Raw genomic sequence first — 114529 nt, forward strand, 5'->3', positions numbered from 1 at the left:
AGGGTTGGAGGTCAGCGCGAGCACGAACAGGCCCGAGCCGCTCTCCCGGGCGAGCGCGAGGGCCGGCGAGAGCGATCCGTAGCCGAGGTAGGGCGAGACGGTGAGCGCGTCCGAGAAGAGCGGGGAGTCCTTGCGCAGGAAGGTCTCGGCGTACGCGGCCATGGTCGAGCCGATGTCGCCGCGCTTGGCGTCCATCACGACCAGCGCCCCGGCCGCCCGGGCCTCTTCCACCGACTTCTCCAGGACGGCGATGCCACGGGAGCCGAAGCGCTCGAAGAACGCGCTCTGCGGCTTCAGGACGGCGACCCGGTCGGCGGTCGCCTCCACCACCGTGCGGCTGAACCGCTCCAGGCCCGCGACATCGTCGTTCAGGCCCCACTCGGCGAGCAGGGACGCGTGCGGGTCGATACCGACGCACAGCGGCCCACGCTCGTCCATGGCCCGGCGCAGACGGGTGCCGAAGGGTTCGAGAGCACTCACGTGGTCTTCCTTACGTCGGCGCCGACCGCGTCGGCGAGGGTGGCGTACGGGCTGGTGGCGAGGCGGGCGGCGAGGCCCTTGTGGATGGCGCGCCCCCAGAAGGGGCCCTCGTAGATGAAGGCGCTGTAGCCCTGGACAAGGGTGGCGCCGGCCAGGATGCGCTGCCAGGCGTCCTCGGCGTTCTCGATGCCGCCGACCCCCACCAGGGTGATGCGGTCGCCCACGCGCGCGTAGAGGCGGCGCAGCACCTCCAGGGAGCGGGCCTTCAGGGGCGCGCCGGACAGCCCGCCGGTCTCCTTCACCAGCGAGGGTTCGGATTTCAAACCGAGCCCCTCGCGCGCGATGGTGGTGTTCGTGGCGATGATCCCGTCCAGGCCGAGTTCGACGGCGAGGTCGGCGACGGCGTCGACGTCCTCGTCGGCGAGGTCCGGCGCGATCTTCACGAGCAGCGGGACACGGCGGGAGGTCACCGTACGGTCGGCGGCCTCGCGCACGGCGCTCAGCAGCGGGCGCAGCGCCTCGGTGGCCTGCAGGTTGCGCAGCCCGGGGGTGTTCGGGGACGAGACGTTCACGACCAGGTAGTCGGCATACGGCGCCAGCCGCTCGGCGGACTTCACGTAGTCCGCGGCGGCCTCGTCCTCGGGGACGACCTTGGTCTTGCCGATGTTGACGCCCACGACGGTCCGGAAGACCGGCTCACGGGACGCCAGACGGGCCGCCACCGCCAGCGAGCCCTCGTTGTTGAAGCCCATGCGGTTGATCAGCGCCCGGTCCTTCACGAGCCGGAACAGCCGCTTTTGGGGGTTGCCGGGCTGTGCCTCCCCGGTCACGGTGCCGATCTCGACGTGATCGAAGCCGAGCATCGACATGCCGTCGATCGCGACCGCGTTCTTGTCGAAGCCGGCGGCGAGCCCGAAGGGGCCGTGCATGCGCAGCCCGAACGCCTCGGTGCGCAGTTCCTTGTGGCGGGGGGCGAGTGCGGCCGCGACGAAGGTGCGCAGCACGGGGACGCGGACGGCGAGGCGGATCCAGCGGAAGGCCAGGTAGTGGGCCCGCTCCGGGTCCATCCGCTGGAAGACGAGGTTGAAGAAGATCTTGTACATGGTGTCCTCACGAAGAGGGGGACACCGTTTCCGGTGTCCCCCTCAGGGCTGCTAGTCGCGGGCCGCGGTCAGGTGTTCCGCGTGTTCCTGGAGCGAACGGACGCCCACGTCACCGTGGTTGAGGGCGTCGATGCCCTGTACGGCGGCGGCGAGCGCCTGGACCGTCGTCAGGCACGGGACCGACCGTGCCACGGCCGCCGTACGGATCTCGTAGCCGTCGAGGCGGCCGCCGGTGCCGTACGGGGTGTTGACGATGAGGTCGACCTCGCCGTCGTGGATGAGCTGGACGATGGTCTTCTCGCCGTTCGGGCCGGTGCCCTCGGACTGCTTGCGAACGACCGTGGCGTTGAGGCCGTTGCGCCTGAGGACCTCGGCGGTGCCGGAGGTGGCGAGCAGCTCGAAGCCGTGGGCGACCAGCTCGCGCGCCGGGAAGATCATCGAGCGCTTGTCGCGGTTGGCGACCGAGATGAACGCGCGGCCCTTGGTCGGCAGCGGGCCGTAGGCGCCCGCCTGCGACTTGGCGTACGCCGTGCCGAAGACGGAGTCGATGCCCATGACCTCGCCGGTGGAGCGCATCTCCGGGCCGAGGACCGTGTCGACACCGCGGCCGTGGATGTCGCGGAAGCGCGACCACGGCATGACGGCCTCCTTGACGGAGATCGGCGCGTCGAGCGGGAGCTCGCCGCCGTCGCCCTTCGCCGGAAGCAGTCCCTCGGCCCGCAGTTCGGCGACGGTCGCGCCCAGGGAGATCCGGGCGGCGGCCTTCGCCAGCGGGACCGCGGTCGCCTTCGAGGTGAAGGGGACGGTGCGGGACGCGCGCGGGTTGGCCTCCAGGACGTAGAGGATGTCGCCGGCCATCGCGAACTGGATGTTGATCAGGCCGCGTACGCCGACGCCCTTGGCGATGGCCTCCGTCGAGGCCCGCAGGCGCTTGATGTCGAAGCCGCCCAGGGTGATCGGGGGCAGCGCGCACGCCGAGTCGCCGGAGTGGATGCCGGCCTCCTCGATGTGCTCCATCACGCCGCCGAGGTAGAGCTCGGTGCCGTCGTAGAGCGCGTCGACGTCGATCTCGATCGCGTCGTCGAGGAAGCGGTCGACCAGGACCGGCCGGGAGGGACTGATCTCGGTCGACTCGGCGATGTAGGACGACAGCCGGGTCTCGTCGTAGACGATCTCCATGCCGCGCCCGCCGAGGACGTACGACGGCCTCACGAGGACCGGGTAGCCGATCTCGTCGGCGATGGCCTTGGCCTCGGCGAAGGTCGTGGCGGTGCCGTGCTTGGGGGCCGGGAGGCCGGCTTCCGCCAGCACGCGCCCGAACGCGCCCCGGTCCTCGGCCGCGTGGATGGCCTCCGGCGGGGTGCCCACGATCGGCACGCCGTTGTCCTTGAGCGCCTGCGACAGACCCAGCGGCGTCTGGCCGCCCAGCTGCACGATCACACCCGCGACCGGGCCGGCCTGCTGCTCCGCGTGGACGATCTCCAGTACGTCTTCCAGCGTCAGCGGCTCGAAGTACAGACGGTCGGAGGTGTCGTAGTCCGTGGAGACGGTCTCCGGGTTGCAGTTGACCATCACCGTCTCGTAGCCCGCGTCGCTCAGCGCGAAGGACGCGTGGACGCACGAGTAGTCGAACTCGATGCCCTGGCCGATGCGGTTGGGGCCGGAGCCCAGGATGATGACGGCCGGCTTCTCGCGCCGCGCGACCTCGGTCTCCTCGTCGTAGGAGGAGTAGAAGTACGGCGTCTTCGCGGCGAACTCGGCGGCACAGGTGTCGACCGTCTTGTAGACCGGGCGGATGCCGAGAGCGTGCCGGACCTCGCGGACGACATCCTCGCGCAGGCCGCGGATCTCAGCGACCTGCTGGTCCGAGAAGCCGTGCCGCTTGGCCTCGGCCAGCAGATCCCGGGTCAGCTCCGGCGCCTCGGCCAGCTCGTCCGCGATCTCCTTGATCAGGAAGAGCTGGTCGACGAACCAGGGATCGATCTTCGTGTACTCGAAGACCTCCTGAGGCGTGGCGCCCGCGCGGATGGCCTGCATGACGGCGTTGATACGGCCGTCGGTGGGCCGTACGGCCTCTTCGAGGAGGAGCGTCTTGTCGCCGGGCTCGCCGACGAAGGTGAACTGGCTGCCCTTCTTCTCCAGCGAGCGCAGCGCCTTCTGGAAGGCCTCGGTGAAGTTGCGGCCGATGGCCATGGCCTCGCCGACCGACTTCATTGTCGTGGTGAGGGTGGAGTCGGCCTGCGGGAACTTCTCGAAGGCGAAGCGCGGGGCCTTCACGACCACGTAGTCGAGCGTCGGCTCGAAGGAGGCCGGGGTCTCCTTCGTGATGTCGTTCGGGATCTCGTCGAGGGTGTAGCCGACGGCGAGCTTGGCCGCGATCTTGGCGATCGGGAAGCCGGTCGCCTTGGAGGCGAGGGCCGAGGACCGGGACACGCGCGGGTTCATCTCGATGACGATCACGCGACCGTCCTCGGGGTTCACCGCGAACTGGATGTTGCAGCCGCCGGTGTCGACGCCGACCTCGCGGATCACGGCGATGCCGATGTCCCGCAGGATCTGGTACTCGCGGTCGGTCAGCGTCATCGCGGGCGCGACGGTGATCGAGTCGCCGGTGTGCACGCCCATGGGGTCGAAGTTCTCGATGGAGCAGACGACCACGACGTTGTCGTGCTTGTCGCGCATCAGCTCCAGCTCGTACTCCTTCCAGCCGAGGATGGACTCCTCCAGGAGCACCTCGGTGGTCGGCGAGAGCGTGAGGCCCTGCCCTGCGATGCGGCGCAGCTCCTCCTCGTCGTGCGCGAAGCCGGAGCCGGCGCCGCCCATGGTGAAGGAGGGCCGGACGACGACCGGGTAGCCGCCGAGCGTCTCGACGCCCCCGAGGACGTCCTCCATGGAGTGGCAGATGACCGAGCGGGCGGACTCGCCGTGGCCGATCTTCTGGCGGACGGCCTCGACGACACCCTTGAAGAGGTCGCGGTCCTCGCCCTTGTTGATGGCCTCGACGTTGGCGCCGATCAGCTCGACGCCGTACTTGTCGAGCGTGCCCGCCTCGTGCAGCGAGATGGCCGTGTTGAGGGCCGTCTGGCCGCCCAGGGTGGGCAGCAGGGTGTCCGGGCGCTCCTTGGCGATGATCTTCTCGACGTACTCCGGGGTGATCGGCTCGACGTACGTGGCGTCGGCGATCTCCGGGTCGGTCATGATCGTCGCCGGGTTGGAGTTCACGAGGATGACCCTGAGGCCCTCGGCGCGAAGGATGCGGCACGCCTGGGTGCCGGAGTAGTCGAACTCGGCGGCCTGCCCGATGACGATCGGGCCGGAGCCGATGACCAGGACGGACTGGATATCGGTGCGCTTAGGCACGCTGGCCCTCCATCGGGACTGTGCTCATCAAAGAGGTGAAGCGGTCGAACAGGTAGGCGGCGTCGTGCGGGCCCGCTGCCGCTTCGGGGTGGTACTGGACGGAGAAGGCCGGCTGGTCGAGCAGCTGGAGCCCCTCCACGACGTTGTCGTTCAGGCAGACGTGCGAGACCTTGACGCGCCCGAACCTGGTCTCGCTGACCTGGTCGAGCGGCGCGTCCACGGCGAAGCCGTGGTTGTGCGCGGTGACCTCGACCTTGCCGGTCGTCCGGTCCTGGACGGGCTGGTTGATGCCCCGGTGGCCGTACTTCAGCTTGTAGGTGCCGAAGCCGAGCGCCCGCCCGAGGATCTGGTTGCCGAAGCAGATGCCGAACAGCGGCGTCTTCCGCTCCAGGACCGCGGTCATCAGCGCGACCGGGCCGTCGGCGGTCGCCGGGTCGCCGGGCCCGTTGGAGAAGAAGACCCCGTCGGGGGCGACGGCGTAGACGTCCTCCTCGGTGGCCGTGGCCGGCAGCACATGCACCTCGATGCCGCGCTCCGCCATGCGGTGCGGGGTCATGCCCTTGATGCCGAGGTCGATCGCAGCGACGGTGAACTTCTTCTCGCCGACCGCGGGGACGACGTACGTCTCCTTGGTGGCGACCTCCTCGAAGAGGCTGGCGCCCTTCATGTGCGGCTGGGCCTGCACGCGCGCGACGAGCTCGGACTCGGCGGCGATCGCCTCGCCGGAGAAGATCCCGGAGCGCATGGAGCCGCGCTCGCGCAGGTGGCGGGTGAGCGCGCGGGTGTCGATGCCGCTGATGCCGACGATGCCCTGCGCCACCAGCTCGTCGTCCAGGGAGCGCTTGGCGCGCCAGTTGGACGGCACGCGCGCGGGGTCGCGCACGACATAGCCGGAGACCCAGATGCGGCTCGACTCGTCGTCCTCGTCGTTCCAGCCGGTGTTGCCGATCTGCGGGGCGGTCGCGACGACGATCTGGCGGTCGTACGACGGGTCGGTCAGAGTCTCCTGGTAGCCGGTCATGCCGGTGGAGAACACGGCCTCGCCGAAGGTCTCCCCCACGGCCCCGTAGGCACGGCCGCGGAAGATCCGGCCGTCCTCCAGGACGAGTACGGCGGGAACCTTGGAGGCTCCCCTTGTGGAGGTCGTCATCGTGCGCCTTCCGTTTCCGTCTTGTTGATCATGGAGTTGATGGTGTCGACCCACTCGGTGTGCTCGGCCGCCCGGTCGGAGCGGAACCCGGAGTCGATCAGTCGTTCGCCGTGCGCCCAGGTCACCACCAGCAGCCCGCCCTCGGTCAGGACCTTGCCGGCGATGCCCTTGTCCAGCCGGGCCTCGCGCAGAGCCGCCAGGGGGACGAAGAAATCCGTCGCCCCGGGCCGTACGACGTCCAGACCCGTGTCCGTCAGCGTGAGCTCGACCCGGCTGCGGGTGCCGAGGCCGTGCGCCACGATGCGGTCCAGCCACTGACCGGCGGTCGTGGAGCCGTGGTAGCGGCCGCTCATCGTCAGTCTCACCTCGCCGGGCTCTTCCGGCGCGGTGGGCAGCTCGGGGACGTCGCCCTGGAGCGTGCCGCGCCACTTCCAGCCCTCGCGCATCAGCCAGTAGACGAGCGCGACGAAGAGGGCGAGCCCGACGAGCCAGCCCGCGCGGGCGGCCCAGTCGGTCACCTCGGCCGACTTCTTCTCGGCGGCGAGTGCGGTCGAGAGTCCGGCGGCGAGCAGAGTTGCAGGTGTCACGTGAGCTTCCCGTCGACGAGCGTGGCCTTGCCCCGGAGCCACGTGTGCGTGACACGGCCCGGCAGCTCACGCCCTTCGTACGGGGTGTTGCGGCTGCGCGAGGCGAAGCCCGCGGGGTCCACCGACCCACGGTATTCCGTGTCGACGAGCGTGAGGTTGGCGGGCTCACCAGCCGAGACGGGACGCCCGTGCCCCTGTGCCCGCCCGATGTCGGCGGGCTTGACGGACATGCGCTCGGCGACCCCGGCCCAGGTGAGGAGCCCGGTGTCCACCATGGTCTCCTGCACCACTGACAACGCGGTCTCCAGACCCACCATGCCCATGGCGGCCGCGGCCCACTCGCAGTCCTTGTCCTCGTGCGGGTGCGGGGCGTGGTCGGTGGCGACGATGTCGATCGTGCCGTCGGCGAGCGCCTCGCGCAGGGCGAGCACGTCGCGCTCGGTGCGCAGCGGCGGGTTGACCTTGTAGACCGGGTTGTACGACCGCACCAGCTCGTCCGTGAGGAGCAGGTGGTGCGGGGTGACCTCGGCGGTGACGTCGATGCCGCGGGACTTGGCCCAGCGGACGATCTCGACGGACCCGGCGGTCGACAGGTGGCAGATGTGGACGCGGGAGCCGACGTGCTCGGCGAGCAGGACATCCCGGGCGATGATCGATTCTTCGGCCACCGCGGGCCAGCCCCCGAGCCCCAGCTCGGCCGAGACGATGCCCTCGTTCATCTGGGCGCCCTCGGTCAGCCGCGGCTCCTGCGCGTGCTGGGCGACGACCCCGCCGAAGGCCTTCACGTACTCCAGGGCGCGCCGCATGATCACGGCGTCGTCCACGCACTTGCCGTCGTCGGAGAAGACGGTGACGCCCGCCGCCGACTCGTGCATGGCGCCCAGCTCGGCGAGCTTCTTGCCCTCCAGGCCGACGGTGACGGCGCCGATGGGCTGCACATCGCAGTAGCCGTGCTCGCGGCCCAGCCGCCAGACCTGCTCGACGACGCCGGCGGTGTCGGCGACCGGGAAGGTGTTGGCCATGGCGAAGACGGCCGTGTACCCGCCGCTCGCCGCCGCGCGCGTGCCGGTCAGGACGGTCTCGGAGTCCTCGCGGCCCGGCTCACGCAGGTGGGTGTGCAGATCGACGAGCCCCGGCAGGAGCACCTTGCCGCCGGCCTCGACCACCTCGGCGCCCTCGTCGGAGAGCCCCGTCCCGACGGCCTCGATGACCTCACCGTCGATCAGCACGTCCTGCGGCTCGCCGCCGAGCACCTTCGCACCACGGATCAGGATCTTGCTCATGGTTCTTACTTCTCCTCGATGGTGCGGGCGTGGGTGACGGCGGGTTCGTTGCCACCGAGCAGCAGGTACAGGACGGCCATCCGGATGGACACTCCGTTTGCGACCTGCTCGACGACGGTGCAGCGGTCGGAGTCGGCGACCTCCGCGGTGATCTCCATGCCGCGGACCATCGGGCCGGGGTGCATCACGATGGCGTGCTCGGGCATCCGCGCCATGCGCTCGCCGTCGAGGCCGTAGCGCCGCGAGTACTCGCGCTCGGTCGGGAAGAAGGCGGCGTTCATGCGCTCGCGCTGGACGCGGAGCATCATCACGGCGTCGGACTTGGGGAGTACGGCGTCGAGGTCGTAGGACACCTCGCAGGGCCAGCGCTCGACGCCGACCGGCACCAGCGTGGGCGGGGCGACGAGGGTGACCTCGGCGCCGAGGGTGTGCAGCAGGTCGACGTTGGAGCGGGCGACCCGGCTGTGCAGGACGTCCCCGACGATCGTGATCCGCTTGCCGGACAGGTCCTGTCCCAGGCCGGCGTCCCGGCCCACCAGACGGCGGCGCATGGTGAACGCGTCGAGCAGGGCCTGCGTGGGGTGCTGGTGGGTGCCGTCACCGGCGTTGATGACGGCGGCGTCGATCCAGCCCGAGGTGGCGAGGCGGTACGGCGCTCCGGAGGCGCCGTGCCGGATGACCACGGCGTCGACGCCCATGGCCTCCAGGGTCTGGGCGGTGTCCTTCAGGGACTCGCCCTTGGAGACGCTCGACCCCTTGGCGGTGAAGTTGATGACGTCCGCGGACAGGCGCTTCTCGGCGGCTTCGAAGGAGATACGCGTGCGCGTGGAGTCCTCGAAGAAGAGGTTGACGACGGTGCGGCCGCGCAGGGTCGGCAGTTTCTTGATCGGCCGGTCGGCGACCCTGGCCATCTCCTCGGCGGTGTCGAGGATCAGGACGGCGTCGTCGCGGGTGAGGTCGGCGGCCGAGATGAGATGACGCTGCATCTGTCAGGCTCCGTAAGGCAGTTCAGGTTTGGGAGATTCCGGGCAGGCGGGCTCGTGCAGGGGCGCACTGAGCAGGCGTACGGCGGTGACGTACGCGCGCGTGCTACTGCTGCTCGCCCGGGGCGGCCGGCTTGGCACCGAGCAGCACGGTGTCGCGACCGTCCTCCTCGGCGAGCTGGACCTTGACCGTCTCCCGCAACGACGTGGGGAGGTTCTTGCCGACATAGTCGGCGCGGATGGGCAGTTCGCGGTGGCCGCGGTCGACGAGGACCGCGAGCTGCACCGCGCGCGGACGCCCGATGTCGTTCAGGCCGTCGAGGGCTGCGCGGATGGTGCGGCCGGAGAAGAGCACGTCGTCGACGAGGACGACAAGGCGGCCGTCGATGCCGTCACCGGGGATCTCGGTGCGGGCCAGCGCACGCGGGGGATGCATGCGCAGGTCGTCGCGGTACATGGTGATGTCGAGCGAACCGACGGGAATCTTCCGGTCGGTGATCTCCTCCAGCTTGGCGGCGAGCCGCTGCGCGAGGAAGACGCCCCGGGTCGGAATGCCGAGGAGCACCACGTCGTCGGCGCCCTTGGCGCGCTCGACGATCTCGTGGGCGATGCGGGTCAACACCCGCGCGATGTCGGGGCCTTCGAGAACGGGCCGGGCATCGGAGCCTTGCGTGTCCTGCTTGTCCTGCATGTCCATAAGAAACGGACCTCCTTCTCCGCCTCACGGGACGGACCTTAAAGGACGTCGGATTTGCGCCATCCACGGTAGCAGGCCCTGACGACGCCCCTGATCACCCCCCTGGCGTAATCAGCCACCGCGGCCCCGGAAGAGTCGGTGTGGACCATTCGGCTTGACGCGCGAGAGTTACGCTGCGTAACCTCACAGTGAGTTACCAGACGCGCGGCTCGGACCCTCTGCAGCCGCGTCGACACAGTGTCCGGGGAGCTATATGTCCAGCGAATACGCCAAGCAGCTCGGGGCCAAGCTCCGGGCCATCCGCACCCAGCAGGGCCTTTCACTCCACGGTGTCGAGGAGAAGAGCCAGGGACGCTGGAAGGCGGTCGTGGTCGGTTCGTACGAGCGCGGTGACCGTGCCGTGACCGTACAGCGCCTCGCCGAACTGGCGGATTTCTACGGGGTCCCGGTGCAGGAACTCCTGCCGGGCACCACCCCCGGCGGCGCCGCCGAGCCGCCGCCGAAGCTGGTCCTGGACCTGGAGCGGCTGGCGACCGTGCCGGCCGAGAAGGCGGGCCCGCTGCAGAGGTACGCGGCGACGATCCAGTCGCAGCGCGGCGATTACAACGGCAAGGTGCTGTCGATCCGCCAGGACGACCTGCGCACACTCGCCGTCATCTACGACCAGTCCCCCTCGGTCCTCACCGAGCAGCTGATCAACTGGGGCGTGCTGGACGCGGACGCCCGCCGCGCGGTCGCCCACGAAGAGGTCTGACAGCTTTCAGCAGAAACGTGCCGCCGGGGGTGGCCGGAACTTCACTGTTCCGGCCACCCCGGCGGCTTTCTGCGGCCCTCGACGGCCTCGCGGGCATGGGAACGCCAGGGGGCCCGCAGTAATCACACTGCGGGCCCCCTGGCGATGCCTGTCCCTTACGCCTCGTCCCGGCGCAGCGAGGGCTTCAGCTCCTTGAGCCGGCCCAGCAGGCCGTTGACGAAGGCGGGCGACTCGTCCGTGGAGAACTCCTTCGCGAGCTGCACCATCTCGTCCAGCACGACGGCGTCGGGGGTCTCGTCCGCCCAGATCAGCTCGTAGGCACCGAGGCGCAGAACGTTGCGGTCCACGACCGGCATGCGGTCGAGGGTCCAGCCGACCGAGTACTGCGCGATCAGCTCGTCGATGCGCCGCGCGTGCTTCGCGTAGCCCTCGACCAGCTGCATGGTGAACTCGCTCACCGGCGGCTGCCGGGTGTCGTCCCGGGAGAGCCGGATCCAGTCCGCGAGGACCGTGTTGACGTCGACGTCACGCTGGTCGCCCTCGAAGAGGATCTGGAAGGCGCGCTTGCGGGCCGTGTTGCGGGCAGCCACGGTTAGCTGTTCACCCGGCCGAGGTAGTCGCTCGTGCGGGTGTCGACCTTGATCTTCTCACCGGTGGTGATGAAGAGCGGGACGTTGATCTGGTGACCGGTCTCCAGGGTGGCGGGCTTGGTGCCGCCGGTGGAGCGGTCGCCCTGCAGGCCCGGCTCGGTCTCCTGGACGACGAGCTCGACGGCGGCCGGCAGCTCGACGAAGAGCACCTCGCCCTCGTGCTGCGCGACGGTGGCCGTGAAGCCCTCGATGAGGAAGTTGGCGGCGTCGCCGACGGCCTTGCGGTCGACCATGAGCTGGTCGTACGTCTCCATGTCCATGAAGACGAAGTACTCGCCGTCCATGTACGAGAACTGCATGTCGCGCTTGTCGACAGTGGCCGTCTCGACCTTGACGCCGGCGTTGAAGGTCTTGTCGACGACCTTGCCGGAGAGCACGTTCTTGAGCTTGGTGCGCACGAAGGCCGGGCCCTTGCCGGGCTTGACGTGCTGGAACTCGACGACGGACCAGAGCTGGCCGCCTTCGAGCTTGAGCACAAGGCCGTTCTTGAGGTCGTTCGTGGAAGCCACGGTTGCGGAATCTCCTGGACTGACGTGGACGACCCCGGCGCACGCGCGTAGCCGACAAGCTAGAGCGCGAGCAGCTCCTTGGTCGTGATGGTGAGTAGCTCGGGTCCGCCGTCCGCCTCGGGGCGGACGACGAGCGTGTCATCGATCCGGACACCACCCCGGCCCGGGAGGTGGACCCCCGGTTCGACGGTGACCGGCACGCAGGCGTCCAGTTTACCCATGGCCGCAGGGGCCAACTGCGGGTCCTCGTCGATTTCGAGCCCCACGCCGTGCCCCGTCAGGGCCGTCAGCCCTTCCGCGTATCCCGCGGAGTCCAGTACCTGACGTACGGCGCGGTCCACATCGCGGCAGGCCGCGCCCGGCGCCAGCGACTCGCGTCCGGCACGCTGAGCGGCGAAGACCAGGTCGTACAGTTCGATCTGCCAGTCCGCGGGAGACGTGCCGATGACGAACGTACGCCCGATCTCGCAGCGGTAGCCGCGGTATGCGGCGCCCAGGCAGACGGAGAGGAAGTCGCCCTCTTCGACGCGGCGGTCGGTGGGACGGTGTGCGCGTCTGCCGGCGTTGGGGCCGGTGGCCACGGAGGTCGGGAAGGCGGGGCCGTCGGCGCCGTGGTCAACGAGGCGGCGCTCCAGTTCGAGGGCGAGATGGCGTTCGGTGCGGCCGACGAGGATGGACTCCAGGAGTTCACCGAGAGCCTGGTCGGCGATTTCGGCGCCGATGCGGAGGCAGGAGATCTCCTCCTCGTCCTTGACCACCCTGAGCTGTTCGACCGCGCCACCGAGGTCGGCCAGGCGCAGCCGCGGGACGACCGAGCGGATCTCCCGGTGCCGGGCCACGGTGAGGTGGTGTTCCTCGACGGCGAGGGTGTCGGCGCGTTGGGCCTCGGCGAGATCGGCGGCGGCGACGGCGGGATCGCCCGCACTGCCGGGCAGGGCCTGCACGCGCAGCGAATCGTCCGGTCGCCCCTGCGGGGGTCTCTCGTCCGGTGGGCCGGCGCACAGGAGAAGGTCCTCGGTCTTGCCCAGGAGCAGGACGGCGCCCTGTGGGGCGGTGCCCGCGAGATAGCGGACGTTGGCGGGGCGGGAGATCAGCGCGGCCTGGCTGCCGCCGGCCTTGCAGCGTTCCCTCAGCCTTGCTCGGCGGACTGCGTACACCTCTGACATGACACGAGCGTAGGAGCGGTGGGGGATTTGTGCCGGTTGGGGTGCCGATTGGGGGATGGGGGTGCCGGGTCCTGTCGCATGCCGAAGGTGCCTCGCACCCCTGAAAGCGGGTCGGCCTACCGGCGGCTACCAGGTCGGTGGGCCGCCGGCTACCAGGTCGGCGGGCTGGCGATGGACCGTGCCAGTACGTCGTCCAGGACCCTCGCCGTCTGGGGGACGTCCAACTGGGAGTTGTCGATGATCGGCAGGCCCGAGCCGTACCAGCCCGCCATACGGCCGTGTATGCGGGCCACCTCCTCGTCGGTGAGGCGGCGGTTGCCGGAGCGTTCCGCGTTGCGTTCCAGGACTATCTCCAGCCCTGGGAGGAGGACAACGGGGAGGAGGCCGGGGCCCACGTGGCGCTTCCAGCCGCCGAGGCCCACCACCGGACGGTCCGGGAAGACGGCGTCGTCGAGGATGCAGGAGATGCCGTTGGCCAGGAAGTTGCGGGCGGCGAAGCCGCAGGTGCGGCGGGCCAGGCGGTACTGCGCCTCCGAGCCGTCGTTCCACCCCGACTGCGGGTCGGCGAAGCCCGAGCGGACCCATTCGCGTACGTCGTCGAGGCTGATGTGGGCGGTGGGGACCCGGCGGTGGTCCGCCCAGTACTTGGCGACGCTCGTCTTGCCGGCACCCGCAGGGCCGATCAGCAGCACCGCGAGGGTCGTGCTGGTCGCGTCCGGCACCGCGGTGGCGGGCGGTGCGCTGGGCATGGCGACCGGGCCGCCGGGCGGCAGCGGGACATGGCCGGTGGTGTCCGGGGCGGGCGGCGGGGCCGGGGAGTGGTGCGGGGCGGGCGGGGCCGACGGCGGGGGAACCTGGGGGTAGCCCGGCGCAGGGGGCACGGGCGCGGGGCCCTGGTGCCCGGCCGCCTGCTGCTGACCCGGCTGATGTGCGGCCGGTGACCAGCCTGCGGCCGGTCCGTGCCCCGGCTGATGGGGCGGCGGCAGCGGAGAACCCACTGCATGCTGCATCCGGTGCCACTCCGTCTCGTACAGGCAATTGGCGCTGGCAGCGGGCCGCGAAGCCCGCTCCCTACCGAACGGTACCTTCCCCGGCCGCCGTTTGGTGAACGGCCGGGGACGGCCCGAAGTGCCCATGCCCGTAAGGCAAATCGGACGGATCGCGCTCCGCCGGACTTACTCGCCCACTTCGCCGTACGCGGCCAGCAGGACGGCCGGGTCGGGGCCTTCCAGGACGGTCGGCTTGGCCAGGCCGTCCAGGACGATGAAGCGCAGCAGGTCGCCGCGGGACTTCTTGTCGACCTTCATGGTCTGCAGCAGCTTGGGCCACTGGTCGTAGCGGTAGTGCAGCGGCAGGCCGACCGACTCGAGGACGGTGCGGTGGCGGTCGGCCGTGGCGTCGTCCAACCGGCCCGCCAGACGGCCGAGTTCGGCGGCGAAGTGCATGCCGACGGCGACCGCGGCGCCGTGCCGCCACTTGTAGCGCTCGTTCTTCTCGATGGCGTGGGCGAGCGTGTGGCCGTAGTTGAGGATCTCCCTGAGGCCCGACTCCTTCAGGTCGGAGGAGACGACCTCGGCCTTGACCCGGATGGAGCGCTCGATGAGCTCGGCGGTGTGCGGGCCCGCAGGGGTGCGGGCGGCCTGCGGATCGGCCTCGATGAGTTCCAGGATCTGCGGGTCGGCGATGAAACCGGCCTTGATGATCTCGGCGAGCCCGGAGACGTAGTCGTTGACCGGGAGGGAGTCCAGCGCGGCCAGGTCGCACAGCACGCCGGCGGGCGGGTGGAAGGCGCCGACGAGGTTCTTGCCCTCGGCGGTGTTGATGCCGGTCTTGCCGCCGACGGCCGCGTCCACCATCGCGAGGACGGTGGTCGGGATCGCGATCCAGCGCACGCCGCGCAACCAGGTGGCGGCCACGAAACCGGCGAGGTCGGTGGTGGATCCGCCGCCGACGCCGACGATGACGTCGGAGCGGGTGAACCCGGACTGGCCCAGCGCCTTCCAGCAGTAGGCCGCGACCTCGGCGGTCTTGGCCTCCTCCGCGTTCGGCACCTGGATGGCGACGGCCTCGAAGCCCTGCCCGGCCAGATCCGCCCGCAGCGCCTCGCCCGTCTCGGCGAGCGCCTCGGGGTGGACCAAGGCGACCCGCTTGGCCTTCTCCCCGATCAACCCGCCCAGTTCTCCCAGGAGTTGACGACCGACCAGGACCTCGTACGGCTCGGTCCCCGCCGTGCCCCCGACCTGGATCCGGGTGACTGCCTCGCTCATGCTTCCTTCAACTCCAGTGCGTCCAGGGCGACTTGGGTGACCTCTTCGGGCGTACGGCCGTCGGTCGCCACGACCGCCGTGGCAACCTCCTCGTACAGCGAACGCCGGGCCTCCATCAGCTCGCGCCACTGCTTGCGCGGGTTGACCGCGAGCAGCGGCCGAGCCGCGTTCAGGCCGGTGCGCTTGACCGCCTCCTCCACGTCCATCGAGAGGTAGACCACGCGCTGCCCGCCCAGCAGCGCGCGCGTGTCCGCGTCCAGGATCGAGCCGCCGCCGAGGGCGAGGACACCCTCGTGCTCGGCCAGCGCCCGGTGCACGGCCGCCTTCTCGATCGCCCGGAAGGCAGCCTCACCCTCGTCGACGAAGATCTCCGCGATGGCGCGGCCCTGCTCGGCCACGATGTCGTCGTCGGTGTCCCGGTAACCGACACCGAGCCGCTCGGCCAGCAGTTGTCCGACGGTGGACTTGCCCACACCCATCGGACCGACCAGCACCACGACAGGCACTGCGCTCACCGGATGGCCAGGTGGTCGAGGTACGACTGCACGTTGCGCCGGGTCTCGGTCACCGAGTCGCCGCCGAACTTCTCCGCCACCGCGTCCGCCAGCACCAGTGCCACCATCGCCTCGGCGACGATGCCGGCCGCCGGTACCGCGGACACGTCGGAGCGCTGGTGATGGGCCTGAGTGGCCTCGCCGGTGCTCACGTCGACGGTCTGCAGGGCGCGCGGCACGGTCGCGATCGGCTTCATCGCCGCCCGCACCCGCAGCAGCTCGCCGGTGGTCAGCCCGCCCTCGGTGCCGCCGGAGCGGCCGGAGGTGCGCCTGATGCCCTCGTCGGTCTTCACGATCTCGTCGTGCGCCTTCGAACCGGGCACCCGCGCCAGCTCGAACCCGTCACCGATCTCGACGCCCTTGATCGCCTGGATGCCCATGAGGGCGCCGGCGAGGCGGGCGTCCAGCTTGCGGTCCCAGTGCACGTGCGAGCCCAGGCCGACGGGAACGCCGTACGCGAGGATCTCGACCACCCCGCCCAGCGTGTCACCGTCCTTGTGGGCCTGGTCGATCTCCGCGACCATCGCCTTCGACGCGTCCGCGTCCAGGCAGCGCACCGGGTCGGCGTCCAGCTTCTCGACGTCGGCCGGCGTGGGGTACACCCCCTGCGGGGCCTTCGCGGAGGCCAGCTCGACGACGTGGCTGACGATCTCGATGCCGGCCGTCTCCTTGATGTACGACCGGGCCACGGCGCCGAGCGCGACACGGGCCGCGGTCTCCCGGGCGGACGCGCGCTCCAGGATCGGCCGGGCCTCGTCGAAGCCGTACTTCTGCATGCCCGCGAGGTCGGCGTGACCGGGGCGCGGCCGGGTCAGCGGGGCATTGCGGGCCAGGCCCGCCAGGATTTCCGGATCGATGGGATCGGCCGCCATGACCTGCTCCCACTTCGGCCACTCGGTGTTGCCCACCATGATCGCGACCGGCGAACCGAGGCTGAGGCCGTGCCGCACACCACCGAGGAAGGTGACCTCGTCACGCTCGAACTTCATCCGCGCACCGCGTCCATAACCGAGCCGGCGCCGGGCCAGGTGGTCCGCCACCATCTCCGTGGTGATCGGCACACCGGCGGGAAGGCCCTCCAGCGTCGCCACGAGTGCGGGACCGTGGGACTCCCCCGCGGTCAGCCAGCGCAACCTGCTCAACGGTGCTCCTCAGTGCTCGCGCCCTGGTACTGCCCTGCGTACGCACGTCCTCGCGTACGTCGACGGCTCGACCAGGTGCGCGGCCCTGGCCCGCCACCCTCGATCCTCCCACGTCCGGCGGGCGGCTTTGATCCGAGTCCGGCAGACGGACAGGGGCGAGCGGACCGATCAGTCCCGCCGGGCGGCGGCCTCGCGCATGGCGGCGAGCGGGGAACGCGCGTCGCCGGTGAACTGGCGGAACTGGAAGACCGCCTGGTGCACCAGCAGGTCGAGGCCGCCGAGGACGTGCCCGCCCCGCGCTTCCCAGGCCGCGGCGAGGGGTGTCGGCCACGGGTCGTAGAGGACGTCGAAGAGGGTGCCGATGTGCGCAGGCAGCTCCGCGGCGAGCGCGTCGGTGCCCCCGGCGGGCGTCGTGGAGATCACCAGGGGTGCCTCGAAGGCCCGTGCCGCGTCGGCCCAGTCGGCCGGGCGGACCTGGACTCCGAGCCGCTCGCCCCACTGCCGCATCTCGTCGGCACGCCGCTCGCTGCGCACGTAGACGGTGACCTCGCCCGTGCAGATCCGGGCGAGCGCCGCGAGGGCGGAGGAGGCGGTGGCGCCGGCGCCCAGGATCGCGGCCGACTCGGTCTTCTCCACTCCGCGCTCGTGCAGCGCGGCGACCAGTCCGGGGATGTCGGTGTTGTCGCCGACCTTGCTCCCGTCGGGCCGGAGGACCACCGTGTTCACGGCCTCCACCGAGGCCGCCGTGTCGGTGATCTCGTCGAGCAGCGGGATCACGGCCCGCTTCAGCGGCATCGTCAAGGACAGCCCGGCCCACTCGGGGCCGAGCTGTGCGAGGAACCCGGGCAGCGCGGCCTCGTCGATCTCGAACCTGTCGTACGACCAGCCCTCCAGGCCGAGTGCCCGGTATCCCGCGGTGTGCAACCGCGGGGACAGCGAGTGGGCGATGGGCGAGCCGAGCACGGCCGCCCTGTGGGTCGTCGTCATCAGCCCTTTTTCCTCGACGCGTTGAACTCGTCGACCAGCTTGTTGTGCTCGGCGAGCGTCTTCGTGAACTTGCTGGTCTTGCCGTCCAGCGAGATGAAGTAGTACCAGCCGTCGTGCGTCGGGGCGAGCGCGCCCTTGAGCGCGTCCGCACCGGGGTTGTCGATGGGGCCGGGGGGCAGACCCTTGATGTAATACGTGTTGTACGGGTTGTTGTACTTCCGCAGCTCGGCGATGCTCAGGTCGATCTTGCTCTGGTTCTTCACGTAGTTGTACGTGGAGTCGAACTCGAGCGAGCCGTAGGTCTCGGGGTTCCCGGGCTTGAGGCGGTTGTAGACGACCTCGGCCATCTTGCGGAAGTCGTCGTGGCTCGTGCCCTCGGCCTGCACCAGGCTCGCCACGGTGAGCAACTGCCAGGGGCTGTCGAGTCCCAGGCTCTTCGCCTTCTTCTCGAGGCCGAGCTCCTCGTACATGTCGTCGGCCCGGGAGACCATCTCCTTCAGGACCGTCTCGGGCTTCTGCCCCTTCGTGGCCGCGTAGCTGGAGGGGTAGAGGAACCCTTCCAACGGGTCCTTCAGGTTCGGGTGGTCAAGCGCCCAGTCGGGCAGGCCGAGTTTCTTGTAGTCCTTCTTCGCGATCTTCGCGGTGGTGCCCTCGGCGACTCCGAGCCGCGTGTCGATCAGCTTGTAGACAGCCGTGTTGCGATAGCCCTCGGCGATGATCAGGTTGCTGCGGCTCTTGTTGCTGAGCATCAGTTCGACCGCACTTGCGGCCGACATTTGCTTCTGCAAGGTATAGACGCCGTCCTGGATCTTCTTGCCGTCGGGATTCGACTGCTGCGCGGAGACAAACGCGTCGACGCTCTCGACGACGCCCGCCTCCTTGAGCTTCTGGCCGATCACATAACCGCCGGCACCCTTGGGGATGACGACGGTGACCTGTGCGCCGTTGCCCTCGCCCGCGTAGTCGGGTGCCGCGCCGAAACGGTCCTTGTAGAACTGGTAGCCGAAATAGCCGACCCCGCCGACGCCGCCGGCGAAAATCACCACCAGTACCAGACAGGCACATCCGCTGCGACGTTTCTTCGGCTTCTTGCCGCCGCGATTCTTGCGGGCGGCCCCGGGGTTGTCGTCGTCCTCGTCTTCGTCTTCGCCTTCGTTCCCGCCCGCGAAGAAGGCGTGTTCGCCCTGGTCGGGGCCGGGATCCCAGTCGGTGCGCGGCTCGGGTTCGGCCTGCCTGCGGCTGGGTGGCTCAGGGGGCGGGTAGGCGTCGGGCGCGTTGTAGTAGTCGGGCTGGTCCGCGGCGTACGAGGCGGCCTGCTGGCCGTACGGGTCCGAGGGGTCCGTGTATGGGACATGCGTGTGTGTGCCGGTGCCCCAGCTGCTCTGGTCGTACGACTGCTGGGTCTGGTCGTAACCCTGCTGCCCCTGGTCGTAGCCCTGTTGACCCTGGCCGTGTCCCTGCTGCCCTTGGTGGTAACCCTGCTGACCCTGCTCGTGGCCCTGCTGGCCCTGGCCGTAACCCTGCTGGCCCTGACCGGCGTAGTACTGCTGGTCGTAGCCCTGATACTGCTGCGCCTGCCCGTAGGAGGACTGCCCGCCGTCGCCCCAGTCACCGTAGTGCTGCTGCTGCGGCTGCTCCGGATAGTGCTGTGGCTGGCCGCCGTAGGGGGACTGCCGGCCCACCTGGGCCTGCTGTCCGCCCCACCCGTCGTCCCCGTACAACGGGTCCTCCGGGTGCCACGGTTCGGGGCCCTCGCCCCGGCCATACTCAGTCATCGATCCCCTAGAGCCGCGAGGCGGCAGTTACGCGGCTTCTGGCCAGGTTTCCGTCCCGCCTCTTGCTGTGCGGCCGCAGTTCGAACAGCGGCGCAGTCGCGCGGAACGTTACCGTATCGCGATCAGATGACCACTTCGACGCCCTCGCCGGGTGCTTTACCTGACACCCGTTCGGATTCGAGGGCCTGCTGAAGGATGATCACGGCGGCGGCCTGGTCGATGACGGAGCGGCCCTTCTTCGCCTTCACGCCCGAGGCGCGCAGTCCCTGACTGGCCGTCACCGTGGTCATCCGCTCGTCGACGAGCCGGACGGGGATCGGGGCGATTGTCCTGGCGAGCTCCTGGGCGAAGCCACGAACCTTTACCGCGGCGGGGCCCTCGCCCCCCTTGAGGGAGCGAGGGAGACCGACGACCACCTCGATCGGCTCGTACTCCTCGACGATGTGCTTGAGCCGCCGGTGAGCTGCGGGAACGTCCCGGCCGGGGACGGTTTCGACCGGGGTGGCGAGGATCCCGTCGGGGTCGCACGAGGCGACCCCGATCCGGGCGTCCCCGACGTCGATCGCGAGTCGACGGCCTCTGCGCATCTCTTCGGCCCTACTTCGCCGTCTCGGTCACAAGACGCTCGACCGCGTCCACGGCGTCGCCGATCGCTGCCGGGTTCTGGCCGCCGCCCTGGGCGACGTCCGGCTTGCCGCCACCGCCGCCGCCGAGGGTCTTGGCCGCCGTACGGACCAGGTCGCCGGCCTTGAGACCGCGCTCACGGGCGGCGTCGTTGGTGGCGATGACGGTGAGGGGCTTGCCGTTGTTGACCGTGAACAGGGCCACGACCGCGGGCCGTCCGCCCTGGATGCGGCCGCGCACGTCGAGGACCAGCTTGCGCAGGTCGTCGGGGGTCGTACCGTCCGGGACCTGGCCGGTGACGACGGCGATGCCACGAATGTCCTTGGCGGACTCGACCAGACCGGCGGCGGCCTGGAGCACCTTCTCGGCGCGGAACTTCTCGATCTCCTTCTCGGCGTCCTTCAGCTTGCCGAGCATGGCGGAGACCTTCTCGGGGAGTTCCTCCGAGCGGCCCTTGAGCAGTTCGGTCAGCTGGTTGACGACCGTGTGCTCGCGGGCGAGGAAGTTGTAGGCGTCGACACCGACGAGGGCTTCGATACGGCGGACACCCGAGCCGATCGACGATTCGCCGAGCAGCTTCACCAGGCCCAGCTGGGCGGTGTTGTGCACGTGCGTGCCGCCGCACAGCTCCTTGGAGAAGTCGCCGATGGTCACGACGCGGACCCGCTCGCCGTACTTCTCACCGAACTCGGCGATGGCGCCCTGCTTCTTGGCCTCGTCGATGCCCATGACGTCGGCGCGGACGTCGAGGTCGCGGGCGAGCACCTCGTTGATCTTCTGCTCGACGTCGCTCATCACGGCCGTGGGAACGGCGGACGGGGAGCCGAAGTCGAAGCGGAAGCGGCCGGGCTGGTTCTCGGAACCGGCCTGCGCGGCCGTCGGGCCGAGGGCGTCGCGCAGGGCCTGGTGGGTGAGGTGCGTGGCGGAGTGGGCGCGGGCGATGGCCTTGCGGCGGCGCTGGTCGATGGAGGCCTGGGCCTTCGCGCCGACCGTGACCTCGCCGACCTGGACGACGCCCTTGTGGACGTACACCCCGGGGACCGGCTTCTGGCAGTCACGGATCTCGATGACGGCACCGGTGTCGACCTTGATGCGGCCGGTGTCGCCGATCTGGCCGCCGCCCTCGGCGTAGAACGGGGTGCGGTCGAGGACGATCTCGACCTCGTCGCCCTCGGTGGCGGCCGGGGAGGAGGCGCCGTCGACCAGGATGCCGACGATCGTCGACTCGGTGTCGGTGTCGGTGTAGCCGATGAAGTCCGTCTCGCCGGCCTTGTCGGCGATCTCGCGGTAGGCGCCGGTGCCGGCGTGGCCGGTCTTCTTGGCCTGGGCGTCGGCCTTCGCGCGCTCCCGCTGCTCCTTCATCAGCCGCCGGAAGCCGTCCTCGTCCACCGAGAGGCCCTGCTCCGCGGCCATCTCCAGGGTGAGGTCGATCGGGAAGCCCCAGGTGTCGTGGAGCAGGAACGCCTTGTCGCCGGGCAGGACCCCGGAGCCGGACGCCTTGGTCTCGGTCACCGCGGTGTCGAGGATGTTGGTGCCGGCCTTCAGCGTCTTGAGGAAGGCGTTCTCCTCGGCGAGGGCGACCTTCTCGATGCGCTCGCGGTCGGTGACCAGCTCGGGGTACTGCTGGCCCATCATGCCGATGACGACCTCGATCAGGTCCTTGACGACCGGGCCGGTGGCGCCGAGCAGGCGCATGTTGCGGATGGCGCGGCGCATGATGCGGCGCAGCACGTAGCCGCGGCCCTCGTTGCCCGGCGTCACACCGTCGCCGATGAGCATCACCGAGGTACGCATGTGGTCGGTGACCACGCGCAGGGAGACGTCCGAGCCGTGCGCGTCGCCGTAGGCAACGCCGGTCAGCTCAGTGGCCTTGTTGATGACGGCCATGGAGGTGTCGATCTCGTACATGTTCTGCACGCCCTGCAGAATCATGGCGAGGCGCTCCAGGCCGAGGCCCGTGTCGATGTTCTTGCTCGGGAGCTCGCCGAGGATCTCGAAGTTGTCCTTGCCGATGCCCTCGCCGCGCTCGTACTGCATGAAGACGAGGTTCCAGATCTCCACGTACCGCTCGTCGTTGACGGCCGGGCCGCCCTCGACGCCGAACTCGGGGCCGCGGTCGTAGTTGATCTCGGAACAGGGGCCGCAGGGGCCGGGGACGCCCATGGACCAGTAGTTGTCCTTCATGCCGAGGCGCTGGATGCGCTCCTTCGGCACGCCGACGACGTCGTGCCAGATGCGCTCGGCCTCGTCGTCGTCCTTGTAGACCGTGATCCAGAGCTTCTCCGGCTCCAGGCCGTAACCACCCTTGTCCTGGGGGCTGGTGAGCAGCTCCCAGGCGTACTTGATGGCGCCTTCCTTGAAGTAGTCGCCGAAGGAGAAGTTGCCGCACATCTGGAAGAAGGTGCCGTGCCGGGTGGTCTTGCCGACCTCTTCGATGTCGGGCGTGCGCACGCACTTCTGCACGCTGGTGGCGCGCGGGAAGGGCGGCTTGACCTCACCCAGGAAGTAGGGCTTGAAGGGCACCATGCCGGCGGGGACCAGGAGCAGAGTCGGGTCGTCCGCGATGAGCGACGCCGAAGGGACGACGGTGTGCCCGCGCTCCTCGAAGAAGCTCAGCCAGCGGCGGCGAATCTCGGCCGACTCCATCAGTGGTCCTCATTCCGGTTGTACGAGTACGTCTGGTACGTCGAGCCCTCGACGTACTTCGGGTTGTTGCGGTTCTCGATGGCGGCGTACCGCCGGGGTGCGGGGAGTTCGGGGTCGACGGAGGCGTTCAGCCCGAGCGCGTCGCCCAGTTCCTCCTCCCGCTGGGCCATGTTGTCGCGGACGTCGAGCGCGAAGCCGACCGCGCGGTCCTTGATGCGGTGACCGGCCTCAAGCGCCTTGTTGGCCGCTGCGGCGGCGAGGTTCTCGGGGGTCAGCTGCTTCAGCTTGCGGTTGACCTTGGTGGTCGCCCACACGCCGGCGGCGACGCCCGTGGTGAACCAGAACGTACGGCGGAACATCGGTTCGCTCAGTCCCTCTTCCCGCGGTTCTCGCGATCCTTGCGCTTCTCCCGCCGCGCGGCCGGGACCGTCCGGCCCACGATCACGGTACGCCGGGACTCCTTGACGGGCACGTCGTCCCGGCGGGCGCCGAGGGCCCTGCGGACGCCGTAGCCGAAGGCGGCGACCTTGACCAGGGGGCCGCCGAAGGTGGAGGCGACGGTGGTCGAGAGCGCCGACGCGTTCGACGTGACCTCCTGGACGTCGGTCGCGATCGCGTCGACCCGGTCGATCTGGGTCTGCGCGGAGCGCACCGCCGCGGAGGCGTCGGCCAGCAGCGGAACGGCCTGGTCGGTCACGTCCGCGACCAGCTTGGTGGTCGCCTTGAGCGTCTGGGCCACCCTCGCCAGTGCCACGGCGAGGAAGGAGACCAGGATCGCCCAGAAGACGGCCACCAGGATCCCGGCCACCTCTCCACCGGACACCACGTGCACCCGCTCCCTGAAACGTGCCTGAACATCGAGAAAAGTCGTGGGCCGAGCCTATCGCGCCGGGGATGGGGCTCCGCACCGGATTACCCCTCAGCGCGGCGCCGCGTCGCGGCAAGGGATTGTACGGACCGAATGCGGCTCAGTACGCTCCGTGTTCCATGCGGCATCATCAGCGCGGCGGCGACCGGGTGGACGGCAATCTGCCTCTGGAGCTCAACTCGTTCGTGGGGCGTTCGGCCGAACTGGCCGGACTGGCGCGGGCACTCGGGGCGGCGCGCCTGGTGACGGTGACGGGTGCGGGCGGCGTCGGCAAGTCACGGCTCGCGGCGCGGGCGGCCCTGCGGTGCGCACCGCGCGACGGGGTGTGGCGGGTGGAGCTGGCGCCGGTGCGCGATCCGGAGTTCGTCGAGTACGCCGTCGTGGAGGCGCTGGGGCTGAGAGACCACACGACGCGGCTTCCCCGCGAGACGCTCCTCGCTCATCTCGCCGAGCGTCAACTCCTGCTGGTTCTGGACGGGTTCGAGCATCTGACGGAGGCGTGTGCCTCTCTGGTGGGCGAGTTGCTGGGCCGGGTGCCCGGGCTCAGGGTGCTCGCGGTGGGGCGCAGACCGCTGGCCGTGGCGGGTGAGCGGGTGTGCCCGCTGCCACCGCTGGGCGAGGACGAGGCAGCCGAGCTGCTGCTGAACCGGGCGGCGGAGCAGGGTGCGGTGGTGACGGACGGCGCGGAGCTGCGTGAGGTGTGCCGGCGCCTGGACGGAATCCCGCTCGCGATCGAGCTGGCGGCGGGACGGCTGCGGGCCCTGTCCCCCGGGCAGCTGCTGGAGCGGCTGGACGACCGGTTCCGGCTGCTCACCGGTGGCGGGCGGGATGCCCCGCCGCGCCATCGGACCCTGCGTCTGGCCATCGGCTGGAGCCATGAACTGTGCGCACCCCGCGAGCGGTTGCTGTGGTCGCGGCTCTCGGTGTTCGCCGGGCGGTTCGAACTGGAGGCGGTCGAGTACGTGTGCAGCGGGGACGGTCTGGCGGCCGACGACGTCCTCGACGTGCTCACCGAACTGCTCGCCCAGTCGGTGCTCGCGCGCGAGGACACGCCGGCAGGTGTGCGCTACCGGATGCTGGACACGGTCCGGGCGTACGGCGCCGAGTGGCTGGAGGCGACGGGGGACGCGGCCCGGCTGCGGCGGCGGCACCGCGACTGGTACCTGGGCCTTGCGACCTGGTGCGAGCTGGACTGGTTCTCGCCGCGTCAGGCCGAGGTGGCCACGCGGGTGGAGGTGGAGCTGCCGAATCTGCGCAGTGCGCTGGAGCACTGTCTGGCCGAGCCGGACGAGGCGCATCTGGGGCAGTACCTCGCGGGCTCCCTGTGGTTCTACTGGGCGGGCTGCGGGCGGCTGTCGGAGGGGCGGCGCTGGCTGGATCAGGTCGTGCGGCTGGACTCCGGCCATGAGCAGTCCCGGCTGAGGGCGCTGTGGGTGCTCGCCTATGTGGCGATCCTGCAGGGCGACACGGTGCCCGCGCTGGCGGCGCTGCAGGAGTGCCGGGAGGAGGCGGAGCGCTCGGGCGATCCGACGGCGGTGGCATACGCGGAGCACCGCACCGGATGCCTGGCCCTGGTGACGGACGACATGCCACGGGCGGAAACGCTGCTGCGTTCGGCGCTGGACCGCTATCAGGAGATCGGCGAGCTCAACAGCAACGTGCTGATGGGCCAGGTCGAGCTGGCGATGGCGCGGGCGTTCCAGGGCGATCTGCCGGACGCGGTGCGGCTGTGCGAGGACGTACGGCGGGTGTGCGAGGACCACGGGGAGCGGTGGACCCGTACCTACGCGCTGTACGTGCTGGCGTACGCGGCCTGGGCCGGCGGCCACCCGGCCGGAGCCCGCGCCCTGCTGGTGGACTGCCTCGCCGGCGCGCACTCCTTCCACGACCTGCTCGGCTCGGTGCTGGCGGTGGAGCTGCTGGCCCTGGTCACGGCGGTGCAGGGCGATGCGGCGGAGGCTGCGGTGCTGCAGGGCGCGGCGACGCGGATGTGGCGGTCGGTGGGTCTGCCGCTGTTCGGCTCGGCGTACTACAACGCCCCGCACGAGCTGTGCGAGGCGATGGCGCGGGAGCGGCTGGGCGACCAGCGGTACGCGGGTTGCGTGGCGGAGGGGGCGCGGCTGGTGCGGGAGGCGGCGGTGTCGAGGGCGCTGGAGCGGCCGCTGGGCGCCGTCCCTTCGCCGCGGGGGCCGGTGCGGTACGCGACGGCGAGCGTGAACATGCACGAACCCGCCGCCTCCCGCGCCCGGAAGGGCGGGGAGACGGCGGGCTGAGGTGGTGCTACCGCCTGCTGGTGATCAGCGGGCGTAGTACTCGACGACGAGCTGCTCGTCGCAGATCACCGGGATCTCCTTGCGGTTCGGCTCACGGTCCAGGCGGAACGCCAGGGCCTTGAGGTTCACCTGGAGGTAGCGCGGGGTCTCACCGTCGGGGGCGAAGCCGCCCTCACGGGCGATGGAGAAGAGGGTCTTCTCGCGGCTGCGCTCGCGAACCATCACGACGTCGTCGGGACGGACGCGGAACGACGGCTTGTCGACCTTGCCGCCGTTGACCTCGATGTGGCCGTGAACGACCATCTGACGGGCCTGGTAGATGGTGCGGGCGATGCCCGAACGCAGGACCAGGGCGTCGAGACGGCGCTCGAGCTCGATGATCAGGGCCTCGCCGGTCTTGCCCTGGACCTTGGAGGCACGCTCGTAGGCGCGGACGAGCTGGCGCTCGGACACGTCGTACTGCGCGCGCAGACGCTGCTTCTCGAGCAGACGGACCTTGTAGTCCGAGTTCTGCTTGCGGCCACGGCCGTGCTCGCCCGGCGGGTAGGGGCGGGCCTCGAAGTACTTGACGGCCTTCGGGGTCAGCGCGATGCCGAGGGCACGCGACTTCTTGACCTTGGGGCGGGACTGGTTCGCCACTGTGTCTGTCTCTTTTCTCAGGTTTCCGGCTTGCCAGGGTGGTGGGAGGTCGCATCCGCAGCCGGGGAAACCCATCTCGTCCTGGCGGACGGGGTGGGCAGCCGCTCCCCTGGTCTGGGCACATACGTGCAGCACGCGAGTGGCCCACCGACCGGTCCCGGAACCCCGGGTGGTGGTGGGCTGCCCGCGACACCGATCGACGGTGCGCGACGCTCCTGGAGTCGGTCCGCGAGGGACCGGTCTCCGGCTGACTGTCCCGCTCTGACAGCACAGGACTCAGCACTTCGGCGAAGTCTACAGGGTGCTCAGGACCGCTTGCGACCGAGGTGTTTCCTGGTCCATTCGACCGCGTCCGCGTATCTCGCCTCGGCTCCGTGCCGGGTCGGTGTGTAGTACTCGCGGTCCTTGATGGCGTCCGGGGCGTACTGCTGCTCGGCGATGCCCTCGGCCAGGTCGTGCGGATACACATACCCCTGCGCGTGGCCGAGTTTGGCGGCGCCCTTGTAGTGGCCGTCGCGCAGGTGCGGGGGCACGGAGCCCGCCAGTCCCTTGCGTACGTCGTCCATCGCGGCGCCGATCGCGGTCGTCGCGGAGTTGGACTTGGGGGCCAGGGCCAGGGCGATGGTGGCGTGGCTGAGGGTGAGGGCGGCCTCGGGGAAGCCGATCATGGCGACGGCCTGGGCGGCGGCGACGGCGATCGGCAGGGCATTGGGGTCGGCCAAGCCGATGTCCTCGCTCGCCGAGATCATCAGGCGGCGGGCGATGAAGCGGGGGTCCTCGCCGGCCTCGATCATGCGGGCCAGGTAGTGCAGGGCGGCGTCGACGTCCGAGCCTCTGATGGACTTGATCAGGGCGCTGGCGACGTCGTAGTGCTGGTCGCCGTCGCGGTCGTACTTCACCGCCGCCCGGTCGACCGTCTCCTCCAGGGTGGTCAGGGAGATCTCCGTCTCGCCCTTGTCGAGCGCGGCCCCGGCCGCCGCCTCCAGGGCGGTCAGGGCGCGGCGGGCGTCGCCGCCGGCGATGCGCACGAAGTGGTCCTCGGTGTCCTCGGGGAGGGTGACCGCGCCCTTGAGGCCGCGCTGGTCGCTCAGCGCCCGCTTGAGCAGGCCCCGGACGTCGTCGTCGGTGAGGGGTTCGAGGGTGAGGAGGAGGGAGCGGGACAGGAGCGGGGAGATCACCGAGAAGTACGGGTTCTCCGTCGTCGCCGCGATGAGGGTCACCCAGCGGTTCTCGACCGCAGGGAGCAGGGAGTCCTGCTGGGCCTTGCTGAAGCGGTGGATCTCGTCGAGGAAGAGGACGGTCTCCTTGCCGTACCCGCCGGTGGCGCGGCGGGCGCCGTCGATGACCGCACGGACCTCCTTGACGCCCGCGGTGATCGCCGACAGCTCGACGAAGCGCTTGTCGGTGGCCTTGGAGACGACGTACGCCAAAGTCGTCTTGCCGGTGCCGGGCGGGCCCCACAGGAGCACCGAGGACGGTCCGGCCGGGCCGCCCGCGCCCTCGCCGACCAGTCGGCGCAGGGGCGAGCCCGGCTTGAGCAGGTGCTGCTGGCCCACCACCTCGTCGAGGGTGCGCGGGCGCATCCGCACCGCCAGGGGGCTTCCTGTCGGATCCTTCTCCTGGCGTTCTTCTGCGGCGGCGGTGAACAGGTCGGGCTCCACGCTGAAACCCTAGTTCAACGCACTGACAATCCCTCCGGGCCCCTGGGGGCCAGGGGTCAGCTGGTCCAGAAGTCCCACCAGCGGGTCAGGACGAGCATGCCGATGATGCCGACGTGCAGCACGGGCACGACCCAGGTGAACTCGCCGAAGAAGCTCTTCAGCCAGCGCGGGGCGGGCAGCAGGTCGTTGCGGACGTTGAACGAGGTCACGTACCAGAACATCGTGATCGTCGCGACCCAGGCCAGGGAGCACCACAGGCACAGCGCGTTGATGCGGTAGAGCGACTGGAACTGGAGCCAGGTGCAGAAGGCCACGCCGAAGAGCGTGCCGAAGTTGAAGGTGAGCCAGTACCAGCGCGGGAAGCGGGCTCGGGTGAGCAGGCTCATGCCGACGCAGATCACGATGCCGTAGCAGACCAGGCCGAGCATCGGGTTGGGGAAGCCGAAGGCGGCGGCCTGCTTCGACTCCATGACGCTGCCGCAGGAGACGACCGGGTTGAGGCTGCACCCCGGGGTGTACGACGTGCCCGCGACCTTGGCCTCGAGCAGCTTGAACTTGTCGGCCGTGATGACCCACGCGGCGAGCAGACCCGCTGCACCCGTGATCACCAGCAGGAGCGCGAACGCCCGGCTGCCGCCCACTGTGCGCGGTCCGGACGGGTCGTGATCCGGGGCGGGCTCGGGCTCGGTGGAGACGTCCTTGACAGTGGTCTTGCTCATCACGCCGATTCCGTCTGCTTGAGAGTTGGACCTTCTTCGGGCAGGGGCCATTGTGCCGCACCGTGGCCACTGTCCACCGTTCGGTGGACATAAGGAAGTACGCACGGTCGTCCCTGAGCGTTCGGTTCCGGACGACGCTGGACGGCATGACAGCACACGCGAACGATCTCGCGGTGGACGTACGGGGGCTGCGCAAGCAGTACGGGGACGTGACCGCCGTGGACGGCATCGATCTCAGGATCCGCAAGGGCGAGGTGTTCGGCCTGCTGGGACCCAACGGCGCGGGCAAGAGCACCACGGTGGAGATCCTCCAGGGCAACCGTTCCAGGGACGCGGGCGAGGTGTCGGTGCTCGGATCGGACCCGGCGACCGCCGCGCGCGCGTGGAGGTCGCGTGTCGGAATCGTCTGGCAGGACGAATCGGCACCCGCCGAGTTGACGGTGCGCGAGACCGTACGGCATTTCGCCCGCTACTACCCGCGTCCGCGGGACCCCGAGGAGGTCATCGGCCTGGTGGGGCTGGAGGCGAAGGCGGGCAGCCGGATCAAGGCGCTGTCGGGCGGCCAGCGCAGGCGTCTCGATGTGGCCCTGGGGGTGATCGGCGATCCCGAGCTGCTGCTCCTGGACGAGCCGACGACCGGCTTCGACCCGGCGGCCCGACGCCAGTTCTGGGACCTGATCCGGCTCCTGTCCGACGAGGGCACGACCATCCTGCTGACCACGCACTACCTGGAGGAGGCGGAGGCGCTCGCCGACCGGCTCGCCGTCGTCGCCCGGGGCCAGGTCGTCGCCGAGGGCGAGCCGGCCGCCCTGCGGGAGCGGTACGGCACCGAGGCCACCGTCGAGTGGACCGAGCCCGACGGCGTCACCCGCACCGAGCGCACCGAGACGCCGACCCGGACCGTCGCCGAGCTGATGCACCGCTTCGACGGAGAGATCCCGGGCCTGAAGGTGACCCGGCCCACGCTGGAGGACGTCTACCTCCGGCTGACCGGACAGGAGGACGCGCGATGACCACGACCGCAGTGCGGACCCGGACCGAGCCGTCCGCCGAACGACTGCCCGGGGCATGGGGGCTGGGACTGCGGCGAGGTGCCCTGGAGATCAAACAGTTCTTCCGGCAGCGCGACCAGGTGGTGTTCACGTTCGCGTTCCCGGTCGTGTTCCTGTTCCTGTTCGCGTCGATCTTCCACGACGCCGTCCACGGCTCGGGTGTCACCGCATCCCAGCTGTACGTCCCCGCGATGATGGCCTCCGGCATCATGTCGACCAGTTTCCAGTCGCTGGGCATCTCCATCGCGGTCGAGCGGGACGAGAAGGTGCTGCGCCGGCTGCGCGGTACCCCGATGCCTCCGTCCGCCTACTTCCTGGGCAAGATCTGGCTGGTTCTGTTCACCGGCGTGTTGGAGACGGCGATCCTGCTGGTCGTCGGCACCACCTTGTACGACGTCGATCTGCCGTCGGACGGGTCCCGTTGGTTCGACTTCGCCTGGATCTTCGTGCTCGGGCTGACGGGGTGCGCCCTGCTGGGCATCGCGATCAGTTCGCTGCCCGGGTCGGCGAAGAGCGCCAGCTCGGTCGTCGTACTCCCCTTCCTGGTCCTGCAGTTCATCTCCGGGGTGTACATCTCCGTCGACACCATCCCGGACTGGATGCTGAACATCGGCGCGCTGTTCCCGCTGAAGTGGCTGTGCCAGGGCCTGCGCGGTGTGTTCCTGCCCGACTCGGCACGGGTGCTGGAGCAGGCGGGGAGCTGGGAGTTCGGGCGCATCGCGCTGGTGCTGGCCGCCTGGTGCGTCGGAGGATTGGTGCTGTGTCTGCTGACGTTTCGCTGGAAGGACCGGCGCACCGGGTGAGCGGTGCCGGGACCGCGCGCGGTGCGGATGCCTGGGATCGGTCGATCCGACTGTGGGACGCGTACTTCGCGGTCGCCTGGGCGGCCACCCTGACCTTCGTGCTGGCCGCACCGCATCCCGGATGGCTCGTCCGGGCGGTGGCCGCCGGGCTGCTCGTGCCGATGGTGCCCTGGTACGTGGCAGTCGGGCGGCCGCTCCTGCCCGAGGGCTCGCCGGACGAGCGGCGGGCGCTGAGCTACCTCACGGGGGCGATGGTGCTGTACCTGCCGTCAGCGGTGCTGGTGAGCGAGTCACGGCTGCTGGTGTTCGCTCTCATCCCCCAGTGCTTCATGACGCTGGGCGTGCGCAGGGCACTGGCCGCGGTCACGGTGGTCAACCTCGTTCCGCTGGTCGGCTGGGCGCTGTTGTGGCGGCCCGGTGCGGAGGACGTGTTCGCCAACTCCGTGTCCACCGCCGTCACTCTGGTCTTCGCGATGATGATCGGCAGCTGGATCATCCGCATCATCGAACAGAGCGTGGAGCGGTCGGAGTTGATCGCCGAGCTGGACGCCAGCCGCCACGAGGTGTCCCGTCTCTCGGCCGCGCACGGCGCCCTCACCGAGCGCGAACGCATGGCCCGCGAGATCCACGACACCCTCGCACAGGGCTTCACCAGCCTGTTGATGCTGGTCCAGGCGGTGGAGGCCGAACTCGACCACGACGTCCCGCAGGTCCGCCGGCATCTGGCCCTGATGGACGAGACGGCCCGGCAGAACCTCGCCGAGGCCCGTGCCCTGGTCGCCGGGGCGGCGCCCGCCGACCTGAACGGAACGTCCCTGCCGGACGCGCTGCGCCGCCTCGCGGCGCGCCACGAGGCCACACTGGACGTGACCGGGCCCGTGCGCCCGCTGCCGGCCGCTCCTGAGGTGGTGGCGCTGCGTTCCTGCCAGGAGGCCCTGGCGAACGCCCGTAAGCACGCGGGGGGTTCGGCCGCCGTAGGCATCGCGCTGGCGTACTCCGAGGACGCGCTCACCGTGTCCGTACGGGACGACGGCCGCGGCTTCGACCCCGGTTCACCCTGCGACGGCTACGGTCTCGCGGGGCTGCGTTCCCGGGTCATCGAGGTGGGCGGAACGGCGCAGATCCGCAGCACACCGGGCGACGGCACGACGGTGACCGTACGCCTGCCCGTCTCTTCCCCGAGGAGCTCGTCGTGATCCGGATCGTCCTCGCCGACGACCATCCCGTCGTACGGGAGGGCCTGCGGGCGATGCTCAGTGCCGAGCCCGATCTGGACGTCGTCGCCGATGCGGCGAGCGGGCCGCAGGCGGAGGCGTTGGCGGCCGAACTCCGGCCCGACATCGTGCTCATGGACCTGCGGATGCCGGGCGGCGGGGGCGTCGACTCCATCGTGCGGATGGGCGAGGCCGGGCTGTCGTGCCGGGTGATCGTCCTGACGACGTACGAGACGGACCGGGACATCCTGCGAGCGGTCGAGGCCGGCGCGGCGGGTTACCTGCTCAAGGACATGCCACGGGGTGAGCTGGCGGAGGCGGTGCGGGCGGCCGCGCGTGGCGAGACCGTGCTCGCGCCGTCGGTGGCGGCGCGGCTGGTGGACCGGCTGCGTACGAAACCGGAGCGGCCGCGGCTCTCGGAGCGGGAGACGGCGGTTCTGCGGCTGGTGGCGGAGGGCTGCACGAACGCGGAGATCGGCCGGCGTCTGTTCATCGGCGAGTCGACGGTGAAGACCCATCTCCTGCGCGCCTTCGGCAAGTTGGGGGTCGACGACCGGACGGCGGCGGTGACGAGTGCGATGCGCTTCGGGCTGCTCGACCCATGACGAGGGCGCCGGGTGCCCCTGCGGGCATCCGGCGCCCTCGACGACGTGAAGGACGGGCGGGACGGACGGGCTAGCCGAGCCGGGACTCCAGCTCCGCCACGATCTCGTTCACCCCGACCGCCGTCTGCTCGCCGGACTCCATGTCCTTGAGCTGGACGACGCCCTCGGCGAGGTCGCGTTCACCGGCGACGATCGTGTAGCGGGCGCCGCTGCGGTTGGCGTTCTTCATGGCGCCCTTGAGGCCCTTGGCGCCATAGGAGAAGTCGGTGGCGATGCCGAGCTTGCGCAGTTCGGTGACCTTGGCGAACAGGACGCGGCGGGCCTCCTCGCCGAGCGGGACCGCGAACACGCTGGTCGTGGAGGGGAGTTCGAGCTCGACGCCCTCCGCCTCCAGCGCCAGGACCGTGCGGTCGACGCCGAGGGCCCAGCCGACGGACGGCAGCTCGGGGCCGCCGATCATCTCCGACAGCCCGTCGTAACGGCCGCCGCCGCCCACGGCGGACTGGGAACCCAGACCGTCGTGGACGAACTCGAAGGTCGTACGGGTGTAGTAGTCCAGGCCGCGCACCAGCTTGGGATCGTCCTCGAAGGCGACGCCCGCCGCCGTGATCAGCTCCCGGACCTCCTCGTGGTACGCCTTGCAGGCGTCGCAGAGGTAGTCGCGCAGCAGCGGCGCGTCCCCGAGCTGCTTCTGGACCGACTCGCGCTTGTCGTCCAGGACGCGCAGCGGGTTGATCTCGGCGCGGCGCAGGGTGTCCTCGTCCAGGTCCAGGCCGCGCAGGAAGTCCTGCAGGGCCGCCCGGTACACCGGACGGCACTCCCTGTCGCCCAGGCTGTTGAGCAGGATGCGGAAGTTCCTGAGGCCCAGCGAGCGGTACGCCTGGTCGGCCAGGATGATCAGCTCGGCGTCGAGCGCCGGGTCCTCCGCGCCGATCGCCTCGGCGCCCACCTGCGAGAAGTGCCGGTAGCGGCCCTTCTGGGGGCGCTCGTAGCGGTAGTAGGAGCCCGAGTACCAGAGCTTGACCGGGAGGTTGCCCAGCTTGTGCAGGTTGGCCTCCAGCGCCGCGCGCAGCACGGAGGCGGTGCCCTCGGGGCGCAGCGCGAGCCTGTCGCCGCCCTTGGTCTCGAAGGCGTACATCTCCTTGGTCACGATGTCGGTGGACTCGCCGACACCGCGCGCGAACAGCTCGACGTTCTCGAAGCCGGGCGTCTCGATGTAGCCGTAGCCGGAGTTGCGCAGCGGTGCGGCGATCGCCTCGCGGACCGCCAGGAACTTGGCGCTGTCCGGCGGGATCAGGTCGTACGTGCCCTTGGGGGCCTTGAAGGTGCTCACGGAAGGTCTCGTCACATTCCTCGTCGGGGAGCGTCGGCGCCGGCTCCCTGGCCGGCGGCCACCTGCCGCAGATACGGGTTGGCGGCGCGCTCCTGGCCGATGGTCGTCTGGGGGCCGTGGCCGGACAGCACCACGGTCGAGTCCTCGAGCGGCAGGCACACGCGGGCCAGCGAGTCGAGCATCTCGGCCATGTCGCCGCCGGGCAGGTCGGTGCGTCCGATGGAGCCGGCGAACAGCAGATCCCCGGAGAAGAACACGGAAGGGATCTCCGTGGTCTCGGGCATCCGGAAGGTCACCGACCCCTTGGTATGTCCGGGCGCATGCGCGACGGACAGCTCCAGACCCGCGAGCGAGAGCCGCGCGCCATCGGTCAGCTCCTTGACGTCGTCCGGCTCCCCCACCGTGAGCTCGCCCATCAGCGGCATCCCGATGGATCGGCCGAGCGCCTTCTCCGGGTCCGCCAGCATGTAGCGGTCCTCGGGGTGGATCCACGCCGGCACGTCATGCGCGCCGCACACCGGGACGACCGAGGCCACATGGTCGATGTGGCCGTGGGTGAGGACGACGGCGACGGGCTTGAGCCGATGCTTCTTCAGCGCTTCCTCGACGCCTTGGGCGGCCTGATGGCCCGGGTCGATGATCACGCACTCCTCTCCGGCGGCGGGGGCGACGAGATAACAGTTCGTCCCCCAGGCCCCGGCGGGGAACCCGGCAATGAGCACGATCGTCCTTCGTTGTGTCGATACGGGCAGCCGCTGCAGCTGTGAACGAATGGCTGCAGCCTCTGCCAGAGCCTACCGGCGCTGCCGAATCCTCAGCGAACCCATATACGGTACGGGGCACACGCAGGCGGTCGACTCACAAGACGCACGCGCCCCAGTCGACGTACGAGACGCACGAGGAGAAAACCCGGTGGTCACCCAGGAACAGCGGAAGCGTCAGCTCGCCCGGGAGAAGTTCTTGCGCCAGCAACAGCGGCGCACGGCCGCGCGCCGCAAGGCGAACATGCGCAACTCGGTGATCGCGTCGGTGCTCGGCGTGGTCGTGATCGGCAGCGTCGCGCTCTACACGACCGGTGCGCTCAAGGACGACGGCAAGGCCAAGGCGAGCCCGCAGACGACGCCCAGCGCGCCCCCGACCAGCAAGGCGCCGGACCCGTGCGCGAAGCCGGCCAAGGGCTCGGTGAAGAAGCTGAGCTGGAAGAAGGAGCCGGCGCTGACCATCGACAAGTCGGCGAAGTACACGATGGATCTCGCCACGACGTGCGGTGACATAGACATCGCGCTGAACGCGTCGGCGGCGCCGCACACCGTCAACTCGTTCAACTTCCTTGTCGGCAAGGGCTACTTGGACCACACCAAGTGCCACCGGCTGGTCCCCCAGGGCATCTACGTCCTGCAGTGCGGCGACCCCACGGCCACCGGCACGGGCGGTCCCGGCTACACGATTCCGGACGAGAACCTCAAGGACAAGGTCCTCAAGGGGCAGGTGTACCCGGCGGGCACGGTCGCGATGGCCAACCAGTACAACGCTCAGACGAAGCAGGGCCGCAACAGCGGCGGCAGCCAGTTCTTCCTCGTCTACCAGGACAGTCCGCTGCCGGCCGACTACACCCCGTTCGGCACGATTTCCAAGGCGGGCATGAAGGTTCTCAAGAAGATCGCCGCCGCCGGAGCCCAGGCCGCGGACCCCACGACGGGCAACACGGCACCGAACGCGACCGTGGTGATCAACAAGGCGACGGTCACCAAATCCTGAGCGTCAAGTGCGGAATTTCGGTCGCGCGGGATGCGGACAGGCAACCCGCCGGTCGCCTATGTTGGCCGTGACGAAACTGTGGACGATGCCCGGGGGCAGTGAGGCCCTTCGCAGGCATCATGTGGAGGAGGCGCTGTGAGCAGCGACCCGTGGGGCCGCGTCGACGAGACGGGGACCGTGTACGTGCGTACGGCCGACGGCGAGCAGGTCGTCGGTTCCTGGCAGGCCGGCTCCCCTGAGGAGGCGTTGGCCTACTTCGAGCGCAAGTACGAGGGCCTGGTTGTCGAGATCGGCCTCCTCGAGAAGCGAGTGAAGACCACCGACCTGTCCGCGAAGGACGCGCAGACCGCCATCGACCACATCCGCGAGCAGGTCGACGCGCACCACGCGGTCGGCGACCTGGCCGCCCTGCGGACTCGTCTGGACAAGCTGGTCCAGACGGTCGATGCGCGTCGTGAGGAGCGCAAGCAGCAGCGGGCGAAGCAGTCGGACGAGGCGCGGCACGCCAAGGAGGACCTGGTCACCGAGGCGGAGCAGCTGGCGCAGTCCGACCAGTGGCGGTCGGCCGGTGAGCGGCTGCGGGCGCTGGTGGACACCTGGAAGGGTCTGCCGCGCCTGGACCGCAAGTCGGACGACGAGCTGTGGCACCGCTTCTCGCATGCCCGGTCGGCGTTCTCCAAGCGTCGCAAGGCCCACTTCGCTTCGCTGGACGCGCAGCGCGAGGAGGCCCGCAGGACGAAGGAGCGGCTGGTCGCCGAGGCCGAGGCGCTGTCCGGTTCGACGGACTGGGGTCCTACGGCGGCGCGCTACCGCGACCTGATGACGGAGTGGAAGGCCGCGGGCCGCGCCCAGCGTGAGCACGAGGACGACCTGTGGAACCGCTTCCGCGGCGCCCAGGACGTGTTCTTCGCCGCCCGCAGCTCGGTCTTCGCCGAGCGGGACGCCGAACAGTCGGAGAACCTGAAGCTCAAGGAGGAGCTGGCCGGGGAGGCCGAGAAGATCCTCCCGGTCACGGATCTGAAGGCGGCACGCGCCGCGTTCCGCTCGATCAACGAGCGGTGGGAGGCCATCGGCCATGTGCCGCGTGACGCCCGGCCGAAGGTCGAGGGCCGGATGCACGCCGTCGAGCGCGCCATCCAGGAGGCCGAGGAGTCCGAGTGGCGCCGGACGAACCCGGAGGCACGCGCGCGTGCCGAGGGTCTGACCGGCCAGCTCCAGGCGGCCGTGGACAAGCTGCGGGGCCAGATCGAGCAGGCCAGGGCCCAGGGCAACAACTCCAGGGCCGACAAGCTCGAGCGGGAGCTGGAGGGCCGCCAGGCGCTCCTGGACCAGGCGCTCAAGGGCCTGCACGAGTTCGGCGGCTGACAGGCGGCTGACAGGCTGACGAGACCCAAGGAAAGGGCCCCGTACCTCGGGTACGGGGCCCTTTCCTTGCGCGTGTATCCCTTACGGCTCCATACCGCCTCTAAGACCTGCTGCGCGCCGACGTCACCCGGTAGACGTCGTACACGCCCTCCACGCCCCGCACGGCCTTCAGGACGTGGCCGAGGTGCTTCGGGTCGCCCATCTCGAAGGTGAAGCGTGAGGTGGCGACGCGGTCGCGGGAGGTCTGGACGGCCGCGGACAGGATGTTGACGTGCTGGTCGGACAGGACACGGGTGACGTCCGACAGGAGCCGGGAGCGGTCCAGTGCCTCGACCTGGATGGCGACCAGGAAGACCGAGGACTGGGTGGGCGCCCACTCGACCTCGAGGATGCGCTCGGGCTCGCGGGACAGCGAGTCCACGTTCACGCAGTCGTTGCGGTGAACCGATACGCCACTACCGCGCGTGACGAAACCGATGATGGGGTCACCGGGAACAGGCGTACAACAACGGGCCAGCTTGACCCACACGTCGTCGACGCCCTTGACGACGACGCCCGGGTCGGCGTTGGAGCGGCGCTTGCGGCTGCGGCTCCTGGTCGGCGGGACCGACTCGTCGATCTCCTCGGTGGCCGCCTCCTCGCCGCCGAGCGCGGAGACGAGCTTCTGCACGACGTTCTGCGCGGAGACGTGGCCCTCGCCGATCGCCGCGTACAACGCGGAGATGTCCGGGTAGCGCATCTCGTGCGCGAGCGTCACCAGCGAGTCGCCGGTGAGGATGCGCTGGATCGGCAGGTTCTGTTTGCGCATCGCGCGGACGATGGCGTCCTTGCCCTGCTCGATCGCCTCGTCGCGGCGCTCCTTGGAGAACCAGGCCCGGATCTTGTTGCGGGCGCGCGGCGACTTCACGAAGCCCAGCCAGTCGCGGGAGGGGCCCGCGCCGGCCGCCTTGGAGGTGAAGACCTCCACCAAGTCGCCGTTGTCCAGGGTGGATTCGAGCGGTACGAGCCTGCCGTTGACCCGTGCTCCTATGGTGCGGTGGCCGACCTCGGTGTGCACCGCGTACGAGAAGTCCACCGGGGTGGCGCCGGCCGGCAGCGCTATCACGTCGCCCTTCGGCGTGAAGACGAAGACCTCGTTGCGCGACAGGTCGAAGCGCAGGGACTCCAGGAACTCGCCGGGGTCCTCGGTCTCCTTCTGCCAGTCGAGGAGTTGGCGCAGCCACGCCATGTCGTTGAGGTGGTCGTCCTTGCCGGTGGTCCTCGGCTGGTCCGAGCGCACCTTGGAGGCGCCGGCGACGGCCTCCTGCTTGTACTTCCAGTGCGCGGCGATGCCGTACTCGGCGCGGCGGTGCATGTCGAAGGTGCGGATCTGCAGCTCGACCGGCTTGCCGTTGGGGCCGATGACCGTCGTGTGCAGCGACTGGTACATGTTGAACTTGGGCATCGCGATGTAGTCCTTGAACCGGCCGGGGACCGGGTTCCATCGCGCGTGCACGGTGCCGAGGGCGGCGTAGCAGTCGCGGACCGTGTCGACGAGGACACGGATCCCCACCAGGTCGTAGATCTCCGCGAAGTCGCGTCCGCGGACGATCATCTTCTGGTAGACGCTGTAGTAGTGCTTCGGGCGGCCGGTGACGGTCGCCTTGATCCGTGCGGCCCGCAGGTCCTGCTGCACCTCGTCGGTCACTATGGCCAGGTACTCGTCACGCTTCGGTGCCCGCTCGGCCACCAGTCGTACGATCTCGTCGTACATCTTGGGGTAGAGGATCGCGAAGGCGAGGTCCTCCAGCTCCCACTTGATGGTGTTCATGCCGAGGCGGTGGGCGAGCGGCGCGTAGATCTCCAGCGTCTCGCGCGCCTTCTTCTCCTGCTTCTCGCGCTTGAGGTAGCGCATGGTGCGCATGTTGTGCAGGCGGTCGGCGAGCTTGATGACCAGGACGCGCGGGTCCTTGGCCATGGCGACGACCATCTTGCGCACGGTCTCGGCCTGCGCCGCCTCGCCGAACTTGACCTTGTCCAGCTTGGTGACGCCGTCGACGAGCAGCGCGACCGAGTCGCCGAAGTCGCGGCGCAGCTGGTCGAGGCCGTACTCGGTGTCCTCGACGGTGTCGTGCAGCAGACCGGCCATAAGGGTGGCCGGATCCATGCCCAGCTCGGCGAGGATCGTGGTCACGGCCAGCGGGTGGGTGATGTACGGGTCGCCGCTCTTGCGCTTCTGGCCGCGATGCCAGCGCTCGGCGACCTGGTAGGCCTTCTCTATCTGCCGCAGCGTGGCGGTCTCGATCTTCGGGTCGTTGCTGCGCACTATCCGCAGCAGCGGCTCCAGCACCGGGTTGTACGGGTTGGAGCGCTGGACGCCGAGGCGGGCCAGCCGGGCGCGGACGCGGTTGGAGGAGCCGGAGCGGGCGGGCTGGCCGGTGTTCGGGCGGACCGCGGGCGGCGTGGGTGCGGTTCGCTCGCCCGAGGGGGCTGCCGCTCGGGCGGAGTCGAGAGCGGGGGACGGCTTGGGGCGCGACTCCTCGGCCGACTTGCCCACGGGGGCCGACTGGGCGTGCTCGACGGGCCCGCGAGCGTCGTTCTTCGCGTGCGGTGTGTTCGGCGCGGGCTTGGCCGCGGCTGCCGAGGCGGACTCGGGCTTGGCGGCGGTCAGGTGCTGGGCCTCGTCTGGCAAGAGGACTCCTCGTGCGCGATCCGGGTCCCCCGGTCAGGCTCCGGAGACCCCATGGTAGCGATCCTGGGCCGCAGGATCGCCTTCAGGCCACTGTGAGGACCGTCTACCCACGAAACAGAAGAGGCACCTGCCGGATTCCCGAGCACGGCTTCGGGGTGAGGTGGGGGTGTCTTGGGGGTGACGGGGGGTTGGCGGGGGTGGGGTGCGGGGGTGGGGGGAGGCGCGGGCGCCGGGGGGGGGGTGCCTCTATGTCCTTCGTCAAGGCACCCCTGTCGGGTTTGGGGTGATTCGGTCTTGCTGGGGTCATGCGGCGAGCTCGACGTCCGCGGGCGTGCGGGATTCGTAGAAGGTGCCGTCTCGGAGCATGGCGAACAGGACGCTGATGCGTTGGCGGGCGAGGCGGAGGAGGGCCTGGGTGTGGGTTTTGCCGCGGGCGCGTTGCTTGTCGTAGTAGGCGCGGGAGGCGGGATCGGCGTTCATGCAGGCGAAGGCGGAAAGGAACATGGCGCGTTTGAGCTGGCGGTTGCCGCCTCGGGGCGCGTGTTCGCCGTGGATCGAGGTCCCCGACGACTTCGTGGTCGGGGCGAGTCCGGCGTAGGAGGCCAGGTGGGCGGCGTTCGGGAAGCTGGTGCCGTCGCCGACGGTGACCAGCAGGACGGCGGCGGTCCTGACGCCGACGCCGGGCATCGACGTCAGGACCGGGGAAAGAGGGTGGGCCTCCAGCAGGGCGTTGATCTGGGCTTCCAGGGCCCGGCGCTGTTCGTGGACAGCGGCGAGCGAGCGGGCCAGGGAGGGCACGACGATGTCGAGGGTGCCGGTCCCCGGGACCACGACGGTCTGCTCGTCCAGCGCCTCGAAGACATCGTCGATCAGCCGCTGGGCCATGCGCGGGGCCTTGGGCCGGATGAGCTCGACGAGCCTGCGGCGGCCGGCTTTGCGCAGTGCGGCGGGGGAGCCGTAGCGCTCCACCAGCCAGGTGACGGCCTGGTGGTCGAGGCGGGGGCCCAGAACCCGCTCCAGCGACGGGTGGAACTGGGTGAGCAGGCCGCGTATCCGGTTGGAGGTGCGGGTGGCCTCGGCCGCGAGGTCCTGGTCGAAGCCGACGAGGACCGTGAGTTCGGCGGTGATCTCGTCGGTGAGTTCCAGCGAGCGCAGGGTGTGCGGCATGGTGCGGGCCGCGTCCGCGATGACCGCAGCGTCCTTCGCATCGGTCTTGGCCTCGCCCGGATACAGGTCGGCGATCCGCCGCATCGCGAGTCCGGGCAGGTAGGCGACCTTGCAGCCGGTGTCCCGGGCGACCGCGAGCGGGAGGGCTCCGATGGAGGCGGGCTGGTCCACGATCACCAGCACGGTGCCGAACTTCGCGGCCAGTGTGTCGAACACGGCCCGCAGTTTCGGCTCGCTGTTGGGCAGCTGCTTGTCGAAGACCTTCTTGCCGGCCGGAGTCAGCCCGTGCCCGTGATGAGAGCTCTTGCCGACGTCCAGGCCGAGGAACACGCCCACGTCTTCGGTGTCGAACATCGCGCCCTTCCAGGGGAGTTGATCGTGCCGGCCTCGGCAGTGGTGTCGTACGCGCGCATCCACGTTATGCAGACCTGCCGCCCGCGAGCTGTCCGGCGTTGCGCCGGACCGGGTGGTGGCCGGACCTCTGATCAGCGTCTCCGACGGCACCTCCCGGGCCCGGTGACACCACCCCCCAGGTCATCCGTTCGACAGGGGGACACAGTCATGCCGGGCCCGGAGGCCAGCGGCCCTCTTGCAGGACCGCGGAAAACATAACGGGGGCTCGTACGAGGGCCGGGGCGGGGCGCCGGGGGCGAACGAGGGCCGGAGGGGGGGTAGCGCGGGGGCTGGGGGGACGTACGAGGGAAGCGGGGCCATACGGGGGCCGCGGGCCGCACGAGGACTGCGGGGCCCAACGAGGGCCGAGAAGCCGTCCGGGAGCTGCGGGGCCGCACGAAGGTCGACAAGCCGCACGGGAGCTCCGGAGCTGGACAGGTCCGAGAAGCCGCACAAGGACTGCGGGGCCCCACACAGGCCGAGAAGCCGCACGGGAGCTCCGGGGCTGGACGGGTCCGAGAAGCCGCACAAGGACTGCGGGGCCCTACGAGGGCCGAGAAGCCGTTCGGGAGCTGCGGGGCCCCACACAGGCCGAGAAGCCGCACGGGAGCTCCGGGGCTGGACGGGTCCGAGAAGCCGCACAAGGACTGCGGGGCCCTACGAGGGCCGAGAAGCCGTTCGGGAGCTGCGGGGCCGCACGAAGGTCGAGAAGCGCCACGGGCGATACGGGACCGCACCCAGGCCGAGAGGCGGCGCCGCACCAGGTGACCGACCGGGTGGGCGGGGGCCGACAGGACAGCGGCTCTGGTGCCGTGTGGGGGCGCGCGGCGTAGGGCACAGGCCCCGCACGGGTCCGACCGGGGCGTGGCCCGAGGGCTGCTGATGTGCGAAACGGCCGGACCGGTGAGGCCGGGCCGGCCGTTTCGTGGTGGGTGCTGCGGTGTCAGACCTGGAGCAGGGCTTCCAGTGGTGCGCCCGCGAGTGCCGGTTCCAGGCGGGGGCGGCCGCGAAGGAAACCGAGCTCCATCAGGACCGCGAGGCCGGCGACCTCGGCGCCCGCCCGGCGGATCAGCTGTATCGAGGCCTCGGCGGTGCCGCCCGTGGCGAGGACGTCGTCGACGATCAGGATGCGGTCGTCGGCGGACAGGTCCTCCGCGTGCACCTCGATCTCGGCCGAGCCGTACTCCAGCTCGTACGCCTGGCCGAGGGTGGCTCCGGGAAGCTTGCCCGCCTTGCGTACGGGGATGAAGCCGAGGCCGGCCCGCACGGCGACCGGGGCGCCGAGGATGAAACCGCGGGCCTCGAGGCCGACGACCTTCGTGGCACCGGTGTTCGTGGCGATCTCGGCCAGCGCGTCCGTCAGCGCCGTGAAGGCCGCCGGGTCCGCCAGGAGCGGGGTGATGTCCTTGAACATCACACCCGGCTCCGGGTAGTCGGCCACATCCCGGATGCGGCTGAGCAGCAGCTCCTTGATGTCCGTCATCGGCGCTTCCCGGAGGGACGGCCCCGGCCGCGGTTGCGGGACGCGGGCTGGTTGCGCGGACCGACGACCGCGTGCGCCGCGTCCTCGGGCTCGTCGTCGTACGTCGCGTCCACGGTCTCGTGCTCCAGCGGCTCGCCCTTCGCCGCGGCCTGGGCCCGCTTGGCGAGGACGCGCTTCTTCAGGGCCTTCATCTGAGGCTCGCGCTCCTTGAGGTCGGCGACGAGCGGCGTGGCGATGAAGATCGAGGAGTACGCACCGGCCGCGAGACCGACGAACAGCGACAGCGAGATGTCGTTGAGCATGCCGGCGCCGAGGAAGCCGCCACCGATGAACAGCAGGGCACCGACCGGCAGCAGCGCGACCACGGTCGTGTTGATGGACCGCATCAGGGTGCTGTTGATCGACCGGTTGGCGATGTCGCTGTAGGTCCAGCGGGTCTGCTTGGTGATGTCCTTCGTCTGCTCCTTGAGGCTGTCGAAGACGACGACCGTGTCGTAGAGCGAGTAACCCAGGATGGTCAGCAGACCGATCACCGTGCCCGGCGTGACCTCGAAGCCGACGAGGGCGTAGATACCGGTGGTGATGGTGATGTCGTGGATCAGCGCGACGAGGGCGGCGAGCGCCATGCGCCACTCGAAGGCGATCGCCAGATAGATCACGACCAGGACCATGAAGATCGCCAGACCCTGCCAGGCCTTGTTGGCGATCTGGTCACCCCAGCTGGGGCCGACCAGGTCCGCGTTGATGTTCTCGGTGTCGACTTTCAGGTCCTTGGCGAGCTTGTCCTTGATCGCGTCGGACTTGTCGGTGTCGATGCCCGCGATCTGGATGCGCAGGCTGCCGTCGCCGAGCTTCTGGACGATCGCGTCGTGGCCGGACGCGTCCTGCGCGTACCCCTCGGCGGAGGTGACCGAGGCCGTCATGTGCTTCGGGGTAGTGAAGACGGCGCCGCCCTGGAACTCGATGCCCATGTTCAGGCCGCGCACCGCCAGGCCGAGGATGGCCGTGATGGTGATCAGGATCGAGATGCCGTACCAGATCTTGCGGTTGCCGACGAAGTCGTAGCCGACCTCGCCGCGGTGCAGTCGGGCGCCGAGGCTGCCGAGTTTCGACATCTCACGCCTCCTTCGGGTCGACGGGGGCGGGACGACGGGTGCGGCGCAGCGGTGGCTTGGCGCCCAGTGCCTTCGGGTCCAGGCCGGAGTACTTGTGGCCCTGCGCGAAGAACTTCCGGCGGGCCAGCAGCGTCATCAGCGGCTTGGTGAACAGGAAGACCACGACGACGTCGAGCACGGTGGTCAGACCGAGCGTGAACGCGAAGCCCTGGACCTTGCCGACGGTGACGATGAACAGCACCGCGGCGGCGAGGAACGACACGAAGTCGGAGACGAGGATGGTGCGCCGGGCGCGCGGCCAGGCCCGCTCGACGGCGGGGCGCAGCGAGCGGCCCTCGCGGATCTCGTCCCGGATGCGTTCGAAGAACACGATGAACGAGTCCGCGGTGATACCGATCGCGACGATCGCACCGCAGACGGCCGGGAGGTTCAGCGCGAAGCCGATGGTCGGACCGAGCAGCGCCATGATCACGTACGTGAGGATCGCGGAGACCAGCAGCGAGGGGATCGCGATGACCGACAGGCCGCGGTAGAAGATCAGCAGGTAGATGACGACCAGCGCGAGGCCGATGGCACCCGCGATCAGACCGGCGTGCAGCTGCTCGCCACCGAGGGCCGCGGTCACCGTGGTGACGCTGTCCTCCTTGAAGGTCAGCGGCAGGGCGCCGTACGACAGCATGTTGGCGAGGCTCTGCGCCTCGTCCTGGTTGAAGCTGCCGGAGATCTCGGCACTGCCGCCGGTCAGCGCCTGCTTGACGAACGGGTCGGAGACGACGTCGCCGTCGAGGACGATCGCGAACTGGTTCTGCGGGGTCTGGTTCTGCGCCAGCTTGCCGGTGATGTTAGCGAACTTGTCACTGCCCTTGGAGGTGAACTCCATGGTGACGGTCCAGCCGGCGCCGGACTGCGTGTTGAAGACGGCCGAGGCCTTCTTCACATCGGTGCCGTCGACCGCGGCCGGGCCGAGGATGTACTTCTGCCACTGGCCTTGCGAGTTCTGACCGCAGGCGATCGTGGGGTCGGTGGCCTTGACACCCTTGCCGGCCGTCGCGCGGGCCGCCTTCTTCCGGCAGTCGAGGGCGGTGTACTGCGCTTCCAGCTTTTTGGTCGCGTCACTGACGGAGCCGGTCGCGGACGGGGAGGGGCTCGCGGAGGACTTCGCACCGGACGAGGCGGTGGCGCTCGGCGTCGCGTCGGCCTTGAGGGCGTCGCTGACGGGGCGGCCTTGCGAGGTGGCCGTGGCCGACGGGGTCGTGGAGGAGGACGGGGTCGACTTCCCGGTGGCCTTTTCGCTCGCCTTGTCCGACGCGCTGCCAGAGGCGCTCGGCGAGGGAGGAGTCTTGGCGGCGGCGCCGGAGACCTCGGTGGTGAGCACCGGCCGGAAGTACAGCTTGGCGGTGGTGCCGACCTGGTCCCGCGCCTCCTTGGAGTTCGTGCCCTTGGGGATGTTGACGATGATGTTCTTGTCGCCCTGGGTCTGAACCTCGGCCTCCGAGACACCAAGACCATTGACACGGCGGTTCATGATGTCGACCGCTGTGTTCATGTTGGTCTTGTTGATCGCGGATTCCTGGCCCTTCTCCGGGACCGCACGAAGCGTGATGCTCGTACCTCCGGCAAGGTCGATGCCGAGACGCGGAGTGGTATGACCGGAGGCGAACATTCCTCCGGTGAGCGCCACGATGGCGATCAGGATGAGGGCCAGCGAGCGCCCTGGCTTGCTCTGGGCGCTCGCGCTTCGGCCCTTCTTAGGTGCTGCCACCTTCTCGTACTCCCTCTCGGGCCGCTCCGCGCCGGATCTTCGGGCGGACGGCCATGGCATGGTGTCGGGATCCCGTGCGAGCTGCGCATGATCCGGGGCGCGCGGAAGCGGACCGCACGCCCTGGGGCATGGCTACTTCGCCTCGGAGTCGCCGTCGGTCTTCTTCGGCTCTGCGTCCGACGTGGCCTCGGCGGCCGTCGTGTCGTCGGCCGGCTCCTCGGTCGCGTCCTTCTTGCCGAGGTCGACGGACTTGTCGTCGGAGGCGGCGGCAGCTTCGTCGGCGGAGTCGTCGGACTCGGTGAGGGAGGAGGCGTCGTCCGGGACCACGTCGGTGTCGGACTTCAGGTCGTGCTCGATGCCGTGCACGATGCGGTTGTACTCGTCATCGCTGAGCACGGAACCGATGGCGTTCTTCCCGAAGAGGAGCTCGACTCCCGGGCCGGCGTCGAGGAGGACCGTGTCGTCGTTGACCTCCTTGACCGTCGCGTACATGCCCCCGATCGTGCGGACGCCGCTGCCGGGCTGCAGCTCGTTGCGCATCGCGGCGGCCTGCTGCTGCTTGCGCTTGGCCGAGCGGGTCATGAGGAACATGGCCCCGATGAGCACGATGAAGGGGAGGAGCATGGTGATATTCACGGGACGGTATTTCCTTCGCACGACCGCGATGGAGAGCGGCCTCATGGATGGGGGTATGTATACCGCCGACAAAGGCGGCATCGGCGGAGTCTAAGCGAGTCCACGCGCAGGGAACAACGCTCAGCATGGCACCTGGGTTCCTGACCGGGCCAATGCCCTCGCCGTCACGAACCCATCACGTCCCGAACAGGTCCTGTTGTCCGTTTCCCGCAGTTGCCGAGCGGGGCGGCGTGAGGCCGAGATGCGCCCATGCCGCGGGGGTGGCGACCCGTCCGCGCGGGGTGCGGGCGAGCAGGCCCTCCCGGACGAGGAACGGTTCGGCGACCTCCTCGACGGTCTCGCGCTCCTCCCCCACGGCGACCGCGAGCGTGGAGAGGCCGACGGGACCGCCGCCGAACAGCTTGAGCAGGGCCTCCAGAACTCCGCGGTCGAGGCGGTCGAGGCCGCGGGCGTCGACCTCGTAGACCTTCAGCGCGGCCGCGGCGATGTCGCGGGTGATGAATCCGTCGGCCTTGACCTGGGCGTAGTCGCGCACGCGGCGCAGCAGGCGGTTGGCGATACGGGGCGTGCCGCGGGAGCGGCCGGCGATCTCGGCGGCGCCGTCGGCCTGGATCTCGACGTCGAGCAGGTTCGCGGAGCGGTGGATGACGCGCTCCAGCTCGGCGGGCTCGTAGAACTCCATGTGCGCGGTGAAGCCGAAGCGGTCGCGCAGCGGGGGCGGCAGCAGGCCCGCGCGCGTGGTGGCACCGACCAGGGTGAACGGGGGCAGTTCGAGGGGGATGGCGGTGGCGCCGGGGCCCTTGCCGACGATGACGTCGACGCGGAAGTCCTCCATCGCCATGTACAGCATCTCCTCGGCGGGCCGCGACATGCGGTGGATCTCGTCGAGGAAGAGGACCTCGCCCTCCTGGAGGGAGGAGAGGATCGCGGCAAGGTCGCCGGCGTGCTGGATGGCGGGTCCGCTGGTGATGCGGATCGGGGCGCCCATCTCGGCCGCGATGATCATCGAGAGGGTGGTCTTGCCGAGGCCCGGGGCGCCGGAGAGCAGCACGTGGTCGGCGGTGGCGCCACGCGCGCGTGCGGCGCGCAGCACGAGATCGAGCTGCTCGCGGACCTTCTCCTGTCCGATGAACTCGTCCAGGTCCTTGGGGCGCAGGGCGGCCTCGACGGCCTGGTCCTCGCCATCGGCAGCAGAGTCCACCAGCCGCTCCGCGGCGGGGCCGACGAGCCGCTCGGCGGCGGGGGTGTCGGTCGGGTCGTCCCAGTTCACTGAGATCTCCTAGCTGGGCTCGTGCAGGTGGGTCAGCGGGCGCGGTTGAGGGTCTGCAGGGCCGCTTTGAGCAGCTGACCGACCTGGGGCGTGCCCTCGGTCGCCTCGGCCTGTGGCGCCACGGCGGACACGGCCTCGTCGGCCTCGCGGGAGGCGTACCCGAGGCCGATCAGGGCGGCGTGCAGCTGGTCGCGCCAGCCGGAGGTGACCGCCGTACCGACGGCCGGGGCGCCGATCGGTTCGCCGAGCCGGTCCCTGAGCTCCAGCAGCAGCTTCTGGGCGCCCTTCTTGCCGATGCCGGGGACGGCGACGAGGGCCTTCTCGTCGCTGGTGGAGACGGCTCGGCGCAGGGCGTCCGGGGAATGCACCGCCAGCATCGCCTGGGCCAGGCGGGGGCCGACTCCGCTCGCCGTCTGCAGCAGCTCGAACACCTGACGCTCGTCGTCGTCCACGAAGCCGTACAGCGTGAGCGAGTCCTCGCGGACGACCAGGGAGGTGGCGAGCTTGGCCGGCTTGCCGATGCGGAGGGTGGAGAGCGTGTTGGGGGTGCACTGCACGGCCATGCCGACACCGCCGACCTCGACGACTGCGGCGTCCGGGGCGAGGGCGGCGACCGTGCCGCTCACGAAGGCGATCATGCCGTACGGCCTTTCGACGGGGTCGGTGCTTTGGCTGCGTGCAGGGCGACGGCCTGCTGGAGTCGGTTCTGGGCGGGGGCGCGCCAGATGTGGCAGATGGCGAGCGCGAGGGCGTCCGCGGCGTCGGCCGGCTTGGGGGGCGCGTCGAGCCGGAGCAGCCGGGTGACCATGGCGCCGACCTGTGCCTTGTCGGCGCGGCCGCTGCCGGTGACCGCGGCCTTGACCTCGCTGGGGGTGTGCAGGGCGACGGGGATGCCGCGGCGGGCGGCGCACAGCATGGCGACGGCGCTGGCCTGGGCGGTGCCCATCACGGTCCGTACGTTGTGCTGGCTGAACACCCGCTCCACGGCGACGACTTCGGGCCGGTACTCGTCCAGCCACTGCTCGATGCCCTGCTCGACGGCGACGAGGCGGTGCCCCAAGTCGGCGTCCGCGGGCGTCCGTACGACTCCGACGCCCACCATGGTGAGCGGCCGGCCCGCGACCCCCTCGACGACGCCCACGCCGCACCGCGTCAGTCCGGGGTCCACCCCCAGTACGCGCACGTGCCCCTCCCCTCGGTGATCTTTGACTTCACGCCAGGCTATCCGCTGCCACCGACAACAGCGGCGGGCCGGTGGGACGTGTCCCACCGGCCCGCCGAAACCGCCGCGTTCGAGGCCGTGTTACGCGTCGACCTTCTCCATGACCTCGTCGCTGACATCGAAGTTGGCGAAGACGTTCTGCACGTCGTCGCTGTCCTCGAGCGCGTCGATCAGCTTGAAGATCTTCCTGGCGCCCTCCTCGTCCAGTTCGACCTGCATAGTCGGGACGAAGTTGGCCTCGGCGGAGTCGTAGTCGATCCCGGAGTCCTGGAGGGCGGTGCGGACGGCGACCATGTCGGTGGCCTCGCTGAGCACCTCGAAGGACTCGCCGAGGTCGTTGACCTCCTCGGCGCCGGCGTCCAGGACGGCCCCGAGGACGTCGTCCTCGCTCAGCTCGCCCTTGGGGACGATGACGACGCCCTTGCGGTTGAAGAGGTACGACACCGAGCCGGGGTCGGCCATGTTGCCGCCGTTGCGGGTCATGGCGACGCGCACGTCCGAGGCGGCGCGGTTGCGGTTGTCGGTGAGGCACTCGATGAGCACCGCGACGCCGTTCGGTCCGTAACCCTCGTACATGATCGTCTCGTAGTCGGCGCCGCCGGCCTCGAGGCCGCCGCCGCGCTTGACCGCGGAGTCGATGTTCTTGTTCGGGACCGACGACTTCTTCGCCTTCTGGATGGCGTCGTAGAGAGTGGGGTTGCCCTCGATGTCGACGCCGCCCATCCGGGCAGCCACCTCGATATTCTTGATCAGCTTCGCGAAGAGCTTGCCGCGCTTGGCGTCGATCACGGCCTTCTTGTGCTTCGTCGTAGCCCATTTAGAGTGGCCGGACATCTGCCTGTCTCCTTCGCGTAACCCATCTCTGCAACCAACGCCTGAGATCCTACAAGGACTCCGGCGTCCGGTTCGCGCGCACGATGTCGACAAAGAGGGAGTGCACGCGGTGGTCGCCGGTCAGTTCCGGGTGGAAGGACGTGGCGAGGGCGTTGCCTTGACGGACCGCGACGATGTGGCCCTCGTGCTCGGCGAGCACCTCGGTCTCGGCGCCGACGGACTCGACCCAGGGGGCGCGGATGAAGACGCCCTCCACGGGATCGCCCGCGACGCCCCGGACGTGGACCGCCGCTTCGAAGGATTCGTTCTGGCGGCCGAAGGCGTTGCGGCGCACGATCATGTCGATGCCGCCGATGGTCTCCTGGCCCGAGCGCGGGTCGAGGATCTTGTCGGCGAGCATGATCATGCCGGCGCAGGTGCCGTAGACGGGCATGCCGTCACGCACGCGCGCGCGTAGGGGCTCCATGACGCCGAACAGGACGGCCAGCTTGGAGATGGTGGTGGACTCGCCGCCGGGGATGACGAGGCCGTCCACCTCGGCGAGTTCCTCGGGGCGCCGCACCGGCCTGGCCACGGCATCGGCCGCGGCCAGGGCGACGAGGTGCTCCCGGACGTCGCCCTGAAGGGCCAGGACGCCTATGACAGGAGTGCTCATGGGTGGTTACCAGCCGCGGTTGGCGTAGCGCTCGGCCTCGGGGAGGGTGTCGCAGTTGATGCCGACCATGGCCTCGCCCAGGTTGCGGGACGCGTCCGCGATGATCTTGGGGTCGTCGTAGAAGGTGGTCGCCTTCACGATGGCGGCGGCGCGCTTGGCCGGGTCGCCGGACTTGAAGATGCCGGAGCCGACGAAGACGCCCTCGGCGCCGAGCTGGCGCATGAGCGCGGCGTCGGCGGGGGTGGCGACGCCGCCGGCGGAGAACAGGACCACCGGGAGCTTGCCGAGCTCGGAGACTTCCTTGACCAGCTCGTACGGGGCGCGCAGCTCCTTGGCGGCGGCGTACAGCTCGTTGTTGTCGTAGCCGCGCAGGCGGGCGATCTCGTTCTTGATCTGGCGCAGGTGGCGGACGGCCTCGACGACGTTTCCGGTGCCGGCCTCACCCTTGGAGCGGATCATGGCCGCGCCCTCGGCGATACGGCGCAGGGCCTCGCCCAGGTTGGTGGCACCGCAGACGAAGGGGGTGGTGAACGCCCACTTGTCGGAGTGGTTGACCTCGTCGGCCGGGGTGAGGACCTCGGACTCGTCGATGTAGTCGACGCCGAGGGACTGCAGGACCTGGGCCTCGACGAAGTGGCCGATGCGGGACTTGGCCATGACCGGGATCGAGACGGCCTCGATGATGCCCTCGATCATGTCCGGGTCGGACATACGGGCCACGCCGCCGTCCTTGCGGATGTCGGCCGGGACCCGCTCCAGGGCCATGACGGCGACGGCGCCCGCGTCCTCGGCGATCTTCGCCTGCTCCGGCGTGACGACGTCCATGATCACGCCACCCTTGAGCTGCTCGGCCATGCCGCGCTTCACGCGTGCGGTGCCGGTCTCGGGGGCCTGGTTTTCGGAGAGCGTGCTGGACACGGGTTGACCTCACTCGGTGAAAGAGGGTTTCTGCAGACACCGAGGAAACGCGAATGGGCCAGTCCAAAGCAAGGGCCAATGGCAAGCCGGTGGATCCTTTTCCGGACTGCGGTGGGGTTATGGCTGCTGGGAGACCCGGTCGGCCAGGGCCGCAGGCGGTTCGTCGTCCATCTCGAAGGCCATCGGGAAGGGGGCGTGTCCGGCCAGCCGGAACCAGCGCACCTTGCGGTGTTCGCGCAGCCTGCGGGCCGCGCCCACGGCGTCGTTGTGGAAGCGGCGGGCCATCGGGACCCGCAGTACCGCCTCGGTCAGTTCGTGGGCGGCCTCGTCCCCGCCGGGCGCCTCGCGCACCACCTCCACCTGCTGCGGCACCGCGAACACGGCTCGCAGTGCCTGGCTCAGCTCGCTCTCGGCGACCTCCCGCTGCTCCTCCTCGGCCTGCCGGGCCGCGTGCGCCGCCTCGTACAGGACGATCGAGGCGGCCGGATCGAGGACACCGGAGGTGGCGAGTTCCTGCGCCACGGAGGCCCGGCGCACCAGCTGCGCGTCGAGCGCGGCACGGGCTGCGTCGATCCTGGCGTGCAGCCGGTCCAGCCGGCCCGCCGTCCAGCTCAGGTAGAGGCCGATCGCGAGCAGGGCGGCGAGGATCCAGATGAGGGTTGCGGTCACGGGCGGTCACGTTACCGGGGTACCGAGGGGCAGTTGTGATCAGCCGTGACGGAATGATGGCGGGATTACGGTCGACCCACCGGACCTGCCGTGGTCAGCCGCCGAGACCGCCAGTGTCGGTCAGCCGCCGCGACCACCATGGTCACCACCGAAACCCACCGTCACCAGCCCCCGGCACCACCATGGTCACCACCGAAACCCGCCATCGCCAGCCGCCGCGACCACCATGGTCACCACCGAAACCCGCCGTCGCCTGCCGCCGGGACAACTGTGGTCGGTCAGCCGCCGGGAACCGTCGTCGTCAGTCCCGTGCCAGCCCCAGCCGCGCCCGCAGCCCCGGCCCGCGGTCGTCGTCCGCCGCCGCGACCGCCGCCGCGCCCGACGTGACCGTCTCGTACACCGACAGGATGTCCGCCCCGACGGTCGACCAGTCGAAGCGCCGTACGTGCGCACTCCCCCGCTCGCGCAACTCGGCCCGGCGCTCCGGGTCTCCCAGCAGCCTCAGGGCCGCCTCCGCCAGCGCGCCGGAGTCCTCGTTGGCGAAGAGTGCGCCCGCCGCGCCCTGGTCGAGGACCTGGGCGAAGGCGTCCAGGTCGGCGGCGAGGACGGGGGCGCCGGCGGACATGGCCTCGACGAGGATGATGCCGAAGCTCTCACCGCCGGTGTTGGGGGCGACGTAGAGGTCGACACTGCGCAGGAAGCGGGCCTTGTCCTGGTCGCTGATCATGCCCAGGAACTCGACGCGGGAGCGGAGTTCGGCGGGCAGGGTCTCGACCGCCTCCTCCTCGTCGCCCCGGCCCGCGACCAGCAGGCGGGTCTGCGGGCGGGCGGCGAGGATCGCCGGGAGCGCCTTCATCAGGACCGGCAGGCCCTTGCGGGGCTCGTCGATACGGCCGATGAAGCCGATGGTGTCTCCCTGCCACTCGGGCTTGGGCTTGGCCCGGGCGAAGAAGTCGACGTCGACGCCGTTCGGGATGACGACCGCGTCGCCGCCGAGATGTTCGACGAGGGTGCGACGGGCGTACTCGCTCACCGCGATGCGCGCGCTGATCTTCTCCAGGGCCGCCTGGAGGATCGCGTACGCGGCGATCATCGCCCGCGAGCGGGGGTTCGAGGTGTGGAAGGTGGCGACGATCGGGCCGGACGCCGCCCAGCAGGTCAGCAGGCCCAGCGACGGGGAGGTCGGTTCGTGGATGTGCACGACGTCGAACTCGCCGTCGTGCAGCCAGCGGCGCACGCGAGCGGCGCTCAGGAAGCCGAAGTTCAGCCGGGCCACCGAGCCGTTGTACGGCACCGGGACCGCGCGGCCGGCCGAGACGACGTACGGCGGCAACGGGGTGTCGTCGTCTGCGGGCGCCAGGACGGAGACCTCGTGGCCCAGCCGGATGAAGTACTCCGCGAGGTCACGGATGTGGAACTGGACCCCGCCGGGCACGTCCCAGGAGTACGGGCACACGATGCCGATCCTCACGGCCGCTCCCCGGTCGCACCGTCGGCTGGTCGCGGTTCAAGGTCCTTGAGCCACAAGCGCTGGAGCATGTGCCAGTCCTCCGGATGGTCGGCGATCCCCGTGGCGAAGGCATCGGCCAGCGCCTGTGTCATGACAGACGTCTTTTCGGCCCGGCTGCCTGTCTCGGGCACCTCGACCGGTGGGTGCACGCGCCCCTGCATGACGGGCGAGTCGTCGTACCAGAGGGTGACCGGCAGGAGCAGTGCGCCGGTCTGCTGGGCGAGGAGGGCGGGGCCGGCCGGCATCCGCGTGGCCTCGCCGAAGAACTGGACCTCGACGCCCGAGGACGACAGGTCGCGCTCGGCGACCAGGCAGACCAGGCCGCCGTCACGCAGTCGCCGGGCCAGGGTGCCGAAGGCGGTGCCGCCGCTGTGCGGCAGTACCTCCATGCCGAGGCCCTCGCGGTAGGCGACGAAACGGTCGTACAGGGTCTCCGGCTTCAGGCGCTCGGCGACCGTCGTGAACGGCGTCTCCAGCTTTGTGGTGACCCAGGCGCCCGCGAGGTCCCAGTTGGCCATGTGCGGCAGCGCGAGGACGAGGCCCCTGTCGGAGGCGATCCCGTCGGTCAGGTGGTGCAGGCCCTTGGGGTCGAAGCCGTTCCTTATGCGGTCCGCGCTCCACGCCGGGAGCCGGAAGGACTCCATCCAGTAGCGCAGGTACGAGCGCATGCCGGCGCGCGAGAGCTCGGCCAGGCGCTCGGGGCTCGCGTCCGGCAGCACGCGCGCGTAGTTGCTCTCCAGCCGCTGCACGCCCTTGCCGCGCTGCTTCCAGGCAAGGTCGGCGATGGTGCGTCCGAGGCGTACGGCGACCGGCTCGGGAAGCTTCTTGACCGTGCCCCAGCCGAGTCCGTACAGGGCGTCGGTGAGCTGATCCCGGGCGCTCACTTCGCCGCCTCACTCCCCTGCGAGGCGTTCTCCGGCGGTGCCGCCTCGGCCGCCGCCTCCGCCTCCGCCGACTCGCGACGGACCGTGACGACCCGCTGGATCAGCGTGACCAGGCTGCCCACGGCGACGATCCACAGCGCGACGGGCAGCAGGTACTGGATCCCCGGCACGCCGAACTTGTGCAGCCCGGCGAGCCCGGCCGCGACCAGGGAGATGACCAGGCGCTCGGCTCGCTCCACGAGGCCGTTGACGGCGACCGGCAGGCCGATCGACTCGCCCCGGGCCTTGGTGTACGACACCACCTGGCCGCTGGCCAGGCAGAAGATCGAGACGGCGCACAGGGCGATGTCGTCGCCGCCGCCCGCGTACCAGAGGGCGAATCCGCCGAAGATCGCGCCGTCGGCGACCCGGTCGAGCGTGGAGTCCAGGAAGGCGCCCCAGCGGCTGCTACGGCCCAGCTGGCGCGCCATGTTGCCGTCGACGAGGTCGGAGAACACGAACAGCGTGATCACGACCGTGCCCCAGAAGAACTCGCCCATGGGGTAGAAGACCAGCGCGCCCGCGACCACGCCGGCGGTACCGAGGAGCGTGACCGTGTCGGGGCTCACGCCCCGCCGGATGAGAAACGCGGCGAACGGTGTGAGGACACGCGTGAAAAATGCACGCGCGTACTTGTTCAGCATGGCCTTCCCGACGGTCGGTGTGGCCGCGGCCCCTGCTGGCCACCGGCTGGCCCATCGTAGCCACGCGCGCGCTTGTGCGACGGCCGGGCACCCGGACGTCTGTGCGGAGATCCGGCGGATGGCCCGCAGCCGGCCGCGGGAGGCGCGATCGCGTCCTCTGTATGGACGCACCGTGACGGGAGTGGAAAGCTCGAAGAACCGCGGGCGTCATCGGAGCCGCCACCGCACGCGGCCCGGCACGCCCGCGCCCAGAGTGACCTCACCGTGCACGGGAGGCAAGGCCATGGGCGACAAGGCAAACGCACACCCCGGAGCCGCCGGCAGGGCAACGGCGGCCGACCACCCCGCGTCCGTACGGAATGTGGTGCTGGTCGGCCACTCCGGATCGGGCAAGACGACATTGGTGGAAGCTCTCGCGCTGACGGCGGGAGCGGTGAACAGGGCGGGCCGTGTGGAGGACGGCGGCACGGTCTCCGACTACGACGAGATCGAGCACCGGCAGCAACGCTCGGTACAGCTCTCCCTGGTGCCGGTCGAATGGGACGGCATCAAGGTCAATCTCCTCGACACCCCCGGATACGCCGACTTCGTCGGGGAACTCAGGGCCGGTCTGCGAGCCGCGGACGCGGCCCTTTTCGTCGTCTCGGCCTCCGACGGCGTGGACGGCTCGACCCGCATGGTGTGGGAGGAGTGCGCGGCCGTCGGCATGCCGCGGGCGATCGTGATCACACACCTGGAGTCCGCCCGGGCGGACTTCGAGGGGATGACGCGGACCTGCGCGGAGGCCTTCGGCGGGGACGACCCGGACGCGGTGATCCCGCTGTACCTGCCGCTGCACGGCCCGCAGGGGCCCGACGGGCACGCGCCCGTGACCGGGCTGGTCGGGCTGCTGTCGCGGAAGCTCTTCGACTACGCGTCCGGGGAGCGCAAGGAGTCCGAACCGGGCGAGGACCAGCTGCCCGAGATGGAGGAGGCCCGCAACCGGCTGATCGAGGGGATCATCTCGGAGAGCGAGGACGAGACCCTCATGGACCGCTATCTGGGCGGCGAGCAGATCGACTTCGGGACGCTCGTGGAGGACCTGGAGCGGGCCGTGGCGCGCGGGGTCTTCTTCCCGGTGCTGGCCGCCGCCCCCGCGGCCGAGGGCGCCCGGCAGGGGATCGGCACGGTCGAGCTGCTGGAGCTGGTCACCGGCGGGTTCCCGACGCCGTTCGAGCACCCCACGCCGGGGGTCACGACGATCAACGGCAAGCCGCGCGAGATCAAACCCTGTGACACGGAGGGTCCGCTGGTCGCCGAGGTCGTGAAGACCGCTTCCGACCCCTATGTCGGCCGCGTCTCCATGGTCCGCGTCTTCTCCGGCACGCTGCGCCCCGACGAGACGGTGCACGTCTCGGGCCACGGCCTGGCGGACCGCGGGCACGAGGACCACGACGTCGACGAGCGCGTCGGTGCGCTGTCCACCCCCTTCGGCAAGCAGCAGCGCGTGGTGACGCACGCCATCGCGGGCGATCTGGTGTGCGTGGCGAAGCTCGGCCGCGCGGAGACCGGCGACACCCTCTCGGCCAAGGACGACCCGCTGCTCATGGAGCCGTGGGAGATGCCCGACCCGCTGCTGCCGCTCGCCATCGAGGCGCACAGCAAGGCGGACGAGGACAAGCTCTCGCAGGGCCTGTCCCGGCTGGTCGCCGAGGATCCGACCATGCGGCTCGAACAGAACCCGAACACCCACCAGGTGGTGCTGTGGTGCCTGGGCGAGGCGCACGCGGACGTCGCGCTGGAACGGCTGCGCAGCCGCTACGGCGTCCAGGTCGATGTCGTACCGCACAAGGTCTCCCTGCGGGAGACGTTCGCGGCCAAGTCCGGTGGGCGCGGGCGCCATGTGAAGCAGTCCGGCGGGCACGGGCAGTACGCGATCTGCGAGATCGAGGTGGAGCCGCTGCCGGGCGGTTCGGGCATCGAGTTCGTGGACAAGGTCGTCGGCGGCGCGGTGCCGCGGCAGTTCATCCCGTCCGTCGAGAAGGGCGTAAGGGCCCAGGCGGCCAAGGGAGTTGCCGCGGGGTATCCGCTCATCGACGTCCGCGTGACGCTGCTGGACGGCAAGGCGCACTCCGTGGACTCCTCCGACGCGGCGTTCCAGACGGCCGGCGCGCTGGCACTGCGGGAGGCCGCGTCCGACGTGAAGATCCACCTCCTGGAGCCGGTGGCGGAGGTGACCATTCTGGTCGGCGACGACTACGTGGGCGCCATCATGAGCGACCTGTCCGGACGGCGCGGCCGGGTGCTCGGCACGGAACAGACCACCGGCAGCCGGACGCTCGTACGGGCCGAGGTGCCCGAGATCGAGATCGGGCGGTACGCGGTGGATCTGCGCTCCCTCTCGCACGGCACCGGGCGCTTCAACCGTGCGTACGCGCGGCACGAGCCGATGCCGCCGCAGATTGCAGAAAGGATTCGCGAAGAGGTGCGCGCCGCCTCGTAGTTGGGCGACGGGCGCTCTCAAGTGGCTTTTGTGGAACGCTCCCCTCCGCGTCGGCGGGCGGCTTCGGCCGTCCGCCGACGAATGTCGGTGCCTGCGGATACGCTGATGACCTGATCAACAGGTGTGCGAAGCAAGGAAGTCGGGAAAGCCGCAGAGGCGACATCCGGCAGCGATCGGGGGCGGGAATGACCGTTGACAGCGGCTACGGGGACATCTTCGGTCCACAGGTGCCGCGCACGGGCGACCAGGCGCAGACGGCGACGTTCGCGCTGGCCTCTGCGGCATACCGGGACAACCCGGTCATAGACATCAAGAACGCTGACAACGAGTGGCACCAGACCACCGTGAAGCCCGGCCTGAAGTGGGGCACGATATTCCGGCCCAACCTGGGTGAAGCCTTCTCCCGGGCGGTCGTGGACCGCATGGTGGGCCCCGGCCGCAAGCCGCTCATCCAGTCCTTCGGCGCCGAGCCGCAGGTCACCGTCGAGCACTGCCTCGCGGCGAACAACATCCGCAAGGCCCGCGACCAGATGCTGAGCATCGTCATGGTGCTGTGCGGTGTGCTGTTCCTGCCGGGGCTGCTGGTGTGGCTACTGGTCTTCTCGATCCGCACCACGGTCTCCAAGCGGGAGGACAAGCGGGCCGGCGCGATGGCGACGACGCTGCTGGTGGCGGTGGGCGCGCTGGCCGTGGTCTTCCTGATCCGGATGCCGTTCACCGGGTTCTGGGCCTGGTACGCGCGAGCCTGTGTCGTCATGCCCGTCATCGGCTGGTTCTGGGCCAAGCAGATCTGCGAGCGCACGGCGAAGGACCTGCGCGGGCGCTGGGACAGCCTGCTGGCCGGCAGCAGCATCGGCGCCAAGGTGCCCGAGGCGGTGCCGACCAGCCCGGGCGAGACCAAGGCGGACACGCTGCGCCAGTCGCTCGCCAAGCTGAGCGCCGAGCAGCAGTCCAACTCGGTCTTCTACGCCGGTCCCAAGGGCATCCTCGGCATGGGCACGCGCTGGGGCAGCTGGCAGCTCGCCGAGGACCTGGTGTCGGCGGATCCCACGCGGGAGATCCATCCCTTCCGCAGCTGGGACGTCATCCGGGCGATCCACGACCAACTGCGCATGCTGGAGCGGAACACGCTGAACACCGGCGGTTTCCCGACCCCGTCCGTACGGCACTGGATCGTCACGCCGATCGCGGAGGGCACGAAGGCGGTGTCCCGGCCCGAGGGCACCGACGTGGACGCCTACCAGGTCAAGTCGCACGCCATACAGGACATCTGCAACAAGCAGCAGTTCGGCGCGGGTGACCGGCACTATCTGGGCGTGCAGTGGACGCTGTGGGAAGGGCAGCTGGTCATCACCATGATGATCACGGTGACCGTGCTGCACGAGACGCTGCGGATCGAGGTCACCGGACATGCGCTGGGTCCCGTGAACGGCCTGTTCACCGGCAAGCCCGAGGCCCCGACGAAGGAGGTCCAGAAGTCCTTCAAGCCCTGGGAGACCCGCAAGGTGGCGCTGCCGCTGGTCAACACCGACGAGGTGGTACGGCTGGCCGTCCGTGCCCCGATCTCCTGGTACCCGCCCCTGCTGAACTGGCTGGGCGGCACGATAACGCTGCCCGAGCCCTTCGGTCTCCGGCACGCCTGGGCCGACCAGCCCTGGCGCCACCGCTTCATGGCCGACGACGCGCTGCGCGCCGCGACGCCGGTGCTGCGGGTGGTGCACGCCGCGGCGATCCGGGTGCTGACGGAGAACGGCGTGGAGACGGAGAAGTTCGGCACGAGGTCCGCGTTCTTGAGTACGGCTGTGCAGGACCCGACTCCGAGGAAGGCCGACGTCTACGACGCGTAGGTTCCGAGGGTTCCGTGGGCTCGTGGGTTCCGGGGGGCCGGCTGCCGCCCCCAGGACCCGCTTCGGCTGATGGCTCTCAGGCCGTCGGCCAGGCCTCCGCCAGCATCTTCCGGGTGTCCGCCAGCAGCTGCGGCAGCACCCGGGTGTGGCCGACGACCGGCATGAAGTTCGTGTCGCCGCCCCAGCGCGGGACGATGTGCTGGTGGAGGTGGGCGGCGATACCCGCGCCGGCCACCGAACCCTGGTTCATGCCGATGTTGAAGCCCTGGGCGCCGGACGCGGTGCGCAGGGCCGTCATCGCCTGCTTGGTCAGGGCGGCGAGCTCGGCCGTCTCGGAGTCCGTGAGGTCCGTGTAGTCGGCGACGTGACGGTAGGGCACGACCATGAGGTGGCCGCCGTTGTACGGGTAGAGGTTGAGCACCGCGTACACCTGCTCGCCGCGTCGCACGATCAGCCCGTCCTCGTCGGACTTGGCCGGAATGGAGCAGAAGGGGCAGCCGTCGTCCGCACCCGGGCCGGTCGGCTTGTTCTCGCCCTGGATGTAGGCCATCCGGTGGGGCGTCCACAGACGCTGGAACGCGTCCTGGGTCCCCACTCCCCACTGCTGCTCCGGCTCACTCGTCATGCAGTGCAGCATATTGCGTCGCCCGTTCGCGGCGTGTCGGCGGGGTTGCGGGAAAAGCCCGCCGGGCGAAGCTGGGGCGGTGGACGATGACAGTCGAGTGGCCCGCTGGCAGCGGCGCACGGAGCTTCCGCTGGCGTTGGCGTCCCTGGCGTTCCTCGCCTCGTACGCGGTCCTGGTCCTGGCCCCCGGCCTGCACGACGCGTGGCAGGACCTGTGTCTGGCGGTGCTGCTGGGCTCCTGGGCGTTGTTCGGCGTCGACTACGCGGTGTCCTGGAGGCTGAGCGGGCAGCGGCTGGGTTTCGTACGGACGCACTGGCTGGACACAGTGGTGCTCGTGCTGCCACTGCTGCGGCCCCTGCGGGTCGTCAAGGTGTACGAAGCCGTGCAGCGGCGCCACGGCAAGCCACGGCTCGCGCTGCACGCGCGCGTGATCGTGTACTCCGGGCTGTCGACGGTACTGCTCGGCTTCGCCGGCGCACTCGCCGTCTACCAGCAGGAACGCGGGGCGCCGGGGGCGTCGATGCGGACGTTCGGGGACGCACTCTGGTGGGCCTGCGAAACCCTCACCACGGTCGGCTACGGCGACATCACCCCGGTGACGCCCGGGGGACGGCTGATCGCGGTCGGGATGATGGTCATCGGTCTGGCGCTGCTCGGCGCGGTGACCGGAACCTTCGCCTCCTGGCTGCTGCAGGTGTTCTCCCGGGAGGACGACGAAAGGCCCCCGGGAAGCTGACCTCCCGAGGGCCTTCGTACAGGTCGCCTCCGTCCAGGACGCGTTCGTTGAGGACGCCTCCCTACAGAGCGATGGATCAGACCTGCGTCCTGTCCTCCACGACCTTCGCGATCTTGGCGATGGCCTCGTCGAACGGGATGCCGTTCTCCTGTGAGCCGTCGCGGTAGCGGAAGGAGACCGAGCCGCCCGCCATGTCCTCGTCGCCCGCGATGACCATGAAGGGCACCTTCTGCTTCTGGGCGTTGCGGATCTTCTTCTGCATACGGTCGGAGGAGGAGTCGACCTCGACCCGCAGCCCCTGCTTCTTCGCGGCCGTGGCGAACTTCTCCAGGTACTCGACGTGCCCGTCGCCGATCGGGATGCCGACCGCCTGGACCGGGGCCAGCCACGCCGGGAAGGCGCCCGCGTAGTGCTCCAGAAGCACCGCGAAGAACCGCTCGATGGAGCCGAACAGCGCGCGGTGGATCATGACCGGGCGCTGCTTGGAGCCGTCCGGACCCGTGTATTCCAGGTCGAAGCGCTCCGGCAGGTTGAAGTCGAGCTGGATCGTCGACATCTGCCAGGTGCGGCCGATGGCGTCCTTGGTCTGGACGGAGATCTTCGGGCCGTAGAAGGCGGCGCCGCCCGGGTCGGGAACGAGGGGCAGGCCCTGCTTCTCGGCGACCTGGCGGAGGGTCTCGGTGGCTTCTTCCCAGACCTCGTCCGAGCCGACGAACTTCTCCGGGTCCTTGGTGGAGAGCTCCAGGTAGAAGTCGGTCAGGCCGTAGTCGCGCAGCAGGCCGAGGACGAAGGTGAGCGTCTTGTCGAGCTCGTCCGACATCTGCTCACGGGTGCAGTAGATGTGTGCGTCGTCCTGGGTGAAGCCACGGGCGCGGGTCAGGCCGTGCACGACGCCCGACTTCTCGTACCGGTACACGGTCCCGAACTCGAAGAGGCGCAGCGGCAGTTCACGGTAGGAGCGGCCGCGCGCGTCGAAGATCAGGTTGTGCATCGGGCAGTTCATGGGCTTGAGGTAGTAGTCCACGCCCTCGTCGAGCTGCATGGGCGGGTACATGCCGTCGGCGTACCAGTCCAGGTGCCCGGACGTCTCGAAGAGCTTGCCCTTCGTCGCGTGCGGGGTGTAGACGAACTCGTAGCCCTCCTGCTCGTGGCGGCGGCGCGAGTAGTCCTCCATCACGCGGCGGACGATGCCGCCCTTGGGGTGGAAGACGGCGAGGCCGGAGCCGATCTGCTCGGGGATCGAGAAGAGGTCCAGCTCGGAGCCCAGCTTGCGGTGGTCGCGCTTCTCGGCCTCGGCGAGGAAGTCGAGGTGCGCCTTCAGCTCGTCCTTGGAGGGCCAGGCGGTGCCGTAGATGCGCTGGAGCATCGGGTTCTTCTCGCTGCCGCGCCAGTAGGCGGCCGCGTTGCGCATCAGCTTGAACGCCGGGATGTTCCGGGTGGAGGGCAGGTGGGGACCGCGGCAGAGGTCCTTCCAGCACAGGTCGCCGGTCTTGGCGTCCAGGTTGTCGTAGATCGTCAGTTCACCGGCGCCGACCTCGACGTCCGCGCCGTCGTCGGAGGAGGCCGAGCCCTTGAGGCCGATCAGCTCCAGCTTGTACGGCTCGGCAGCGAGCTCCTCGCGCGCCGCCTCGTCGGTGACGACACGGCGGGAGAAACGCTGCCCCCGCTTCTGGATCTCCTGCATCTTCTTCTCGATGGCCTTGAGATCCTCGGGAGTGAACGGCTTCTCGACGTCGAAGTCGTAGTAGAAACCGTCCTTGACCGGCGGGCCGATGCCCAGCTTGGCCTCGGGGAACAGCTCCTGCACGGCCTGCGCCATCACGTGCGCGGTGGAGTGGCGCAGGATGTTCAGGCCGTCCTCGGAGGTGATCTCCACCGGCTCCACGACCTCGCCCTCGGCCGGCACGTAGGCCAGGTCCTTGAGGTCGCCGCTCACGCGCGCGGCGACGATCGAGCGCACGCCGGCGAAGAGCTCGGCGGCCGTAGTCCCCGTCGTCACCACGCGCTCTTCCCGCTCGGAATCGCGTTGGATGATCACACGGACGTCTGACACCGGTCTCTCCTGACTGAAGGTGGGCTGCGGCGCCATACCAGGAACGCGCGCAATAGGGGATCGTACCGACCCCGACCCTCCGACCGCGAAACGGTCGCCTTTCGAGAAGATCAGTCCGGGATCAGTCGCAGTCGTCCCCGCTGCACGCCTCCTCGAAGAAGTCGAGATTCTCCTGCAGCGACTTCATGAGCCTGTCCCGCTCCGCCTCCTCGACCTGTACCGGCGCGACCCCGGAGGCCCCCGTCAGCCGCCGGAAGCCGCCCCGGCTCTCCAGCCGCCCGTGCAGCCGTACCGGCAGTCCCACGAGGTGGGCGTGGCCCGCGATGCGGTAGTCCTCCTCGTCCAACGTGATCCGGACGTGCGGGACCTCGGCTCCCGCGATCACGCGCAGTCGTACGCTGCCCTCGCCGCGCGTCCCCGACCTGCGCATCCGCACCACGGTCCCGGTGATCCGGACCGGCACGGACGGCTCCTCGCGCAGATAGCGGGCCCCGGCCTCGCGCAGCGCCGGCAGGTCGCCGGGCGAGAACTCGACGGGCTCGGCGGTGGCCGCGCAACCCTCCGGAACCCCGGCGGCCGGCGCCCACTCCACTCCGATCCTGGCCCCCTCGGTGCCGCGCACCAGGGCGATCAGCGCTTCGGTGAGCTCCCGGCTCACACCCGCTTCGACGGCGCCGTCGAAGGCGTCCATGCCGCCGGTGGCCCGCTGGTAGTCGATGGCCTCGCGGGCGGCGTACAGGGCCTGGTGGAGGCGTACGGCGAGCGGCCGTCCCGTGCCCACGGGCACGAACGCGGTGAGCCGGCCGTCACCGGCCGCGGGTCCGACGAGGACACTCTCCAGCAGCGCGGCGGCGGCCCGGCGGTGCCGTACGCCGTAATAGCCCGCACGTGCGCGCGTGGCGAGCGCCGCGGCGAGCATCATCTGGCGGGCGGCGGCGCGCAGTTGTTCCTCTACGGTCCAGGGCGCGGAGTCGGCCGGTCCCGTCGGTGCGTCCCGCCACCAGCGGATCTCGTCGCTGGGCACGGCGAGTCCGACCAGAACCTCGCGCGCGGAGGGCGTGCCGCTGCGGGTCAGGGCGAGCAGCGCCTCGCCGAGCAGGTCGTCGCTGTCGGGGAAGGCGCGGCTCTCGGGCACGAGGAGGCTCGTCCCGCCGCCGCCGGGGCCGGGCGGGGTCCAGCGCCCGTACCGTCCGGCGGCTCCGCCGCGGCGCTGCCAGCCGTGCCGGTGCAGCAGGGCGCTGAGGACGGCGGGGTCGACCTGGCCGGGCTCGGGGGGACGGTGCCAGGCGGCCGCGGCGATGTCGTCCGGGTGCGGCCTCACCGGCCGGGCCGGCTCCTCAAGGGGGCGGTGCGTCATGGTCTGCCTCCCGTGCCGACCCGCGTCATGATCTCGCACAGCGCGCGGTCGTCGAAGATGCGTGAGGTCGGTATCCGCACGGTGGTCCGGGTCCGGCCGGTGACCGCCTGACCGGCGAGGTTGACCCAGTAGCAGCAGTGCCGCAGGTCGAGGCGGTCGTGGCTGGCCCGAAGCCAGTCGTCCTGTGATCTCGGGACGAGCATCACGACCAGGATCTTGTGCACCGAGACGGGCGTGCGCGCGAGTTTGCGCAGGTGGTCGTTGTCGAGCGTGAAGGAGAAGGAGCGGCCCGGCGGGTTCGGCGGGACCTGGTAGGTGCACTTCAGCTGCACCTTGATGGTCACCTCGTCGTCGACGGTGTGCCCGGGTGAGCCGTGACTGACGTGCCAGTCGATGCCGTTGTCCGGAAAGGGCTGTGACAGCGAGCAGCCGGCCGCCGCGGCGACGGCGTGCAGATAGCCCACCTGCAGTGTCTCCATGCACGCGGTGGTGGCGAGGGTGCCGCGAAGGGGGCCCATGCGTTCGGGCAGCAGCCCGCCCCGCTCGGGCTGCGCTATCGCCATGACCAAACAGCCTTCCAAGCCAGGTGAATCCCCGTATCGGGCCGCTGAACTGCAAAGACCCGTACTCCTGTTGTGTCCTTCCGGCGTACGGCGCAAACAGCCCGGGTATCACCAAACAGGCAGAAGACGGGACGTCAGCTGCCCTGGGTGAACGAGGAGTTGTGGTGGCATGACGTGCTGGTACGAGGGGCCCTTGGCCGCTTTCGACACGGAGACCACGGGCGTTGACGTCGAGACCGACCGGATCGTGTCGGCCGCCGTCGTCGTCCAGGACGCCCCGGGCGCACGGCCCCGGGTGTCCCGTTGGCTGGTCAACCCGGGTGTGCCCGTCCCCGAAGGGGCGACGGCGGTGCACGGGCTGACGGACGAACACCTGCAGCGCAACGGCCGCTGGCCGGCGCCGGTGGTGTACGAGATAGCGGAGGCGCTGGCCGAGCAGGCGGCGATGGCCCGCCCGCTGGTCGTGATGAACGCGCCCTTCGATCTGACGCTCCTGGACCGCGAGTTGCGCCGCCATCGCGCCTCGTCGCTCGACCGCTGGTTCGAGGCGTCGACGCTGCGCGTGCTCGACCCGCGCGTCCTGGACAAACACCTGGACCGCTACCGCAAGGGCCGCCGCACCCTGACCGACCTGTGCGCGCACTACGACGTCACCCTGGAGGGCGCGCACGACGCGGCCGCGGACGCACTGGCCGCCCTGGATGTCGTACGGGCCCTCGGGCGCCGTTTCGCCACCCGGCTAGAGCGTCTCTCCCCCGCCGAACTGCACACCCTGCAGACGACGTGGCACGCCGCCCAGGCGCGTGGCCTGCAGGCGTGGTTCGCCAAGAGCGGCACGCCGGAGGTGGTGAACACCGCGTGGCCACTGCGACCGGACCTGCCTGCGGCAGCATGACGAAAGCCGGCGCAAAACAAAGAGAGCGACATGGTCCGCGTATTCTGCGGACCCACGTCGCTCTCCCGAGCGTGGGCGATACTGGGTTCGAACCAGTGACCTCTTCGGTGTGAACGAAGCGCTCTCCCACTGAGCTAATCGCCCGGGAACGGACTGAACAATACAGGTCCCCGCGGGCTTCGTTCAAACCGCTTCCAGGTGGGCGGCCAGCCCTCGCCGTCCGGCCCGCATCATCAGCCGGTGATTGGCGCGGAACACCGGCCGCCCCGGCACGGCCAGCCGCCTCAGCAGCGGCTTGTGCACGTCGACGACCTGCTCGTAGCGGGCGAGGGTGCCGGTGCCGGCCGCGGTGATCGTCCAGCGCGCCCAGCCCTCGACGTCGCCGGACATGGCGATCTCCAGGACCCCCGCGACGGGATCGCGGCGCGTCTCACGGGCGGTGAAGCGCAGGTCGTACGGGAGGAGGGACCGGATCCGGATGACGCCGGTGGTGTCGTCGAGCCGGGTCACCTCCCGCACCTGGGGCCACCACCGGGGGTACTCCTCGGCCCGCTCCAGCGCCTCGTACACGGTGGCGGGCAGCGCCGGCAGGGCCCACCGGCTGCGGAAGCGGTAGTGCGTCCAGTCCATGGGGTGAGTGTGCCCGTACGCAGGGCGTTTGAGCGGGATCTGAGTAGCTTCTGAGTACCGGCACTCATGTCGTACGACGTGACGCCGACCACACTCCGTGGCATGACGCATGTTCCGCCCCCGGCCGAGGAGTTGCGGCTCCTGGATGCCGAGCTCTGGCGACTCGACGCCCGCAGGGCCCAGTTGCTGCATCGCCGTGCCTGGCTGGTCGCCGCGCTCCAGCCGAAGCGCCCGGTCGGCCCGGTGCCGCCGGCGCCTCTCGGACCGTCCCGCACGGAGGCCACGGCGCCCGGCGTGCAGAACGTGCTCCTCCTGCTCGGCGGCGTCCTGCTCACCGTCGCGGCCATGGTGTTCACGCTGGTCAGCTGGGGGCACATGGGGATCGCGGGGCGGGCGCTCGTCCTCAGCGCGATCACGTTGGCGGCGCTCGGCGCGCCGGTGCTCCTGCTGAAGCGCGGACTGCGCTCGACGGCCGAGTCGGTGGCCGGTCTGGGGCTGGCTCTGACGGTGCTGGACGCGTACGCCGTGCACCAGGTCGCCTTCGCGGGGACAGGAGGCGCGGGGTACACGGCGGTCGCCGCGACGCTGCTGGCGGGGCTCTGGGCGGCATACGGCCTGCTGCCGCGGGCCACCGAGCTGCGTCTGCCCCTGCCCGCCGCGCTGGCAGCGGCCCAACTCCCGCTGCTCTGCTGGGCGGTCTCGGCCACGTCCGGTCCGTACTGGATCACGGCCGCGCTGCTGGTGACGGCCGGGTCCGACACAGGTGTGGCGCTCCGCGTGACCACCAAGGCCGTACGCGTCCTCGCCGCCCTCGGTGCGTACGGCGCCGGTGCCTGGGGCGCATTGGCGGCCGGCTGGCTCTCCTGGGACGCAGCCGGCCCGAGCGCCGCCGCCCGTGCGGCGGCGCTCCTTCTCCTCGCGGCGGTGATCGCACTGGGCGCCGCCCGGCAGCTGCCGAATCCGGCCGCGGCGACGGGCAACGCGGTGGCGGGCGGTCTGCTCCTGGCCGCGGCGGGCGGTGGCGTGCTGCGGGTGGCACTGCCCGCGGGGTGGACCGTGCCGGGGTATCTGGCCTGCGGTGTCGCACTGTTGGCGGTGGCGCGGGTGCGGCTCCCGGAGCCCGTACGGCGTGGTGTCGTCCAGGCCTCCGGTGCCGTGCAGGCGGCGGCCGTCGCCTGCGCCGTGCCGCTGGTTCTGGTCGCGCTGCTGGGTCCGCTGGGCTGGGCGGCCGAGCCGTGGTCCGGTGCGCCGTCGGACGCGCGGGCCGCGGTGACGGTCCACATGCCGTGGCCGCCCTACCCGGGCCAGCTGCTCCTCGGCCCGCTGGTCGTCGCCGTGCTCGCCCTCCTGGTCCGCGGCCAGGCCCGTCGGCCGTGGGTGTCGACCGGCGCGGCCTGCCTCGCCTGGGCCACCGCGATGGCGGTGCCGGCCGTGCTCCAACTCCCGTACTCCGCGGCCCTGTTGCTACAAGGGGTGGTGACCGTTGCGCCCCTCGTGGGGGCAGCCTTCCTCGTCCTGCCGAGGACGGCCACCGCTCTCGCACTGATCAGCTCCGTCCTCCTCACCTTCCTCTCCCTGCCTTCCCAGACGGCGACGCTCACGGTGCTGTCGGTCCTGACGGCCCTGTTCGCGGCTGCCTCGCTGCGGCCGCACCTCACGCCGGTCACCGCGCCGGCCGGGCTCGTGTACGCCGCCGCGCTCGCGTGCGCGACGGGTGCGGCGGCGGACTGGCAGGCCCAGCACACGGCGCTGCTGGTCCTGGCGGTCCCGGTGGCCGCGGCCCTGCTCCCCGCACGCCTGGGCGCCACGCACGCGCGCGTGCCGGTCGAAGCGACCGGAGCGGCAGCCGCCCTGCTCGCCATCGGCCTCGCGATCACCGCCCCGCCCATGCTCGCCCTGGTGCTGGCCCTGTGCGGAGTGATCGCGTCCGGCACCGCCGTACGCCCTGAGCGCAGGCCGGTCGGCTACGCGGCGGCCGTACTGTTCCTGCTGGCCTCATGGGTACGCCTGGCCGCCTGGGACGTCGGCACCGTGGAGGCTTACACGCTCCCGGTCACCGTCCCGGCGCTGTGCGTCGGCGTGTGGCGCAGGTCCCGGGATCCACTGGCGTCGTCCTGGACGGCGTACGGCCCCGGTCTCGCCGCCACCCTGGTGCCGAGCCTTGCCGCAGCCTGGAACGACGCGCACGGGACGCGCCCGCTGCTGCTGGGCGCGGCGGCCCTGCTGACCACCCTGCTGGGCGCCCGCCATCGCCTCCAGGCACCCCTCGTGCTCGGCGGTTCGGTGCTCGTCCTGGACACGCTGCACGAACTCACCCCGTACCTGGTCCAGATGACCGGCGCACTCCCCCGCTGGGCACCTCCCGCACTCGCCGGACTGTTGCTGCTCGCACTCGGTGCGACGTACGAGCACCGCATCCGGGAGGTCCGTCGGGTACGGGAGGTCCTGGGAAGGATGGACTGAAGCGCCCCCGTCAGGGGCGCGGGGAACTGCGCGACCAGCCACAGACGGCCTGCAGACGGCAGACCGGCGCAGTTCTCCGGCTCTCCCAGCGGAGCGTTACGGCATCTTGTCGCCCAGCAGCGCCAGGTTCTCGATCGCGGCGAGCCCGTACAACGCGGTGTCGTTCGAGGACACCCACGCGGCCTCGCTCCCCGCGACCAACGTGACCGGCCCGCTCAGCTTCTCCGTCTTCCACGGCGACGACTCCTTGTAGCCGTCGGAGTCGTAGAACTTCGTCCACGCACGCTTGGCAAGGGTCTCGTCGCCGGTCCGGACGGCGGCGTACGCATCGAGGCGCGAGTGGCCCTGGAAGAGCAGCAGGGTGCCGAAGTTGGAGCCGTAACGTGCCGCTTGTTCGGCCTTGGTGGCGTTGAAGTAGCGGCAGTAGTCGAAGTAGGCCTCGTTGAACTTCGGCATGTCGACCAGGTCGATCAGCTCGGCGCACAGCTCGTTGAGGCCGAAGACGGCCGAGAGGTGGGAGACGCTGACCACGGGTTTGCCGGCGACGGCGAACCTGCCGGTGTCCAGGTCGTACAGCCCGCTGCCCTGGACGAAGCCGTTGGGCTGGGCGGCGATGCCCTCCATCGTCGACAGCACGCGTGCCCTGGCCTTCTCCCACTTGGGGCCCCTGCGCTCCCACTCGGTCAGCCACGCCGACACCAGGCCGCTCCAGTCGGTGCCGAAGCCGACCGACAGGGCGTGCCGGTCGGGCGTGTAGGGGTCGGTGCGCACCTTGCGCTGCGGGTCCAGGACCAGGAAGGTCTCGTCGGAGTCGACGTTGGCGTGCATCAGGTCGCCGACGCGTTCGTCGGCGGTGAGGAAGTAGTAGTAGCGCCGGTAGGTGGTGTTGGCGATGCGCTGCTGCTTGGCGCTGTCGGCGTAGTGCTGCACGCCGTGCCGGGTGCCGAGGCCGGCCCAGTCGCCCAGGTGGTAGACGTCGACCTCGCCCGTGTGCCGGGTCAGCGCCTCGGCGAAGCGGAAGATGTCCGAACGGCCCGAGCGGATGTACGCGAACCAGAGCCAGAGATCCGGCGACAGCTCGGAGTTGTCCCAGGCGTAGCCGCCGATGTCGTAGCGCCACTGGTGGCGCACCGTGTCGTACGAGTGCATGAAGTCGCCGTAGTCCCAGAAGCCGTACCAACGGCGCTGCTCCACCTGGTCCTTGTAGTAGGTGAAGAGGAAGTCGAGGTGGTCCTCGATCCTCGCCTTGGCGGCCGTGGAGCGGTCGGGCTCGGAGTACAGCCCCGGTCCGAACACCTTGGCCTTGATGAGCTGCCTGGGCGGGGCGGCGAGCTGCGGCAGCACCCGTACGGCTTCGGCCTGTTCGGCGAGCCTCTCGGCGGCCGGGGTCGACTCGTTGGCCCAGAAGAGGAGTTCGGAGGTGCGGGCGATGCCGTACGGGGTGCCGAACTCGGGCTCGTAGTCCTCGTAGGTGATCTCAAGGCCTTCGAGCTGCTTCGCGTACGTGTCCTGCCCCATGCCGTCGTGATAGAAGCGCAGGTCCATGGGCTGCGCCTCGGGCGACCAGAGCCAGAGGGTGACCTCGGCCTCGTCGGTGTGGGCGTCGCGGATGTCGAGCTGGGCGGGGTGCTTCTCCCAGAAGTCCCGCAGGCCGAAGGAGAGTCCGCCGCTGACGCCACCGACGTAGCCGAAGCCGGAGGCCCGTCTGCCGCCGCCGGCGCCGACCCAGCCGTACCCCTTCCTGGTCCGCTTGCGCAGCATGAAGCCGTCGGCGGAGAGCTGGGCGAGGGTGTAGTCGCCCCACTCCGGGATGTACTGCAGCCGGGACGTCACCCGCTGGTCCCAGGTCGACGGATCGGGCAGCTTCTGCCCCGCGTACTGGGCCGCCTGCACGGCCGCACCCGGGTCACGGCGCAGCCCGGTGACGCCCTTCACGGCCTCCCGCAGCAGGCCGGTGCCCTCGCCGCCGATCCGGATGTGCCGGTCGTAGGCGGCGTCCCGCATCGGCACGGTGAAGCGGACGCCCAGGCCGCGGATGAAGTCGCCGCTCGCCTTGCCGGGCTCCTGCGTGCCGTCGTAGGTGATGGTGTGCACCATGCGGAAGGAGTCGGCGCCGGCGTAGAAGTACAGCCGGATCGAGAACGGCAGCCAACTCCGGCCGCCCTTGTGGTGCTTGCCGTCGATACGGACGACGGCACGGACGGGCCCGTCCTGCTCGACCGTCACCGCCCCGATCGCACCGTCGAAGCGCTCGGTCTTCACCGTGCCCTGGTCCTCGTCCTCGATCTCGGGCTGGCGGATGAGGACGAGCCGGCCGTTCTTGGCGATCTCCGTCGGCCCACGGGTGACGGACTTGATGATCGTGGACCCGTTCTTGCCGATCTTCGCCGTGATGACGCCGGTCGAGACGTCGATGGTGCCGCCGCCCCTGTGGACGGTGACCTTCTTGGCGGGGGCGGCCGAGTCGCCGGCGGCGAGGGTGAGTTTCCCGGTGCCCGAACTCACGGCGTGGGCCGACCACTTGAGGGATCCGTCGGGCCAGTACGCGATCGGCCACGACTGCACGGGCACGGCCTTGCCGCCCGCGTCCGTGAGCGCAAAGGTCTGGTCGGGCCGGTAGGCGCCCTTCGGCCAGGGCACACCGACCGTCGAGCCGGGGGCCGCGCCCAGACCGCCGTCCTCCAGCCAGTCCAGGGTCACCGGATCGGCATCGGCGGCCTCGGCGGCCTCGGCTCTGGACGCGGCCTGCGCGCTCCTGGCTCCTGCCGCCCAGCTGAACTGCGCGGCGGCTCCGGCGACGGCGGCCGCCCTGAGAAGGGACCTGCGAGGGATGGGAGACATGAGAGTTCAGCCTTTCCTTTCCGTGCGGGATGTCGTTCCGCGCAACCGGCGCAACTGGTGCAGCTGGTGCGACTGATGCAACTGGTCAGGGGCATGACAGGTGGAGATGTGGCGCCCGGGCGCCGGCCTGGTGCGAGGGGCGCCGCCCGTCAGCGACGCCGGTACCGCTCCTCCACGGCGACCGCGGCCGCCGCGACGGCCCCCAGGACGGGGACCGCGAGCGGCGCGATGAGCAGGGCGGAACAGACGACGAGGACCACTCCGCCGACGAGCAGGAAGGATCCGGCGGGGTCGAGGACGGTACGGCGACCGGCGGCCGCGAGCAGCGCCCGCCAGCTCTCCCCCGGCTCCCAGACCGCCGTCGCACGCAGCCCGGCCACGGCGGCGCCGATCAGCGCGAACAGCCCGGCGGCCCCGACGAGCGGTCCCCCGGGCAGCCCGGCGCGCACGGCCTGGACGTCCACCCAGACCAGGCCCACCGCGACCCACCCGGCGAGCCCGACGGCCCACCCGCGCCGCAGGGCCGTACGGAAGTCACCGACGAACTCCCGCCAGCCGCCGCCCTCATGGGTCGTACGGCGGCGCAGATGCCGCGCCCCGGCGGCGAAGGCGGCGGCATACGTCACCACTCCCACGGAGGCCACCGCTATCCACACCCCGGTGAGCAGACACTCGGCGAAGACACCGAACCGCTCCGCGAACACCGACTCCTTGCGCGCCTTCACCCGTACCTCGGCCATGGTGACCGCCTCAGCCCTTCAGCCCGGAGGTCGCCATGCCGTCGATCAGATAGCGCTGGAAGGCGAGGAAGAAGAGGAGCACGGGCAGGAGCGCGACCAGCGACATCGCGATGAGGCCGCCGTAGTTGGCGGCGACGCCGTCGGAGTCACGGAACATCATCATGCCGAGCGAGACGGTGTACTTGCCGGGCTCGTTGAGGTAGATCAGCGGACCCATGAAGTCGTTCCAGGCGTTGATGAAGGTGAAGATCGCGCTGGTGATGAGCGCGGGCCGGCACAGCGGCAGCACGATCGACCAGTAGATGCGCAGGTGCCCGCAGCCGTCGATGCGGGCGGCCTCGTCCAGCTCCCGCGGCAGATTCCGCATGAACTGCACCATCAGGAAGACGAAGAAGGCCTCCGTGGCCAGGTACTTGCCGAGCAGCAGCGGGACGTAGGTGTTGATCAGCTCCAGCTTCTGGAACATCACGTACTGCGGGATGAGCAGCACGTGGTACGGCAGCAGGAGCGTGCCGATCATCAGGGAGAACAGCAGGTTGCGGCCCGCGAACCTGATCTTGGCGAAGGCGTACGCCGTGAGCGAGCAGGAGATGAGGATGCCGACGACGGCACCGCCCGCGTAGAGGAGGGAGTTCTGGAAGAAGGTCCAGATCGAGATGTCGGCGATGCCGTCGGCCAGGCCCTTGAAGTTCTCGAGAATGGGATGGGCCGGGAACAGCCGCAGGCTGTTGATGATGTCCTTGCTCGGCTTGAACGACGCCCCGATCACCCAGACGACGGGATAGAGGACGACCGCGAGGACCAGCAGCGAGCCGAGATGCCAGGCGAGTGAGCCGGCACGCTTGCGGCCGGGACCGGCAATGGGTTTCGGGGTGGCGGGGGTGGTGGCGCTCATCGGGCGTCCTCTGTGTCGTTCTCGTAGTGCACCCACTTCTTCTGCGACCAGAACAGGACGGCGGTCACCAGCGCCACGGCGAGCAGCAGCATCCAGGCCATCGCGGAGGCGAAGCCCATCTGGGCGTTCTTGAAGCCCTGCTGGTACAGGTAGCAGGTGTAGACGAGCGTGGCGTCCGCCGGACCGCAGTACGTGTTGGAGACGACGTAGGCCGAGCCGAAGATCTGGAACGAGTGGATGGTCTCCAGCAGGACGTTGAAGAACAGCACCGGTGAAATCATCGGCAGCGTGATGTTCCAGAAGCGGCGCAGCGGTCCGGCGCCGTCCATCGCGGCGGCCTCGTACAACTCCTTCGGCACCTGCTTGAGCCCTGCGAGGAAGATGACCATGGGCGCACCGAACTGCCAGACGGTGAGCGCGACCAGGCAGTACAGGATCCAGTCGGGGTTGCCGACCCAGCCGCCGACATGGAATCCGAAGACCGACATCGTACGGTCGACGACGGCGTCGTCGGAGAAGAGCGACCGCCAGACGAAGGCGACGGAGACACTCGCGCCGATGAGCGAGGGGGCGTAGAACGCGGCCCGGTAGAAGGCCTGTCCGCGCCGGCTCTGGGCGAGCAGGAGGGCGACCCCGAGGGCGAGCAGCAGCTTCAGGGGCGTGCCGATGATGACGTACTTCGCCGTCACCTCGACCGACTTCTGCCACCGCGGATCGTCGAACATCTTGGTGAAGTTGTCGAAGCCGATCCACTTGGGGCTGTTGAAGAGGTTGTAGTCGGTGAACGCGAAATAGAGCGAGGCGACCATCGGGCCCGCGGTCAGGAGCACGAAGCCCGCGATCCACGGGGACATGAAGAGATAGCCGGCGAGGTTCTCCCGGCGGCCCCGCCGCCTGACGGCGGCAGGGGCGGCGGAGCGGGCCTTCCGGGTGGCGGGCGGTGAGTCCTTGACGAGCGTCACGGTGCTTCCCCATCGGTTCCGGTCAGGGCAGGTCCGGTCAGGTCAGGCCTGGAAGGCGGCCTGCGACTCGTCGAAGAACTGCTTCACCGCGGCCGAGGTCCTGACCTTGCCCAGGCCGAGGTCTCCGCCGATGCGCAGGAAGGCGGCCTCGATGGTGTCGGCGCCGGAGGGGTGCGGGGTGATCGCGCCGAGGACGCCGGCCTTGGCGGTGTCCGCCTCGTACTGCGCGATCTCCTTGTTGACCGGGTCGGTCGGCTTGAAGGCCTCGTACTGCTCGGTGGCGGCGAGGATGCCCCGGTCGTAGCCCATGATCTTGCCGACCTCGGGGTCATGGACCATGAAGTTGATGAACTGGGCGACTTCCTTGGGGTGCGAGGTCCGCGCGGAGGCGCTCAGCATCAGGGACGCCAGGTACTGCCCGGTGTCCTTGCCGTTCATGGTGGGGATGGGCGCGAGGCCGTAGTCGCTTTCGCCCTCGGCCGTGTACCGGACGGTGAAGTTGTCCCAGGTGAATTCCGAGGCTCCGTGCCCGGCGGAGAGCGAGGACTTGGGGCGGTCCTGCGCGACGGTCTTCGGGCTGGTGATGATGCCGGCCTTCGTCCGGTTGTAGCCGTCCTGCCACCACTCCGTCAGATCGGCCTGGTCGAAACCGAGCCCGTCCTTGGTGTAGAACGCCTTTCCGTTCTGACGCAGGTACAGGTCGTACAGGTACATGATGCTGAAGTAGCCCGTGTCGCCCGGCACCTTGGTCTTGTCATGGATGGTCTTGAGGGCCTTGAAGTAGTCGTCCCAGGTCCAGCCCGCCTCCGGCTCGACGCCCGCCTTCCGGAAGACCTTCTTGTCGATGACCAGCGACATGGTGTTGGAGCCGACGGGGACACCGAGCTGCTTGCCGTCGACCTCGCCGACCTTGGTGACGCCCGCACGGAAGTTGTCCAGGCTCAGGTTCCCCGCGTCGATCTGGGACCTGAGGTCGAGCAGGACGCTTCTCTTGTCGTACTTCCGAAGGAATGTGACGGCGTTTTGGAAAACGTCCGGGGGATTTCCACCGGCCGCCTGCGTCTGGAACTTCTCCCAGAAAGAGACGTAGTCCTGGAAGTCCGTCTTCACCTTGATCTTCGGATACTTCTTCTCGAAGAGCTTGATGGTCTGGTTGATCTTCTTGGCCCGCTCGTCGGCCCCCCACCACGAGTAACGGATCGTCACCGTCCCGTCGGCGGAGGTGCCGCTGTCCCCGCCGCAGCCCGTCGTCGCGGCCAGCCCCAGCGTGGCCGCCGATGCCCCGGCCGCCTTCAGGACCGTACGCCTCTCAACATTCCTGCTGGTTCCCACAGTCGGGCCCTCCCCGGCGTTGTTGGTGCCTGCATGAATCGTTTCAAGTAAGCGCTTGCTGGCACAAGCTACGGAGGGCCTCGGGGTGCGTCAATGATTCGGACAGGAATTTCTCGCGGGTCGGCCGGGCGAGTTGACGGCGGCTCAGGCACGGAGTTCGCCGCGGGAGGCGCGTCGCCGCAGGTGAGGCGTGCACGATCGACAGGCCGAACATCAACTGTCCCTGCGCACGCGGACGTTGTCCGGCCGGAACTCTCCGGAGCACGGCGGCTCACCGGGAGGGGGGTTCACACGACTGCGACCGGCCTGTTTACACGACAACAGCCCCGCCAGCTCACACCACGACGGCACGCCCGCCCACGCGACCGCGGCACGCTTGCTCACACGACAACGGCCCGCCTGCTCTCGCAGACGGGCCGCCGATCCGGGTGGGCGATACTGGGTTCGAACCAGTGACCTCTTCGGTGTGAACGAAGCGCTCTCCCACTGAGCTAATCGCCCGGACGCAGGGAGAACATTACCCCATGTCAGGGGGTGCCTGTGACAGCGCGAACCCTCGCCGGCGGGCCTTCGCGCCCGGCCCGCGGATCACTGGTCCTTGATCTTCCAGGGCATCACGAGGCCGAACTTCCAGAGGTAGACGCCGACCAAGGCGGCCACGATCACGAGGCCGATCGCCGTCAGCGTGATGTTGCGGCGCCGGACCTTCGGATCGAGGGCTCGCTGGGCCGCCTCGGTGACCTTGCGTTTCGTCCAGCGGAGCACCAGCTGGGCCCAGACGAACTCGGTCGCCCAGATGGCCATGCCACCGAAGATCACGACCCAGCCGGGCCCGGGCAGCGGCAGCATGACGATGCCGGCGGCCACGACCGCCAGTCCGATGACGAAGACGCCGACCTGCCAGCTCAGATGCAGCGCGCGGCGCCTCTTGATGAATGCCGGCGCCTTGGAGCCGAGCCCCTGCTCGTCCCTCGCTCCGTCCGGCTTCGCTTCGTCCGATGCCACGGCGACCTCGCCCGGCTGGTCACTCCCCGTATCCATACGGCCAAACTTTACCTTGGTTTACGGAGCGGAAACCAGTCACCAGAATGGCCGTACCGCGCGAACATGCTCTCGGCCGGAAGAGTTACGTAAAGGCACGCAAAACACTCAGAGGGGTTTACAACGGCACCGTAGGTGGCATGTCGATTTCGCCGACGTGCGAATCCCCGAGCGCACACTGAGCGAAAGGCCCTGGCGCTTATGAACACCACGGTCAGCTGCGAGCTGCACCTGCGCCTCGTTGTGTCGAGCGAGTCCTCCCTGCCTGTCCCCGCAGGCCTGCGGTACGACACGGCCGACCCCTACGCCGTGCACGCCACCTTCCACACCGGAGCCGAGGAGACCGTCGAGTGGGTGTTCGCCCGCGACCTCCTCGCGGAAGGCCTCCACCGGCCCACCGGCACCGGCGACGTCCGCGTCTGGCCGTCGCGCAGCCACGGTCAGGGCGTCGTGTGCATCGCCCTGAGCTCTCCGGAGGGCGAAGCCTTGCTGGAAGCCCCGGCGCGGGCCCTGGAGTCCTTCCTGAAGCGCACCGACGCCGCCGTGCCTCCCGGCACGGAGCACCGGCATTTCGATCTCGATCAGGAGCTCTCGCACATCCTGGCGGAAAGCTAGGGCGAGGCACCACGAAGCCGCCCGGCGCCGTCGACTCGGGGAGACGGCTCGGGCCAGGACAACTGCATACGGTAGGCATCGGCGCCGTCACCACGATTTCCGTCGTGGGGCGGCGCCGGTGTGCGTGCTGGGGAGCGTGGGAGCCCTACCGGCGGCACGACCGCCCGCAGCCGGGCGCGAGCCACTACCATCGGCCAGCATGGGGCGGGCGTCCGCCCGACCTCCAGGGCCAGGGAGCGAAACGTGCTGATCACCCACGACACCCGGTGCGCGCTCGACACCGTGGTGGATCTGGTGAACACCGCACCGGAGGACGGCGCGACGCCGGACGGGCTGGCCGGCCTCGCGGCTCTCGAGGACTTCGTGCAAAACCACGAAATCAGCGATGTCGGGGCGCTCTCGGAGTTCGACCTCTCGGCCGTGCGGAAGATCCGCGGGCGGTTCGCCTCGGTCTTCGCGGCGCCGGACGCCCGGACCGCCGCCATGGTGATCAACGAGCTGGTCGCCGCCGCCGGCACCACTCCCCGCCTCACGGATCACGACGGCTACGACTGGCATGTGCACTACTTCGCGCCCGGCGCCTCCGTCGCCGACCACCTGGCGGCCGACTGCGGGATGGCGCTGGCGTTCTTCGTCGTGGCGGGCGAGCAGGAGCGGCTGCGGCGCTGCGAGGCCCCCGACTGCCGGCGCGCGTTCGTCGATCTCTCCCGCAACCGCTCGCGGCGGTACTGCGACAGCCGGACCTGTGGGAACCGCCTGCATGTGGCGGCGTACCGGGCACGGCGCAAGGAGGCGGCGGGCTGACGCCCGGACCGGAGAGTGGTGTCGACGTGGTCCCCGGCGGGTGACGCCGGGGACCACGGGTACGGCTCACAGCATCAGCAGGTCGTGCAACGAGGCCATGAGCAGCAGACACCCGATCACCGCTAGGAAGATCATCAGCGGTGGCTGGGAAAGGGCGAAGAGGCATCCGCGCGGCTCGTCCTTCGGCGGCGCGGTATCGCCGTGTTTCGTGTCCAGCATCTCGCGGCGATGATGACGCAGACAGCACGTCCGGCGCGATCAACACGCCCGGATTGAGCGCCTGTTCGCCGAATTACGTGAAGTCCGCTTCCGGTCGTGATCGCTTCGCGACACAGCGTTGATCCACTGTGTCGTTTCAGTCGTCATGCCAGCCGTCATGGCAGGGGCCATGTCAGCCGTCATGTCAGCGGTCGTGCCTGTCGTGACACGCAGGTCATATGCCGTGCTTCTTCAGGATGGCCTCGATGTCGCTGAAGTCGTCCGCGGCGCCGGTGCGTGGCGCGGTCGCGGGCCGGGACGCCGCACGGGTCCCCGGGCCGAGAGAGGGCGCCGAAGCCGTCGGGGCGACCGCCTCGCTCCGCTCCTCCGCCCGGGCCTCCCTGCGCTGCTTGCGGGTGCCACCACGGCGGCGCTCCACCGCCCGAGTGGTGGAGAACAGCAGCCAGGCGGCGCCTAGCACGCCGAACCCCGCCCACGCCGTCGGGCTGAAGGCGGTGTCCGCCAGCCACTGCACGATGCCGGTCATCACCAGGCCGATGGGCACGAGCGAGTAGGCGGCGATACGCGCGGCCGAGAGGAAACGCTTGCGGTACGCGGTGACGGCAGCGATGCCCAGGCCGGCCGCGGACAGGGCGGAACAGACGGTCTCGGCAATCATCCGGTCCTCCAGGCAGGGCTCGCTCGGTCACGGGGCACTTCGTCCCTTCCATCCTGCACCGCCCGGCCCCCGCGCGGCCATGGTCCGGGCGGACATCAGGGACATCTCCGGGTCGGATCCTCCGCAGGTGCCGGTCCGGACACCCCCCCGGGCGTGGATCAGAGGCGCGGATCAGTTGCGGATCAGGGGGGATCGGCATCGCGGGTGAAGCAGATCGGGGTCGCTGGTGAAGGCGCGCGCGGCGGGCATGGTCGGGTGGCCGGTGGCCGGGGGATGAGGCAGCCGAGCCTGGATGGGGAGGCCGGGACTGGATTGGGTCGACCGTGATCGAGCTGGGAGACTGGCGTCATGAGCGACTCCTCCCCCGTACCTCCCGCCGCGCCCGTCCTCGACGTGTGGTGCGACCTCCAGTGCCCCGACTGCCGTAGCGCCCTCGACGATCTGGGCGCCCTGCGCGCCCGCTACGGCGACCGGCTGGAGCTGCGGCTGCGGCACTTCCCGCTGGAGAAGAACAAGCACGCGTTCGCCGGCGCGCAGGCCGCCGAGGAGGCCCTCGAACAGGGGAAGGGCTGGGACTACGTCGAAGCCGTGCTGGGGCGGGTCGAGGAGCTGGGCCGTGCCGGAGAGCCCTTCCTGGTCGAGGTGGCCGGTGAACTCGGCCTGGACGCCGAGGAGTTCGACACCGCCCTGATCGACGGCCGGCACATCCTGATCGTCGACGCCGACCAGGCCGAGGGCAAGGCGATCGGTGTGACCGGGACACCGACGTACGTCATCGGCGGTGAGCGTCTGGACGGCGGCAAGAGCCAGGAGGGGCTGCGGGAGCGGATCGAGGAGATCGCGGACCGGCTGCTGGCCGAGCAGCGCGCCTGACCGGCTCCTAGAGCAGCGGCTTGTACAGGGAGTACTGCGTCGTCTCGTAACCGAGTGACTCGTAGAGCCGCTCGGCCGGGGTGTTGCCGGCGAACACGTTGAGACCGAGCACGCGTCGGCCTGCGGCGATCGCCCCGCCCTCCGCCAGGAGCATCAGCGTACGGCCGTGCCCGCGGCCGCGGTGCGCGGCGTCGGCCGCGACGTCGTAGACGTAGGCCTTCTCCTCCAGCAGCGCCACCCAGAGAGTGCCGACGCGCGTCCCCTCGTGTTCGAGGAGGCTGAAGTGCATGTCCCGTGTGGCGCGCCCCTGCGGCAGGAGACGCTCGTGGTCGCGCCGCGATCTCTCGTACGCCTCCGTCTCGGGCACGCCCCGTTCCATCCACACGCGCGCGTAGTGCTCGGACTCGTGGGCGAACCACGCCTCGTACTCGGCCTCGGTCATGGACCGGCCCCGGCTGCCTTCGGGCAGGGCGGGCGGGGTGTCGCCGAGCAGCTTCTCCATGCCGCGGTTGCGCAGGACGTAGCCGAGCGTGTCGACGAACCGCAGGGCGGGCTCGGCACCGCCGGGCACGCTCACCTCGATCTCCCGGCATCCCCAGCCGCGCGCCACCTCCTCCGCGGCCAGCGCGGCCACCGTGCCCCGGCCCCGGCGACGGTCCGGCTCCTCGATCCGCAGACCGACGATGCGGGCCACTCTGTCGCCGAAGCCCGGTGAGGTGCCGAGATGGAGGGTGCCGACGGGCCGGCTGTTCACGCACACCTGGAAGCGGCGTGAACGCGTGCCATCGTCGTTGCGCTGAAGCGGCTCGGTCGGCCGCAGAGTTGTGGTCATCAAGGGTGTTGTACCCGCCGACGACGCCCAAGTCTGCTCATTTTTTCGGGGCCTTCACGTTCTGTCGGGCTCTTACGGATCTTGGTCGTGGCCCGACCGCTCGCCGAAGACCCGCATGGCCTTGGCGGTCACCGGGCCCGCCGTGCCCGGCAGTTCGCGGTCGTCGACGCGGTGCACGGCCTGGATGTCCCGCAGGGAGGAGGTGAGGAAGATCTCGTCCGCGCGCTGCAGGACGTCGAGCGGCAGGTCGGTCTCCCTGGCGCCGGTCCACTCGACCGCCAACGCGCGCGTGATGCCCGCGAGGCAGCCGGAGGCGACCGGCGGGGTGTGGAGCTCGCCGTCGAGGACGACGAAGACGTTCGAGCCAGTGCCCTCGCAGAGTTGCCCGACGGTGTTCGCGAACAGGGCTTCCGACGCGCCGTGTTGGTGGGCGCGGGCGAGGGCGACGACGTTCTCGGCGTACGAGGTCGTCTTCAGGCCGGTGAGCGCACCGCGTTCGTTGCGGGTCCACGGGACCGTGATCACGGCCGTGGAGTCGGGGCGGCGGCTGGTCTCTCCGAGGGCGACGACGAGAGTGGGGCCGTGCTCGCCGCGGTCGGACCCGAGGGGGCCGTAGCCGCCGGTGTAGGTGATGCGCAGCCGGCCGAGGGGCATCGGGTTGGCTTCGAGGACGGCGGCGCAGGCGCGGCGGACCTCGTGGTGGTCGGGATCGGGCAGGCCGAGGCCGCGCGCGGAGCGGGTCAGCCGGTCGAGGTGCCGGGTGAGCGCGAACGGCCTTCCGTCCACCGTCTTCACCGTCTCGAAGATGCCGTCGCCCACGGTCAGTCCGTGGTCGAAGACGGAGACGCGGGCGGACTCGATGTCCTGCAGCCCGCCGTCGAGCCAAAGCTTCACTGGTCGCTACCTCGCAAGTCCGTACCGGGTGCCTCACATCGGCCTGGGGTCCGGGGGCTGTCGTCCGCCGGGCCGTCACAGCGCGTCTGCTGTCCCTCTCCACTCGTCTCGTACGTCCCCGACGCTACCGCGAGGAGTCGGGCCGCCTTCAGCTCGGTCTCCCGCCACTCCGCCTCGGGGTCGGAACCCCAGGTGATGCCGGCACCCGTCCCGAAGCGCAGGACACCTTCCGCGCGGTCGATCCAGAAAGTGCGGATGCCGACGGCCAGCTCTCCGGTTCCGCGGTCCGCGTCGACCCAGCCGATGCCACCGCAGTACGGGCCGCGGGGGGCCGTCTCCAGTTGGTCGATGATCCGCAGGGCACTGGACTTGGGAGCACCGGTGACCGAGCCGGGCGGGAAGGCAGCGTCGAGCAGCTCGGGCCAGCCGACGTCCGCGCGCAGTTCGCCGCGGACCGTCGACACCAGGTGGACGAGCCCGGGATGCTTCTCGACCGCGCACAGGTCGGGGACGCTCACGCTGCCGGTGGCGCAGACCCGTCCGATGTCGTTGCGGACCAGGTCCACGATCATCACGTTCTCGGCGTAGTCCTTCTCCAGAAGGTCCGCCTCGGTGCGCCCGGTGCCCTTGATCGGCCCGGACTCGATGACACGACCGTGGCGCCGGAGGAAGAGTTCGGGCGAGGCCGTGGCTGTCTCGACCCCGTGCTCCGGCAGCCGGATCGTTCCTGCATACGGTGCCGGGTTGCCGCGGGCCAGCAGGGCGGTCAGGGCGTCCACGTCTGCGTCGGGCGCGACGGGCGCGGTCAGCACCCGGCAGAGGTTCGCCTGGTAGACCTCGCCGGCCGCGATGTGCTCGCGGATCCGGCGCACACCCGCCGTGTACGCAGCGTGGTCGAGCGAGGACGTCCAGTCACCGACCGCAGGGCCCCGCCACTTCCCCGGCACCGGTGCGGGCACGGGCTCCTCCCGTACGTCCCTGAAGCGGGCACAGGTCAGCCGGCCCTCGAAGTCCGCCACGACGGCCCAGAAGCCGGTGGATTCGAGGGCCCCGGGATCGCCTGTGACATCCATGAGTCCGGTGGCGACGCGATCACCGAAGCGGGCGAGAGGAGGCAGGTGGAGCACACAGTCGAGTCTAGGGCGGGTGTCGTGAAGGTGGCCCGGCCATGTCACTCCCGGGACCCCGGCCACGTCCGTGAGCAGGTGCAGCGCAGCACGCTGCGCAAACGCGTTTTTGTGCTGGCCCCGGAATCCGCTAGAGTTCAACTCGTCGCCGGGACGCGAGAGCGGTCCGAAACGACAGGCGGACGTAGCTCAGTTGGTAGAGCGCAACCTTGCCAAGGTTGAGGTCGCGAGTTCGAACCTCGTCGTCCGCTCGTAGGATCAAGGGGATCTTCCCGAACCCCTAGCACTCCTGGTGGAGTGGCCGAGAGGCGAGGCAACGGCCTGCAAAGCCGTCTACACGGGTTCAAATCCCGTCTCCACCTCCAAGGACGATTAGCTCAGCGGGAGAGCGCTTCCCTGACACGGAAGAGGTCACTGGTTCAATCCCAGTATCGTCCACTGGAGCCGTAAGGCTTCGACCCGCGCGATTAGCTCAGCGGGAGAGCGCTTCCCTGACACGGAAGAGGTCACTGGTTCAATCCCAGTATCGCGCACGCGGTAGATCATGTAGTTCATGCAGATCGCGCAGTACATGCAGTCCCGAGGACGATTAGCTCAGCGGGAGAGCGCTTCCCTGACACGGAAGAGGTCACTGGTTCAATCCCAGTATCGTCCACACACTCAAGCCCCCGGCCCTGCGGCCGGGGGCTTCTGCGTGGCACGGACCGGTGGTTACGGTCAGCTGGAGAACAGCATGTGGCCGAAGCTCTTGTGGCGGTGGTGACCGCCGTGGTGTCCGCCGTAATGGCCACCACCGTGACCGCCGTGCTGGGCGCCCCAGGCGGGGGCGGGCGGGGCCGGGTACGCCTGCGGCGCGCTCGGCGGCGGCGCCGGCTGGGACCACTGCGACTCCACGCGGGTCAGCGCCTCCAGCTCGCCGTAGTCGAGAAAGATCCCGCGGCAGCCGCTGCACTGCTCGATCTGGATGCCGTTGCGGTTGTACGTGTGCATCGGCGCATGGCACTTCGGACACTGCATGGTCGGCTCAACTCCTCGCCGGTCGGACCTGCTTCGCGTTACGCCAGGACAGACACTGTCCGGCTGCGGTCGGTTGCACCTTACTTCGCGAAACCCGGGGTCAACTCCGGCGGGAGGGAAGTCATTCGGACACATGCGTCGATCATGGACACTTCGACCTCGTCCAGGGAACGTTCCTCCGCGACCGCCTTCGCGATCGCTCGGGCTGCTGTCTGCACCGTGAGGGCGCGGGCCGGGACGTCCAAGGCGGGCCAGGGGTCGCCGTCGACGGGGACGGCCGGGCCACCGGCCGCGCGGTAGGCGGTCAGGAAGCGGGTCCATTCGTCGGGCGGGAGAAGTCCGCAGGCGTACCAGGCGGCCGGGCGGGCCAGGTCCCAGGCGGGGACGCCGGTGCCGAGGTCGTCCACGTCGATCAGCAGCCAGGGGCCGTCGGGGGTGGGGTGGCGGACGAGCTGGCCGAGGTGGAGGTCGCCGTGGCACAGGGTGGTGGTGTCCGGCATGGGGGTCTCGGCCCTGGCCCAGGCGGGGAGGGTGGCCCAGGCCTGGAGGACGGGTGCTGTGGCGGGGTGGGTGCGGGCCGTTGTTTCGAGCCGGGCGACGGCTCGGGCGGCCTTGACCGGGCCTCGCATGGGGGGCAGCGGGGTCGAGGGTGGAGTGCGGTGGAGGTGGGCGAGGAGGGTGGCGGCGGATTCCCAGGGGGCGGCTTCGGGGGTGTCCGGGTCGACGGGGGTGCCGTAGGGCCAGAACGTGACGAGGCGGCCGTGCAGGTCGACGGGCGTCGGGGTGAGTGGGGGCAGGAGGATGCCGGGGAGGTGCGTGGCGGTGGCGAGGCGGGGGGTGAGGTCGGTGAGGGGGGTGTCCGGGGCGTGGGCCTTGGCGACGGTGTCGGCGTGGCGGACGACCGTGGCGTCGGGGCGGTCGGCGAGTGTGGTCGCGCCGCAGGGGCAGGGGGCGGTGCGTGTGTGGGCCTTGGCCTTGGCTCGGGCGTTGAGGGCGGCGAGCAAGGGGGTGGCGGTCACGGGGCTCCCTGGGGCGGTGTGGGTCTGTCGTGAGGGTACGGGGGGGGAGGCGGCGGGGTCTTGGGCGCCCGGTGCTGCAGTCGGTCGCGGCGGGTTTCGCCCCTGCCGTCCCTGGCCGTCCCGCCCCCAGGGGTGCTGCCCCTTCAATCGCGGCGGGGGCTGCCTCCCCTGCGGCCCTCCCGGGGCTCCGCCCCGGACCCCGATCGGCCTGAACGGCCTCGTCCTCAAACGCCGGACGGGCTGATATACGCGGGCCGGCGCGCAGAAGAGCCGGCCCCTGCCGGGTGCGTGAGAGGTCGGGGCGGAAAGCCCTCGACCGGAGACGCCGGACGGGCTGACATGCGCGGGCCGGCGCGCAGAAGAGCCGGCCCCTGCCGGGTGCCTGAGAGGTCGGGGCGGAAAGCCCTCGACCGGAGACGCCGGACGGGCTGACATGCGCGGGCCGGCGCGCAGAAGAGCCGGCCCCTGCCGGGTGCGTGAGAGGTCGGGGCGGAAAGTCCTCGTCCGTAGACGCCGGACGGGCTGAAGGACACAGACCGGCGGTCAGAATTGCCGGTCCCTACGTCGGGCGGGCCGGAATGCGCGGAGCGGGTTAGAGGAGGTGGTCGTGTTGTCTGTTGTGTGCGGGCAAAGCAATGCCGGCGCAGCTCCCCAGCTGCGCCGGCATTTTTGCCGTCCGCCGCACCCCCGTCCCCACGGGGTTTCATGGGTGGATGTCCCCGCCCGGACCGCTCTTCCGGGCCTGGGGTCGCCGCTCAGCGCCCCAGCATCACGCCCACGGACGACGCCTGTGTAGCCACTGTCTCCCAGCCGTCGAAGACGAAGAAGAGCAGGGCCGCCAGGGGAAGGGCCATGAGTGTCGCCACCAGCGGGTGGCGACGGCCTGTGCGGCGGCGGAGCGTGTTTCTCTCCTGGGTGCGGATCAGTGCCCGCGGTGCCGTTAGGGCCATGGTCCCTCTCCTGACCGTTCTCAGTTGTCGTTGGCAGCGGCGGGTGTCTGACCTCGGGGGACGAGTGCTGCACCCGCCGCTTGACCTCAAATCTAGGCGTCCGGCGCTTGTCGCACGTCATGCCCTCGTACCGATTGCCGGGCCTCCCGGAGGATGAGCCATGACACGGGGAGTACTCCCCTGGGTGGAGACGTGGACCTAGGTCTCAGGGTCTTCCCCGAGGGGGCGCGCGGTGTGTCCGGGCCTTTCCGAACTGTCCTCCCGGGGTATCGGCTGCTCGACCAGGGCCAGCACCCGGTTCGCCATGAAGCGGGCCGTGCGGACCACGGAGCCGTTGCGGGTGACTTCGCTCACTTCCACGACACCTCGGCGTACCGCTGTCTCCACCCGGCGGCCCGCCCTGCTCGCCACCACCTCGTATGTGCGGGTCGTGTCCCCCGCATCCACGACTATTTCCACGCGATCACCCTTCACGTGTTCAATCCCCCTTCTGCGATGGGTGGTTGGGGTCACGAACCGGCCGAAATCCGCCTGCTCACCGGCTCCCTGACCACTCTTCAAGTCTCCCACCCGGCACTGACAATCCATCGGGCCGAGAGGGCGCGGCCTCTGCGCGCGGGCGGCCGTGGAAACGTAAGCTGTGCCACGTCACACGGACCGGGCAGCGGGGATGAACATGGCGATGATGCGCCTGAGGCGCGAGGACCCGCGCGTCGTCGGCTCGTTCAGGCTTCACAGACGGCTCGGCGCGGGCGGGATGGGCGTCGTGTACCTGGGCTCCGACAAGAAGGGGCAGCGGGTCGCGCTGAAGGTCATCCGGCCTGATCTGGCGGAGGACCAGGAGTTCCGGTCGCGCTTCGCGCGGGAGGTTTCCGCGGCCCGTCGGATCAGGGGTGGGTGTACGGCTCGGCTCGTCGCCGCCGATCTCGATGCCGACCGGCCCTGGTTCGCCACCCAGTACGTGCCCGGGCCCTCGCTGCACGACAAGGTGGCCGACGGGGGGCCGCTGAGCGCGGCCGACGTCGCGGCCGTGGGTGCCGCCCTGTCGGAGGGGCTCGTCGCCGTGCACGAGGCGGGCGTCGTGCACCGGGATCTCAAGCCGTCCAACATCCTGCTGTCCCCGAAGGGGCCGCGGATCATCGACTTCGGTATCGCCTGGGCGACCGGGGCGTCCACGCTGACGCACGTCGGTACGGCCGTCGGCTCCCCCGGCTTCCTCGCGCCGGAGCAGGTGCGCGGGGCCGCCGTCACGCCGGCCACGGACGTGTTCTCGCTGGGGGCGACCCTGGCGTACGCGGCGATGGCCGATTCGCCCTTCGGACACGGCAGTTCCGAGGTGATGCTGTACCGCGTCGTCCACGAAGAGGCGCAGCTGCACGGCGTGCCGGACGCGCTGGCCCCGCTCGTGCGCGCGTGTCTGGCGAAGGATCCCGAGGAGCGGCCCAGCACGCTGCAACTGTCACTGCGGCTCAAGGAGATCGCCGCCCGGGAGACACAGGGACTCCCCGACCCGCGTCCGCCCGCGCCCCGCGCGGCTGAGGCGGACCGGCCCACGGGGCGGCTCGCCGACACCTACCCGGAGCAGCAGCGCGAACAGCGCCGGCCCCAGGGTCCGCACGGGACACCGCCGCCGCGGGGTGCTTCCGCCGGGCCGCGCGGGTCCTCTCCGGTCCGGGGCGGGGCTGCTCCCTCGCGGGGCGGCAGCGCCTCCCGCAGTGGTCCGGCGGCGTCCCAGCGCTCGGGGTCACGGCACACGTCCGCCTCGCGGAACACGACGCGCTCGGGCAGCGGGAGCCGGCCCGCGCCGCGCAGCGGTACCGGTCGTCCGGGGCCCAGGACCACGGGGACGGGACGCCGGCCGGCCAATCCTCGGCTGCTGCGGCAACGGCTGTTCGTGTTCGTCGTCGTCACGCTGCTCGTGGCCCTCGGCATCGCCGCCGCCCAGGGCTGCCAGGGGCCGGCGCGAGGACTGGGCGGCGACGCCGATGTCGTACGGCAGCAGCACCATGAACAGCTCGGGGAACCGGGCCGCGTCACCGTGGACTGAGGGTGGGCCGGGGCGTCACAGGTCCGGCAGGATCCGTTCGAAGAACTCTCGGTCGCCGTCGAAGACCGGGTTGAGGGCCAGGAATTCCTCCGGGGTGACCCAGCGGGCCTCGGCGACCTCCACCGTGTCGGGGACGACCTCTCCGCTGTCCGCGTCCGCCGTCCACCAGTGGAGGCGGAAGTGACCGTCGTCGGTCTCCGACTCCCAGACCTTCACGCCCGGGGAGACGGTGAGGCCCACCTCCTCCATGACCTCGCGGACCAGGGCCTGTTCCTGGGTCTCCCCCGGTTCGACCTTGCCGCTGAGGGGCTGCCAGAAACCGGGGTGGGAGACGGTGGGGCCGCGTCGGACGGCGAGCACCCGGTCGGCCCGGCGCAGCACCGCGACGATCGCCTCCCGTTGAACCATGGCTATCCCTGCGGGCGGCCGGTGGCCACCGCGTAGAAGGCGACCGCGGCTGCCGCGCCCACATTGAGGGAGTCGACGCCGTGGGACATCGGGATGCGGACCCATTCATCGGCGGCGACCAGGGCCTGCGTGGACAGGCCGTCGCCCTCGGCGCCGAGCATCAGGGCGACCCGGTCCATCTTGTGCGGCGCGGCCTCGTCGAGGGACCTGGCCTTCTCGTCGGGGGTGAGGGCGAGGAGCGTGAAACCGGCCTCGCGGACCGAGTCCAGGCCCTTGGGCCAGGTGTCGAGGCGGGCGTAGGGCACGGAGAAGACCGCGCCCATGGAGACCTTGACGCTGCGGCGGTAGAGGGGGTCCGCGCAGTCCGGGGAGAGGAGCACCGCGTCCATGCCCAGGGCCGCGGCGGAGCGGAAGATGGCGCCGATGTTGGTGTGGTCGTTGACCGACTCCATGACCACCACCCGGTGGGTGGTCTGGAGGAGGTCGGCGGCCGTCGGCAGGGGTTTGCGCTGCATGGAGGCGAGGGCGCCGCGGTGCACGTGGTAGCCGGTGACCTGCTCCGCCAGGTCCGGGCTGACCGCGTACACCGGGGCCGGGAGTTCGTCGATGACGTCGCGCATGACGTCGACCCACTTCGCGGACAGCAGCATCGAGCGCATCTCGTACCCGGCGTCCTTCGCCCGGCGGATGACCTTCTCGCCCTCGGCGATGAACAGGCCCTCCGCCGGTTCGCGCTTGCGGCGCAACTCGACGTCGGTCAGGCCCGTGTAGTCGCGCAGGCGGGGGTCGTCGGGATCCTCAACGGTGATGAGATCGGCCACAGGGTGATACTGCCTTGTCCTGGGTGCGGTGCCAACGGCTGGGAACGGGTTGTGTTACCCGGGGTTACGCGGACGCCTGCGGGCCCACGGTGACGACCTTGCCGATGACGATGACCGACGGGGCCTTCACCTCGTGCGTACGGACCGCCTCGGCGACGGTGGCGAGGGTGGCGTCGACGCGACGCTGGGCGGCCGTGGTGCCCTCCTGGACCACGGCGACCGGGGTGTCGGCGGACTTGCCGTGGGCGACGAGCGTCTCGGCGACCTTCCCGATCGTGCCGACGCCCATGAGGATCACGAGCGTGCCGGTCAGCCGGGCGAGGGCGGGCCAGTCGACCAGTGAGCGCTCGTCGTCGGGGGCGATGTGCCCGCTGACCACCGTGAACTCGTGGGCGACTCCCCGGTGGGTGACCGGGATGCCGGCCGCGCCCGGCACCGAGATCGAGCTGGAGATGCCCGGGACGACGGTGCACGGGATACCGGCCTCGGCGAGCGCCTGGACCTCCTCCATGCCGCGGCCGTAGACGAACGGGTCTCCGCCCTTCAGCCGTACGACCGACTTGCCCTGCTTGGCGTGTTCGATCAGCGCGTTGTTGATGGCCTCCTGGGCCATGAAGCGGCCGTACGGCAGCTTCGCCGCGTCGATCACCTCGACGCTCGCGGGCAGTTCTGCCAGCAGGTCGCGGGGGCCCAGGTGGTCGGTGATGACCACGTCGGCCTCGGCGAGGAGACGACGGCCGCGGACCGTGATCAGGTCCGGATCGCCCGGGCCGCCGCCGACGAGGGCGACTCCGGGCGTGCGGGTGCGGTGGTGGGGGGCGACGAGGGTGCCGTCGCGCAGGCCCTCGACGACCGCGTCGCGGATGGCGGCGGTGTGGCGGGGGTCGCGGCCGCCGGCCCGGCTGGTGAGGACGGCGACCGTGACGCCTTCGCTGGTGCCCGTGGCCGGGGTCCAGGCGGTGGCGGCGTCGGCGTCGTCGGACCGGACGCACCAGACCCGGTGCCGCTCGGCCTCGGCGGAGGCGGCGGTGTTGGCCTCCGTGTCGCTGGTGGCGATCAGGGCGTACCAGGCGTCCGACAGGTCGCCTTCGGCGTACGGCCGCCGCTGCCAGGTGATCTCGCCCGCGTCCGCCATGGCCTCCACGGAGGGGGTCACCTCCGGGGATACGAGGAGGACGTCCGCGCCCGCTGCGATCAGTGCCGGGAGGCGGCGCTGGGCGACCTGGCCGCCGCCGAGGACGACCACGGTGCGGCCGGTGAGGCGGAGGCCTACGGGGTAGGCGGGGTTTTCGGCCATGAGGTGCGGCTCCTCGTGCTGGCAATGCGATGGGTGCTACGGCTCTGGAGCAGCCCTGACGTGCGGATTCTAGAGACGGATTCAGATTACGGCCGGGGTGGGGTGCACGCAGGAGCGTGTGCCCCACCCCGGTTCGGGGTCACTTCTCGGTGACGCCTGCCGAGTCGAACGTCGCGACCTCGTGCATGGCCCTGGCCGTGCTCTGCACGAGCGGGAGGGCCAGGAGGGCGCCGGTGCCCTCGCCGAGACGGAGGTCGAGGTCGACCAGGGGGCGCAGGCCGAGCTTGTTCAGCGCGGCCACATGGCCCGGTTCGGCGCTGCGGTGGCCCGCGATGCAGGCCGCGAGGACCTCGGGGGCGATCGCACGGGCCACCAGGGCCGCGGCGCCGGCGCTGACGCCGTCCAGGATCACCGGCGTACGCAGTGAGGCGCCGCCGAGGAGCAGGCCGACCAACGCGGCGTGTTCGAAGCCGCCGATCGCGGCGAGCACGCCGATGGGGTCGGCCGGGTCGGGCTGGTGGACCTCGATCGCGCGGCGGACGACCTCGGTCTTGCGGGCCAGGGTCTCGTCGTTGATGCCGGTGCCGCGGCCGGTCACGTCGGCCGGATCGGTGTCCGTGAAGACCGAGATCAGGGCGGCGGACGCCGTGGTGTTGGCGATGCCCATCTCACCGGTCAGCAGCGCCTTGTTGCCTGCCGCCACCAGGTCGCGGGCCGTCTCGATGCCGACCTCGATGGCCTGCTTGGCCTCCTCGCGGGTCATCGCGGGGCCGGTGGTCATGTCGGACGTGCCGGCGCGGACCTTGCGGGGCAGCAGACCGGGGGTCGCGGGCAGGTCGGCGGCCACGCCCACGTCGACGACGCAGACCTCGGCGCCCACCTGGCCCGCGAAGGCGTTGCAGACCGCTCCGCCACCGAGGAAGTTGGCCACCATCTGGGCGGTGACCTCCTGCGGCCAGGGGGTCACACCCTGGGCGTGCACACCGTGGTCGCCCGCGAAGATCGCGACGGCCGCGGGCTCCGGGATCGGCGGCGGGCACTGCCGGGACAGGCCGGACAGCTGCGCGGAGATGATCTCCAGCATGCCGAGCGAGCCGGGCGGCTTCGTCATCCGCTTCTGCCGCTCCCAGGCCTCGCCGAGCGCCTTGGCGTCCAGCGGGCGGATCTGGGAGACGGTCTCGGCGAGCAGGTCGTGCGGCTCCTCGCCGGGCAGGGCACGCCGGCCGTACGTCTCCTCGTGCACGACCCACGACAGCGGGCGGCGCTTGGACCAGCCCGCCTGCATCAGCTCGGGCTCGTCCGGGAACTCGTCGACGTACCCGACGCACAGGTAGGCGATGACTTCCAGGTGCTCGGGCAGCCCCAGCGCGCGGACCATCTCACGCTCGTCGAAGAAGCTGACCCAGCCGACGCCGAGGCCCTCGGCGCGGGCGGCGAGCCAGAGGTTCTCTACCGCGAGCGCGGCGGAGTAGGGCGCCATCTGCGGCTGTGTGTGACGGCCCAGCGTGTGGCGCCCGCCGCGGGTCGGGTCGGCGGTGACGACGATGTTCACCGGGGTGTCGAGGATGGCCTCGATCTTCAGTTCCTTGAACTGCTTCGCCCGGCCCTTGGGGAGGGACTTGGCGTACGCGTCGCGCTGGCGCATGGCCAGTTCGTGCATGCTGCGCCGGGTGTCGGCGGAGCGGATGACGACGAAGTCCCAGGGCTGCGAGTGCCCCACGGACGGGGCGGTGTGCGCGGCCTCCAGGACGCGGAGCAGCACCTCGTGCGGGATGGGGTCGCTGCGGAAGCCGTTGCGAATGTCGCGTCGCTCCCGCATGACCTTGAGGACGGCCTCGCGCTCGGCGTCGTCGTAGGCGGGCGCGGCCGGGCCGGTGGACTGTCGTACTTCTTCCACTGCGGCCGTGCTCTCCTCTTCCTGGTCGGCGGCCCTGGTGTCCAGGTCCTCCGCATGCTGTACGAGTTCGGAGTCGCCGTCGCGCGGAGCGGGCACCGTGACGACCGGCTCCGGCGCCTGCTCGTCCTCCGGGGGGAGCACGAGGGCGCGCGGCGGGGTCGGGGCAAGGTGCGGGGTGGTCGGCACGGAGCCCTCGACGGGGACGAACTGGCCGACCGGCTCGGTGGGTTGGTGTTCCGCGGGTTCCGCGGCGGGTGGCTGGGGGCCGGCGGCGAATGGCGGCAGGGTGTCCGGGCCGGGGTCGGACTGGGCAGCCGGGTCGGCAGCCACCGCGTCGGCGGGGAGCGCGGGCGAGACGTCGGCGGAGGCCGCGGCCGTCTCGGGCGCGAGCGCGTCTTCGGGGTTCGCACGGTCCGTCGGGGATCCCGCTTCGGCCGGTTGCGCGTCGGTCGGTTGGGCGTCTGCAGGGGCGAGGGGGGCCGGAGACGTTTCGGGGGTGGCCGGGGCGGTGGCGGCCGGTTGTGTGTCGGCGTCCGCGGCGGGCGACAGTACGTCGGGCGTGGGCTGGGCCGGGTGCGTGCTCTGGTCCTGGGGCGCGGGCGCGTCCACGGGCTGGAGCGACGGCTCGGGCGCGACGGTGGTGGCGGCGGTGGCGTCCACGACGGGTGCCGCGGAGGCGTCCGTGGGCTGCGCGGGCACATCCGTATCGGCCGCCTGGGCAGTCGCTACGTCGGCAGCCTGAACAGGCTCCTCGGCTGTGCCGGCCGGGGCGAGGTCGGGGACAACGGGCTGAGCCGCGTCGTGGGCGGTGGCCTCGGCAGGCTGACCGGCATCCGGAACCATCGCCACCGCCATCGCCATCGCCTGAGGACCTTGAGGTGTCTCGGTCGCAGCCGGCGCGGGGAACGGAGCGGGCTCGGGGAACGGAACGGCCTCGGGCGCGGGTTCCTCGGGCGCGGCCTGCTCGGGGAGCAGGCCGTTTCCGGGCGCGGTCACGTTCGGCAGCTGAGCGTCGCCGGGTGCGGCCTCGTCGACGAACTGGGCACCCTCGGGCGCTACGGCCTCGTGTCCGTTCCCGGGCTCGGCCGCCTCGGCGACGGGTTGCACGTCCTCAGGCGTGGCGGCGTCGGCAGCCGGCGCACCATCGGAGGCGGCACTCTCGGCGAGTGGCGTGGTCTCAGCCGCGGGCACCTCTTCCGGGGCAGCCGGAGCGGGCGGAGCCGCGACGGCGTGCGTCGCCTCCGGGACCTGACCGGCCTCCGGCGCAGGCACCGCTCCAGGAGCCGGCACGGCCTCCGGCGCAGACCCGGCTTCCGCTGCCGGCGCAGCCTCCGAACCGGGCACGGCCGCCTCGGCGTACCCGTCCTCCGCGGCGACTCCGGCGCCGGGCGCCAGAACGGTCTCCGCAACAGCACCGACCACATCGGCCTGCCCGGTGTCCGAAGGAGCCGAGGGAACAGGACCTGGGTCCGCGTCCGCAGCAACAGCCGTCGGGGCAGGGGATCCAGCGTCCCCGCTGCCCTCGGGCAGACCGTCGGCCCCGCTCTCGGCGGCAAACCCGGACGGAGCGTCGAACCCGCCCTCCACAGCGAAGCCGCCCGCAGCGACGTGGCCGCCCGGAGCGACGTCAGCAGCCCCGGCATCGGCACCGGCACCGGCACCGGTGAGTTGGGCGCCCTCGACGGCCGACACCCCCACCGGAATCTGCCCGGCCTCCGGGTCGCACGCCGCGCCAAGGGCCTCCGCCGCGTACGTGGCCTCACCGTTCTGCGCGGCTTGTGCGGCGTGACCGGGCTCGCCGTCGTGCTGCTGCGGTGCGGTGTCCGTCGCGATACGGGCCATGACGGCCTGGGCCGCGCCGACCGGTTCCGGGGTCGGCTCGGGCGCGGGAACAACCGTTTCGGCAGCCGGTGCCCCGGTGTCGACCGGGGTCTGCACGGCGGCCGGTGCCTGGGCGCCCCACGGGACCGCGCCCTGCGGGGGCATCTCGTGGAGCTGGGGGGCGTCGAAGTACTCGGGGCCGGTGGCGGGCGGGCCGGGCTGGCGGACCGGTGCGCCCGCGGGGCCGCGGTCGGCGAGAGAGCGGACCGGGCTCGCCGAGGCGTCCGGGATGGGCGGGCCGAGGTGCAGAGGCCGGCGCGGCGGGACCGACGTCGGAGGCAGCGTGGGATTGGGCAGACGGACGCCGGAGAGGTCGACCGAACCGCTGTCGCGGCCGGCCGTCTCGTGCGGGCCCGGCTCGTGGACGGTCTCGACGACCGGTTCCGGCGCGGGCGGGGCGACCTCGTTGCCCCAGGGGCTCTGGGCGCCCGGCAGCAGCAACAGGTCTTCGTCCTCGGCGGTGGTCTCGGAGAGGTAGGTGTACGCACCGTGCGCGGGGACGCCCGGCTGCTCCACCATGCCTACGCTCTCCGGCAGTCCCTCGCCCGGGACCTGGCCGGTGTCGGTCATGCGTACCCCTCGCCCATCGGTTAGTGCTTCTACGTCCAGCTCACCGGGAACGGCGCACCGACCGCCCCCGCAGTGAAGAACGAGCGTGCATGCCCAGCGGCACGAACGACCCGCCCGTAAAAGGCGACAAAGCCATTCAGTGGCATTGTCCCGGCCGTTCCACCGTCACGACAGCTTGATCCGCGACGGCCCGCTGTGGACTGCGCCACGTTGCGCGTCCTCCGGTTCTGCCGTACCACACCCACCCCAAAAGGGGCGTGTTTTCCGGACATTGACGAACGAAGTGCCGGGCCACGAGTGCAGTGCAACGATCGGCCAGCCTACCGCGAGCGGTACGACTAGCGGATCACCGGTGGGGCAGAAAACAGGATCACTGGGACGGCGCGGGGGTCACAACACGCGCTCCGGGAGCACTCCCGGCCGCCGCCCCGGCCGCCACCCCTCAGCGAGGCCCTTCGCGCCGCTCCAGTTCCCCTGTGAGCAGGAACACCACGCTCCGCTCCGTCTCCGTCCAGGCCCTGGTGTCGAGTTCGACGGACTGGAGCAGCGCGCACTCGACCCGGTAGCCGTGCTCCGTGAGGTCCCGGCCGACGAGTTCGGCCGCGTCGCGGGTTGCGGCGTGCGTGACGATGCGCTGCGGGCGGCGGTCGGCGACCGCGGAGACCACGGCCGCTCCCCCGCCGCCGACGCGCACGACGTCCGGCTCGGGGAGGTTCTCCAGGACGTGCGGGGCGAGGCCGCGGATGATCTGCAACTGGACGCCGAACTGGCGGGCGGCGGCATCCGCGCGGGCGCAGGCCGTGAGGTCCCGGTCGACGGCGATCACGGCGGCGCCGGCCCGTGCGGCCTCGGTGGCGAAGGCGCCGCTGCCGCAGCCGATGTCCCACACGAGGTCGCCGACGCGCGGTCCGAGGCGGGCGAGTTGGGCCGCACGCAGCAGGTCCGTCTCGCCCTCGCCGAGCGGTCCGTCGTAGGCCTGGGCGGGTTGTGTCCAGCCGCGCGGTCCGGCTCCCGGGTCGCGTCCGGCGAGCCAGCCGCCGCCCTCGCCCGAGACTCCCGGCCCCACGGGTCCGCCGATGACGATGACGACGTTCGGGTCGCGCCAGATGTGGTCGGGGGCCTTGTCGGAGGTGACGACGGTGACCTGTTCGCGTTCGGTGCCGAGCTCCTCGCAGATGACGAAGGTGCGGTGGACGCCCTCCAGGAGCAGGCCGAGTTCGGCGGGCCCGGCGCCCGGGGAGGTGAGAACGGCGACTTTGGTGTGGGCGCGGCACACGTTCACCGCGCGTCGCAGGGTGCGGCGGTGTGCGACGACCACCTGGGCGTCGTCCCAGGGCATACCGGCACGTGCGAAAGCCGCGGCCACGGACGAGACGGCGGGGACGACCTCGACCTCAAGGCCGAACTCGGGTGCGCGCACGGTCCGTACGACGCCGAAGAATCCGGGGTCGCCGTCGGCGAGCACGACCGCGGTGCCACGGTGGCCGGCGATGCGACGGGCGGCGAGGGCGACGCTGCCGAGGCGGATGCGCTCGGCGGTCGGCGGCACCTCGGGAAGCGCCAGGTGGTGGGCGGCACCGGCCACCAGGGTGGCGGCGCTCAGCGCGGAGCGGGCCGCGGCGGTCAGGGGCGAGCCGTCCCAGCCGATCACCGTGACGCGGTCGGCCATCGTCGTCAGTCTCCAGGGGTTTTGCGCAGTTCGTCGGGGCTGCCCGGGTGGGCTTGGTGAGGGTACCTGGTGGACGGTGCCGCCCACTGCGGCGGCGCTGTTCCCCTCATGCCCCCAGGGTTCAGTTCCAGTCGGTGAAGGACGTGAAACCGCCGGTGTCGGCCAGTTGTTCACTGCCCCCGGCCAGGTCCTCCGGCAGCAGGCTCCAGAGGATGACGTCGGTACGCACGTCGATCCACTCCCCGTCCCCGGACCTGGCGCGCGCTATCCACGCGTTGCGCAGGACACCCTCGCTGATACAGCCCATCTTCTGGGCCACCTGCTGGGAGGCGGTGTTGTCGGCGGCGGTGCGCAGCTCCATCCGTTCGAACTTCTGGTCGTGGAAGAGCCACTGCGCGGTGGCGAGGGACGCTTCGGTGGCGTAGCCCTCACCGCGGGCCCAGGGGGCGATGACGTAGGCGATCTCGCTGGCGCGCACGCGCCAGTCGGTGTTCTGCAGGTGCACCATTCCGACCAGTCGCTGGGTGAGGAACTCGGTGACGGCGAAGACGACGCCACGGCCCTCGGTGCGTTCGGCCGGGGCGAGTTCGGTGATCCAGTTGCGGGCGTCGGCCTCGGTGTAGGGCTGCGGGACACTCGTCCAGGCGCCGACCTGCTCATCGTTCATCATCTCGGCCAGTGCGGGCACGTCGTCCTCGTCGAGGGGACGCAGCACCAACCGCTCCGTGCTGATGGAGATGTTGGGGAAGGTGCCAGCCATGCGCCGCTCCGTAACCTCTGGAAGATGTTCAGGCCTGCTGAACTGCCCAGCATGCAGCATGAAAGCACCGAACCGCACCACGGGGTCCACACCTGGTGAGCGAGTGGACCCCGTGCGTGGCGATACGCCGTATACGCCCCGTCGGCAGAGAATGACCCGGCTCAGCGGCCGGTCCGGCAGCCGGTTCAGAAGGACGGGATGACCGAGCCCTGGTACTTGTCCTCGATGAACTTCTTCACCTCGGGCGAGGTGAGGAGCTTGGCGAGCTTCTTCACGCGCGGGTCCTTCTCATTGCCCTTCTTCACCGCGAGGAAGTTGCCGTACGGGCTGTTCTTCGCGGACTCCAGGACGAGGGCTTCCTTGGCGGGCTTGATCCCGGCGGATATCGCGTAGTTGCCGTTGACCACGGCGGCGTCGACGTCGTCCAGGGAGCGCGCGGTCTGGGCCGCCTCGACCTCCTTGAACTTGAGGTTCTTCGGGTTCTTGGAGATGTCCTGCGGGGTCGCTTCGCTGCCCACGCCGTCCTTGAGCGTGATGAGGCCGTTGGACGCGAGCAGCTTGAGGGCACGCGCCTCGTTCACCGCGTCGTTCGGGACGGCGATCGTCGCACCGCTCTTGAGTGCGTCGGCCTTCTTGACCTTGTGGGAGTAGAGGCCGAGCGGCTCCAGGTGCACCGTGACGACGGGCACGATGTGGGTGCCGCGCTTCTTGTTGAAGTCGTCGAGGTACGGCTGGTTCTGGAAGTAGTTGGCGTCCACCGAGCCGTCCTCGGTCGCCGTGTTCGGCACGATGTAGTCCTGGAACTCCTTGACCTCCAGGTCGAGGCCCGCCTTCTTCGCCAGGTGGTCCTTGACGTAGTCGAGGATCTCGGCGTGCGGCGTCGGGCTCGCGGCGACGACCAGCGGTCCGCTGTAGTCGGAGGAGCCGGAGACGGAGTCCGTGCCCGAGCCGCAGGCGGTGAGCCCGAAGGTGAGGGCTCCGGCGGCGAGGACAGCGGTGCTGAGCTTTGCGGTGTTACGCACGAAAAGTGCCTTTCCTTATGGGTGGAGCGGCCCCGCGGTTGATGGTGCGGGGAGTCTGTGGGGGTGCTTACGCGACCTTGCCGACGTCGGCCGAGGCCGGGTCCTCGGCCTTCAGCAGGCGCAGCCTGGGCGCCGGGCCGGAGCGTCCGCCGCGGTGGTGCAGCGAGCGTGCCGTGAAGTCGCCGGCGAACTGGATGAGCGAGATGACCACGGCGAGGATCGCCACGGTGATCCACATGAGTGGGGTCTCGAAGCGCTGGTAGCCGTAGCGGATGGCTATGTCGCCGAGGCCGCCGGCGCCGACGGTGCCGGCCATCGCGGAGTAGCCGATGAGGGCGACGATCGTGGTGGTGGTGCTGGCGATCAGCGAGGGCAGGGCCTCGGGTACGAGGACCTTGCGGACGATCGTCCAGGTGTTGCCGCCCATCGACTGCACCGCCTCGACCAGCCCGCCGTCCACCTCGCGGACCGCCGTCTCGACCAGGCGCGCGAAGAAGGGGATGGCCCCGATCGCGAGCGGCACGATGGCGGCCTCGCGGCCGATGGTCGTCCCGGTGATCCAGCGCGTGAAGGTCATCAGCGCGACCATGAGGATGATGAACGGCATCGACCGGGCGATGTTCACGACCTGCCCGATGACCTTGTTGGCCAGGACGTTCTGGAGCAGTTCGCCCCGGTCCGTGAGGACGAGCAGAATGCCGAGCGGAAGGCCGCCGACGACGGCGATCAGCGTGGACCAGCCGACCATGTAGAGGGTGTCCCAACACGCCTGGGCCAACAGCGGCTGCATCTCGGACCAGGTCACTTGGCGCCTTCCTTCAGCAGTACGGGCTCCTGGCCCAACACGTCGATCTGCAGGCCCTGTTCACGCAGGAATCCGATCGGCACGACGTTGTCCTCGTAGCGGCCGGGCAGTTCGATGCGCATCCGGCCGACCTGGAGGCCGCCGACGGTGTCGATGGCCGCACCGAGGATCGAGATGTCGATGTTGTAGGTGCGCGAGAGCCGGGAGATGACGGGCTGGGTGGCCCTCTCGCCCTGGAAGGTGACGTCGACGACGGTGCGGTCCTCGCCCGCGGCGTCGCCGCTCACCGGGAAGAGGGCGGAGGCCAGCTCGGAGCCGGGCGTCGCGAGCAGTTCGCTCACCGTCCCCGACTCGACGATGCGGCCGTTCTCCATCAGGGCTGCCGAGTCGCAGATCGACTTCACGACGTCCATCTCGTGGGTGATGAGCAGAACTGTCAGGCCCAGCTGCCGGTTCAGGTCGCGCAGCAGCTGGAGGATGGAGCGGGTGGTCTCCGGGTCGAGGGCGCTGGTGGCCTCGTCGGACAGGAGGACCTTGGGGTCGCCGGCCAGGGCGCGGGCGATGCCGACGCGCTGCTTCTGCCCGCCGGAGAGCTGGGCGGGGTAGGCCGCGGCCTTGTCGGCGAGCCCGACGAGGTCCAGCAGCTCCAGCGCCTTGCGGGAGCGCTCCTTGCCGGACGTGCCGAGGATTTCGAGCGGCAGCTCGACGTTGTCCTGGACCGTCCGCGAGGACAGCAGGTTGAAGTGCTGGAAGACCATGCCGATACGGCTGCGCGCCTGCCGCAGCTCCTTGCCGGCGCGCGGGCCGCGGCCGGCGAGGGCGGTGAGGTCCTGCCCGGCGACGGTCACCGTGCCGGCGGTGGGGCGCTCCAGCAGGTTGACGCAGCGGATGAGCGAGGACTTGCCGGCACCGGACTGGCCGATAACGCCGTACACCTCGCCTTCGCGGACGTGCAGATCGACGCCGTCGAGGGCGGTGACCTCACGGGCGCGCGAGCGGTAGACCTTGGTCAGGCCCGTTGTGGTGATCACTGGGGTTTCCGTCACTGTCGAGTGCGCGGGCGTGGGTGTGCCCGGGCACGGGTGCATTCGGTCGGAACGCGGCGCGGTTCTCGTGCGTGGCAGTGGGACCGGGGAGAACGTGCGCGCGGGCGGCGGCGATCACGTACGGGATGTCATTCCGTACGGACATGCCGCGGCGGCTCGCTTCGGGGCGCGAGGCTCAGGTCGTGCTGGGGCCCTCTAGAAGGCGCACATTCGACACATACAACGAGCACCGGGCGTCATGGTCGCCTCGGTCGCAAGGATGCGGCTGCTCGTCGTAGTCATGCGATCAGTAAAACAGAAGTACGGTCCTGACAAAGCGCCGCCGTCCGCATGCTGGACAGCGGCGGACGCGTTTCAGGCGCGGACGGAGATCTCCACCGTCCGGTCGCCGACCCGCACGGACAGGGCGGACAGGTCCTTCACCACGAGATCGGCGTCGAGTTCATGGGCCTGGTGCGTTGTGGCCAAGGCCACGGTGGTCATGCCGGCGGCGCGGCCCGCCTGGAGGCCGGCCGGGGCGTCCTCGAAGACGACACAGTGCGCGGGGTCGACGCCGAGTACGCGGGCGGCGAGAAGGTAGGGCTCGGGGTCGGGCTTGCCGCGGGTGATGTCGTCGGCGGCGACGAGGGTCTTGGGCAGGATGCCGACGGCGTCGAGGCGGGCCTCGGCGAGGCGGCGGGTGGCGGAGGTGACGACGGCCCAGCGCTCGGCGGGCAGCGCGTCGAGGAAGTCCCTGGTGCCGGGCAGCAGATGGACGCCCCCGCGCGGCACGTCCTCCATCTCCAGCAGCTCGATCCGCGCGACGGCCTCCGGCACGAGGTCTGCGGGCAGCAGGTCGGCGGCTATCTCCACGGCCGGCCGCCCGTGCAGTTCGACGCGTCCGAACTCCTCGGCGCCGAGGCCGTACTCCGCCGCCCAGCGCGTCCAGCAACGGTCCACGGATTCGAGGGAGGAGACGAGGGTGCCGTCGTTGTCGAACAGAAGGGCTTGTGCGTGGATCGTCATGGTCCAGACCCTACGGGGCCTTCGAAAGCTTGCCCGACCGGGCCTCGGGCGCCGATCATGCCCGTATGAGACCCGAGTGGAGACCTTCGTGGCCGACGGCGGACTGCCGGGCGAGGACGCGCCCGACGACTGCCACGGCGTGGCCTGGTCGCTGCCGCACCTGATCGAGACGGGACCGAACCCGGTCCTCACCGTCCGGCCCGGACCCGCTGCCGGTGAGTGGCAGCACCGGCTGTGGCAGCGGTGCGTGAACGCCGGGCTGGTCGCCGGGGAGCCGGCCGACTGACCGCCGGGGCCGCGCGCACCAGGTCGTTTGGACCGTATTAAGGTCGCTGCATGCTCAATGCCCTGACGCTGGTGACCGGGGTCGCCGCGCTGTTGCTGGCCGCCTGGTGCGGCTGGGCCGCCTACCGCGACCAGCCGACGAAGGACTGGCACTTCATCGGCATGGCCGTGGTGTCGCTGCTGGCCACAGTGCAGCTGGTGATCGGGATCGTGCAGCTGGCGCGGGGCGAGAAGGCGGATCAGGGCACGGCGATCTTCGTGGCGTATCTGATCGGCGCCTTCGCCTGCGTCCCGGCGGCGGGGTTCATGTCGCTGGCGGAGCGCACGCGCTGGGGATCGGTGACGGTCGCCGCCGGCGGTGTGGTGCTGGCCGTGCTGGAGGTGCGGCTCTATGACATCTGGGGAGGGTGAGATGACCACCGCGGAACAGAAGCCGAAGCGGCTCATCAGCGGGCCCGGCATGCTGCTCGTCTGGTTCTACGGCGTGATGGTCGTCGGCGCGGTGTCGCGCTCCGTCTTCCAGATCGCCACCGAGTTCGACCGGGCGCCGCTGGCCTACTCCCTGTCGGCGGTGGCGGGTGTGGTGTACGGGTTCATCACGTACTCCCTGGTCCGCGGCGGCGAGCGGGCCCGCAGGGCGGCGCAGGTGTGCTGCGCCGCCGAACTCGCGGGCGTGCTGATCGTCGGCACGTGGACCCTGGTCGATCCGTCGGCCTTCCCGGACGCGACGGTCTGGTCGGACTACGGCATGGGGTACGTCTTCATCCCCGTACTGCTGCCGCTGTCCGCGCTGTACTGGCTCCGGAAGAACCGCTCCGTCACGCAGTAGCCACGTACGCCTGCGCCGGCTTCTCCAGGACGACCATCGGTACCCCGTCCTGGCCCTGGGACGTGCCCACGGCCTGGTAGCCGACGCGACGGTACAGGCGCAGGTTGCCCTCGCTGCGGTGGCCGGCCTCCAGGCGGAACCGGGTGGCGCCGCGCTGCTCGGCGAGGGCGGACTCGGCCGCGCGCAGGAGCCGGGCGCCGATGCCGTGGCCCTGGAGGCGGGGGTGGACGCAGAGCTTGCCGATGGCGGCGGAGCCGTCCTCGGTGACCCGGCCGCGCACCGAGCCGACGACTTCTTCCCCGAGCCGCGCCACGAAGACGCAGTCCGCGACCACCTCCTCACGGACCGAGTCGAGGCTCTGGACGAGCGGGTCGATGCGGTAGTTGCCGTACAGCGCCGCCTCGCTCTGGAAGCACAGGTACTGGAGCTTGAAGATCTGCTCTGCATCCTGCTCGGTCGCCACCGAGATGGTCACGCTCATGCCCATGTGCGCACGCCTCCCGCTCACCTGATCGCCGGTCGTAAACACTCCTATCCCCGTGCTCGGCGTGCCGCAACCTCCGGCGGGAGCAAACGTCGCAGACATCCCAGGCATCTGGAACGTTCCGGGCCGAGACTGCCCTGTGAGATACCCAACTCCCCCGCGATTTCCCGGTATGTCAGGTCTTCCGGGGAGAGCAGGGCCTCCAGCAGACGGGGGCAGCGGCCGGGCAGCCGACGGACCGCGTCGCGCAGGGCCCGGCGGCGGGCCGCGGCCAGGGCCAGGTGTTCGGGGTCGCTGTCGACGTCGCCGACGGGCTCGATGTCGTACGGCCGCTCGATGCGGCTCGTACGGCGGCTGCGGCGCGCCTCGGAACGTACGGCGCTGCGCAGCCAGCGGTGCGGGTCGAGCGGCGGGCCGTCCACCGCGAGACGCTCCAGGAGGCGCAGCCAGACCGCCTGTTCCAGGTCGCCCGGCTCGGCGCCGGAGGCCTGTGCCTCCGCCAAGGCCTCGGCGGCGAGCAGGGGGCGCAGGGCGGCAACCAGGTCGTGCGTCATATGCAGCACGACGCGGCCGCCCGGCGCTGGGTTGCCCGGACGGCCGACTGTCACCCCAACCGGGGCCGGAGGCTCAGCTGTTGACGAATGCCTCGCGCGCGAGCACCGCGGTGTCCGCGTTGTCGGAGAAGACGCCGTCGATGCCGGTCGCGAAGTACGTCTTGAAGGCGCCGAAGGCGTCGCCGTAGGCGTCCGCGTCGGTGCCCTTGCGGTACTCGGCCGGCAGGAAGGGGTTCTCGTTGCGCATCGTGTACGGGTGCAGGATCAGGCCGACCTTGTGCGCGTCGGAGACGAGGGTGGTCCTCTTGTCGAGGCTGCCGTCCGCCTTCTTCGTGATGACCAGGTCGAGGGTCGGGCCGAGGCCCTGCGCGTAGCCGGCGATCTCTCTGAGGCCCTTCGGGGTGATCAGGTCGGCGACGGTGCGCGGGTCGCCTGCCTCGACGAAGTCCCACGGCCGGGAGTCGGCGGCGGACAGGAGCACCACGAGGGGGTTGTCGACCAGCGTGTTCAGGCGCTGGATGCTGCTCGGCTCGAACGACTGCAGGATGACCGGCGAGTTCCGCTTGTCCTTGCCGTGCTTGTGCAGCAGCTTGGCGACCCGCTCCTCAAGGCCCAGGCCGAGCTTGCGGAAGTAGGTGGGGTGCTTGGTCTCGGGGTAGATCCAGACCTGCTTGCCGCGCTTGCGGGTCTGCTCGTCCTGCCACTTCAGGACTTCCTCGAAGGTGGGGATCTCCCAGCGGCCGTTGTAGAGGGTGTTGTGCGGGCGGTTGGCCGGGATGCGCTCGATCGCGCGCAGCGTCTTCAGCTCGGCGAGCGTGAAGTCCTCGGTGAACCAGCCGGTGGTGGAGACGCCGTCGAGCACCTTGGTGGTCTTGCGGCCGGCGAACTCGGGGTGGTCGGCGACGTTCGTCGTCCCGCCGATCTCCGGCTCGTGCCGGCAGACCAGATGGCCGTCCCTGGTGGGCACCAGGTCACCGGCCTCGACGATGTCGGCGCCGAGGTCGAGGGCCAGGTTGTACGAGCCGAAGGTGTGCTCGGGCCGGTAGCCGCTGGCGCCGCGGTGACCGATGATCGTCGGCTTGGGCAGGCTCTTCAGCCCGCCGCCCCCGTGCCGTCCGGCCTCGGCGGCTCTCGCGGTACCGGACAGGCCGAGTACGGCTCCGCCCGCGCCCAGGACCGCCGCGCCGAGAAGCGCCCGTCGTCCGGTGATGCCTGTCTGCTCGTTTTCCTGCGTTCCCATGAGCGCCTCCCCTGACGTCGGCTCGATCTCTTCTTTCAGCGCGCCGATCGTAGGGTCGTGAACATGACGCAAGGGAGACCCCGGCCGGAACACGCGGGTGACGCGTGATGTCACATGGGAACGAATGTCTGACGACCCGTCGGCATCGGCGCGCCGGGGCGGGGTAGCCGGTCGGTGTCAGCCGTTTCGGGGAGTTCGGGGGAGTTCCCCCACATGGCAGAAGCGACGTCCGTCGCAACATTGCGGGCCCGTTACCGCCAGACACCGGGGCGTCACCGCAGGTGAACCTACGTCAACAGTGCGTAAGACATGGGTGAACCCGATGTGCACGACCCCGGGAACCGCGAGTATCGTCCTCACCTGCACATACTCATACCGAATCCCTTGACACCGGAGGGCCTGTTGTCCCGCTTCGTGCTCATCAAGGCAGTGCTCGGACCGATCATGCGCCTGATGTTCCGCCCACGGGTGGAGGGTGCGGAACACATCCCGGGCGACGGTCCGGTCATCCTGGCCGGCAACCATCTGACCTTCATCGACTCGATGATCCTGTCTCTGGTCTGCGACCGTCAGGTCCTCTTCATCGGCAAGGACGAGTACGTCACCGGCAAGAGCCTCAAGGGCCGCCTGATGGCCTGGTTCTTCACCGGTGTCGGCATGATCCCGGTGGACCGCGACGGCGGCCGCGGCGGTGTCGCCGCGCTGATGACCGGCCGCCGGGTGCTGGAGGAGGGCAAGGCCTTCGGGATCTACCCCGAGGGCACTCGTTCCCCCGACGGCCGCCTCTACCGCGGCCGCACCGGCATCGCCCGGCTCACCCTGATGACGGAGGCGCCGGTCGTTCCCTTCGCGATGATCGGAACGGACAAGCTGCAGCCGGGCGGGTCGGGGATGCCCCGGCCCGGGCGGGTCACCGTCCGCTTCGGTGAGGCGATGGAGTTCTCGCGCTACGACGGCATGGGCCGGGACCGGTACGTGCTGCGCGCGGTGACCGACTCCGTGATGGCCGAGGTCATGCGGTTGTCCGGGCAGGAGTACGTGGACATGTACGCGACCAAGGCCAAGGCTGCCTGAGCCCACGGGTTTCCCCGAGCCGTACGCACCTGCGAGGGTGCGTACGGCTCTTTCGTGGCCTGAAGGCGCGAAGACGCGAAGGCGCGAGGCGCGAGGCGCTACAGGGACGGTGGGCTCGTCGTTCCCGCGCCACCGACCGTTCCCGCGTTCACGCGGGTGCTCGGGTCACCGAGTGACGTCATGAGTCCTGTCGGAGGTCTCGGAGTACGCCGAGCACTCGGAATGCCGCGCATCGGGCGCGGATCCCGCCACGATCGTCGACGGCTGCGAGGAGCTCCCGTCCAGTCGCTGGCCGCGCAGCAGGAACCATGCCGCCGCCGCTGTCGCCAGCAGGACCGCCGCGCCCACGCCCGCCGCGAGGGCGAGGCCGTGGACGAAGGCCTCCCGGGCCGACGTCAGCAACTCCTGTGCGGTGTCCGACGGGAGGCGCTTCGCCGCCTCCACCGCGCCCCCCAGTGACTCGTGTGCGCCTGACGGAGTCCCGGCCGGGGCGGCGAAGCCCCGGTAGACGCCCGTCACGATCGAGCCGAGAACCGCGATACCGAGGGCCGCGCCCAGCTCGTACGCCGTTTCCGAGACCGCGGAGGCGGCGCCCGCCTGTTCCTTCGGTACGGAGGAGAGGACGACGTCGGCCGTCACCGTGAAGGAGAGGCCGGCGCCGACGCCGACGAAGAGCAGGGCGGTGCCGAGCAGGGGGTAGCCCGTCGACCGGTCGAGCACGGTGAGGGCGGCCAGGGCGAGGCCGATCGCCGCGAGGCCGCCCGAGACGACCGCGCGGACCGAGAAGCGGCGCGCCGCGCGGCCCGCGAGCAGACCCGCCACCACCGCGCCGACCGCTGCGGGCAGTTCGGCGAGACCCGCCTCGAACGGGCGTCGGCCCTGGACGAGTTGCAGGTACTGGGAGAGGAAGAAGACCAGGCCGGACAGGCCGAGGATGGTCAGCAGGTCGGCCAGGACCGCCGCGCTGAAGCCGCGGTTGCGGAACAGCCGCATGTCCAGCAGCGGGGTGGGAAGCGTGAGTTGGCGGCGGACGAACCAGTACAGGGCGGCCGCGCCGGCCAGACCCACACCGAGGGCGGTCCCCGAGAAGCCGTGTGTCGCCGCTTCCTTGACCGCGTACACGATGGCGATCATGCCGACCAGGGACAGGACGACGCTGATCAGGTCCCAGGGGCCGGGGTTCGGGTTCTTCGACTCCGGCAGGAGCTTGGCGCCGACCAGCACCAGGACCGCCATGACCGGCAGGTTGATCAGGAAGACCGAGCCCCACCAGAAGTGTTCGAGGAGGAAACCGCCGGCTATGGGACCGATCGCCGTACCCGCGGAGGCCGTCGCACCCCAGATGCCCACGGCCAGACTGCGCTCGCGCGGGTCGTGGAAGAGGTTGCGGATGAGGGCGAGGGTGGCGGGCATGAGGGTCGCGCCCGCGACGCCGAGCAGGGCGCGGGCCAGGATCATCAACTCAGGTGTCGTCGCATAGGCGTTGAGCACGGATATCGCCCCGAACGCCGTGGCGCCGCCGAGCAGGATCCGCTTGCGGCCGATGCGGTCGCCGAGGCTGCCCATCGACACCAGCAGGCCCGCGATGACGAAGGAGTAGACGTCGCCGATCCACAGGAGCTGGGTGCCGGAGGGCTTCAGGTCCTCGCTGATGTAGGGGGTCGCGAGGCCGAGGACGGTCGCGTCGACGGCCACCAGCAGCACGGCGAGCACGAGGACGGACAGCGCGAGCCAGCGGCCCGGGCGCTTCACCGCCTCGGTCGTGGTCGCCGGCCGCAGGGTGCTGGTCATGATTCCTCTCTCCGTGAAGTGTCCTGGCGCAGTGCGCCGCCGAGCAGCAGCTCGACGATCATGTGGGTGAAGTCCTTGGCGGCGACCCGGCCTTCCGACACGGCCCAGGCGCCGGAGGCCAGCAGGCCGTACAGCGCCTCGGTGAGCCAGGCCGGCGTGAGGTCGATACGGAACTCGCCGGCCGTCTGACCGCGCCGGAACAGGGCCGCGATGCGGTCGTCGATCCTGGTCCAGCCCGCGTTCTGGATCCCGCCCTCGAACAGCTGGTTCTCGGTGTAGAGGAAGGCGAGGAGCGCGGCGGACGGTTCGACCGCCCGCACCAGACGCCGTACGCCTTCGCTCGCCGGCCCCTCTTCCAGGCGAGCCGCGTCCAGCGCCGCCTCGCACTCGGCGATGCCGAGCGACTCCAGCGCCCGTACGAGCGCGTCGCGGCCGGCGAAGTGACGGTGCAGGGTGGCCCGGCTGATTCCGGCCGCCCTGGCGACCTCGTCCATCGTCGCGGTGGACTTTCGGGTCAGCAGGGCCGCGGCGGTGCGGAGTACATGGTCACGGTCGACAGCCATGAGACGAGGGTAGACCATATGAGACATTGTTGTCTCAGAATAGGCATGTGTGACTCACCACCGTCGGCAGTGAGGTGTCTGCCGGTCAGTGCCAGGGCAGGCGGCCGCGCTGCTCCCAGTAGGCGGCCGGCTCCTGCACGAGCGTCGCGAGCCGGGCGAGCTGGTCCTCGTCCAGGTCCACGACCGCCGCGTGCAGGTTGGAGGCGAGCTGGGTGACGGTCGCCGCGCCGGAGAGGACGACTCCGGCCCAGGGCTCGCGCAGGATCAGGCCGAGGGCGACCGCGTCGCAGCCGAGAGACGTTTCTGCGGCCACGGCCTTCAGGGCGTCCGGCGCGTACGGGTCCGCGAGGCGGCCGTTGGCCATGCCCTCCTTGACGATCACGGTCAGGCCGGCGTCGTGCGCCTCGGCGAGAGCGGGAGCGGCGGAGGTCTCCAGGGCGTTGTACGTCGACTGGACGGTACGGAAGAGGGGTTCGCCGTCGACCGTCACGGCGAGGGCGGCCCGGATGGCCTCGGCCTGGGCGGGACCGCTGGTGGAGAAGCCGATGGTGGTGCCGCGGGCGGCCGCCTCCGCCAGCTTGGCGTGAAGTTCCTTGTCGGTGAGGGCCGGGCTGTCCGGGGTCACCGAGTGGATCTGGTAGAGGTCGAGGCGGTCGCCGAGCAGTACGTCGGTCTCGGCGCGCTGACGCTCGTACGTCGGGACGCTGTGGTCCTTGACCTCGTGCGTCTCGGCGTCCGCCGACCAGCCTGCCGTGTAGGTGTAGCCCCACTTGCTGCCCACGACGATGTCGTCGATGTCGGGGCGGGCGCTCAGCCAGTCGGCGAGGAACTCCTCGGAGCGGCCGTAGGAGCGGGCCACGTCGAAGTAGCGGACGCCCTGGGCGTGGGCGGCGTCGAGGAGTTCGTGGGTGCGGCGGCGCAGCGTCTCGACGCTGCGGTTGTCCCCGAGGTCGTCGTCCCGGCCGAGGTTGATGTAGCCGGGGCGGCCGACGGCGGCGAGGCCGAGTCCGATGTGGCAGGTGGGGGTTGTTGCTGTGGCCAGGCGGGCGAAGGGCATCGCGGCTCCGTTCGGTCGGCTCCGGTACGACTTTCGACCAACGTACCCGTGATGACCTTCGACTCCCGCCTCGGAGCCCGGTGCCCCCTCAGTTCTTCTTGGCCGTCGCCCACTCGTGCTGTGCCGCCACGTCCGCCTTGACCTCAGCCAGCTGGACGGCGACGGCGCTCGGGGCCGTGCCGCCACGGCCGTTGCGGGAGGCCAGGGCGCCCGGGACGTTGAGGACGCTCCGTACGTCCGGGGTCAGGTGGGCGGAGATCTTCGCGAACTGGTCGTCCGTCAGGTCGGCCAGTTCCTTGCCCTCGGCCTCGGCGACCTTCACGCACTCACCGGCCACCTCGTGCGCGACACGGAACGGCACGCCCTGCTTCACCAGCCACTCGGCGATGTCGGTGGCGAGGGAGAAGCCGGCCGGTGCCAGTTCCTCCATGCGCTCGCGGTGGACGGTGAGGGTGGCCATCATGCCGGTGAAGGCCGGGAGCAGGACCTCCAGTTGGTCGCAGGAGTCGAAGACCGGCTCCTTGTCCTCCTGGAGGTCGCGGTTGTACGCGAGCGGGAGGGCCTTGAGGGTCGCCATGAGGCCCGTCAGGTTGCCGATGAGACGGCCCGACTTGCCGCGCGCCAGCTCCGCGATGTCCGGGTTCTTCTTCTGCGGCATGATCGACGAGCCCGTGGAGAAGGCGTCGTGCAGGGTCACGAAGGAGAACTCCTTCGTGTTCCAGATGATGATCTCCTCGGCGATCCGGGAGAGGTTCACGCCGATCATCGCGGTGATGAAGGCGAACTCGGCGACGAAGTCACGGGAAGCCGTCCCGTCGATCGAGTTGCCCACGCTGCCGTGCTCGAAGCCCAGGTCCTTCGCCACCGCCTCCGGGTCCAGGCCGAGGCTGCTGCCCGCGAGGGCACCCGAGCCGTACGGCGACACGGCCGTGCGCTCGTCCCACTGGCGCAGGCGCTCGGCGTCCCGGGACAGGGGCTGCACATGGGCGAGGACATGGTGGGCGAAGAGCACAGGCTGGGCGTGCTGGAGGTGGGTGCGGCCGGGCATCGCCACGTCCGGGTGGGCCTCCGCCAGGCCGATCAGCGCGTCCTGGAGGTCTGCGATCAGACCGCCGATGATCCGGGCGTGGTCCCGCAGGTACATGCGGAAGAGGGTCGCGACCTGGTCGTTCCTCGATCGGCCCGCGCGGAGCTTGCCGCCGAGGTCGGGGCCGAGGCGCTCCAGGAGGCCGCGCTCCAGGGCCGTGTGGCAGTCCTCGTCGGCGACCGTGCCGACGAAGGAGCCGTCCGCGACGTCCGCCGCCAGCTGGTCGAGACCGGCCAGCATGGTCGTCAGCTCGTCGTCCGTGAGCAGCCCCGCCTTGTGCAGCACGCGCGCGTGGGCACGCGAACCGGCGATGTCGTAGGGCGCGAGCCGCCAGTCGAAGTGGACGGACGCGGACAGTTTCGCCAGGGCCTCGGCGGGACCATCGGCGAAACGGGCGCCCCAGAGCCGTACGTCACCGCTGTTGCTGCTCACTTGCGTTGCTCCTAGAAAGGGTGTCGATGTGCCACCGCCTCCCCACGCCATGTAAGGGGAGGCGGCGATTACGCTACTGCTTGCGCGAGGTCACGACCGCTCAGGCGAGGTCCCGCTGCGCCGCGATCTTCGACGACAGGCTGTAGATGTCGATGAAGCCCTTGGCCGCGGCCTGGTCGAAGGTGTCGCCCGTGTCGTACGTCGCCAGGTTGAAGTCGTACAGCGACGTGGCGGAGCGCCGGCCGGTGACGACCGCGCGGCCGCCGTGCAGCGTCATCCGGATGTCGCCGTTGACGTGCTGGTTGGCCTCCTGGATGAAGCCGTCCAGGGCGCGCTTGAGCGGGGAGAACCACTGGCCGTCGTAGACCAGTTCGCCCCAGCGCTGCTCGACCTGCCGCTTGTAGCGGGCGAGTTCACGCTCGACCGTGACGTTCTCCAGCTCCTGGTGGGCCGTGATGAGCGCGATCGCGCCGGGGGCCTCGTAGACCTCGCGGGACTTGATGCCCACGAGCCGGTCCTCGACCATGTCGATCCGGCCGACGCCCTGGGCTCCGGCGCGCTCGTTGAGCTGCTGGATGGCCTGGAGGACGGTGACGGGCCTGCCGTCGATCGCGACCGGGGCGCCCCGCTCGAAGGTGATGATCACCTCGTCGGCCTCGCGGGCGAGGGCCGGGTTCTGCGTGTACTCGTAGACGTCCTCGATCGGCGCGTTCCAGATGTCCTCCAGGAAGCCCGTCTCGACGGCGCGTCCGAAGACGTTCTGGTCGATGGAGTACGGGGACTTCTTGGTGGTCGCGATCGGGAGGTTCTTCTCCTCGCAGAAGGCGATGGCCTTGTCGCGGGTCATCGCGTAGTCACGGACCGGGGCGATGCAGGTGAGGCCGGGCGCGAGGGCGACGATGCCGGCCTCGAAGCGGACCTGGTCGTTGCCCTTGCCGGTGCAGCCGTGGGCGACGGTCGTGGCGCCGTGCTTGTGGGCGGCGGCGACGAGGTGCTTGACGATCGTCGGCCGGGAGAGCGCGGAGACCAGTGGATAGCGGTCCATGTAGAGGGCGTTGGCCTTGATCGCCGGGAGGCAGTACTCCTCGGCGAACTCATCCTTGGCGTCGGCCACTTCGGCTTCCACGGCGCCGCACGCGAGGGCGCGCTTGCGGATGACGTCCAGGTCCTCGCCGCCCTGGCCGACGTCGACCGCGACGGCGATGACCTCGGCGCCCGTCTCCTCGGCGATCCAGCCGATGGCGACGGAGGTGTCCAGACCGCCTGAGTAGGCGAGTACGACGCGCTCGGTCACGGGGTTCTCCTCACACCGCATTGACTGCACCGCTTCACTGATATGCATGAGTATGCAGTTCTCTGCATGATTCGTCAATCCGGGGTGAGCGTGGAGAAGTTTTGAAAGGAGCTTGAACAAACGAAACCGCTTACCCGTACTTCCCCCCGAACGCCGGCGCCGCGTTTGTAAACCCACTCCTGACCCAAGTGAGGCATCCGCATGTCCAGGGCTCTTCCGAAGTACAACAAGCGCCGCGTCGCGATCATCGGCGGCGCCGCCGCCGTGGTGCTGTCCGGCGCCGTGATCGCCGGTTCCGCCCTCGCCGGTACGCCGGCCAAGAGCAGCGGGAACGACGCCCGCACGCTGGCCTCCCCCGGCACCATCACCTGCCCGGACGTCGCCTCGCAGCTCCCGGCGGTTCCCGCGTCCGCGAAGGCCGAGGTCGACCGCAACCTGGCCCTGCTGCAGACCCAGATCGGCGAGGCCAACAAGCGGCTCGTCGACACGGTCGGCCAGGGCGGGCCCAACTTCGTGCAGAACGCCATCCTCGGGCCGCTCAAGGACAAGCGGATCTCCACGGTCAACCGCATCGCCACCGCCATCGGCCGCACGGCCGCCAAGCCGCAGGGCCTGGACGCGCTCGCGCCCTGCGCCCTCAACGCCGGCGGCGCGGGCGGCGGGGCCGGGGCGGCCGCCGGCCAGAACGCAGGCGGGGGCCAGCAGGCCTCGGACGCCGCGGGGAACGGAGCGGGCGGTGCCGCGGCGGGGGGCGCCGCCGCCAACGGGTCGGGGAACACCGGTGCGGGCACCATCACCTGCCCGGACGTGGCCTCGAAGCTCCCCGCGATCCCGGCCTCCGCCCAGGCTGAGGTCAACCGCAACCTGGCGCTCCTCAACACCCAGATCGACGAGGCCAACAAGCGGCTCGCGTCCACGGTCGGCCAGGGCGGCCCGAACTTCGTGCAGAACGCGATCCTCGGCCCGCTGGCCGACAAGCGGAAGTCGACCGTCGACCGCATCGCGACCGCCATCGGCCGCACGGCCCAGAAGCCGGCCGGCCTCGACTCACTGGCCGCCTGCACGCTCACCAAGTGACGTGACAGGCGCTGTGGCCGCCCCGATGCAGCGCCGGCCGGGGCGGCCACGGCCGGTGTCGGGCGGGGCCCTCCGGTGAGGGAGCGGCAAACGGATGCCGTAATTCCTTAGACAGGCGAAAGGTCTGCGCCCATAATCGTCGGATGTGGGCAAAACTTATGAACGCATAGACGGCAGGCTGCGCAGGTTCATCGAGGCGCAGCCCCTGTTCTTCACCGCGACCGCGCCGCTGTCGGGCGACGGCACGGTCAACCTCTCCCCCAAGGGCCTCAAGGGCTCCTTCGCGGTGCTGGACGAACTCACCGTGGCCTACCTGGACTTCGCCGGATCCAACGCGGAGACCATCGCACATCTGCGCGAGAACGGCCGTATCACGCTGATGTGGTGCGCCTTCCAGGGGCCGCCGAACATCGTGCGGGTGCACGGGCACGGCGAGCCGGTCTTCCGTGACGACCCGCGCTTCCGGGACCTGCTCACCCGTTTCCCGGACATCGACCCGACGGCCCACGGACTGCGGGCGATCATCGTGGTCACGGCCGAACTCGTCCGCGACACCTGCGGTTACGCGGTTCCCTTCATGACCTACGACGCGGACCGTGACCTGCACGGAAAGCGCTTCGCGCGCGAGGACGACGCCTCGCTCGGCGAGTACTTCGCCAAGAAGGACCACGTGGCCACGAGCCTGGATGGCCTACCCGGGCTGCCGTTGCCGCTGCCGCCCTCTACGGTCTGAGCCATGCGATCAGCTCTCGGCGCCGGCGCTCTGGTGTCCGCCGCTCTTCTCGTGCTCGGTGCCGCGTCGGCCACGCCGGCCGCGACGACCGCCGCCGCGCCTCTCCCCGCCCGGATGGCCGACACGGGTGGCGGTACGCAGCTGATCACCGCCGTTGCCCCGGAGCCGAGTTCGACCACGGGCACGGTCACCTGGTGGGACCTGCGCCACGGTCACTGGGTGCGGGCCGGTTCGGTGGCCGCCCGGTTCGGGGCGAAGGGGCTCGTCGAGGGCGCCTCACGGAAGCAGAGCACGAACACCACGCCCACCGGGCTCTACGACCTGCCGTACGCCTTCGGCATCAAAGCCGCCCCGCCCGAGACGCGCTACAAGTACCGCCCGGTGCAACGGAGTTCGTGGTGGTGCGAGGACAACGCCTCCCGCTCCTACAACCGCTGGACACAGCCGCGGCCGGCCGACTGCCGGGCGTCGGAGTCCGAGCACCTCGTCTCCTACCCGACGCAGTACGCGTACGCCCTCGTCATCGGCTTCAACTACCACGAGCGGGTGCACGGACGCGGCGCCGGTATCTTCCTGCACGTCAACGGCCGTGGGGCGACGGCCGGTTGTGTGTCGGTCCCGGTGGACGCGATGCGGCGGATCCTTGCCTGGGTGCGGCCCTGGAGCGAGCCGCACATCGCGATCGGCACGGCCGGCGGGGGTACGGCGATCACTCGGTACTGAGCGGGTGCGGGTCCTCGATTCAGCCCCGCGCCCCTCGGGCGGGCAGCCTGACCGTGAACTGCGTCGAACCCGGTGTGCTGTGCAGGGCCACCCTGCCGCCGTGCGCCTCCACCACCGCTGCCACGATCGACAGGCCCAGGCCCGCCCCGCCGCCGGGGGCGTCCGTGCGGCGGCGGTGCTCGGCCCGGGTGAAGCGCTCGAAGACACCGGACTCGATGTCCTCGGGGACGCCCGGTCCGTCGTCGTGGACCGTGAGGAGCGCGAAGGAGTCGTCGGTCTCCAGGGCCACCGTCACCTTGGTGCCGGCCGGCGTGTGCACGCGTGCGTTGGCCAGGAGGTTGGCCAGCACCTGGTGGAGCCGGTGTTCGTCACCGGTGACGGTGAGGGGCTCCTCGGGAAGGTCCAGGGTCCAGCGATGGCCGGGGCCCGCCGCCCGGGCGTCGGTGACGGCGTCCAGGACCAGGCGGGTCAGGTCGACGGGGCGGCGTTCGAGGGGGCGGCCCGCGTCCAGGCGGGCCAGGAGCAGCAGGTCGTCGACCATCGCGCCCATACGGCCGGACTCGGCGGCGATGCGTTCGAGGGCACGGGTGACCTCGGGCGGCACCGGGCCCGGGTGCAGCAGGGCGAGTTCCGCGTGCCCGCGCACCGAGGCGACCGGAGTGCGCAGCTCATGGCTGGCGTCGGCGGCGAAGCTGCGCAGCCGCTCCTCGCTGGCGTGCCGTTTGGTGA

General features: G+C 70.5%; 105 protein-coding genes and 7 tRNA genes (2 of these 112 running past the window's edge). 29 read left to right on the top strand and 83 right to left on the bottom strand.

Annotated features, from left to right (window positions below; genetic code table 11):
• The 8 genes from pyrF to pyrR form a co-directional block, all read right to left on the bottom strand.
• A protein-coding gene (pyrF, locus tag OG870_RS08510; protein ID WP_266510629.1) for an orotidine-5'-phosphate decarboxylase crosses the window boundary here: on the bottom strand, positions 1–480 show its 5' portion. The gene continues 366 nt to the left of window position 1, outside the view; the window shows 480 of its 846 coding nt (coding positions 1–480); it begins with the start codon at positions 478–480; the stop codon falls past the left edge of the window.
• Positions 477–1583 (bottom strand): quinone-dependent dihydroorotate dehydrogenase, encoded by a 1107-nt coding sequence (locus tag OG870_RS08515; protein ID WP_266510631.1) that lies wholly within the window; start codon positions 1581–1583, stop codon positions 477–479. Before OG870_RS08515 ends, pyrF begins: the two co-directional genes overlap by 4 nt.
• A gap of 51 nt (positions 1584–1634) precedes the next feature.
• Positions 1635–4943, bottom strand: a complete 3309-nt coding sequence (gene carB / locus OG870_RS08520) for a carbamoyl-phosphate synthase large subunit (RefSeq protein ID WP_266510633.1) — start codon at positions 4941–4943, stop codon at positions 1635–1637.
• A complete protein-coding gene (gene carA / locus OG870_RS08525) occupies positions 4936–6093 on the bottom strand; it encodes a glutamine-hydrolyzing carbamoyl-phosphate synthase small subunit (RefSeq protein ID WP_266510635.1) in 1158 nt (385 codons plus the stop codon). The genes carB and carA overlap by 8 nt, the downstream gene beginning before the upstream one ends.
• On the bottom strand, positions 6090–6680 hold the full coding sequence (locus OG870_RS08530; protein ID WP_266510637.1) for a PH-like domain-containing protein: 591 nt from the start codon (positions 6678–6680) through the stop codon (positions 6090–6092). The genes carA and OG870_RS08530 overlap by 4 nt, the downstream gene beginning before the upstream one ends.
• The gene (locus tag OG870_RS08535) at positions 6677–7963 is read right to left on the bottom strand and encodes a dihydroorotase (protein WP_266510639.1); all 1287 of its coding nucleotides are present in this window, start codon (positions 7961–7963) and stop codon (positions 6677–6679) included. The genes OG870_RS08530 and OG870_RS08535 overlap by 4 nt, the downstream gene beginning before the upstream one ends.
• A gap of 5 nt (positions 7964–7968) precedes the next feature.
• Complete coding sequence (locus OG870_RS08540; protein WP_266510641.1) at positions 7969–8949, bottom strand: aspartate carbamoyltransferase catalytic subunit; 981 nt, start codon at positions 8947–8949, stop codon at positions 7969–7971.
• A gap of 103 nt (positions 8950–9052) precedes the next feature.
• A complete protein-coding gene (gene pyrR / locus OG870_RS08545) occupies positions 9053–9643 on the bottom strand; it encodes a bifunctional pyr operon transcriptional regulator/uracil phosphoribosyltransferase PyrR (protein ID WP_266510643.1) in 591 nt (196 codons plus the stop codon).
• Between the two features lie 253 nt (positions 9644–9896).
• On the opposite strand from pyrR, the gene bldD reads away from it, so the two are divergent.
• Positions 9897–10397: a transcriptional regulator BldD gene (gene bldD / locus OG870_RS08550; protein ID WP_266510645.1), complete on the top strand. Its 501-nt coding sequence runs from the start codon at positions 9897–9899 to the stop codon at positions 10395–10397.
• Positions 10398–10552: 155 nt separating this feature from the next.
• Here the strand turns inward: bldD and nusB are convergent, their stop codons facing one another.
• The 13 genes from nusB to OG870_RS08615 form a co-directional block, all read right to left on the bottom strand.
• Complete coding sequence (nusB, locus tag OG870_RS08555; RefSeq protein ID WP_327690797.1) at positions 10553–10987, bottom strand: transcription antitermination factor NusB; 435 nt, start codon at positions 10985–10987, stop codon at positions 10553–10555.
• A 2-nt stretch (positions 10988–10989) separates the two neighbouring features.
• Positions 10990–11556, bottom strand: a complete 567-nt coding sequence (efp, locus tag OG870_RS08560) for an elongation factor P (protein WP_020128856.1) — start codon at positions 11554–11556, stop codon at positions 10990–10992.
• Between the two features lie 59 nt (positions 11557–11615).
• Positions 11616–12722, bottom strand: a complete 1107-nt coding sequence (locus tag OG870_RS08565) for an aminopeptidase P family protein (protein ID WP_266510654.1) — start codon at positions 12720–12722, stop codon at positions 11616–11618.
• Positions 12723–12871: 149 nt separating this feature from the next.
• Positions 12872–13732: a Pro-rich N-terminal domain-containing protein gene (locus OG870_RS08570; RefSeq protein ID WP_266510656.1), complete on the bottom strand. Its 861-nt coding sequence runs from the start codon at positions 13730–13732 to the stop codon at positions 12872–12874.
• A 165-nt stretch (positions 13733–13897) separates the two neighbouring features.
• Positions 13898–14989 (bottom strand): 3-dehydroquinate synthase, encoded by a 1092-nt coding sequence (aroB, locus tag OG870_RS08575; protein WP_266510658.1) that lies wholly within the window; start codon positions 14987–14989, stop codon positions 13898–13900.
• Positions 14986–15468, bottom strand: a complete 483-nt coding sequence (locus OG870_RS08580; RefSeq protein WP_266588514.1) for a shikimate kinase — start codon at positions 15466–15468, stop codon at positions 14986–14988. Before OG870_RS08580 ends, aroB begins: the two co-directional genes overlap by 4 nt.
• Positions 15469–15500: 32 nt before the next feature.
• A complete protein-coding gene (gene aroC / locus OG870_RS08585; RefSeq protein ID WP_266586016.1) occupies positions 15501–16685 on the bottom strand; it encodes a chorismate synthase in 1185 nt (394 codons plus the stop codon).
• 168 nt (positions 16686–16853) lie between these two features.
• Entirely contained in the window at positions 16854–17672 is an 819-nt protein-coding gene (locus tag OG870_RS08590) for a shikimate dehydrogenase (RefSeq protein WP_266586014.1), read from the bottom strand.
• The gene (mltG, locus tag OG870_RS08595) at positions 17672–19447 is read right to left on the bottom strand and encodes an endolytic transglycosylase MltG (protein WP_266923453.1); all 1776 of its coding nucleotides are present in this window, start codon (positions 19445–19447) and stop codon (positions 17672–17674) included. The genes OG870_RS08590 and mltG overlap by 1 nt, the downstream gene beginning before the upstream one ends.
• A 122-nt stretch (positions 19448–19569) precedes the next feature.
• Positions 19570–20034 carry a Holliday junction resolvase RuvX gene (gene ruvX / locus OG870_RS08600; RefSeq protein ID WP_266510666.1) on the bottom strand — a complete coding sequence of 155 codons (465 nt, stop codon included), beginning with the start codon at positions 20032–20034 and terminating at the stop codon, positions 19570–19572.
• Between the two features lie 10 nt (positions 20035–20044).
• Complete coding sequence (gene alaS / locus OG870_RS08605) at positions 20045–22717, bottom strand: alanine--tRNA ligase (RefSeq protein WP_266510668.1); 2673 nt, start codon at positions 22715–22717, stop codon at positions 20045–20047.
• Positions 22717–23076 carry a hypothetical protein gene (locus tag OG870_RS08610; protein ID WP_266510670.1) on the bottom strand — a complete coding sequence of 120 codons (360 nt, stop codon included), beginning with the start codon at positions 23074–23076 and terminating at the stop codon, positions 22717–22719. The genes alaS and OG870_RS08610 overlap by 1 nt, the downstream gene beginning before the upstream one ends.
• 8 nt (positions 23077–23084) lie before the next feature.
• The gene (locus OG870_RS08615; RefSeq protein WP_266510672.1) at positions 23085–23549 is read right to left on the bottom strand and encodes a DUF948 domain-containing protein; all 465 of its coding nucleotides are present in this window, start codon (positions 23547–23549) and stop codon (positions 23085–23087) included.
• Between the two features lie 155 nt (positions 23550–23704).
• On the opposite strand from OG870_RS08615, the gene OG870_RS08620 reads away from it, so the two are divergent.
• A complete protein-coding gene (locus tag OG870_RS08620; RefSeq protein WP_266923455.1) occupies positions 23705–25858 on the top strand; it encodes an ATP-binding protein in 2154 nt (717 codons plus the stop codon).
• 24 nt (positions 25859–25882) lie between these two features.
• Here the strand turns inward: OG870_RS08620 and rpsD are convergent, their stop codons facing one another.
• The 3 genes from rpsD to OG870_RS08635 all read right to left on the bottom strand — a co-directional run bounded on the left by rpsD (position 25883) and on the right by OG870_RS08635 (position 28877).
• A complete protein-coding gene (rpsD, locus tag OG870_RS08625) occupies positions 25883–26497 on the bottom strand; it encodes a 30S ribosomal protein S4 (protein ID WP_190073919.1) in 615 nt (204 codons plus the stop codon).
• A gap of 305 nt (positions 26498–26802) precedes the next feature.
• Complete coding sequence (locus tag OG870_RS08630) at positions 26803–28158, bottom strand: replication-associated recombination protein A (RefSeq protein ID WP_266510684.1); 1356 nt, start codon at positions 28156–28158, stop codon at positions 26803–26805.
• A 56-nt stretch (positions 28159–28214) separates the two neighbouring features.
• Positions 28215–28877: a vitamin K epoxide reductase family protein gene (locus tag OG870_RS08635; protein WP_266510686.1), complete on the bottom strand. Its 663-nt coding sequence runs from the start codon at positions 28875–28877 to the stop codon at positions 28215–28217.
• Positions 28878–29023: 146 nt separating this feature from the next.
• Between OG870_RS08635 and OG870_RS08640 the strand changes: the two genes are divergently transcribed.
• From OG870_RS08640 to OG870_RS08655, 4 genes are read left to right on the top strand one after another with little or no spacing between them, the layout of a single operon-like run.
• Positions 29024–29890, top strand: a complete 867-nt coding sequence (locus OG870_RS08640) for an ABC transporter ATP-binding protein (protein ID WP_266510688.1) — start codon at positions 29024–29026, stop codon at positions 29888–29890.
• Complete coding sequence (locus tag OG870_RS08645; protein WP_266923457.1) at positions 29887–30732, top strand: ABC transporter permease; 846 nt, start codon at positions 29887–29889, stop codon at positions 30730–30732. The genes OG870_RS08640 and OG870_RS08645 overlap by 4 nt, the downstream gene beginning before the upstream one ends.
• Complete coding sequence (locus tag OG870_RS08650) at positions 30690–31928, top strand: sensor histidine kinase (RefSeq protein ID WP_266586007.1); 1239 nt, start codon at positions 30690–30692, stop codon at positions 31926–31928. The genes OG870_RS08645 and OG870_RS08650 overlap by 43 nt, the downstream gene beginning before the upstream one ends.
• Positions 31925–32551: a response regulator gene (locus OG870_RS08655; RefSeq protein ID WP_266510694.1), complete on the top strand. Its 627-nt coding sequence runs from the start codon at positions 31925–31927 to the stop codon at positions 32549–32551. Before OG870_RS08650 ends, OG870_RS08655 begins: the two co-directional genes overlap by 4 nt.
• A gap of 70 nt (positions 32552–32621) precedes the next feature.
• Here the strand turns inward: OG870_RS08655 and hisS are convergent, their stop codons facing one another.
• The gene (gene hisS / locus OG870_RS08660; RefSeq protein ID WP_266586005.1) at positions 32622–33884 is read right to left on the bottom strand and encodes a histidine--tRNA ligase; all 1263 of its coding nucleotides are present in this window, start codon (positions 33882–33884) and stop codon (positions 32622–32624) included.
• Between the two features lie 11 nt (positions 33885–33895).
• Positions 33896–34606 carry an MBL fold metallo-hydrolase gene (locus OG870_RS08665; RefSeq protein WP_266510699.1) on the bottom strand — a complete coding sequence of 237 codons (711 nt, stop codon included), beginning with the start codon at positions 34604–34606 and terminating at the stop codon, positions 33896–33898.
• Between the two features lie 190 nt (positions 34607–34796).
• On the opposite strand from OG870_RS08665, the gene OG870_RS08670 reads away from it, so the two are divergent.
• Positions 34797–35642, top strand: coding sequence for a peptidylprolyl isomerase (locus OG870_RS08670; protein ID WP_266510702.1), 846 nt, complete (start codon positions 34797–34799; stop codon positions 35640–35642).
• A 135-nt stretch (positions 35643–35777) separates the two neighbouring features.
• The gene (locus OG870_RS08675; protein ID WP_266510705.1) at positions 35778–37007 is read left to right on the top strand and encodes a DUF349 domain-containing protein; all 1230 of its coding nucleotides are present in this window, start codon (positions 35778–35780) and stop codon (positions 37005–37007) included.
• A 100-nt stretch (positions 37008–37107) separates the two neighbouring features.
• Here OG870_RS08675 and OG870_RS08680 read toward each other — a convergent pair whose 3' ends face one another.
• The 16 genes from OG870_RS08680 to pgsA all read right to left on the bottom strand — a co-directional run bounded on the left by OG870_RS08680 (position 37108) and on the right by pgsA (position 54879).
• Positions 37108–39678 carry a RelA/SpoT family protein gene (locus OG870_RS08680; protein WP_266510708.1) on the bottom strand — a complete coding sequence of 857 codons (2571 nt, stop codon included), beginning with the start codon at positions 39676–39678 and terminating at the stop codon, positions 37108–37110.
• 303 nt (positions 39679–39981) lie between these two features.
• Positions 39982–41199, bottom strand: coding sequence for an IS110 family transposase (locus OG870_RS08685; protein ID WP_266588272.1), 1218 nt, complete (start codon positions 41197–41199; stop codon positions 39982–39984).
• Positions 41200–42181: 982 nt separating this feature from the next.
• Positions 42182–42721, bottom strand: a complete 540-nt coding sequence (locus OG870_RS08690; protein ID WP_266510711.1) for an adenine phosphoribosyltransferase — start codon at positions 42719–42721, stop codon at positions 42182–42184.
• The gene (secF, locus tag OG870_RS08695) at positions 42718–43836 is read right to left on the bottom strand and encodes a protein translocase subunit SecF (protein WP_266510714.1); all 1119 of its coding nucleotides are present in this window, start codon (positions 43834–43836) and stop codon (positions 42718–42720) included. Before secF ends, OG870_RS08690 begins: the two co-directional genes overlap by 4 nt.
• A gap of 1 nt (position 43837) precedes the next feature.
• Positions 43838–45598 (bottom strand): protein translocase subunit SecD, encoded by a 1761-nt coding sequence (secD, locus tag OG870_RS08700; RefSeq protein WP_266510717.1) that lies wholly within the window; start codon positions 45596–45598, stop codon positions 43838–43840.
• 132 nt (positions 45599–45730) lie between these two features.
• Positions 45731–46222: a preprotein translocase subunit YajC gene (yajC, locus tag OG870_RS08705; RefSeq protein ID WP_405626728.1), complete on the bottom strand. Its 492-nt coding sequence runs from the start codon at positions 46220–46222 to the stop codon at positions 45731–45733.
• Positions 46223–46409: 187 nt separating this feature from the next.
• Positions 46410–47504 carry a Holliday junction branch migration DNA helicase RuvB gene (gene ruvB, locus OG870_RS08710; RefSeq protein WP_266510723.1) on the bottom strand — a complete coding sequence of 365 codons (1095 nt, stop codon included), beginning with the start codon at positions 47502–47504 and terminating at the stop codon, positions 46410–46412.
• 32 nt (positions 47505–47536) lie between these two features.
• Positions 47537–48142 carry a Holliday junction branch migration protein RuvA gene (gene ruvA, locus OG870_RS08715; RefSeq protein WP_266923459.1) on the bottom strand — a complete coding sequence of 202 codons (606 nt, stop codon included), beginning with the start codon at positions 48140–48142 and terminating at the stop codon, positions 47537–47539.
• A complete protein-coding gene (gene ruvC / locus OG870_RS08720) occupies positions 48139–48687 on the bottom strand; it encodes a crossover junction endodeoxyribonuclease RuvC (RefSeq protein ID WP_266510728.1) in 549 nt (182 codons plus the stop codon). The genes ruvA and ruvC overlap by 4 nt, the downstream gene beginning before the upstream one ends.
• 120 nt (positions 48688–48807) lie before the next feature.
• Positions 48808–49560: a YebC/PmpR family DNA-binding transcriptional regulator gene (locus OG870_RS08725; protein ID WP_266510731.1), complete on the bottom strand. Its 753-nt coding sequence runs from the start codon at positions 49558–49560 to the stop codon at positions 48808–48810.
• A gap of 49 nt (positions 49561–49609) precedes the next feature.
• Entirely contained in the window at positions 49610–50215 is a 606-nt protein-coding gene (pdxT, locus tag OG870_RS08730) for a pyridoxal 5'-phosphate synthase glutaminase subunit PdxT (RefSeq protein WP_266510736.1), read from the bottom strand.
• Positions 50216–50221: 6 nt separating this feature from the next.
• Positions 50222–51133, bottom strand: a complete 912-nt coding sequence (gene pdxS / locus OG870_RS08735; RefSeq protein ID WP_266510741.1) for a pyridoxal 5'-phosphate synthase lyase subunit PdxS — start codon at positions 51131–51133, stop codon at positions 50222–50224.
• A gap of 117 nt (positions 51134–51250) precedes the next feature.
• Positions 51251–51802 (bottom strand): hypothetical protein, encoded by a 552-nt coding sequence (locus OG870_RS08740; RefSeq protein WP_266510744.1) that lies wholly within the window; start codon positions 51800–51802, stop codon positions 51251–51253.
• Between the two features lie 301 nt (positions 51803–52103).
• Positions 52104–53273 (bottom strand): glycosyltransferase family 4 protein, encoded by a 1170-nt coding sequence (locus OG870_RS08745; protein ID WP_266510747.1) that lies wholly within the window; start codon positions 53271–53273, stop codon positions 52104–52106.
• Positions 53270–54196, bottom strand: coding sequence for a phosphatidylinositol mannoside acyltransferase (locus tag OG870_RS08750; RefSeq protein ID WP_266586001.1), 927 nt, complete (start codon positions 54194–54196; stop codon positions 53270–53272). Before OG870_RS08750 ends, OG870_RS08745 begins: the two co-directional genes overlap by 4 nt.
• Complete coding sequence (pgsA, locus tag OG870_RS08755) at positions 54193–54879, bottom strand: phosphatidylinositol phosphate synthase (protein ID WP_323178384.1); 687 nt, start codon at positions 54877–54879, stop codon at positions 54193–54195. Before pgsA ends, OG870_RS08750 begins: the two co-directional genes overlap by 4 nt.
• A 283-nt stretch (positions 54880–55162) precedes the next feature.
• On the opposite strand from pgsA, the gene OG870_RS08760 reads away from it, so the two are divergent.
• Together OG870_RS08760 and OG870_RS08765 are read left to right on the top strand one after the other, a co-directional pair.
• Entirely contained in the window at positions 55163–57361 is a 2199-nt protein-coding gene (locus tag OG870_RS08760; protein WP_266585999.1) for an elongation factor G-like protein EF-G2, read from the top strand.
• 185 nt (positions 57362–57546) lie between these two features.
• Positions 57547–59208, top strand: a complete 1662-nt coding sequence (locus OG870_RS08765; protein ID WP_266510758.1) for a hypothetical protein — start codon at positions 57547–57549, stop codon at positions 59206–59208.
• A gap of 76 nt (positions 59209–59284) precedes the next feature.
• Here the strand turns inward: OG870_RS08765 and OG870_RS08770 are convergent, their stop codons facing one another.
• Positions 59285–59833, bottom strand: a complete 549-nt coding sequence (locus OG870_RS08770; RefSeq protein ID WP_266510761.1) for an HIT family protein — start codon at positions 59831–59833, stop codon at positions 59285–59287.
• 79 nt (positions 59834–59912) lie between these two features.
• Between OG870_RS08770 and OG870_RS08775 the strand changes: the two genes are divergently transcribed.
• Complete coding sequence (locus tag OG870_RS08775; RefSeq protein ID WP_266585998.1) at positions 59913–60569, top strand: potassium channel family protein; 657 nt, start codon at positions 59913–59915, stop codon at positions 60567–60569.
• A gap of 76 nt (positions 60570–60645) precedes the next feature.
• On the opposite strand, the gene thrS is transcribed toward OG870_RS08775, so the two are convergent.
• From thrS to OG870_RS08790, 3 genes are all read right to left on the bottom strand, one after another.
• Entirely contained in the window at positions 60646–62622 is a 1977-nt protein-coding gene (thrS, locus tag OG870_RS08780) for a threonine--tRNA ligase (RefSeq protein ID WP_266585992.1), read from the bottom strand.
• Between the two features lie 121 nt (positions 62623–62743).
• Positions 62744–63979, bottom strand: coding sequence for a hypothetical protein (locus tag OG870_RS08785; protein WP_266510770.1), 1236 nt, complete (start codon positions 63977–63979; stop codon positions 62744–62746).
• Positions 63976–64542 carry a DUF4365 domain-containing protein gene (locus OG870_RS08790; RefSeq protein ID WP_266510773.1) on the bottom strand — a complete coding sequence of 189 codons (567 nt, stop codon included), beginning with the start codon at positions 64540–64542 and terminating at the stop codon, positions 63976–63978. The genes OG870_RS08785 and OG870_RS08790 overlap by 4 nt, the downstream gene beginning before the upstream one ends.
• A 169-nt stretch (positions 64543–64711) precedes the next feature.
• Between OG870_RS08790 and OG870_RS08795 the strand changes: the two genes are divergently transcribed.
• Positions 64712–65437, top strand: coding sequence for a 3'-5' exonuclease (locus OG870_RS08795; RefSeq protein WP_266510776.1), 726 nt, complete (start codon positions 64712–64714; stop codon positions 65435–65437).
• A 72-nt stretch (positions 65438–65509) separates the two neighbouring features.
• On the opposite strand, the gene OG870_RS08800 is transcribed toward OG870_RS08795, so the two are convergent.
• Positions 65510–65581 (bottom strand) — tRNA-Val (locus tag OG870_RS08800).
• A 39-nt stretch (positions 65582–65620) separates the two neighbouring features.
• Positions 65621–66067: an SRPBCC family protein gene (locus OG870_RS08805; RefSeq protein WP_266841401.1), complete on the bottom strand. Its 447-nt coding sequence runs from the start codon at positions 66065–66067 to the stop codon at positions 65621–65623.
• Positions 66068–66133: 66 nt separating this feature from the next.
• Between OG870_RS08805 and OG870_RS08810 the strand changes: the two genes are divergently transcribed.
• Positions 66134–68530 (top strand): SCO7613 C-terminal domain-containing membrane protein, encoded by a 2397-nt coding sequence (locus OG870_RS08810; RefSeq protein ID WP_327690798.1) that lies wholly within the window; start codon positions 66134–66136, stop codon positions 68528–68530.
• A 96-nt stretch (positions 68531–68626) separates the two neighbouring features.
• Here the strand turns inward: OG870_RS08810 and OG870_RS08815 are convergent, their stop codons facing one another.
• From OG870_RS08815 to OG870_RS08845, 7 genes are all read right to left on the bottom strand, one after another.
• A complete protein-coding gene (locus OG870_RS08815) occupies positions 68627–71371 on the bottom strand; it encodes an exo-rhamnogalacturonan lyase family protein (protein WP_266841397.1) in 2745 nt (914 codons plus the stop codon).
• 149 nt (positions 71372–71520) lie between these two features.
• Positions 71521–72111: a hypothetical protein gene (locus OG870_RS08820; protein WP_266841395.1), complete on the bottom strand. Its 591-nt coding sequence runs from the start codon at positions 72109–72111 to the stop codon at positions 71521–71523.
• Positions 72112–72121: 10 nt separating this feature from the next.
• Positions 72122–73006, bottom strand: a complete 885-nt coding sequence (locus OG870_RS08825; protein ID WP_266585983.1) for a carbohydrate ABC transporter permease — start codon at positions 73004–73006, stop codon at positions 72122–72124.
• A complete protein-coding gene (locus OG870_RS08830) occupies positions 73003–73968 on the bottom strand; it encodes a carbohydrate ABC transporter permease (protein ID WP_266510793.1) in 966 nt (321 codons plus the stop codon). Before OG870_RS08830 ends, OG870_RS08825 begins: the two co-directional genes overlap by 4 nt.
• Before the next feature lie 42 nt (positions 73969–74010).
• Positions 74011–75300, bottom strand: coding sequence for an ABC transporter substrate-binding protein (locus OG870_RS08835; protein WP_266841393.1), 1290 nt, complete (start codon positions 75298–75300; stop codon positions 74011–74013).
• A gap of 429 nt (positions 75301–75729) precedes the next feature.
• Positions 75730–75801, bottom strand: a tRNA-Val gene (locus OG870_RS08840).
• An 87-nt stretch (positions 75802–75888) separates the two neighbouring features.
• Complete coding sequence (locus tag OG870_RS08845) at positions 75889–76341, bottom strand: TIGR02611 family protein (RefSeq protein ID WP_266510799.1); 453 nt, start codon at positions 76339–76341, stop codon at positions 75889–75891.
• Between the two features lie 201 nt (positions 76342–76542).
• On the opposite strand from OG870_RS08845, the gene OG870_RS08850 reads away from it, so the two are divergent.
• Together OG870_RS08850 and OG870_RS08855 are read left to right on the top strand one after the other, a co-directional pair.
• Complete coding sequence (locus OG870_RS08850; RefSeq protein ID WP_004002642.1) at positions 76543–76956, top strand: SsgA family sporulation/cell division regulator; 414 nt, start codon at positions 76543–76545, stop codon at positions 76954–76956.
• A 243-nt stretch (positions 76957–77199) separates the two neighbouring features.
• Positions 77200–77760 carry a CGNR zinc finger domain-containing protein gene (locus OG870_RS08855; RefSeq protein WP_266585979.1) on the top strand — a complete coding sequence of 187 codons (561 nt, stop codon included), beginning with the start codon at positions 77200–77202 and terminating at the stop codon, positions 77758–77760.
• A gap of 66 nt (positions 77761–77826) precedes the next feature.
• Here OG870_RS08855 and OG870_RS08860 read toward each other — a convergent pair whose 3' ends face one another.
• Together OG870_RS08860 and OG870_RS08865 are read right to left on the bottom strand one after the other, a co-directional pair.
• Positions 77827–77979, bottom strand: coding sequence for a hypothetical protein (locus OG870_RS08860; RefSeq protein ID WP_266510806.1), 153 nt, complete (start codon positions 77977–77979; stop codon positions 77827–77829).
• Positions 77980–78193: 214 nt separating this feature from the next.
• Positions 78194–78637 carry a hypothetical protein gene (locus tag OG870_RS08865; protein WP_266585978.1) on the bottom strand — a complete coding sequence of 148 codons (444 nt, stop codon included), beginning with the start codon at positions 78635–78637 and terminating at the stop codon, positions 78194–78196.
• A gap of 348 nt (positions 78638–78985) precedes the next feature.
• On the opposite strand from OG870_RS08865, the gene OG870_RS08870 reads away from it, so the two are divergent.
• On the top strand, positions 78986–79510 hold the full coding sequence (locus OG870_RS08870) for a DsbA family protein (protein WP_266585976.1): 525 nt from the start codon (positions 78986–78988) through the stop codon (positions 79508–79510).
• A 7-nt stretch (positions 79511–79517) separates the two neighbouring features.
• On the opposite strand, the gene OG870_RS08875 is transcribed toward OG870_RS08870, so the two are convergent.
• From OG870_RS08875 to OG870_RS08885, 3 genes are all read right to left on the bottom strand, one after another.
• The gene (locus OG870_RS08875) at positions 79518–80342 is read right to left on the bottom strand and encodes a GNAT family N-acetyltransferase (RefSeq protein ID WP_266510814.1); all 825 of its coding nucleotides are present in this window, start codon (positions 80340–80342) and stop codon (positions 79518–79520) included.
• Between the two features lie 72 nt (positions 80343–80414).
• Positions 80415–81236 carry an aminotransferase class IV gene (locus tag OG870_RS08880; RefSeq protein ID WP_266510816.1) on the bottom strand — a complete coding sequence of 274 codons (822 nt, stop codon included), beginning with the start codon at positions 81234–81236 and terminating at the stop codon, positions 80415–80417.
• Positions 81233–82363, bottom strand: a complete 1131-nt coding sequence (locus OG870_RS08885; RefSeq protein ID WP_266585972.1) for a chorismate-binding protein — start codon at positions 82361–82363, stop codon at positions 81233–81235. Before OG870_RS08885 ends, OG870_RS08880 begins: the two co-directional genes overlap by 4 nt.
• A gap of 178 nt (positions 82364–82541) precedes the next feature.
• Between OG870_RS08885 and OG870_RS08890 the strand changes: the two genes are divergently transcribed.
• The 5 genes from OG870_RS08890 (at position 82542) to OG870_RS08910 (ending at position 83018) form a co-directional block, all read left to right on the top strand.
• Positions 82542–82614, top strand: a tRNA-Gly gene (locus tag OG870_RS08890).
• 40 nt (positions 82615–82654) lie between these two features.
• Positions 82655–82728 (top strand) — tRNA-Cys (locus OG870_RS08895).
• A gap of 1 nt (position 82729) precedes the next feature.
• Positions 82730–82801, top strand: a tRNA-Val gene (locus OG870_RS08900).
• A 23-nt stretch (positions 82802–82824) separates the two neighbouring features.
• Positions 82825–82896 (top strand) — tRNA-Val (locus OG870_RS08905).
• 50 nt (positions 82897–82946) lie between these two features.
• Positions 82947–83018, top strand: a tRNA-Val gene (locus tag OG870_RS08910).
• Positions 83019–83080: 62 nt separating this feature from the next.
• On the opposite strand, the gene OG870_RS08915 is transcribed toward OG870_RS08910, so the two are convergent.
• From OG870_RS08915 to OG870_RS08930, 4 genes are all read right to left on the bottom strand, one after another.
• Positions 83081–83380: a TFIIB-type zinc ribbon-containing protein gene (locus OG870_RS08915; protein ID WP_266510822.1), complete on the bottom strand. Its 300-nt coding sequence runs from the start codon at positions 83378–83380 to the stop codon at positions 83081–83083.
• 80 nt (positions 83381–83460) lie between these two features.
• Positions 83461–84399: a phosphotransferase family protein gene (locus OG870_RS08920; RefSeq protein WP_266585970.1), complete on the bottom strand. Its 939-nt coding sequence runs from the start codon at positions 84397–84399 to the stop codon at positions 83461–83463.
• 755 nt (positions 84400–85154) lie between these two features.
• A complete protein-coding gene (locus OG870_RS08925; protein ID WP_266510828.1) occupies positions 85155–85349 on the bottom strand; it encodes a hypothetical protein in 195 nt (64 codons plus the stop codon).
• A 198-nt stretch (positions 85350–85547) separates the two neighbouring features.
• A complete protein-coding gene (locus tag OG870_RS08930; RefSeq protein WP_266585968.1) occupies positions 85548–85823 on the bottom strand; it encodes a hypothetical protein in 276 nt (91 codons plus the stop codon).
• A gap of 196 nt (positions 85824–86019) precedes the next feature.
• Between OG870_RS08930 and OG870_RS08935 the strand changes: the two genes are divergently transcribed.
• Entirely contained in the window at positions 86020–87396 is a 1377-nt protein-coding gene (locus OG870_RS08935) for a protein kinase domain-containing protein (protein WP_266588512.1), read from the top strand.
• Positions 87397–87411: 15 nt separating this feature from the next.
• Here OG870_RS08935 and OG870_RS08940 read toward each other — a convergent pair whose 3' ends face one another.
• The 10 genes from OG870_RS08940 to OG870_RS08985 all read right to left on the bottom strand — a co-directional run bounded on the left by OG870_RS08940 (position 87412) and on the right by OG870_RS08985 (position 100577).
• Positions 87412–87804, bottom strand: a complete 393-nt coding sequence (locus tag OG870_RS08940; protein WP_266585966.1) for an NUDIX domain-containing protein — start codon at positions 87802–87804, stop codon at positions 87412–87414.
• Positions 87805–87806: 2 nt separating this feature from the next.
• On the bottom strand, positions 87807–88625 hold the full coding sequence (locus tag OG870_RS08945; protein ID WP_266510837.1) for a TrmH family RNA methyltransferase: 819 nt from the start codon (positions 88623–88625) through the stop codon (positions 87807–87809).
• A gap of 64 nt (positions 88626–88689) precedes the next feature.
• Positions 88690–89922: a uroporphyrinogen-III C-methyltransferase gene (gene cobA, locus OG870_RS08950; protein WP_266510839.1), complete on the bottom strand. Its 1233-nt coding sequence runs from the start codon at positions 89920–89922 to the stop codon at positions 88690–88692.
• Between the two features lie 139 nt (positions 89923–90061).
• Positions 90062–94270, bottom strand: a complete 4209-nt coding sequence (gene cobT, locus OG870_RS08955; RefSeq protein ID WP_327690799.1) for a nicotinate-nucleotide--dimethylbenzimidazole phosphoribosyltransferase — start codon at positions 94268–94270, stop codon at positions 90062–90064.
• A gap of 442 nt (positions 94271–94712) precedes the next feature.
• Positions 94713–95939: a precorrin-6y C5,15-methyltransferase (decarboxylating) subunit CbiE gene (gene cbiE / locus OG870_RS08960; RefSeq protein WP_266510845.1), complete on the bottom strand. Its 1227-nt coding sequence runs from the start codon at positions 95937–95939 to the stop codon at positions 94713–94715.
• A gap of 121 nt (positions 95940–96060) precedes the next feature.
• Positions 96061–96699 carry a GNAT family N-acetyltransferase gene (locus OG870_RS08965; protein WP_266510848.1) on the bottom strand — a complete coding sequence of 213 codons (639 nt, stop codon included), beginning with the start codon at positions 96697–96699 and terminating at the stop codon, positions 96061–96063.
• Between the two features lie 185 nt (positions 96700–96884).
• Positions 96885–97721, bottom strand: a complete 837-nt coding sequence (locus OG870_RS08970; RefSeq protein WP_266510851.1) for a MetQ/NlpA family ABC transporter substrate-binding protein — start codon at positions 97719–97721, stop codon at positions 96885–96887.
• A 67-nt stretch (positions 97722–97788) separates the two neighbouring features.
• Positions 97789–98526 (bottom strand): methionine ABC transporter permease, encoded by a 738-nt coding sequence (locus OG870_RS08975; protein WP_266585957.1) that lies wholly within the window; start codon positions 98524–98526, stop codon positions 97789–97791.
• Positions 98523–99557: a methionine ABC transporter ATP-binding protein gene (locus tag OG870_RS08980; RefSeq protein ID WP_266585955.1), complete on the bottom strand. Its 1035-nt coding sequence runs from the start codon at positions 99555–99557 to the stop codon at positions 98523–98525. Before OG870_RS08980 ends, OG870_RS08975 begins: the two co-directional genes overlap by 4 nt.
• Positions 99558–99926: 369 nt before the next feature.
• Positions 99927–100577 (bottom strand): HAD family hydrolase, encoded by a 651-nt coding sequence (locus OG870_RS08985; protein WP_266585953.1) that lies wholly within the window; start codon positions 100575–100577, stop codon positions 99927–99929.
• 76 nt (positions 100578–100653) lie between these two features.
• Here OG870_RS08985 and OG870_RS08990 point away from each other — a divergent pair, with 76 nt between their 5' ends.
• From OG870_RS08990 to OG870_RS09000, 3 genes are read left to right on the top strand one after another with little or no spacing between them, the layout of a single operon-like run.
• Complete coding sequence (locus OG870_RS08990) at positions 100654–100863, top strand: hypothetical protein (RefSeq protein WP_266585952.1); 210 nt, start codon at positions 100654–100656, stop codon at positions 100861–100863.
• A gap of 50 nt (positions 100864–100913) precedes the next feature.
• Positions 100914–101273, top strand: a complete 360-nt coding sequence (locus tag OG870_RS08995) for a hypothetical protein (protein ID WP_266510866.1) — start codon at positions 100914–100916, stop codon at positions 101271–101273.
• Position 101274: 1 nt separating this feature from the next.
• Positions 101275–101691 (top strand): hypothetical protein, encoded by a 417-nt coding sequence (locus OG870_RS09000; RefSeq protein ID WP_266510869.1) that lies wholly within the window; start codon positions 101275–101277, stop codon positions 101689–101691.
• Here the strand turns inward: OG870_RS09000 and OG870_RS09005 are convergent.
• The 3 genes from OG870_RS09005 to OG870_RS09015 form a co-directional block, all read right to left on the bottom strand.
• Positions 101681–102178 (bottom strand): GNAT family N-acetyltransferase, encoded by a 498-nt coding sequence (locus OG870_RS09005; protein ID WP_266510872.1) that lies wholly within the window; start codon positions 102176–102178, stop codon positions 101681–101683. The genes OG870_RS09000 and OG870_RS09005 overlap by 11 nt on opposite strands.
• A 44-nt stretch (positions 102179–102222) precedes the next feature.
• Positions 102223–102729 (bottom strand): RNA polymerase sigma factor, encoded by a 507-nt coding sequence (locus OG870_RS09010; protein ID WP_266510875.1) that lies wholly within the window; start codon positions 102727–102729, stop codon positions 102223–102225.
• 73 nt (positions 102730–102802) lie between these two features.
• On the bottom strand, positions 102803–103969 hold the full coding sequence (locus tag OG870_RS09015) for a glycerophosphodiester phosphodiesterase (RefSeq protein WP_266510878.1): 1167 nt from the start codon (positions 103967–103969) through the stop codon (positions 102803–102805).
• A gap of 402 nt (positions 103970–104371) precedes the next feature.
• Here OG870_RS09015 and OG870_RS09020 point away from each other — a divergent pair, with 402 nt between their 5' ends.
• Positions 104372–105043, top strand: coding sequence for a lysophospholipid acyltransferase family protein (locus OG870_RS09020; protein WP_266585950.1), 672 nt, complete (start codon positions 104372–104374; stop codon positions 105041–105043).
• Between the two features lie 165 nt (positions 105044–105208).
• Here OG870_RS09020 and OG870_RS09025 read toward each other — a convergent pair whose 3' ends face one another.
• The 5 genes from OG870_RS09025 to OG870_RS09045 form a co-directional block, all read right to left on the bottom strand.
• Entirely contained in the window at positions 105209–106834 is a 1626-nt protein-coding gene (locus OG870_RS09025; RefSeq protein WP_266510891.1) for an MFS transporter, read from the bottom strand.
• A complete protein-coding gene (locus OG870_RS09030) occupies positions 106831–107397 on the bottom strand; it encodes a TetR/AcrR family transcriptional regulator (RefSeq protein ID WP_266510894.1) in 567 nt (188 codons plus the stop codon). Before OG870_RS09030 ends, OG870_RS09025 begins: the two co-directional genes overlap by 4 nt.
• A gap of 85 nt (positions 107398–107482) precedes the next feature.
• Positions 107483–108454 (bottom strand): aldo/keto reductase, encoded by a 972-nt coding sequence (locus tag OG870_RS09035; protein WP_266510897.1) that lies wholly within the window; start codon positions 108452–108454, stop codon positions 107483–107485.
• Positions 108455–108542: 88 nt separating this feature from the next.
• Entirely contained in the window at positions 108543–109973 is a 1431-nt protein-coding gene (argH, locus tag OG870_RS09040) for an argininosuccinate lyase (RefSeq protein ID WP_266510900.1), read from the bottom strand.
• A gap of 100 nt (positions 109974–110073) precedes the next feature.
• The gene (locus OG870_RS09045; RefSeq protein ID WP_266510903.1) at positions 110074–111267 is read right to left on the bottom strand and encodes an argininosuccinate synthase; all 1194 of its coding nucleotides are present in this window, start codon (positions 111265–111267) and stop codon (positions 110074–110076) included.
• 201 nt (positions 111268–111468) lie between these two features.
• Here OG870_RS09045 and OG870_RS09050 point away from each other — a divergent pair, with 201 nt between their 5' ends.
• From OG870_RS09050 to OG870_RS09060, 3 genes are all read left to right on the top strand, one after another.
• Complete coding sequence (locus tag OG870_RS09050; protein ID WP_266510906.1) at positions 111469–112344, top strand: hypothetical protein; 876 nt, start codon at positions 111469–111471, stop codon at positions 112342–112344.
• Positions 112345–112489: 145 nt separating this feature from the next.
• Positions 112490–113077 carry a pyridoxamine 5'-phosphate oxidase family protein gene (locus OG870_RS09055; protein WP_266510909.1) on the top strand — a complete coding sequence of 196 codons (588 nt, stop codon included), beginning with the start codon at positions 112490–112492 and terminating at the stop codon, positions 113075–113077.
• Between the two features lie 3 nt (positions 113078–113080).
• Positions 113081–113800: a L,D-transpeptidase family protein gene (locus OG870_RS09060; protein WP_266585944.1), complete on the top strand. Its 720-nt coding sequence runs from the start codon at positions 113081–113083 to the stop codon at positions 113798–113800.
• A 19-nt stretch (positions 113801–113819) separates the two neighbouring features.
• On the opposite strand, the gene OG870_RS09065 is transcribed toward OG870_RS09060, so the two are convergent.
• A protein-coding gene (locus OG870_RS09065; protein ID WP_266585942.1) for a sensor histidine kinase crosses the window boundary here: on the bottom strand, positions 113820–114529 show its final stretch. Its footprint extends 760 nt past the window's final position; 710 of the gene's 1470 nt are visible here — the last part of the coding sequence; its start codon lies off the right edge, out of view; its stop codon occupies positions 113820–113822.

This window comes from Streptomyces sp. NBC_00461, from assembly GCF_036013935.1.
GTDB lineage: Bacteria > Actinomycetota > Actinomycetes > Streptomycetales > Streptomycetaceae > Streptomyces.

Bases quoted from the DNA above. Each gene is read 5' to 3' on its own strand.
- OG870_RS08870 (WP_266585976.1), top strand. From the start codon at position 78,986: ATGAGCGACTCCTCCCCCGTACCTCCCGCCGCGCCCGTCCTCGACGTG.
- pdxT (WP_266510736.1), bottom strand. From the start codon at position 50,215: ATGAGCACTCCTGTCATAGGCGTCCTGGCCCTTCAGGGCGACGTCCGG.
- OG870_RS08865 (WP_266585978.1), bottom strand. From the start codon at position 78,637: ATGATTGCCGAGACCGTCTGTTCCGCCCTGTCCGCGGCCGGCCTGGGC.
- mltG (WP_266923453.1), bottom strand. From the start codon at position 19,447: ATGACTGAGTATGGCCGGGGCGAGGGCCCCGAACCGTGGCACCCGGAG.
- OG870_RS08825 (WP_266585983.1), bottom strand. From the start codon at position 73,006: ATGAGCGCCACCACCCCCGCCACCCCGAAACCCATTGCCGGTCCCGGC.
- OG870_RS08965 (WP_266510848.1), bottom strand. From the start codon at position 96,699: ATGGCTGGCACCTTCCCCAACATCTCCATCAGCACGGAGCGGTTGGTG.
- OG870_RS08640 (WP_266510688.1), top strand. From the start codon at position 29,024: ATGACAGCACACGCGAACGATCTCGCGGTGGACGTACGGGGGCTGCGC.
- OG870_RS08620 (WP_266923455.1), top strand. From the start codon at position 23,705: ATGCGGCATCATCAGCGCGGCGGCGACCGGGTGGACGGCAATCTGCCT.
- alaS (WP_266510668.1), bottom strand. From the start codon at position 22,717: ATGGAGTCGGCCGAGATTCGCCGCCGCTGGCTGAGCTTCTTCGAGGAG.
- OG870_RS08805 (WP_266841401.1), bottom strand. From the start codon at position 66,067: ATGGACTGGACGCACTACCGCTTCCGCAGCCGGTGGGCCCTGCCGGCG.
- OG870_RS09030 (WP_266510894.1), bottom strand. From the start codon at position 107,397: ATGGCTGTCGACCGTGACCATGTACTCCGCACCGCCGCGGCCCTGCTG.
- OG870_RS08635 (WP_266510686.1), bottom strand. From the start codon at position 28,877: ATGAGCAAGACCACTGTCAAGGACGTCTCCACCGAGCCCGAGCCCGCC.
- cbiE (WP_266510845.1), bottom strand. From the start codon at position 95,939: ATGGCCGACCGCGTCACGGTGATCGGCTGGGACGGCTCGCCCCTGACC.
- OG870_RS09010 (WP_266510875.1), bottom strand. From the start codon at position 102,729: ATGACGCACGACCTGGTTGCCGCCCTGCGCCCCCTGCTCGCCGCCGAG.
- OG870_RS08860 (WP_266510806.1), bottom strand. From the start codon at position 77,979: ATGCTGGACACGAAACACGGCGATACCGCGCCGCCGAAGGACGAGCCG.
- OG870_RS08770 (WP_266510761.1), bottom strand. From the start codon at position 59,833: ATGACGAGTGAGCCGGAGCAGCAGTGGGGAGTGGGGACCCAGGACGCG.
- cobT (WP_327690799.1), bottom strand. From the start codon at position 94,270: ATGACCGACACCGGCCAGGTCCCGGGCGAGGGACTGCCGGAGAGCGTA.
- carA (WP_266510635.1), bottom strand. From the start codon at position 6,093: ATGACGACCTCCACAAGGGGAGCCTCCAAGGTTCCCGCCGTACTCGTC.
- OG870_RS08925 (WP_266510828.1), bottom strand. From the start codon at position 85,349: ATGGCCCTAACGGCACCGCGGGCACTGATCCGCACCCAGGAGAGAAAC.
- OG870_RS08795 (WP_266510776.1), top strand. From the start codon at position 64,712: ATGACGTGCTGGTACGAGGGGCCCTTGGCCGCTTTCGACACGGAGACC.
- ruvX (WP_266510666.1), bottom strand. From the start codon at position 20,034: ATGCGCAGAGGCCGTCGACTCGCGATCGACGTCGGGGACGCCCGGATC.
- OG870_RS08845 (WP_266510799.1), bottom strand. From the start codon at position 76,341: ATGGATACGGGGAGTGACCAGCCGGGCGAGGTCGCCGTGGCATCGGAC.
- OG870_RS08765 (WP_266510758.1), top strand. From the start codon at position 57,547: ATGACCGTTGACAGCGGCTACGGGGACATCTTCGGTCCACAGGTGCCG.
- OG870_RS08515 (WP_266510631.1), bottom strand. From the start codon at position 1,583: ATGTACAAGATCTTCTTCAACCTCGTCTTCCAGCGGATGGACCCGGAG.
- OG870_RS09025 (WP_266510891.1), bottom strand. From the start codon at position 106,834: ATGACCAGCACCCTGCGGCCGGCGACCACGACCGAGGCGGTGAAGCGC.
- OG870_RS08685 (WP_266588272.1), bottom strand. From the start codon at position 41,199: ATGTTCGACACCGAAGACGTGGGCGTGTTCCTCGGCCTGGACGTCGGC.
- bldD (WP_266510645.1), top strand. From the start codon at position 9,897: ATGTCCAGCGAATACGCCAAGCAGCTCGGGGCCAAGCTCCGGGCCATC.
- pgsA (WP_323178384.1), bottom strand. From the start codon at position 54,879: ATGCTGAACAAGTACGCGCGTGCATTTTTCACGCGTGTCCTCACACCG.
- OG870_RS08690 (WP_266510711.1), bottom strand. From the start codon at position 42,721: ATGACGGACATCAAGGAGCTGCTGCTCAGCCGCATCCGGGATGTGGCC.
- cobA (WP_266510839.1), bottom strand. From the start codon at position 89,922: ATGGCCGAAAACCCCGCCTACCCCGTAGGCCTCCGCCTCACCGGCCGC.
- OG870_RS09015 (WP_266510878.1), bottom strand. From the start codon at position 103,969: ATGGGAACGCAGGAAAACGAGCAGACAGGCATCACCGGACGACGGGCG.
- secF (WP_266510714.1), bottom strand. From the start codon at position 43,836: ATGTCGAAACTCGGCAGCCTCGGCGCCCGACTGCACCGCGGCGAGGTC.
- OG870_RS08935 (WP_266588512.1), top strand. From the start codon at position 86,020: ATGAACATGGCGATGATGCGCCTGAGGCGCGAGGACCCGCGCGTCGTC.
- OG870_RS09035 (WP_266510897.1), bottom strand. From the start codon at position 108,454: ATGCCCTTCGCCCGCCTGGCCACAGCAACAACCCCCACCTGCCACATC.
- OG870_RS08590 (WP_266586014.1), bottom strand. From the start codon at position 17,672: ATGACGACGACCCACAGGGCGGCCGTGCTCGGCTCGCCCATCGCCCAC.
- OG870_RS08580 (WP_266588514.1), bottom strand. From the start codon at position 15,468: ATGGGTGTGGGCAAGTCCACCGTCGGACAACTGCTGGCCGAGCGGCTC.
- OG870_RS08995 (WP_266510866.1), top strand. From the start codon at position 100,914: ATGCTCAATGCCCTGACGCTGGTGACCGGGGTCGCCGCGCTGTTGCTG.
- OG870_RS08875 (WP_266510814.1), bottom strand. From the start codon at position 80,342: ATGACCACAACTCTGCGGCCGACCGAGCCGCTTCAGCGCAACGACGAT.
- OG870_RS08820 (WP_266841395.1), bottom strand. From the start codon at position 72,111: ATGGCCGAGGTACGGGTGAAGGCGCGCAAGGAGTCGGTGTTCGCGGAG.
- OG870_RS08940 (WP_266585966.1), bottom strand. From the start codon at position 87,804: ATGGTTCAACGGGAGGCGATCGTCGCGGTGCTGCGCCGGGCCGACCGG.
- OG870_RS08725 (WP_266510731.1), bottom strand. From the start codon at position 49,560: ATGTCCGGCCACTCTAAATGGGCTACGACGAAGCACAAGAAGGCCGTG.
- OG870_RS09000 (WP_266510869.1), top strand. From the start codon at position 101,275: ATGACCACCGCGGAACAGAAGCCGAAGCGGCTCATCAGCGGGCCCGGC.
- OG870_RS09050 (WP_266510906.1), top strand. From the start codon at position 111,469: ATGTCCAGGGCTCTTCCGAAGTACAACAAGCGCCGCGTCGCGATCATC.
- OG870_RS08565 (WP_266510654.1), bottom strand. From the start codon at position 12,722: ATGTCAGAGGTGTACGCAGTCCGCCGAGCAAGGCTGAGGGAACGCTGC.
- OG870_RS09060 (WP_266585944.1), top strand. From the start codon at position 113,081: ATGCGATCAGCTCTCGGCGCCGGCGCTCTGGTGTCCGCCGCTCTTCTC.
- OG870_RS08785 (WP_266510770.1), bottom strand. From the start codon at position 63,979: ATGACGCACCGCCCCCTTGAGGAGCCGGCCCGGCCGGTGAGGCCGCAC.
- OG870_RS08570 (WP_266510656.1), bottom strand. From the start codon at position 13,732: ATGCAGCATGCAGTGGGTTCTCCGCTGCCGCCGCCCCATCAGCCGGGG.
- OG870_RS08760 (WP_266585999.1), top strand. From the start codon at position 55,163: ATGGGCGACAAGGCAAACGCACACCCCGGAGCCGCCGGCAGGGCAACG.
- ruvA (WP_266923459.1), bottom strand. From the start codon at position 48,142: ATGATCGCCTTCGTGAGCGGCACGGTCGCCGCCCTCGCCCCGGACGCC.
- OG870_RS08815 (WP_266841397.1), bottom strand. From the start codon at position 71,371: ATGTCTCCCATCCCTCGCAGGTCCCTTCTCAGGGCGGCCGCCGTCGCC.
- yajC (WP_405626728.1), bottom strand. From the start codon at position 46,222: ATGCTCCTCCCCTTCATCGTGCTCATCGGGGCCATGTTCCTCATGACC.
- pyrR (WP_266510643.1), bottom strand. From the start codon at position 9,643: ATGGACATGCAGGACAAGCAGGACACGCAAGGCTCCGATGCCCGGCCC.
- aroB (WP_266510658.1), bottom strand. From the start codon at position 14,989: ATGAGCGAGGCAGTCACCCGGATCCAGGTCGGGGGCACGGCGGGGACC.
- OG870_RS08790 (WP_266510773.1), bottom strand. From the start codon at position 64,542: ATGGCGATAGCGCAGCCCGAGCGGGGCGGGCTGCTGCCCGAACGCATG.
- OG870_RS08540 (WP_266510641.1), bottom strand. From the start codon at position 8,949: ATGCAGCGTCATCTCATCTCGGCCGCCGACCTCACCCGCGACGACGCC.
- OG870_RS08535 (WP_266510639.1), bottom strand. From the start codon at position 7,963: ATGAGCAAGATCCTGATCCGTGGTGCGAAGGTGCTCGGCGGCGAGCCG.
- OG870_RS08610 (WP_266510670.1), bottom strand. From the start codon at position 23,076: ATGTTCCGCCGTACGTTCTGGTTCACCACGGGCGTCGCCGCCGGCGTG.
- OG870_RS08645 (WP_266923457.1), top strand. From the start codon at position 29,887: ATGACCACGACCGCAGTGCGGACCCGGACCGAGCCGTCCGCCGAACGA.
- OG870_RS08915 (WP_266510822.1), bottom strand. From the start codon at position 83,380: ATGCAGTGTCCGAAGTGCCATGCGCCGATGCACACGTACAACCGCAAC.
- OG870_RS08985 (WP_266585953.1), bottom strand. From the start codon at position 100,577: ATGACGATCCACGCACAAGCCCTTCTGTTCGACAACGACGGCACCCTC.
- OG870_RS08810 (WP_327690798.1), top strand. From the start codon at position 66,134: ATGTCGTACGACGTGACGCCGACCACACTCCGTGGCATGACGCATGTT.
- OG870_RS08850 (WP_004002642.1), top strand. From the start codon at position 76,543: ATGAACACCACGGTCAGCTGCGAGCTGCACCTGCGCCTCGTTGTGTCG.
- OG870_RS09005 (WP_266510872.1), bottom strand. From the start codon at position 102,178: ATGGGCATGAGCGTGACCATCTCGGTGGCGACCGAGCAGGATGCAGAG.